The sequence below is a fragment of the Neorhizobium sp. 2083 genome, assembly GCF_031455615.1.
GTDB lineage: Bacteria > Pseudomonadota > Alphaproteobacteria > Rhizobiales > Rhizobiaceae > Neorhizobium.
This window is the reverse complement of the sequence record NZ_JAVDTC010000002.1, coordinates 276,206-385,396: the sequence shown is the minus strand read 5'-3', so window position 1 is coordinate 385,396 and position 109,191 is coordinate 276,206. Positions and strand designations below refer to the sequence as shown.

At 62.5% G+C, this 109,191-nt stretch carries 117 protein-coding genes (1 of these 117 running past the window's edge); 56 read left to right on the top strand and 61 right to left on the bottom strand.

Features of this window, described 5'->3' with window-relative positions:
• The 4 genes from J2X76_RS10030 to J2X76_RS10015 form a co-directional block, all read left to right on the top strand.
• Positions 1-1,193 carry the 3' portion of a DHA2 family efflux MFS transporter permease subunit gene (locus J2X76_RS10030; protein ID WP_310215507.1) on the top strand. The gene continues 352 nt to the left of window position 1, outside the view, so the window shows 1,193 of its 1,545 coding nt (coding positions 353-1,545); its start codon lies beyond the left edge, outside the window; it ends in the stop codon at positions 1,191-1,193.
• 286 nt (positions 1,194-1,479) lie between these two features.
• Positions 1,480-2,907 carry an aldehyde dehydrogenase family protein gene (locus J2X76_RS10025; protein WP_310215504.1) on the top strand — a complete coding sequence of 476 codons (1,428 nt, stop codon included), beginning with the start codon at positions 1,480-1,482 and terminating at the stop codon, positions 2,905-2,907.
• Entirely contained in the window at positions 2,897-3,289 is a 393-nt protein-coding gene (locus J2X76_RS10020) for a RidA family protein (RefSeq protein WP_310215502.1), read from the top strand. Before J2X76_RS10025 ends, J2X76_RS10020 begins: the two co-directional genes overlap by 11 nt.
• A gap of 205 nt (positions 3,290-3,494) precedes the next feature.
• The gene (locus J2X76_RS10015; RefSeq protein WP_113126512.1) at positions 3,495-3,923 is read left to right on the top strand and encodes a L,D-transpeptidase; all 429 of its coding nucleotides are present in this window, start codon (positions 3,495-3,497) and stop codon (positions 3,921-3,923) included.
• Between the two features lie 9 nt (positions 3,924-3,932).
• Here J2X76_RS10015 and J2X76_RS10010 read toward each other — a convergent pair whose 3' ends face one another.
• Positions 3,933-4,508 (bottom strand): transglycosylase SLT domain-containing protein, encoded by a 576-nt coding sequence (locus tag J2X76_RS10010; RefSeq protein WP_113126513.1) that lies wholly within the window; start codon positions 4,506-4,508, stop codon positions 3,933-3,935.
• Positions 4,509-4,562: 54 nt separating this feature from the next.
• Positions 4,563-5,765 carry a low temperature requirement protein A gene (locus tag J2X76_RS10005; protein WP_310215498.1) on the bottom strand — a complete coding sequence of 401 codons (1,203 nt, stop codon included), beginning with the start codon at positions 5,763-5,765 and terminating at the stop codon, positions 4,563-4,565.
• Between the two features lie 106 nt (positions 5,766-5,871).
• On the opposite strand from J2X76_RS10005, the gene J2X76_RS10000 reads away from it, so the two are divergent.
• Complete coding sequence (locus J2X76_RS10000; protein WP_310215494.1) at positions 5,872-6,492, top strand: GNAT family N-acetyltransferase; 621 nt, start codon at positions 5,872-5,874, stop codon at positions 6,490-6,492.
• Here the strand turns inward: J2X76_RS10000 and J2X76_RS09995 are convergent.
• The 6 genes from J2X76_RS09995 to J2X76_RS09970 form a co-directional block, all read right to left on the bottom strand.
• Positions 6,489-7,067, bottom strand: coding sequence for an NAD(P)H-dependent oxidoreductase (locus J2X76_RS09995; protein ID WP_310215491.1), 579 nt, complete (start codon positions 7,065-7,067; stop codon positions 6,489-6,491). The two genes, J2X76_RS10000 and J2X76_RS09995, sit on opposite strands and share 4 nt — an antisense overlap.
• Complete coding sequence (locus J2X76_RS09990; RefSeq protein ID WP_113126517.1) at positions 7,067-8,473, bottom strand: FAD-binding oxidoreductase; 1,407 nt, start codon at positions 8,471-8,473, stop codon at positions 7,067-7,069. The genes J2X76_RS09995 and J2X76_RS09990 overlap by 1 nt, the downstream gene beginning before the upstream one ends.
• A gap of 2 nt (positions 8,474-8,475) precedes the next feature.
• Positions 8,476-9,786 carry a cytosine deaminase gene (locus tag J2X76_RS09985; RefSeq protein WP_405030013.1) on the bottom strand — a complete coding sequence of 437 codons (1,311 nt, stop codon included), beginning with the start codon at positions 9,784-9,786 and terminating at the stop codon, positions 8,476-8,478.
• Entirely contained in the window at positions 9,786-10,625 is an 840-nt protein-coding gene (locus J2X76_RS09980) for an ABC transporter permease (protein ID WP_113126519.1), read from the bottom strand. The genes J2X76_RS09985 and J2X76_RS09980 overlap by 1 nt, the downstream gene beginning before the upstream one ends.
• A complete protein-coding gene (locus J2X76_RS09975; RefSeq protein ID WP_310215486.1) occupies positions 10,625-11,449 on the bottom strand; it encodes an ABC transporter ATP-binding protein in 825 nt (274 codons plus the stop codon). Before J2X76_RS09975 ends, J2X76_RS09980 begins: the two co-directional genes overlap by 1 nt.
• A 192-nt stretch (positions 11,450-11,641) precedes the next feature.
• Complete coding sequence (locus J2X76_RS09970) at positions 11,642-12,658, bottom strand: ABC transporter substrate-binding protein (protein WP_113126521.1); 1,017 nt, start codon at positions 12,656-12,658, stop codon at positions 11,642-11,644.
• 189 nt (positions 12,659-12,847) lie between these two features.
• Between J2X76_RS09970 and J2X76_RS09965 the strand changes: the two genes are divergently transcribed.
• Complete coding sequence (locus tag J2X76_RS09965; RefSeq protein WP_310215482.1) at positions 12,848-13,804, top strand: LysR family transcriptional regulator; 957 nt, start codon at positions 12,848-12,850, stop codon at positions 13,802-13,804.
• A gap of 11 nt (positions 13,805-13,815) precedes the next feature.
• Here the strand turns inward: J2X76_RS09965 and J2X76_RS09960 are convergent, their stop codons facing one another.
• On the bottom strand, positions 13,816-14,604 hold the full coding sequence (locus J2X76_RS09960; RefSeq protein ID WP_310215479.1) for a creatininase family protein: 789 nt from the start codon (positions 14,602-14,604) through the stop codon (positions 13,816-13,818).
• Positions 14,605-14,855: 251 nt separating this feature from the next.
• On the opposite strand from J2X76_RS09960, the gene J2X76_RS09955 reads away from it, so the two are divergent.
• Together J2X76_RS09955 and J2X76_RS09950 are read left to right on the top strand one after the other, a co-directional pair.
• Positions 14,856-15,380: a transglutaminase-like cysteine peptidase gene (locus tag J2X76_RS09955; protein WP_310215475.1), complete on the top strand. Its 525-nt coding sequence runs from the start codon at positions 14,856-14,858 to the stop codon at positions 15,378-15,380.
• A 367-nt stretch (positions 15,381-15,747) separates the two neighbouring features.
• Positions 15,748-17,922 (top strand): methyl-accepting chemotaxis protein, encoded by a 2,175-nt coding sequence (locus J2X76_RS09950; protein ID WP_310215473.1) that lies wholly within the window; start codon positions 15,748-15,750, stop codon positions 17,920-17,922.
• A 123-nt stretch (positions 17,923-18,045) separates the two neighbouring features.
• Here the strand turns inward: J2X76_RS09950 and J2X76_RS09945 are convergent, their stop codons facing one another.
• Positions 18,046-18,933 carry a DMT family transporter gene (locus J2X76_RS09945; protein WP_113126525.1) on the bottom strand — a complete coding sequence of 296 codons (888 nt, stop codon included), beginning with the start codon at positions 18,931-18,933 and terminating at the stop codon, positions 18,046-18,048.
• Positions 18,934-19,221: 288 nt separating this feature from the next.
• Between J2X76_RS09945 and J2X76_RS09940 the strand changes: the two genes are divergently transcribed.
• Together J2X76_RS09940 and J2X76_RS09935 are read left to right on the top strand one after the other, a co-directional pair.
• Complete coding sequence (locus tag J2X76_RS09940) at positions 19,222-20,520, top strand: adenylosuccinate synthase (RefSeq protein ID WP_310215469.1); 1,299 nt, start codon at positions 19,222-19,224, stop codon at positions 20,518-20,520.
• Positions 20,521-20,579: 59 nt separating this feature from the next.
• Positions 20,580-23,255 carry a hypothetical protein gene (locus J2X76_RS09935; RefSeq protein ID WP_310215466.1) on the top strand — a complete coding sequence of 892 codons (2,676 nt, stop codon included), beginning with the start codon at positions 20,580-20,582 and terminating at the stop codon, positions 23,253-23,255.
• Between the two features lie 43 nt (positions 23,256-23,298).
• On the opposite strand, the gene J2X76_RS09930 is transcribed toward J2X76_RS09935, so the two are convergent.
• From J2X76_RS09930 to J2X76_RS09900, 7 genes are all read right to left on the bottom strand, one after another.
• Positions 23,299-24,375 (bottom strand): D-alanine--D-alanine ligase family protein, encoded by a 1,077-nt coding sequence (locus J2X76_RS09930; protein ID WP_310215463.1) that lies wholly within the window; start codon positions 24,373-24,375, stop codon positions 23,299-23,301.
• A 222-nt stretch (positions 24,376-24,597) separates the two neighbouring features.
• The gene (gene rpoH, locus J2X76_RS09925) at positions 24,598-25,500 is read right to left on the bottom strand and encodes an RNA polymerase sigma factor RpoH (RefSeq protein ID WP_113126529.1); all 903 of its coding nucleotides are present in this window, start codon (positions 25,498-25,500) and stop codon (positions 24,598-24,600) included.
• Positions 25,501-25,694: 194 nt separating this feature from the next.
• Positions 25,695-26,477 (bottom strand): class I SAM-dependent methyltransferase, encoded by a 783-nt coding sequence (locus J2X76_RS09920; RefSeq protein ID WP_310215460.1) that lies wholly within the window; start codon positions 26,475-26,477, stop codon positions 25,695-25,697.
• 228 nt (positions 26,478-26,705) lie between these two features.
• Positions 26,706-27,014 (bottom strand): DUF1127 domain-containing protein, encoded by a 309-nt coding sequence (locus J2X76_RS31595; protein ID WP_405030012.1) that lies wholly within the window; start codon positions 27,012-27,014, stop codon positions 26,706-26,708.
• Between the two features lie 82 nt (positions 27,015-27,096).
• Positions 27,097-27,258: a hypothetical protein gene (locus J2X76_RS09910; protein WP_310215457.1), complete on the bottom strand. Its 162-nt coding sequence runs from the start codon at positions 27,256-27,258 to the stop codon at positions 27,097-27,099.
• 104 nt (positions 27,259-27,362) lie between these two features.
• Positions 27,363-28,196 carry an AraC family transcriptional regulator gene (locus J2X76_RS09905; protein WP_310215454.1) on the bottom strand — a complete coding sequence of 278 codons (834 nt, stop codon included), beginning with the start codon at positions 28,194-28,196 and terminating at the stop codon, positions 27,363-27,365.
• Positions 28,197-28,268: 72 nt separating this feature from the next.
• The gene (locus tag J2X76_RS09900) at positions 28,269-29,291 is read right to left on the bottom strand and encodes an RluA family pseudouridine synthase (protein WP_113126533.1); all 1,023 of its coding nucleotides are present in this window, start codon (positions 29,289-29,291) and stop codon (positions 28,269-28,271) included.
• A 53-nt stretch (positions 29,292-29,344) separates the two neighbouring features.
• Here J2X76_RS09900 and J2X76_RS09895 point away from each other — a divergent pair, with 53 nt between their 5' ends.
• Positions 29,345-29,731 carry a hypothetical protein gene (locus J2X76_RS09895; RefSeq protein ID WP_113285197.1) on the top strand — a complete coding sequence of 129 codons (387 nt, stop codon included), beginning with the start codon at positions 29,345-29,347 and terminating at the stop codon, positions 29,729-29,731.
• On the top strand, positions 29,731-30,552 hold the full coding sequence (locus J2X76_RS09890; RefSeq protein ID WP_310215450.1) for an RNA methyltransferase: 822 nt from the start codon (positions 29,731-29,733) through the stop codon (positions 30,550-30,552). Before J2X76_RS09895 ends, J2X76_RS09890 begins: the two co-directional genes overlap by 1 nt.
• 5 nt (positions 30,553-30,557) lie before the next feature.
• Here the strand turns inward: J2X76_RS09890 and J2X76_RS09885 are convergent, their stop codons facing one another.
• Both J2X76_RS09885 and J2X76_RS09880 read right to left on the bottom strand, forming a co-directional pair.
• The gene (locus J2X76_RS09885; protein ID WP_113285195.1) at positions 30,558-31,763 is read right to left on the bottom strand and encodes a hypothetical protein; all 1,206 of its coding nucleotides are present in this window, start codon (positions 31,761-31,763) and stop codon (positions 30,558-30,560) included.
• A gap of 158 nt (positions 31,764-31,921) precedes the next feature.
• Positions 31,922-32,524, bottom strand: coding sequence for a DUF1134 domain-containing protein (locus J2X76_RS09880; RefSeq protein WP_405030011.1), 603 nt, complete (start codon positions 32,522-32,524; stop codon positions 31,922-31,924).
• A 184-nt stretch (positions 32,525-32,708) separates the two neighbouring features.
• Here J2X76_RS09880 and chpT point away from each other — a divergent pair, with 184 nt between their 5' ends.
• Both chpT and J2X76_RS09870 read left to right on the top strand, forming a co-directional pair.
• A complete protein-coding gene (gene chpT, locus J2X76_RS09875) occupies positions 32,709-33,371 on the top strand; it encodes a histidine phosphotransferase ChpT (protein ID WP_113126537.1) in 663 nt (220 codons plus the stop codon).
• A 90-nt stretch (positions 33,372-33,461) separates the two neighbouring features.
• Positions 33,462-33,824: a PleD family two-component system response regulator gene (locus J2X76_RS09870; RefSeq protein WP_113126538.1), complete on the top strand. Its 363-nt coding sequence runs from the start codon at positions 33,462-33,464 to the stop codon at positions 33,822-33,824.
• 150 nt (positions 33,825-33,974) lie between these two features.
• Here the strand turns inward: J2X76_RS09870 and ctrA are convergent, their stop codons facing one another.
• Positions 33,975-34,673, bottom strand: a complete 699-nt coding sequence (gene ctrA, locus J2X76_RS09865; protein WP_110120843.1) for a response regulator transcription factor CtrA — start codon at positions 34,671-34,673, stop codon at positions 33,975-33,977.
• Positions 34,674-35,096: 423 nt separating this feature from the next.
• Here ctrA and J2X76_RS09860 point away from each other — a divergent pair, with 423 nt between their 5' ends.
• On the top strand, positions 35,097-35,447 hold the full coding sequence (locus J2X76_RS09860) for a hypothetical protein (RefSeq protein WP_007769465.1): 351 nt from the start codon (positions 35,097-35,099) through the stop codon (positions 35,445-35,447).
• Between the two features lie 134 nt (positions 35,448-35,581).
• On the opposite strand, the gene J2X76_RS09855 is transcribed toward J2X76_RS09860, so the two are convergent.
• Positions 35,582-35,860, bottom strand: a complete 279-nt coding sequence (locus J2X76_RS09855) for a GNAT family N-acetyltransferase (RefSeq protein ID WP_310215445.1) — start codon at positions 35,858-35,860, stop codon at positions 35,582-35,584.
• Positions 35,861-35,966: 106 nt separating this feature from the next.
• Here J2X76_RS09855 and J2X76_RS09850 point away from each other — a divergent pair, with 106 nt between their 5' ends.
• A complete protein-coding gene (locus J2X76_RS09850) occupies positions 35,967-36,419 on the top strand; it encodes a paraquat-inducible protein A (RefSeq protein ID WP_310215442.1) in 453 nt (150 codons plus the stop codon).
• 90 nt (positions 36,420-36,509) lie between these two features.
• Here the strand turns inward: J2X76_RS09850 and J2X76_RS09845 are convergent, their stop codons facing one another.
• The 3 genes from J2X76_RS09845 to J2X76_RS09835 form a co-directional block, all read right to left on the bottom strand.
• Positions 36,510-36,785, bottom strand: a complete 276-nt coding sequence (locus tag J2X76_RS09845) for a DUF1153 domain-containing protein (protein WP_007769470.1) — start codon at positions 36,783-36,785, stop codon at positions 36,510-36,512.
• Positions 36,786-36,980: 195 nt separating this feature from the next.
• The gene (locus J2X76_RS09840; protein ID WP_405030010.1) at positions 36,981-37,706 is read right to left on the bottom strand and encodes a sugar transferase; all 726 of its coding nucleotides are present in this window, start codon (positions 37,704-37,706) and stop codon (positions 36,981-36,983) included.
• 131 nt (positions 37,707-37,837) lie between these two features.
• Complete coding sequence (locus J2X76_RS09835) at positions 37,838-38,869, bottom strand: DUF2793 domain-containing protein (protein WP_310215427.1); 1,032 nt, start codon at positions 38,867-38,869, stop codon at positions 37,838-37,840.
• Between the two features lie 250 nt (positions 38,870-39,119).
• Between J2X76_RS09835 and J2X76_RS09830 the strand changes: the two genes are divergently transcribed.
• The 10 genes from J2X76_RS09830 (at position 39,120) to J2X76_RS09785 (ending at position 50,033) form a co-directional block, all read left to right on the top strand.
• Positions 39,120-40,370 (top strand): sarcosine oxidase subunit beta family protein, encoded by a 1,251-nt coding sequence (locus J2X76_RS09830; RefSeq protein ID WP_310215425.1) that lies wholly within the window; start codon positions 39,120-39,122, stop codon positions 40,368-40,370.
• Positions 40,371-40,382: 12 nt separating this feature from the next.
• A complete protein-coding gene (locus J2X76_RS09825; protein WP_113285190.1) occupies positions 40,383-40,664 on the top strand; it encodes a sarcosine oxidase subunit delta in 282 nt (93 codons plus the stop codon).
• Positions 40,661-43,618 carry a sarcosine oxidase subunit alpha family protein gene (locus J2X76_RS09820; protein ID WP_310215423.1) on the top strand — a complete coding sequence of 986 codons (2,958 nt, stop codon included), beginning with the start codon at positions 40,661-40,663 and terminating at the stop codon, positions 43,616-43,618. Before J2X76_RS09825 ends, J2X76_RS09820 begins: the two co-directional genes overlap by 4 nt.
• A gap of 9 nt (positions 43,619-43,627) precedes the next feature.
• A complete protein-coding gene (locus J2X76_RS09815) occupies positions 43,628-44,176 on the top strand; it encodes a sarcosine oxidase subunit gamma family protein (RefSeq protein ID WP_310215420.1) in 549 nt (182 codons plus the stop codon).
• A 301-nt stretch (positions 44,177-44,477) separates the two neighbouring features.
• Positions 44,478-45,380: a branched-chain amino acid ABC transporter permease gene (locus J2X76_RS09810; RefSeq protein ID WP_113126547.1), complete on the top strand. Its 903-nt coding sequence runs from the start codon at positions 44,478-44,480 to the stop codon at positions 45,378-45,380.
• 1 nt (position 45,381) lies between these two features.
• On the top strand, positions 45,382-46,770 hold the full coding sequence (livM, locus tag J2X76_RS09805) for a high-affinity branched-chain amino acid ABC transporter permease LivM (protein ID WP_310215417.1): 1,389 nt from the start codon (positions 45,382-45,384) through the stop codon (positions 46,768-46,770).
• A complete protein-coding gene (locus tag J2X76_RS09800) occupies positions 46,770-47,648 on the top strand; it encodes an ABC transporter ATP-binding protein (RefSeq protein ID WP_113126549.1) in 879 nt (292 codons plus the stop codon). The genes livM and J2X76_RS09800 overlap by 1 nt, the downstream gene beginning before the upstream one ends.
• On the top strand, positions 47,648-48,376 hold the full coding sequence (locus J2X76_RS09795; RefSeq protein WP_113126550.1) for an ABC transporter ATP-binding protein: 729 nt from the start codon (positions 47,648-47,650) through the stop codon (positions 48,374-48,376). Before J2X76_RS09800 ends, J2X76_RS09795 begins: the two co-directional genes overlap by 1 nt.
• 39 nt (positions 48,377-48,415) lie before the next feature.
• On the top strand, positions 48,416-48,769 hold the full coding sequence (locus J2X76_RS09790; RefSeq protein ID WP_113126551.1) for a DUF6867 family protein: 354 nt from the start codon (positions 48,416-48,418) through the stop codon (positions 48,767-48,769).
• A 139-nt stretch (positions 48,770-48,908) separates the two neighbouring features.
• Positions 48,909-50,033: a branched-chain amino acid ABC transporter substrate-binding protein gene (locus J2X76_RS09785; protein WP_310215411.1), complete on the top strand. Its 1,125-nt coding sequence runs from the start codon at positions 48,909-48,911 to the stop codon at positions 50,031-50,033.
• A 386-nt stretch (positions 50,034-50,419) separates the two neighbouring features.
• On the opposite strand, the gene J2X76_RS09780 is transcribed toward J2X76_RS09785, so the two are convergent.
• The 6 genes from J2X76_RS09780 to J2X76_RS09755 form a co-directional block, all read right to left on the bottom strand.
• Positions 50,420-51,343 (bottom strand): response regulator transcription factor, encoded by a 924-nt coding sequence (locus tag J2X76_RS09780; RefSeq protein WP_113285939.1) that lies wholly within the window; start codon positions 51,341-51,343, stop codon positions 50,420-50,422.
• Positions 51,336-54,722 carry an ATP-binding protein gene (locus tag J2X76_RS09775; protein WP_310215408.1) on the bottom strand — a complete coding sequence of 1,129 codons (3,387 nt, stop codon included), beginning with the start codon at positions 54,720-54,722 and terminating at the stop codon, positions 51,336-51,338. The genes J2X76_RS09780 and J2X76_RS09775 overlap by 8 nt, the downstream gene beginning before the upstream one ends.
• A 119-nt stretch (positions 54,723-54,841) precedes the next feature.
• On the bottom strand, positions 54,842-55,573 hold the full coding sequence (locus J2X76_RS09770) for an SDR family oxidoreductase (protein WP_310215406.1): 732 nt from the start codon (positions 55,571-55,573) through the stop codon (positions 54,842-54,844).
• A gap of 142 nt (positions 55,574-55,715) precedes the next feature.
• Positions 55,716-56,324 carry a LysE family translocator gene (locus J2X76_RS09765; protein WP_310215403.1) on the bottom strand — a complete coding sequence of 203 codons (609 nt, stop codon included), beginning with the start codon at positions 56,322-56,324 and terminating at the stop codon, positions 55,716-55,718.
• An 80-nt stretch (positions 56,325-56,404) separates the two neighbouring features.
• Positions 56,405-56,842, bottom strand: coding sequence for a DUF488 family protein (locus J2X76_RS09760; RefSeq protein ID WP_113126752.1), 438 nt, complete (start codon positions 56,840-56,842; stop codon positions 56,405-56,407).
• Positions 56,843-56,876: 34 nt separating this feature from the next.
• The gene (locus tag J2X76_RS09755; protein WP_310216519.1) at positions 56,877-57,179 is read right to left on the bottom strand and encodes an antibiotic biosynthesis monooxygenase; all 303 of its coding nucleotides are present in this window, start codon (positions 57,177-57,179) and stop codon (positions 56,877-56,879) included.
• Positions 57,180-57,279: 100 nt separating this feature from the next.
• Here J2X76_RS09755 and J2X76_RS09750 point away from each other — a divergent pair, with 100 nt between their 5' ends.
• Positions 57,280-58,242 (top strand): helix-turn-helix domain-containing protein, encoded by a 963-nt coding sequence (locus J2X76_RS09750; RefSeq protein ID WP_310215401.1) that lies wholly within the window; start codon positions 57,280-57,282, stop codon positions 58,240-58,242.
• Position 58,243: 1 nt separating this feature from the next.
• Here the strand turns inward: J2X76_RS09750 and J2X76_RS09745 are convergent, their stop codons facing one another.
• The 4 genes from J2X76_RS09745 to J2X76_RS09730 all read right to left on the bottom strand — a co-directional run bounded on the left by J2X76_RS09745 (position 58,244) and on the right by J2X76_RS09730 (position 62,569).
• Positions 58,244-59,905 carry an alpha-amylase family protein gene (locus J2X76_RS09745; RefSeq protein ID WP_310215398.1) on the bottom strand — a complete coding sequence of 554 codons (1,662 nt, stop codon included), beginning with the start codon at positions 59,903-59,905 and terminating at the stop codon, positions 58,244-58,246.
• A 163-nt stretch (positions 59,906-60,068) separates the two neighbouring features.
• Positions 60,069-60,725, bottom strand: a complete 657-nt coding sequence (locus J2X76_RS09740) for a phytochelatin synthase family protein (RefSeq protein WP_310215396.1) — start codon at positions 60,723-60,725, stop codon at positions 60,069-60,071.
• Positions 60,726-60,815: 90 nt separating this feature from the next.
• The gene (locus J2X76_RS09735) at positions 60,816-61,136 is read right to left on the bottom strand and encodes a putative quinol monooxygenase (RefSeq protein WP_310215394.1); all 321 of its coding nucleotides are present in this window, start codon (positions 61,134-61,136) and stop codon (positions 60,816-60,818) included.
• Positions 61,137-61,258: 122 nt separating this feature from the next.
• The gene (locus tag J2X76_RS09730; protein ID WP_310215390.1) at positions 61,259-62,569 is read right to left on the bottom strand and encodes a flagellin; all 1,311 of its coding nucleotides are present in this window, start codon (positions 62,567-62,569) and stop codon (positions 61,259-61,261) included.
• A 282-nt stretch (positions 62,570-62,851) separates the two neighbouring features.
• On the opposite strand from J2X76_RS09730, the gene urtA reads away from it, so the two are divergent.
• The 19 genes from urtA to ureG all read left to right on the top strand — a co-directional run bounded on the left by urtA (position 62,852) and on the right by ureG (position 77,530).
• A complete protein-coding gene (urtA, locus tag J2X76_RS09725) occupies positions 62,852-64,141 on the top strand; it encodes an urea ABC transporter substrate-binding protein (protein ID WP_310215387.1) in 1,290 nt (429 codons plus the stop codon).
• 132 nt (positions 64,142-64,273) lie between these two features.
• Positions 64,274-65,845, top strand: a complete 1,572-nt coding sequence (gene urtB / locus J2X76_RS09720; RefSeq protein WP_310216517.1) for an urea ABC transporter permease subunit UrtB — start codon at positions 64,274-64,276, stop codon at positions 65,843-65,845.
• On the top strand, positions 65,842-67,011 hold the full coding sequence (gene urtC / locus J2X76_RS09715) for an urea ABC transporter permease subunit UrtC (protein WP_310215384.1): 1,170 nt from the start codon (positions 65,842-65,844) through the stop codon (positions 67,009-67,011). Before urtB ends, urtC begins: the two co-directional genes overlap by 4 nt.
• Positions 67,012-67,027: 16 nt before the next feature.
• Positions 67,028-67,789 (top strand): urea ABC transporter ATP-binding protein UrtD, encoded by a 762-nt coding sequence (gene urtD, locus J2X76_RS09710; RefSeq protein ID WP_113126567.1) that lies wholly within the window; start codon positions 67,028-67,030, stop codon positions 67,787-67,789.
• Positions 67,790-67,865: 76 nt separating this feature from the next.
• On the top strand, positions 67,866-68,384 hold the full coding sequence (locus J2X76_RS09705; protein ID WP_113126568.1) for a hypothetical protein: 519 nt from the start codon (positions 67,866-67,868) through the stop codon (positions 68,382-68,384).
• A gap of 19 nt (positions 68,385-68,403) precedes the next feature.
• Positions 68,404-69,099, top strand: a complete 696-nt coding sequence (gene urtE, locus J2X76_RS09700) for an urea ABC transporter ATP-binding subunit UrtE (RefSeq protein ID WP_113285949.1) — start codon at positions 68,404-68,406, stop codon at positions 69,097-69,099.
• Between the two features lie 247 nt (positions 69,100-69,346).
• Positions 69,347-70,477 (top strand): PHB depolymerase family esterase, encoded by a 1,131-nt coding sequence (locus J2X76_RS09695; protein WP_310215380.1) that lies wholly within the window; start codon positions 69,347-69,349, stop codon positions 70,475-70,477.
• Entirely contained in the window at positions 70,414-71,259 is an 846-nt protein-coding gene (locus J2X76_RS09690; RefSeq protein WP_310215377.1) for an urease accessory protein UreD, read from the top strand. Before J2X76_RS09695 ends, J2X76_RS09690 begins: the two co-directional genes overlap by 64 nt.
• Before the next feature lie 18 nt (positions 71,260-71,277).
• Complete coding sequence (locus J2X76_RS09685; RefSeq protein WP_113286432.1) at positions 71,278-71,580, top strand: urease subunit gamma; 303 nt, start codon at positions 71,278-71,280, stop codon at positions 71,578-71,580.
• A gap of 10 nt (positions 71,581-71,590) precedes the next feature.
• Positions 71,591-71,842: a DUF1272 domain-containing protein gene (locus tag J2X76_RS09680; RefSeq protein WP_310215373.1), complete on the top strand. Its 252-nt coding sequence runs from the start codon at positions 71,591-71,593 to the stop codon at positions 71,840-71,842.
• An 11-nt stretch (positions 71,843-71,853) separates the two neighbouring features.
• Positions 71,854-72,159: an urease subunit beta gene (locus J2X76_RS09675; RefSeq protein ID WP_310215370.1), complete on the top strand. Its 306-nt coding sequence runs from the start codon at positions 71,854-71,856 to the stop codon at positions 72,157-72,159.
• Positions 72,156-72,566, top strand: a complete 411-nt coding sequence (locus J2X76_RS09670) for a lysozyme inhibitor LprI family protein (RefSeq protein WP_310215367.1) — start codon at positions 72,156-72,158, stop codon at positions 72,564-72,566. The genes J2X76_RS09675 and J2X76_RS09670 overlap by 4 nt, the downstream gene beginning before the upstream one ends.
• Positions 72,567-72,669: 103 nt before the next feature.
• Entirely contained in the window at positions 72,670-72,909 is a 240-nt protein-coding gene (locus J2X76_RS09665; protein ID WP_162736419.1) for an AbrB/MazE/SpoVT family DNA-binding domain-containing protein, read from the top strand.
• Positions 72,906-73,313, top strand: a complete 408-nt coding sequence (locus tag J2X76_RS09660) for a type II toxin-antitoxin system VapC family toxin (RefSeq protein WP_310215363.1) — start codon at positions 72,906-72,908, stop codon at positions 73,311-73,313. The genes J2X76_RS09665 and J2X76_RS09660 overlap by 4 nt, the downstream gene beginning before the upstream one ends.
• 3 nt (positions 73,314-73,316) lie before the next feature.
• Positions 73,317-75,026 (top strand): urease subunit alpha, encoded by a 1,710-nt coding sequence (gene ureC / locus J2X76_RS09655; RefSeq protein WP_113126578.1) that lies wholly within the window; start codon positions 73,317-73,319, stop codon positions 75,024-75,026.
• Positions 75,027-75,051: 25 nt separating this feature from the next.
• Positions 75,052-75,720, top strand: coding sequence for a TIGR02117 family protein (locus J2X76_RS09650; RefSeq protein WP_310215360.1), 669 nt, complete (start codon positions 75,052-75,054; stop codon positions 75,718-75,720).
• A 12-nt stretch (positions 75,721-75,732) separates the two neighbouring features.
• Positions 75,733-76,197, top strand: a complete 465-nt coding sequence (ureE, locus tag J2X76_RS09645; protein ID WP_113126580.1) for an urease accessory protein UreE — start codon at positions 75,733-75,735, stop codon at positions 76,195-76,197.
• 6 nt (positions 76,198-76,203) lie between these two features.
• Positions 76,204-76,875 carry an urease accessory protein UreF gene (locus J2X76_RS09640; protein ID WP_310215357.1) on the top strand — a complete coding sequence of 224 codons (672 nt, stop codon included), beginning with the start codon at positions 76,204-76,206 and terminating at the stop codon, positions 76,873-76,875.
• A gap of 43 nt (positions 76,876-76,918) precedes the next feature.
• Entirely contained in the window at positions 76,919-77,530 is a 612-nt protein-coding gene (ureG, locus tag J2X76_RS09635; protein WP_113126582.1) for an urease accessory protein UreG, read from the top strand.
• Positions 77,531-77,761: 231 nt separating this feature from the next.
• Here ureG and J2X76_RS09630 read toward each other — a convergent pair whose 3' ends face one another.
• From J2X76_RS09630 to J2X76_RS09585, 10 genes are all read right to left on the bottom strand, one after another.
• Positions 77,762-78,445, bottom strand: coding sequence for a Crp/Fnr family transcriptional regulator (locus J2X76_RS09630; RefSeq protein ID WP_310216514.1), 684 nt, complete (start codon positions 78,443-78,445; stop codon positions 77,762-77,764).
• Between the two features lie 199 nt (positions 78,446-78,644).
• Positions 78,645-81,980 (bottom strand): efflux RND transporter permease subunit, encoded by a 3,336-nt coding sequence (locus tag J2X76_RS09625; protein WP_310215352.1) that lies wholly within the window; start codon positions 81,978-81,980, stop codon positions 78,645-78,647.
• 11 nt (positions 81,981-81,991) lie between these two features.
• On the bottom strand, positions 81,992-83,227 hold the full coding sequence (locus tag J2X76_RS09620) for an efflux RND transporter periplasmic adaptor subunit (protein ID WP_113126585.1): 1,236 nt from the start codon (positions 83,225-83,227) through the stop codon (positions 81,992-81,994).
• 293 nt (positions 83,228-83,520) lie between these two features.
• A complete protein-coding gene (locus tag J2X76_RS09615) occupies positions 83,521-84,495 on the bottom strand; it encodes an ABC transporter substrate-binding protein (protein WP_113126586.1) in 975 nt (324 codons plus the stop codon).
• A gap of 60 nt (positions 84,496-84,555) precedes the next feature.
• Positions 84,556-85,683, bottom strand: a complete 1,128-nt coding sequence (locus J2X76_RS09610) for an ABC transporter permease (RefSeq protein ID WP_310215347.1) — start codon at positions 85,681-85,683, stop codon at positions 84,556-84,558.
• Complete coding sequence (locus J2X76_RS09605) at positions 85,680-86,564, bottom strand: ABC transporter permease (RefSeq protein ID WP_113126588.1); 885 nt, start codon at positions 86,562-86,564, stop codon at positions 85,680-85,682. Before J2X76_RS09605 ends, J2X76_RS09610 begins: the two co-directional genes overlap by 4 nt.
• Positions 86,561-86,941 (bottom strand): DUF559 domain-containing protein, encoded by a 381-nt coding sequence (locus J2X76_RS09600; protein ID WP_310215344.1) that lies wholly within the window; start codon positions 86,939-86,941, stop codon positions 86,561-86,563. The genes J2X76_RS09605 and J2X76_RS09600 overlap by 4 nt, the downstream gene beginning before the upstream one ends.
• A 235-nt stretch (positions 86,942-87,176) precedes the next feature.
• On the bottom strand, positions 87,177-87,968 hold the full coding sequence (locus J2X76_RS09595) for an ABC transporter ATP-binding protein (protein WP_310215341.1): 792 nt from the start codon (positions 87,966-87,968) through the stop codon (positions 87,177-87,179).
• Positions 87,965-88,345, bottom strand: coding sequence for a hypothetical protein (locus J2X76_RS09590; protein WP_162732142.1), 381 nt, complete (start codon positions 88,343-88,345; stop codon positions 87,965-87,967). The genes J2X76_RS09595 and J2X76_RS09590 overlap by 4 nt, the downstream gene beginning before the upstream one ends.
• On the bottom strand, positions 88,336-88,698 hold the full coding sequence (locus tag J2X76_RS09585) for a hypothetical protein (RefSeq protein ID WP_310215335.1): 363 nt from the start codon (positions 88,696-88,698) through the stop codon (positions 88,336-88,338). Before J2X76_RS09585 ends, J2X76_RS09590 begins: the two co-directional genes overlap by 10 nt.
• A gap of 80 nt (positions 88,699-88,778) precedes the next feature.
• Between J2X76_RS09585 and J2X76_RS09580 the strand changes: the two genes are divergently transcribed.
• Entirely contained in the window at positions 88,779-89,192 is a 414-nt protein-coding gene (locus J2X76_RS09580; RefSeq protein ID WP_113126592.1) for a cupin domain-containing protein, read from the top strand.
• A 240-nt stretch (positions 89,193-89,432) separates the two neighbouring features.
• On the opposite strand, the gene hydA is transcribed toward J2X76_RS09580, so the two are convergent.
• The 4 genes from hydA to J2X76_RS09560 are packed head-to-tail and all read right to left on the bottom strand — an operon-like array spanning position 89,433 to position 92,761.
• Positions 89,433-90,887 (bottom strand): dihydropyrimidinase, encoded by a 1,455-nt coding sequence (gene hydA / locus J2X76_RS09575; protein WP_310215330.1) that lies wholly within the window; start codon positions 90,885-90,887, stop codon positions 89,433-89,435.
• Between the two features lie 13 nt (positions 90,888-90,900).
• Positions 90,901-91,242, bottom strand: coding sequence for a type II toxin-antitoxin system PemK/MazF family toxin (locus J2X76_RS09570; RefSeq protein ID WP_310215327.1), 342 nt, complete (start codon positions 91,240-91,242; stop codon positions 90,901-90,903).
• A 17-nt stretch (positions 91,243-91,259) separates the two neighbouring features.
• A complete protein-coding gene (locus J2X76_RS09565) occupies positions 91,260-91,472 on the bottom strand; it encodes an antitoxin MazE-like protein (protein WP_310215325.1) in 213 nt (70 codons plus the stop codon).
• Between the two features lie 35 nt (positions 91,473-91,507).
• Entirely contained in the window at positions 91,508-92,761 is a 1,254-nt protein-coding gene (locus J2X76_RS09560; RefSeq protein WP_310215323.1) for a Zn-dependent hydrolase, read from the bottom strand.
• 246 nt (positions 92,762-93,007) lie between these two features.
• Here J2X76_RS09560 and rutR point away from each other — a divergent pair, with 246 nt between their 5' ends.
• A complete protein-coding gene (gene rutR / locus J2X76_RS09555) occupies positions 93,008-93,652 on the top strand; it encodes an HTH-type transcriptional regulator RutR (protein WP_113126597.1) in 645 nt (214 codons plus the stop codon).
• A 76-nt stretch (positions 93,653-93,728) separates the two neighbouring features.
• On the opposite strand, the gene J2X76_RS09550 is transcribed toward rutR, so the two are convergent.
• Entirely contained in the window at positions 93,729-94,766 is a 1,038-nt protein-coding gene (locus tag J2X76_RS09550) for a glutamine synthetase beta-grasp domain-containing protein (RefSeq protein WP_007773845.1), read from the bottom strand.
• 447 nt (positions 94,767-95,213) lie between these two features.
• Here J2X76_RS09550 and J2X76_RS09545 point away from each other — a divergent pair, with 447 nt between their 5' ends.
• Entirely contained in the window at positions 95,214-95,411 is a 198-nt protein-coding gene (locus J2X76_RS09545) for a DUF2735 domain-containing protein (RefSeq protein ID WP_113126753.1), read from the top strand.
• 66 nt (positions 95,412-95,477) lie between these two features.
• Here J2X76_RS09545 and J2X76_RS09540 read toward each other — a convergent pair whose 3' ends face one another.
• Entirely contained in the window at positions 95,478-96,518 is a 1,041-nt protein-coding gene (locus J2X76_RS09540) for a YeiH family protein (protein ID WP_310215321.1), read from the bottom strand.
• A 113-nt stretch (positions 96,519-96,631) separates the two neighbouring features.
• On the opposite strand from J2X76_RS09540, the gene J2X76_RS09535 reads away from it, so the two are divergent.
• From J2X76_RS09535 to J2X76_RS09525, 3 genes are all read left to right on the top strand, one after another.
• Positions 96,632-97,528 (top strand): LysR substrate-binding domain-containing protein, encoded by an 897-nt coding sequence (locus tag J2X76_RS09535; protein ID WP_310215320.1) that lies wholly within the window; start codon positions 96,632-96,634, stop codon positions 97,526-97,528.
• Between the two features lie 235 nt (positions 97,529-97,763).
• Positions 97,764-98,003, top strand: coding sequence for a DUF680 domain-containing protein (locus J2X76_RS09530; RefSeq protein WP_113126600.1), 240 nt, complete (start codon positions 97,764-97,766; stop codon positions 98,001-98,003).
• An 85-nt stretch (positions 98,004-98,088) separates the two neighbouring features.
• The gene (locus tag J2X76_RS09525) at positions 98,089-98,316 is read left to right on the top strand and encodes a hypothetical protein (protein ID WP_113126601.1); all 228 of its coding nucleotides are present in this window, start codon (positions 98,089-98,091) and stop codon (positions 98,314-98,316) included.
• A gap of 141 nt (positions 98,317-98,457) precedes the next feature.
• On the opposite strand, the gene J2X76_RS09520 is transcribed toward J2X76_RS09525, so the two are convergent.
• Positions 98,458-98,565 carry an SEC-C metal-binding domain-containing protein gene (locus J2X76_RS09520; protein WP_245277221.1) on the bottom strand — a complete coding sequence of 36 codons (108 nt, stop codon included), beginning with the start codon at positions 98,563-98,565 and terminating at the stop codon, positions 98,458-98,460.
• Positions 98,566-98,819: 254 nt separating this feature from the next.
• On the opposite strand from J2X76_RS09520, the gene J2X76_RS09515 reads away from it, so the two are divergent.
• Positions 98,820-99,320 (top strand): hypothetical protein, encoded by a 501-nt coding sequence (locus J2X76_RS09515; RefSeq protein WP_310215313.1) that lies wholly within the window; start codon positions 98,820-98,822, stop codon positions 99,318-99,320.
• On the opposite strand, the gene J2X76_RS09510 is transcribed toward J2X76_RS09515, so the two are convergent.
• Positions 99,317-99,862, bottom strand: coding sequence for a rhodanese-like domain-containing protein (locus J2X76_RS09510; RefSeq protein WP_310215311.1), 546 nt, complete (start codon positions 99,860-99,862; stop codon positions 99,317-99,319). The two genes, J2X76_RS09515 and J2X76_RS09510, sit on opposite strands and share 4 nt — an antisense overlap.
• A gap of 1 nt (position 99,863) precedes the next feature.
• Positions 99,864-100,166 carry a metalloregulator ArsR/SmtB family transcription factor gene (locus tag J2X76_RS09505; protein ID WP_310215309.1) on the bottom strand — a complete coding sequence of 101 codons (303 nt, stop codon included), beginning with the start codon at positions 100,164-100,166 and terminating at the stop codon, positions 99,864-99,866.
• Between the two features lie 71 nt (positions 100,167-100,237).
• Here J2X76_RS09505 and J2X76_RS09500 point away from each other — a divergent pair, with 71 nt between their 5' ends.
• A complete protein-coding gene (locus J2X76_RS09500) occupies positions 100,238-100,585 on the top strand; it encodes a carboxymuconolactone decarboxylase family protein (RefSeq protein WP_310215307.1) in 348 nt (115 codons plus the stop codon).
• Between the two features lie 43 nt (positions 100,586-100,628).
• Here the strand turns inward: J2X76_RS09500 and preA are convergent, their stop codons facing one another.
• Both preA and J2X76_RS09490 read right to left on the bottom strand, forming a co-directional pair.
• On the bottom strand, positions 100,629-101,942 hold the full coding sequence (gene preA / locus J2X76_RS09495; RefSeq protein WP_113126605.1) for an NAD-dependent dihydropyrimidine dehydrogenase subunit PreA: 1,314 nt from the start codon (positions 101,940-101,942) through the stop codon (positions 100,629-100,631).
• A 13-nt stretch (positions 101,943-101,955) separates the two neighbouring features.
• Positions 101,956-103,341, bottom strand: a complete 1,386-nt coding sequence (locus tag J2X76_RS09490; protein WP_310215304.1) for an NAD(P)-dependent oxidoreductase — start codon at positions 103,339-103,341, stop codon at positions 101,956-101,958.
• A gap of 225 nt (positions 103,342-103,566) precedes the next feature.
• On the opposite strand from J2X76_RS09490, the gene J2X76_RS09485 reads away from it, so the two are divergent.
• Both J2X76_RS09485 and J2X76_RS09480 read left to right on the top strand, forming a co-directional pair.
• The gene (locus J2X76_RS09485; protein ID WP_113126755.1) at positions 103,567-103,986 is read left to right on the top strand and encodes a DUF2325 domain-containing protein; all 420 of its coding nucleotides are present in this window, start codon (positions 103,567-103,569) and stop codon (positions 103,984-103,986) included.
• Positions 103,967-104,188, top strand: coding sequence for a hypothetical protein (locus J2X76_RS09480; protein WP_113126607.1), 222 nt, complete (start codon positions 103,967-103,969; stop codon positions 104,186-104,188). The genes J2X76_RS09485 and J2X76_RS09480 overlap by 20 nt, the downstream gene beginning before the upstream one ends.
• Positions 104,189-104,363: 175 nt before the next feature.
• Here the strand turns inward: J2X76_RS09480 and J2X76_RS09475 are convergent, their stop codons facing one another.
• The 6 genes from J2X76_RS09475 to xylF form a co-directional block, all read right to left on the bottom strand.
• On the bottom strand, positions 104,364-104,684 hold the full coding sequence (locus J2X76_RS09475) for a DUF423 domain-containing protein (RefSeq protein WP_113126756.1): 321 nt from the start codon (positions 104,682-104,684) through the stop codon (positions 104,364-104,366).
• Positions 104,685-104,739: 55 nt separating this feature from the next.
• Positions 104,740-105,126 carry a group II truncated hemoglobin gene (locus J2X76_RS09470; RefSeq protein ID WP_310215299.1) on the bottom strand — a complete coding sequence of 129 codons (387 nt, stop codon included), beginning with the start codon at positions 105,124-105,126 and terminating at the stop codon, positions 104,740-104,742.
• Positions 105,127-105,254: 128 nt separating this feature from the next.
• A complete protein-coding gene (locus J2X76_RS09465; RefSeq protein WP_113286422.1) occupies positions 105,255-105,434 on the bottom strand; it encodes a hypothetical protein in 180 nt (59 codons plus the stop codon).
• A 195-nt stretch (positions 105,435-105,629) separates the two neighbouring features.
• Positions 105,630-106,415: an ATP-binding cassette domain-containing protein gene (locus J2X76_RS09460; protein ID WP_046635213.1), complete on the bottom strand. Its 786-nt coding sequence runs from the start codon at positions 106,413-106,415 to the stop codon at positions 105,630-105,632.
• A gap of 14 nt (positions 106,416-106,429) precedes the next feature.
• A complete protein-coding gene (locus tag J2X76_RS09455) occupies positions 106,430-107,755 on the bottom strand; it encodes a sugar ABC transporter permease (RefSeq protein WP_113126610.1) in 1,326 nt (441 codons plus the stop codon).
• Between the two features lie 197 nt (positions 107,756-107,952).
• Entirely contained in the window at positions 107,953-108,993 is a 1,041-nt protein-coding gene (xylF, locus tag J2X76_RS09450; protein ID WP_113286423.1) for a D-xylose ABC transporter substrate-binding protein, read from the bottom strand.
• Between the last annotated feature and the right edge of the window lie 198 nt (positions 108,994-109,191).

Genomic DNA, 109,191 nt, shown 5'->3' with positions numbered 1-109,191 from the left:
TTTTCGGCGCGGCGCTCGTGCCGCTGTCGCAGGGCATCCTGCTCGACATCTATTCGGTGGAGGAGCGCGGTTCGGCGATGGCGCTGTTCGGTGTTTCGGTCATGGTCGGGCCGGTGCTCGGCCCGGTCATCGGCGGCTGGCTCACCGACAATATCAGCTGGCGCTGGGTCTTCTACATCAACGTGCCGATCGGCATCCTTGCCCTGATGGGCATCAGCGTCTTTGTGAAAGAGACGAAGATCGACGCGCAGGCGAAGCTGGACTGGTTCGGCTTCGGCATGCTCAGCATCGCGATCGCCTCGCTGCAGCTCTTCCTTGACCGTGGCCAGCAGCTCGACTGGTTCTCGTCGAGCGAGATCGTGATCGAGGCCATGGTCTGCGCGGCTGCCTTCTACCTGCTGCTCGTCCACACGTTCACGACGGAAAAGTCGTTCATCAATCCGCGGCTGTTCCTCGACCAAAATTTTACGGTCAGCATGATCTTCATCTTCGTGATCGGGGTGACCTATCTTGCCTCGCTCGCGCTGATGACGCCCTATCTGCAGTCGCTGATGGGTTATCCGGTGATCACCGCCGGCATCGTCATGGGGCCGCGCGGCCTCGGCACGATGGTGTGCATGTTCGTGGTCGGACGACTGATCGGCAAGGTGGATACGCGCATCCTGCTCTTCCTCGGCCTCGCGATCACCGCCTGGGCGATGTATGCGATGATCGGCTGGACGCCTGACGTTTCGCAATGGACGATCGTTTATGTCGGCTTCATCCAGGGCGCCGGCCTTGGCTTCCTGTTCGTGCCGCTGACGACGGTCGCCTTTGCGACGCTACCCGCGCATATGCGCGGCGACGGGACGGGTCTCTACAATCTGTCGCGCAACATCGGCTCCAGCGTCGGCATCGCCGTCGTCTCGGCGCTTTTGGTGGAAAACGTCCAGCGCAACCATGCAGACCTCGTCAGCTATGTGACGCCGTTCAACCATGCCTTCCAGACCAAGGCGGCGGCGGGTCTAGACCCGACCACGGTTGCCGGCGCCTCGGCGCTCGACGGCATCATCACGCTGCAATCGACGATCATCGCCTATATGGACGATTTCAAGCTGCTGATGATCATGTCGCTCGCCGTGATGCCGCTGCTGCTCGTGCTGCGCAAACCGGGCAAGGCGCCGGCTGTCGATCATAGTGTGGCGGTGGAATAATCGGCCTTCCGGGGCCTGAAATTGCCCCTCATCCGCCTGCCGGCACCTTCTCCCCGTTCTGACGGGGAGAAGGACGCAAGCCGCGTGTTCCCCGTCCCTCTGGATCTGGGTTTCTGCCGGGCGAGCGGGTGCGGCATATCCCTTCTCCCCGTCAAGACGGGGAGAAGGTGGCGGCAGCCGGATGAGGGGGCAAACTCCACATGCAAACGCCTCCTTCGGACTTGCGAGGGTCATGGTGATGGCCGATAGTGGCCCGACCACGTCTCTGGCAGCCCGGAGGTTTCCCATGAGCAACCATCTGAAATTCTTCATCGACGGCGCCTGGGTGGAGCCGGACATTCCGGTCGCGCTAGACGTCATCGATCCATCCACCGAAGAGGCCTATACGCGGATCGCGCTCGGCTCCTCGGCCGACGTGGACAAGGCCGTCGCCGCCGCCAAAGCCGCGTTCCCTGCGTTCTCGCAATGGTCGAAGGAGGAACGGCTGGCGCTGCTGCGCCGCATCCTTGCCGAATACGACAGGCGCTACGAAGATATCGCCCAGGCCGTCTCCCAGGAAATGGGTGCGCCGATCGGCTTTGCCCGCGATGCGCAGGCCGCTGCCGGGCAGGGGCATCTCAAGGCGACGATCGAGGCGTTTGAAGCCTACGAATTCACGGAGACGCGCGGTACGACGACGATCGTGAAAGAGCCGATCGGCGTCTGCGCGCTGATCACGCCGTGGAACTGGCCCCTCAACCAGATCGTTTGCAAGGTGGCGCCGGCGATTGCCGCCGGCTGCACAATGGTGCTCAAACCTTCCGAGATCGCGCCGATTTCCGGCATCATCTTCGCCGAGGTGATGGAAGCCGCCGGCACGCCGAAGGGCGTTTTCAACCTCGTCAACGGCACCGGCCCGGATGTGGGGCAGGTGATGGCCGGCCATCCCGATGTCGACATGGTTTCCTTCACCGGCTCGACCCGCGCCGGTGTGATCGTCGCCAAGACCGCTGCCGATACGGTGAAGCGGGTGGCGCAGGAGCTCGGCGGCAAGTCGCCCAACATCATCCTCAACGACGCCGAGTTCGAAAAGGCGGTTGCGGACGGCGTGACGGCGTGTTTCGGCAATTCAGGCCAGTCCTGCGATGCGCCGACCCGCATGCTGGTGCCGGCCAAGCGCCACGACGAGGCGCTTCAGGTCGCCAAGGCGGCAGCCGAAAAGCTCAAGACCGGCGATCCGCGCGCCGAAGGCACCGATCTCGGCCCGGTGGTCAGCAAGACGCAGTTCGACAAGATCCAGCGGCTTATCGAGGCGGGGATCGCCGAGGGGGCGACGCTGGTCACCGGCGGTCCCGGCCGCCCGGAAAACCTCAATCGCGGCTACTATATCCGCCCGACCGTGTTCGGCAACGTCACCAACGACATGACCATCGCGCGGGAAGAAATCTTCGGGCCGGTCCTGTCGATCCTGCCTTACGAGACGGAGGAACAGGCGATCGAGATCGCCAACGACACGCCCTATGGACTTGCGGCCTATGTCCAATCGGGCGACCTCGCCCACGCCCGCAAGGTTGCGGCGTGGCTGAGGGCAGGCTCGGTGTTCATCAACTATCCCGAATGGGACCTCTTCGCGCCCTTCGGCGGCTTCAAGCAATCCGGCAACGGCCGCGAATATGCCGACTGGGCCATTCACGATTTTCTCGAAATCAAGGGTATCGTCGGTTATGGCGTTTGAGACCTTCAATCCACCCTCCGTCCGCAAGCCTTTCGGCGGTTATAATCACGGCCTGCTGGTGCCGCCGGGCGCCAGCCTGCTCGTCACGTCCGGCCAGCTCGGCATCTCGCCGGAAGACAGGATCCCGCCCGACGTGGCAGGACAGGCCGAACTCTGCTTCAGGGCGATCGGCGCGATCCTCGAAGAGGCGGGTATGACCTATGCGGACGTCATCCGCATTTCCGGCTTCGTGACGAGCCGCGAGGATTTTCCTGCCTACATGGCGGTGCGGGACCGATACACGCTCGACCCCAAACCGGTCTCGACCCTGATCGTCGTCGGCGGCTTTACCCGTGCCGAATTCCTGGTCGAAGTGGAAGTGACGGCGGCGAAGGTATTTTGAAGCAACGCCGAATAACGGTGCCTTTCCGGCGGGCCTGCCGCGGGGAGGGACCGCGATTGTTCAGTCTTTATTGATCACGTGGTCGTTTTGTTGCAGCGTATCGCTGCTGTATTCGTGACTTGCCAAGAATATCGCCCTCGATTTTAAATATTCCTTGAGCTGATTGGGGTATCGATCTGTTCCAGGGTTTTATCGGGGGTTTTCTATGCGTCGTATCGTAATGGGAGCCATGGCGCTCTTCTGTGCGCAATTTTTCGCACCTGCTGCTTTTTCCGCAAGTCTCGTGGCCAGCGTCAGCCTGTCGTCCCAAACCATGACCGTCGAGCAGGATGGCGTCGTGGTTTACGAATGGAAGGTTTCGACCGCGCGGCCCGGCTATTCGACGCCGACCGGAAGCTGGGGCGCCAAGTGGCTGTCCCGGGACCACCGTTCGCGCAAATACGATGATGCGCCGATGCCGTATGCGGTATTCTACAATGGCGGTTACGCGGTTCATGCGACTTTCGAGACGAAACGGCTCGGGCGTCCCGCCTCGCATGGCTGCATCCGGCTGCATCCTCAAAACGCAGCGACGTTCTTCGCGCTCGCCAGCCAGTACGGCTTGTCGAACACGCGCATCGTCGTCAGCCGTTAGCGCCAAGGCTCAGTAGCCGCAGCTTCTCAACTGCGCTTCATATTTGGAGGCCATGCCGGCGGATTTTTGCGCGGTCTGCTTGACGCCGTTGCCGAATTCGCCCCGCGCATATCCCGCCTGGCCGGTATAATAGGCGAGGTAGAGATTGTAGCTGTCGGTGAGCGGAATGCCGTTCTTGAGATGGCTGCGGTTGTGATACCAGCCGACGAAATGGACCGCATCGCCGAAATCGGTGCGGCTGGCGTTCCAGCGGCCGGTGTCCTTCTTGTAGGTCAGCCAGGTTCCGTCGAGCGCCTGGGCGTAGCCATAGGCCGTCGACGGGCGCGTCCACGGGATGAAGCCGAGCAGTTTGGTGCGCGGCGGCCGGGCATAGGGCTGGAAGCCGGATTCGACATAGATCGTCGCCATCAGGATCGGCACGGGTACGCCGAATTCCCGTTCCGCGGCCTTGGCGTCGCGTGCCCAGTTGTTGAACAGCCCGTCGCGCTGCTCGAAGATCGCGCAGGCATTGGTGATCCGGCTCGGCGCGGAAGCGCATGCAGATAGCGACAGAGCCATGAGGGCGATGAAAAACGCAATACGCATCGCTTAATCTCTCGGTTTCCAGAGATTAATAACCGGTAAAATTTAAGGAAAAGTTTAGTGGCCGGGGTGAGATGTCGGTGACGCAGAATAAGCGCGCCCGGCAAGCATGTTGCGCACGATGACGGCGAGCGCGGTCGTCGCCGCGATGCCTTCGAGCCCGAGCCCGATTGCCGGCGCAAGCAGCGTCAGGACGGCAAACACCGCGAGCGTGTAGCGTGCCGGGCCGATGCAGACATAACGGTCGCGCACGAACCACAGGCTCGCCAGGTAGATCGCCACGGGGATCGCCACCGCATAATCGCCGACCAGGATGGAGACTTCGGAATGGTGGGTGATGATATCGACGAGCACGGCAAAACCGGCACCGACCGCCGCGCCCGAGGTAAAGATGAAGAAATGGCCGTAACCCCACAGAAGCGAACGTCTGAGGTGATGGCTATTCAGTTGTTCCTCACGGGCGAAATAGACCCACCACAGCGAAAAGACGATGACCAGCGCCGACAGTGCGGTGTGGACGAGCATGATGTTGACCTCGCCGGCGAACTGGCGAAGTGCGGTCGAACCGGCAAGCAGGGTCTCGCCGAGCACGATGATGTTGAGCAGGCCGTAACGCTCGACGATGTGGTGACGGTGCCAGGGCGTATTGGCGGTCAGCCGTTCCGCGACGGCCGGCACGGCCAGTTCAAGCAATACGGCTAGAGCCCACAGGAGGTAGGATACGCCAAAGGCGAGGGGTTGCAGGAAGAGGAAGCTCAGCCACAGAAGCTGGACGAGGAAGATTCCGATCGCATAACCGAGCGCGGTCGGGCGGCAGCCCGGATCGTGATAGGCCGCCCGCAGCCACAGGATGATCATGGCGATGCGCATGATGGCGTAACCGTAGATCACCAGGGTGAAATCCGGCGCCTCGGTGAAGAGCGCCGGAATGCCGGCGGCAATCGTCAGCGAGCCGCCCATCAGCACCATGGTCAGCAGCCTGTAGACGACGTCGTCATTGTCATAGGCTGAGGAAAACCAGGTGAAGTTCATCCAGGCCCACCAGATGGCGAAGAAGGCCATGACGAAGGTCATCACCCCTTGAACCGCATGATTTCCCGCAACCGCATGATGCAGGCCCGCCGCGGCAGATGCGATCGCGATCACCGACACGAGGTCGAACAGAAGTTCGAGCGGGGTTGCGACCCGGTGGTGTTCGTTCGGATCACGGGGGTGCAAGGGACGCAGGATGCTGGCGAGCGGTGAAACCTGGTTCGTCATCGTCTATCTGCCCTTGAACATGAAGATTCGCAATGCGGGGAAATAGCGCAAAAAAGCGGCTTCAAGTAAAGGGTGTAGGGGTGGCGATGATCGGGGCTTTCGGCAGATGCGTGAGGTTCTCAAAACGGACAGGCTGATCTTGAGGGAGATCATCACGGCTGATCTGCGGGTCCTCTATCGCATCTTCGGAGACGCCGAGAGCATGCGCTTCTATCCGCGCCCCAAGAGCTTCGAGGAGACCGAAGCCTGGTTCGAAAAGCTTGCCTTCCGAAGTTATGCGGAAAACGGTTTCGGGCTTTGGGCTGTCGTTGAAAAGGCGACCGGCGAGTTGATCGGTGATTGCGGCATTACCCTGCAGCCGACTCCGAAGGGCCCGGAGCCGGAGATCGGCTATCATTTCCGGCGTGAGTGGCTCGGCCGCGGTTATGCCGTCGAGGCGGCCGCAGCCTGCCGCGAATTTGCTCTCGGTAGTTTCGGTTTCGAGCGGATCGTCTCGATCGTGAGTCCGGAAAATGTTCCCTCGCTTCGCGTTGCCGCGAGAATCCATCAGCGATGGGAAACCTACCGGACGGTGACAGCGGCCGGGAAAGAGGTGGATCGGTTCCTGTTCATATCCGAGCGCGGCGTTGGTGAGCCGACCGGTTCCGTGTCGAACGCCGAGACCCGCGCGGCGATGGTGGAGGCCGACGCCCTGCTATTGACGCGCCGCCGCGAGACGAAGAGCTAAAACCGCTCCATCTCCCGCTTCACCTTGTCCAGAAATGCCGCACGCGTCTGCGGTGTGCAGTTGTTCATGTCGTAATGGGCCAGAAACTTCACCGGCCTTGCCGGGTTGGTCTGCACCCGCAGCACCCGTTTCGACAGTTTGCGCGGCGGGTCGCCGGCGAGGAAGGCGCGCCAGCGGGTGGCGCCGTAGGTGGTCACCACCGCCACCTTGTCGATATGCAGTTTTCGGGTCAGCCTGCCGTCCTTCAGCTCGAAGGTGATGCCCGGCAGCCAGACGCGGTCGAAATAACCCTTCAGCATCGCTGGCCAGCCGAAATTCCAGACCGGGGTGACGATCACCAGCCCTTCGGCCGCCTGCAGGCGGTCGACATAGGGTTTCACCAGCGAAAGGTTGTTCGGATAGTCGTGATAGGTCATCCGGTCATGGCGGGACATGACCGGATCGAAACCTTCGGCATAGAGGTTGCAGTCATCCACCTCGTGCCCGCCCTTGGTCAGGCTTTCGCGCACCTGCCTGTACAGGGCCGCGCCATAACTTTCCTCGACCGGGTGCGAATGGATGAGCAGGACCCGCATCAGCCACCCGCTGCGGCAAGGCCCGGGAAGAGGTAGTTCTTGCCGGCCGAAAAATCGAAGTCGGGATTGTCCCAGGCGATCATCTTGCCGGGATTGAGAAGACCCTTCGGATCCGTCTCCTTCTTGAAGGCGAGCTGCACGACGTCCGTCTGCTTCATGCCGCCTTCCTCCAGCGTGTAGCGGTGCGGGTTGAAGATCGGGCAGCCGTTGTCGCGGTGGATCTGCATGATCTCCTCCAGCCGCTCCTTGGTCGTGTAGCGGACGAGAGGAAGGCCGGAGCACTGCATGCGGCCGTCGAACTTGATGAATTCGAGATGGCCCGGCACTTCGTCGCCAAAGATCTTGGTCATCTTCTCGACCTTGGCGACATGGTCCGGGCCCGGATACTGGACTTGGAGATAGGTGAAGCCGGGATCGACCTTCAGGGCGCGCAGGGTCGTGTGATTCCAGGCAAGCTCGTAGGCATGCGGGATGCCCTTCATGCTTTCCACCTTGTCGGAGCGGAACAGGATCTCGCCCTTCTGGCGCTCGGCAAAGGCGGTGAAGGCGTCCATGGAATGCGGCGCGATCATCAGCACGACGATCGACTGGTTGCGGTCGCGCAGGAACGGCTTGTGGCGGGGGAAATAGTCGTAGGGAATGGGGGCTGCGATCGGGGCGATTTCCTTGATCAACAGGCCGTTCTTGTGGGCGAGCGCATCGCCGAAGCGCACCGCGTCCATGAAGTCGTCGTAACCGACCAGCACGTCCACCCAGTCATAGGCGGGCGCCAGCGGCATCTCGACCTCGACGATGATGCCGTTGGTGCCGTAGGCGTGGGTGACCTTCTGCAGGTCCCAGGCGGTGAGGTCGAGCACGCGCGGTTCGGCCTCCATGGTGACGACGCGCAGGCGCAGGATGTTGCCGAGGTCGCGCAGGCCGCCCCAGTGGATCGAGCCGACGCCGCCGGAGCCGCCGGCGACGAAACCGCCGATCGTCGCCGTCTGGGCGGTCGAGGGGTGGAAGCGCAGTTCCTGGCCGGAATGGGCTTTCGTCTGGCGGTCCAGTTCGGCGATCACGATGCCGGGTTCGGCGATGACGCGGCCCGGATGGATTTCCTTGATCCTGTTCATGTTGATGAGGTTCAGCACAATGCCGCCGGAGAGCGGCATGGCCTGGCCGTAATTGCCGGTGCCGGCGCCGCGCGGGGTGACCGGCACGCCATGGGCATAGGCGACCTTCAGCACGCGGATCACCTCTTCCTCGCTTTTCGGCGAGACGACGAGATCGGCGGTGACGCTTTCGAGCTCTTCTTTCAGGATCGGGGAATACCAGTAGAAATCGCGGCTCTTCTGGCGCACCAGCGCCGGATTGTCCTCGACCGCGAGGCCTTCGAGTTCTTTCTTGATCTGTGCGTAGTCCGGCATGCTCATTTGTCCAAAATCGGGTCCAGGTCACGGTAATCCGGCAGGCGACGGTCGATGCCCATGCCATTCCGCATCACGATGCGGTCGGCCTGCGGACGGGAAAGGAATTCGCTCCAGCGGCGGGCGCTGAACAGTACGAGGTCGGCGGGGCCGCCTTGGGCGATGACGCCGATATCCGGCCGGCCGAGGATTTCGGCGGGCGTCGAGGTGACGACGCGGGCGGAGGTATCAAGCGGGTGGTCGAGATGCAGGATGCGGACCGCCTCGCGAAACACTTCGACCGGGTCCATGTCGCCATAGGCGTAGAAGGGGTCGCGGGTGTTGTCGGAGGAGACAGCCGTCTTGACGCCGGCAGCGGTCAGCTCGTGGAACAGGGTGACGCCGCGCCAGCGGGGCGTGCGGCCGGCATGGCGGTCCTGCAGGTACATGTTGCACATCGGCAGCGACACGACCGAGATACCGGCGCTCGCAACCTTGTCGATGACGCGCTTTGCGGTCTCGTCGTCCTGCCGCGCCAGCGAGCAGCAATGGCCGACCGTGACCGAACCTTCGAAACGGTTGCGGATTGTCGCCTCGGCGATCTGTTCCAGCGTCAGAACCTGTTTGTCTTCCGTCTCGTCCACATGCAGGTCGATGTCTAGGCCGTTTTTGGCGGCCGCCTTGAAGAGCGTATCGAGAATCCGCTCGAAATCCGGCAGGATGCGGGTAGCGCCTCCGAGCAGTCCGCCATAACGCTTCGTCGTCGCGACGATGCCGCCGAAGATGCTTTCGTCGAGCACGCATTCGAGCGGCAGCAGGGCGACCGCCTGGAGTGCGATCCGGTCCTTCCATTCGGCACGGAGTTCGTCGAACAGCGGAAAGGAGATATCCGGCTGCGGCGGGATCGAGTCGAGATGGGTGCGGATGAGTTTCGTGCCGTGGGCATAGGCGCTTTTCAGCGAGAACTCGAAGCGAGCACGGATGTCTTCAGCCGACCAGTTGGCGATCCGGTCCTCGCGCACGTTCATCAACGCGCCTTCGAACGTGCCGTCCGGGTTGGGGCGGCGGTCCCAGAAATGCCCTTTGTCGAGATGGGTGTGCATATCGGCGAAGCAGGGCCAGATCATGCCGCCGCGCATGTCGGCGGTGACCAGATCGGCGGGTGCCGAGCCTGCCGGCAGGATCGCTTCGATCTTCCCGTCCGCGATGACCAGATCGGCTGAGACGAGACCGTCTTTGGCGACGGAGGGCAGGTCTTTGACGAGAACCGCCGGCAGCGTGGCATTGGCGAGCGCGAAACGGCGAGCGTCGGGAAGCGTCATGAAGGCAGTCATCAGTTTTCTCTTTTCAGGCTGCTTTCATGCCAGCGATGCAGGAAGAACCAGGAAATGAACGAGGTGATCGCAAAGATGACCACGCCGAGCAGCGACAACAGGACCAGGGCCGCAAACAGGCGCGGAATGTTGAGGCGATATTGGGATTCGAGCAGGCGGAAAGCAAGGCCTGAGCCGGCGCCCGCGGAGCCCGCCGCGAATTCGGCGACCACGGCGGCGATCAGTGCCAGTCCGCCGCCGATCCGCAGGCCCGTCATGAAATAGGGCAGCGAGGAGGGGAGCTTCAGGTAAAGCAGCGTCTGCCAGCGCGAGGCACCATAAAGGTCGTACAGGTTGAGCAGGTTGTGATCGACGCTCTTCAGGCCCTGAACCATGTTCGACAGGATCGGGAAAAAGGCGACGAGGAAGGCGCAGATCAGCAGCGCCACCTGCGTGGTCGGTGCGTAGATGAGGATCAGCGGCGCGATCGCGACGATCGGGGTCACCTGCAGGATGACGGTGATCGGGTAGAAGGCCGTTTCGATCCATTTCGACTGGACGAGGAAGATCGCGATGCCGACGCCGCCGATCAGCGCCAGGGCCAGCGCCTGCATGGTGATCTGGGTCGTCACCCACAGCGCGGGGGCGAGCGTGCCCCAGTCGTTGTAGAGGGAGTTGGCGACGGCGAGCGGTCCCGGCAGGATGTATTGCGGGATGCTGTTGACGGTGATGATGAACTGCCAGAGGAGCACGAGGCAGATCACCACGCAGACCGGGATCAGGGTGCGCAGCAGTGTTTCGCGGTTGCGGCTGAAGAAGCCGGACTTCGGCAGGGCGAGGGCGGGCTGGGTCTCTACCATCAATGTTCCTCCCCGCCGATCGCTTCGAGAAGCATGTTCGATACCTTTTCGCAGGCCTGGCGATAGTCTTCGGACGTGCGGTAATGGGCGTCGCGGCTCATGCTCGTTTTCAGCGGGAAATCCGCATGCACCCGGCCGGGGCGTGCCTTCATCACCACGATGCGGTTCGACAGATAGGCGGATTCGAAGACGGAATGGGTGACGAAGATCACGGTGATGCCGGTTTCCCGCCACAGCCGGAGCACGTCGTCGTTGAGCTTCTGGCGGGTGATTTCGTCGAGTGCGGCGAAGGGTTCGTCCATCAGCAGCAGTTTCGGCTTGGTCACCAGCGCGCGGGCGATCGAGACGCGCATCTTCATGCCGCCGGACAGTTCGCGCGGATAGGCATCGGCGAAATCCTGCAGGCCGACCGTCGCCAGCGTCGTCATGATCTCGTCGCGGGCGGCGGATTTGGAAACGCCGCGCAGTTTCAGAGGCAGGTAGACATTGCCGAACACCGTCTGCCAGGGCATCAGCGTCGGTTCCTGGAAAACGAAGGAAATGTCGCCTTCCGGCAGTCCCTTCGAATTGATGCGGGAGCTCGGCCAGTCGATCGTGCCGGTCGAGACGTCGCCGAGGCCGGCGATGATGCGCAGCGCCGTCGACTTGCCGCAGCCGGACGGGCCGAGCAGGCTGACGAATTCGCCGCCCTCGACCGTCAGCGACATGTCGGAGAGCGCCAGCGTGCCGCTCGAAAACATCTTGGAGACGCCGCGCATGACGACCAGCGGGCGTCTGCGGGTGTCTCCGGGGGCTGGCATCAGCGGGGCTTGGGATGTGGTCATTACGGGCCTTGAAATGGAAGTGCCGAGGATCGCCCCTCATCCGGCTGCCGCCACCTTCTCCCCGCTTGCGGGGAGAAGGGATATGCCGCGCCGGCTTCCTTCATGCCGCAGCGGTTGCTTGCGGCACGTCCCCTCTCCCCGCGAGCGGGGAGAGGGTTAGGGTGAGGGGCAAAGGGAGAAGCTCAGGTCACACTACTTCTTCAACGCCATGCCGACGCCCTTGCAGACGAACTTGGTCGAATAGGCCTTCTTGTAATCGAGGTCGGCCGGCTCGACGCCGATCGAGACCATCGAATCGAAGAACTTCTTGTAGCGTTCGTCGGTGATGCAGCCGATGCCCTTGGTCTCGGCGTCGCCGGACACCACGATGCCATATTCCTTCATCTTGGCGATGGAATAGGCGATCTGGCCATCCGTCATTTCCGGATTGTCCTTCTTGATCAGATCGTTGGCGGCCTTGTTGTCACCATAGAGGTAAGTGTACCAGCCCTCGAGCGAGGCGTCGACGAAACGCTGCACGACGTCCGACTTCTTGTCGATCATCTGTTGCGTGGTGGTGATCATCGTCGAATAGGGGCCATAGCCGGCGTCGGCAATCAGGAACACTTTCGGCGTCCAGCCAGCCTGCTTGCCGATCTCATAGGGTTCGGAGGTCAGGTAACCCTGCTGGGCGGAGGCCTTGTCGGCGATGAAAGGAGCCGGGTTGAACGTGTAGGGCTTGAACTGGTCGTCCCGGAAGCCTTTGAAGTTCTTCTTCATCCACTCGAAATAGGTGGTGTAGCCTTCCTTGCCCATGAAGATGGTCTTCATCTTGGCGAGGTCCGCGAATGTCTCGACGCCGGCATCGGGGTGAGCGAGCAGGACCTGCGGGTCCTTCTGGAAGATCGAGGCGACGCTGACCAGCGGAATGCCCTGCTTGACGGCGTCCATGTCGCCGAGCGGGCCGCCCATGTAGAAATCGACCTTGCCGGCGATCAGAAGCGCGCGGTTGGCGGCGTTCGGGCCGCCCTGGACGATCTTCACCTTGAGGCCATGCTTTTCATAGGTACCGTCGGCGACCGCCTGGTAGAAGCCGCCGTGCTCCGCCTGCGCGAGCCAGTTGGTGCCATAGGAGACTTCGTCGAGGGCTGCAGCCGGCTGGGCGGCAAATGCTGCCGCCGAGAGGCCGAGAGCCGCCAGAAAACTCTTTATCGTCAATGATTTGGGCATGTCGCTTTGTTCCCCTGTTAAACCGTGCGGCATCGTGAGAGCAGCTTATGATGAGCATTTGTAAGGTTGCGTCGCTCTTTGAAAAGCATCAAATTTCGTCCACATTGATGCCTTTACGGCAGCGGTCGAATTTTCATCTGCCAAATTGTGGTGCATGATCAAAAAATATGCAATCGGGGTCTGGTTGAAATGCTGCATTCGCGAAAACTTCAATATATCGACGAGATCGCCCGTTGCGGCTCGATCCGCAAGGCAGCCGCCCGGCTGAACGTCGCATCGTCGGCGATCAACCGGCAGATCCTGGCGCTGGAGGAGGAACTGGGGGCGCCGATCTTCGAGCGCATGCCGCGCGGGCTGAAGCTGACGGCGGCCGGAGAGCTCTGCATCGAGCATATCCGCGAGGTGCTGAAGACCTATGAGCGGATGGAAGCGCGCATCCGCGGGCTCAAGATGCCGCAGGCCGGCAAGGTCACGCTGGTTTCGACCGTCGGGCTCGCGGCGGGGCCGCTGCCGGACATCATCGCCCGTTTCGTGGCGCAGCATCCGCGCGTGCGTGTGCATTTGCGCAATGACGGGCCGTCGAACACGATGCAGCCGGTCATCAACGGAGAGGTCGATTTCGGGCTCGGCTTCAATATCCCGGCGACGCCCGGCATCCGCACGCTTGCCAATTTCGACATACCGATCGGGGTGGTGATGCCGCCGGGGCATCGGCTGGCGGCGGAAGAGGGGCCTGTCGACCTCGCGGACGTCGTGCAGGAACCGCTTGTGCTTGCGCAGCCCGGAACCAGCCTGCGCAACGTCATCAACCTGGCGCTTTCGCCGCTGTCTGTCGCGGTGGAGCCGCTGGTGGAAAGCAATGCCTCGGAAATGCTCAAGAAGCTGGTCAGGGCCGGCACGGGGCTGACGCTGCTCAATCCGCTCGACGTGCTGCCGGAGTGCCGAAGCGGCGAGCTGATCTTCCGGCCTATCGCCAATCCGCATGCCCGCCACCAGCCGATGAAGCTTTTCGCCCGGGCGCGTACCACGCTCGACACGGCGACCAGCCTGTTCGTGGAGTTCCTGCTGTCGGAACTGGCGGCCATGGTGGCCGAACTGCAGGCCAAGGGCCATCTGCCGCCCCAGCCGCACGGCCGGGACGCGTAGCGCGACGACGGTTAGCCGGAATAGAGTTCGTCGAGCGCGAAGGTTTCGAACTCGCGCAGCATCTCGATGAAGCCGGCGACCTGATGGCGGCAGATGATCGCGCCCTTTTCGGCGGTGCCCTTCGAGGCGTCGCCGACGACGCCGTTGGGGTTCAGGTCGTGCGCCAGCCAGGACAATACGTGCGGCGGGGCGGGCTGCATGTATTTCGAGCGGCTTTCCGCCTTGGAGACGAAGTTCTGCGCCTTGTCCATGCGCACCAGTTCGGGGCGGAAATGCAGCATCAGCGAGGTTTCCACTTCGCCGCCATGGATGCCGTATTTCTGTTCGTGGTCGCTGATCAGGCCGGGCGGATGGCCGAAACGGCCCCATTGGGTGCCGATCACGGCCATCTTGTAGCGGACGCGCAGTTCACGGCCGACAATGCTCATGATGTCGACATTGCCGCCATGCGAATTGACGAATACGAGCTTCCTGACACCGGCCTCCGCCACCTTGGCGCCGATCGCGGTCCAGGCGGGGATGAGGATTTCCGGGCCGAAGGATAGCGAGCCGGGGCCGTAGACATGTTCGTTCGCCTTGCCGATCTCCTGGGTGGGAAGCACGAGGAAATCGAGGTCTTCGGGGCGCTGGGCCTTCAGTTCGGCCAGCATGCCGTTGGCGATTGCCACGTCGGTCGCGATCGGCAGGTGCGGGCCGTGCTGCTCGGTCGAGGCGATCGGCAGGATGGCGATGGTCTTGTCGGGGGAAAGGCCGGCGAAATCGAGTGTGTTGAGTTCGTTCCAGTAAAATGGCTTGCCCATGCTGTCCTGCCTTTGTGCGTCCGGTTTTCGAGGGTTAGGAGATCGGGCACGTCTCGAAAAGCATCAATTTCCGCCTGCGCCGCTGCCTTTTTGAGTGCGCACCTTATGGCCCCGCGTGTCAATTCGGGAAAAAAAGCTGATTTCGCTAAAATTGCATCTATCGGTTTAAGCGCCCCGAAATGCCGTTCGGCTAGCGTGGGCTCATTCAAGAAACGGCATCCAAGCCGTCCGAAGAAACAGGGTGCAGAGCCATGATCAAGAAGCTCATCATTTCCGCCATCGTCCTGACGGCGCTCATCGTCGGCAAGGAATCACGGGCAGCGGGCGTCGGCGGTTTCGCCCGCGCGCTGTCCGAAAACGTGGCCGTGGAGCGCCATGACGGCGCGATGACCGGCATGCCGGCGACGCTGACATTTTCCGAGCGCCGCGAATTGCTCAGGGTGAATTCCGCGGTCAACGGTGCGATGTCCGAGCTCGACAGCTATTTCGATACGGTGACCGGCGTGCCTTTCGCGAAGATCCGCGCCAATGCCTGCATCGATTGCGCCGACCTCAAGCGCGATCACCTGATCTCGCTCGGCTGGCCGCCAGCGGTCCTGCGGATCGAATACGCGGTCAGCGGGGAAGGCCGCATCGAACGGGTGCTGGCGATTGCGACCGGCGGCGGCAAGATGATCCTCGGCCATGATGGCGCGATGATCGACATGTCCCGCGATCAGGTGCGCCGCCCGACCAGCGGGCGTGGTATGATCATTCCTACCAGTCATCTTATCTAATCCGGAGCGGCTCTCCTCGCTCCCGTCCGTTGCAGCACGACGGACCGGCCCGCCACCCTCTTTCGGGAGGCGGGCTTTCGCCATGCGGGGGATGTGATGCTCAAGTTGCGGAAACGATTCCAGAGTCTTGCGGAACGCCTTGTATTTAATCGAATATTTAATGTTTTATACGAGGTTGTATTATCTCTCCGTCCAAGTCGAGAGAAGCTGCCGGGTGGTTAAGCGATTGTCCGAATTGCTGATTGCCCGCAAACCGAGCGGCGAGTGTTTTAAATAAGGAGTGATGCAGGTGCGGATTTCAATCAAGCATACTTTGATACTGGCGTTCGTCGTCCTAAGCCTGGGCATACTGGGTCTGATGTCCCGGATGCTGTCTCAGGAAATCGGCCGCTATCAAAATTCCACCCGGCTCTCGGAATTGGCTCAACTCGATGAAGCGCTGTTCAACGCGCTGATCGGCCTGCGCGGCGAACGCGGCGGCATATCCTCGGCCATCAAGCTCGAGCCTGCGGAGGTCGCGTCCAGCCGCAAGAACATGGATACCGGCCGCGAGTCGATGGACAAGGCCTTTTCGGGCGTGAAGAGCCTGGCGGCCGACATCGAGCCGGCGAGCCTGCGCGGCGCAATTTCCCCCGTTCTGAGCGCCTATACGCAGTGGGCCGGCTACCGCGCCAATATCGACATGGCGCTGACCCAGGCCGTCAAGGATCGTGATCCGGCGCTCGGCAAGAACGTGCTCGCACTCGCCGACACGATGCTGGCCGATCTCGAAAAGGTCGCCAACCAGGTGGAAGCCACCATCAATGCGCGCGGGCCGGGGATGATCATGTTCACCCAGATACGCTCGCTTGCCTGGACGGCGCGCACGCAGCTCGGCACCGCCAACTCCACCTTCGTCAACGCCCTGATCGCCAAGCAGCCGCTTGCCGCCGACAAGCTGACGGAAATCGCGGTTCAGGATGCGCGTGTGGCGACCGCATGGGACGTCATCACCCAGCTTTCCAACGCGGAGACGACCCCGGACAAGATCAAGACGCTCTACCGGACAGCGCAAACCACATATTTTGCAGGACCTTATGCCGATCAGCGCAACGCTGCCCTGAAGGCGTTCCAGGCCGGCAAGCCCTTTGACATGGCGGTCGACGACTGGCGCAAGCCCGCCGCGCCGGCGCAGGGTTCGGTCGCCGATCTGGCCTCCGCCGCCCTCGACGAGATGACGAGGCTGACGGCCGAAGAGGTTGCTTCCGCGACGCGGTCGATCACCATCTACAGCGTTGCGACCGTCATCGCCTTTGCGCTCTCGCTTCTCGGTATCTACACCGTCATTGTGCGGATCGCCAATCCGATCAGCCGGTTGACGGGTGTGATGCGCACGCTGGCCGGCGGCGAGCTTTCCGTCGAGATCCCGGGTGCCGGCCGCAGCGACGAGATCGGCGACATGGCGCGCGCAGTGGAAATCTTCCGCGAAGCGGCGCAGCAGAACCGCCAGCTCGAGGCGGACGCCGAACACTCCCGCAAGGCGGCCGAGGCCGAACGCGTCGAGTTCCAGCGCAGGGCGGAAGCCGAAGCCGAGGAGCGTCTGACCCAGGCCACGTCCGAGCTCGCCTATGGCCTGCAGCGCCTTGCTGCCGGCGATCTGCTGTGCGAGATCGACAGGGAGTTCTCCGAGCAGTTCGAATCCCTGCGTCATGACTTCAACAGCTCGGTCCGCCAGTTGCGGAACGCGCTCGAAGGCGTGAACCGGACCGCCCAGGGCGTCCGCAGCGGCAGCGACGAAATCTCGACCGCTTCCGACCAGCTTTCGAAGCGGACGGAACAGCAGGCCGCATCGCTGGAGCAGACGGCGGCGGCGCTCGAAGAGGTGACGACCAATGTGAAGCAGACCTCGGAAAGAGCGAGCGAGGCGCGGGAAATCGTCCGCGATGCAAGCTCCCGCGCTCAGAATTCGAGCACCGTCGTTTCCAACGCGGTCAACGCGATGCAGAAGATCGAGATGGCGTCCAACCAGATCAGCCAGATCATCGGCGTCATCGACGAGATCGCCTTCCAGACCAACCTGCTTGCCCTCAATGCAGGCGTCGAAGCCGCCCGCGCCGGAGAGGCGGGCAAGGGATTTGCGGTTGTCGCCCAGGAAGTCCGCGAACTGGCGCAGCGCTCTGCCAAGGCCGCCAAGGAGATCAAGACCCTGATCGGCAATTCCGAGGCCGCCGTCACCCAGGGCGTCGTTCTCGTCAACGATACGGGCGAAGGCCTCAGGGAGATCGCGCAGCTTGTCGCTGCGGTCAACCAGCACATGGAAGCGATCGCCATTGCCGCGAGCGAGCAGGCCTCCGGTCTGTCGGAAATCAATACGTCCGTGAACCATATGGACCAGATGACCCAGCAGAATGCGGCGATGGTCGAGGAAATGAATGCGGCCGGCGCGTCCCTCGCGCAGGAAAGCAGCCGTCTTTCGGAACTGCTGGCGCGCTTCGAAGTAAGCCGGCAGAACGCGCGCGACCAGCGGTCGTTCGCACCCGCAAGGCTGGCGATGGCCAGCTGAGGACGCATCTGCCGGCCGGCCTTCCCGCCTCCTTATCAGGCGGCGGGATTCCATCGGTCAAGGATTTCTGGACCGCCGGCCCGTTTTGAACGGGCCGGCGGTTTCCGTTTTCGGGAGGCGCCGTCAGGCTGTGCGGGGTTTTCCCCATTCGGCGATGGCGATGCCGCCGAGGGCCAGTACCAGCGCGGCGATGTGGAAGAACTGCAGGCGCTCGCCGATGATGGCGACCGACAGCAGCGTGCCGAATACCGGCACGAGGTTAATGAACAGTCCGGCGCGGTTGGCACCGATCTGCTCGACGCCCTTGATGTAGAGCACCTGCGCGATCAGCGAGGCGAAGATGCCGGTATAAAGCACCACGATCCAGCCTTCGGTGTCGGGCCAGACCAGCCGGTCGTTCGAATATTCCCAGAATACCAGCGGCAGGGAGAAGATCATCGCGAAGAAGGCGGGGATCGCCATCAGCGTGCGCCAATCGATCCTGGGGCGCCATCTGAGCGCCACCGTATAGACCGCATAGGCGACGACCGCGATCATCATGATGGCGTCGCCGGAATTGACGGTGAGCGTCACCAACGCGCCGAGATCCCCGTGGACGGCGGTAAGCACGCCGCCGAGAAGCGTCAGGGTAAAGCCGAGGATCTGGGCCCAGGACACCTTCATCCGGAACAGGACGAAGTTGATGATGAAGATCAGCACCGGGATGACTGCCTGCTCGACCGTCACGTTGATCGCCGTCGTGTAGTTGACGGCCGTATAGAGCGCCGCATTGAAGACGACATAACCGACGACGCCGAGGAACAGGAGAATCGGCAGGTTCTTCCTGACGACCGGCCAGTCCTTGACGAGCTGCGGCACGGAGATGGCGAAGATGATGGCGACGGCGAAAAACCAGCGCCAGAAAGTGAGCATCATCGGACTGACATGGCCGACGGCGAGCTTGCCCGCTACCGCATTGCCGCCCCAGGCCAGGGTAGCAATGACGAGCGAAAGATATGCCTTTTTATGCAAAACGGTCTCCGGAGCCGGAATATGGCCGCGATTTCAGGGGTGGCGGCGGGGAAATAGCGTGCGGTTCACGCTTTTGTCACGTAAAAACCATGGCTGAGTGACAAACAGGTCGCTTTCCGTCGGCCGAGGCTTTATAGATGCGGCCGTTTGCAGTGCCCTTGACGAGTTCTCTCCGCCAAAGGCAGTGCATGTAAAATCAAATTGGCGCATCGACCGTATATCAATATTGATCTACGGAAGGTGCGCGTGTGGTCGCGTGGGGCTTTGCCCGCAATACAGGAAACGCAGATGACGAACGTAGTCGTGGTTGGTTCGCAATGGGGTGACGAAGGCAAGGGCAAGATTGTCGATTGGCTTTCCGAACGTGCCGATGTCGTGGTGCGTTTCCAGGGCGGTCACAATGCGGGCCATACGCTCGTCATCGACGGTGTCAGCTACAAGCTCTCGCTGCTGCCTTCGGGCATTGTCCGTCCCGGCAAGATCGCCGTGATCGGCAATGGCGTCGTGCTCGATCCGCATGCGCTTTTGGCGGAAATCGAGAAGCTCGGCGCCCAGGGCGTCAAGGTGACCCCGGAGAACCTGCGCGTTGCCGATAACGCTACGCTGATTCTGTCGCTGCACCGCGAACTCGACGGCATGCGCGAGGATGCCGCCTCCAACAGCGGCACCAAGATCGGCACGACCCGCCGCGGCATCGGCCCGGCCTATGAGGATAAGGTCGGCCGCCGCGCCATCCGCGTCATGGACCTCGCCGATCTCGAAACGCTGCCGGGCAAGGTGGATCGCATCCTTACCCATCACAATGCCCTGCGCCGCGGCCTCGGCGAGAATGAAGTCTCGCACGAGGCAATCATGCAGGAACTGACCTCGATCGCCGACCGCGTATTGCCCTTCCGCGAAACCGTCTGGGAACTGCTCGACAAGCAGCGCCGCAAGGGCGCGCGCATCCTGTTCGAAGGCGCGCAAGGCTCGTTGCTCGATATCGACCACGGCACCTATCCGTTCGTCACCTCGTCGAACACGGTCGCCGGCCAGGCGGCCGCCGGTTCCGGCATGGGCCCGGGCGCGCTCGGCTACATCCTCGGCATCACCAAGGCCTACACGACTCGCGTCGGCGAAGGCCCGTTCCCGACAGAGCTCAAGGACGAGATCGGCCAGTTCCTTGGCGAGAGGGGCCATGAATTCGGCACCGTGACGGGCCGCAAGCGCCGTTGCGGCTGGTTCGACGCGGCACTGGTGCGCCAGTCGGTCGCCACCAACGGCATTACCGGCATCGCCCTCACCAAGCTCGACGTGCTGGACGGCCTCGACGAACTGAAGATCTGCGTTGGCTACAAGCTCGACGGCCAGCAGATCGATCACCTTCCCGCCAGCCAGGGCGCCCAGGCTCGTGTCGAGCCGATCTACGTCACGCTCGAAGGCTGGAAGGAATCGACCGTCGGGGCTCGCTCCTGGGCGGACCTGCCGGCCCAGGCAATCAAATATGTCCGCCAGGTGGAGGAATTGATCGGCGCGCCGGTTGCCCTACTTTCCACCAGCCCGGAGCGGGACGACACCATACTTGTGACCGACCCGTTTGAAGATTAAAGTCAAGAATTGATTACCATTCGGCCGGCCTTCGGGCCGGCTTACATGAGAAAGTGCTGATGGCTGATTTTGTAGCGGTGATCCGCCGCGCCGTTGACGGTCTGGCGAACAATACGCCGGAGATGCGTGCGAAGGTCTATGACAAAGCTCGTGGCGCCGTGCAGCGGCAACTCGAGAACATGAAGCCGCGTCCGCCTGAAGACATGCTGCGGCGGCAGTTGGAGAAGCTCGAAGCCGCGATCGTCGATGTCGAGAGTGAACATGCCGAAGCGCTGGAGGCGGTAGCCGACGAGGCGGCCGCCTTCGATGGCCAGCCGACCGGCGAAGTGTCGGCCGAGCACCACGTCGAAGAAACAGAACAGGCCTCCGAATACCGCGATGAGCAACCCGCTGCCGGGGAGGCCGAAGCCGAATCGGCACCGGTCGCTCAAGGGGAGCGGCCCGTCTTCTACGAGGACGGCTATGAAGAGCCGGCACCGGCCGTCGTTCATGCCGAGCCCGCCGGGCCTGAGCCCGTCGAACAGGAGCCTGTCCATGTCGAGCCGCCGGTCTCCGAGCCGGCTGTCCTCCATGAGGAAGAAGCGGTAGCCGAGACTGCCGGTCACGAGGAGCCTGCCGTCCAGCAATATGGCGACTGGCGGGACGATGTGCCGTCGGAAGAGCCGGCACCTTACCATCACCCCGAACAGGTGCCGGAGCCTTCGCAGGCTTTCGATGAAAGCCGGATCGAGTTCCCGACAGCGGTACCCATGCCGGCGTCGGAGCCGGTTGTGCCGGAACCGGTCCATGCCGAGCCCGTGGCTGCCGAGCCTGCCGCGGCTCCGGTAGTCGAGAGCGAAACGGCGGAGGATGATTTCCCGTATCCGACGCGCGGCGAGCAGCCCGTCCAGCAGGCGGCTCCCGAGCCTGTGCAAGAGTGGCACAACGAGCCGCATCCCTTCGAAGGCCAGCATCCCGTCGAGGAACGGTTCGAGGTCGAGCAGCCGGTCGAGGCCTATCAGCCGCCGGAGCCCCCCTCGGCGACCGAGCCAGCCAGGCAGGTTGAAGAGGATTGGGGCTGGGAAGTGCCGGCACAGTCCGAGCCTGCGACGCAGAGCCAGGAGGCGGTCGCGGCCATTGCATGGAACGACGTGCCGGAACTCGTCACGGCCGGCCCGGTCGTGCCCATCGATCATGGGCACGGCGATCATGGGCATGGCGCCACACCCGCTCCCGTCGACGCGCATTTCGACGCGGAGACCCATGTGGCGGCCGATACCGTCCGCATGCCTCCCGTCGCCGATCTTCCCGAGCTCGGGCAGCAACCGGGCGCGACGGCAGCGGAAGGGGCCGTAGCGGCTGCTGCCACTATCGATCCCTTTGCGGAATATCTCGACCAGCAGCAGCCCAAGGCGGCTGCCGCTGCGCCCGCCAAACCGGCAGACAGCGATCCCTGGGGCGATCTCGAGGAACTGATCGGCTTCAACAAGGATGCGCAGTCCTCTTCGGGCGGTGCGCGCAGCACGCTTCACACGGATGCCGATGCGGACGACCTGATGCATGCGCCGGCGAGGCCCTATCGGGTCACCCCGGTGCGCAAGCGCAATTATGCCGGGATCGTCCTGGCGATCGTCGGCCTCGTTCTCGTCGGCGGCGGCGGTTATGCGATCTGGATGAACCGCGACTCGCTGAACGACATGGTCGACGGCCTTATTCAGTCGAGCCTGCCGGCCAGCCAGACGGCACAGCAGGCACCGGCGCCCGCACCCTCCACACCGCAGCCCAACCGCACTCCTTCGACGCCTTCCACCCCGGCGACGCCGTCTCAGAACGGTGCGGCCAACACGCCGGCGCCTGGCGCGCCCCGCGCGGCGGACGGATCGGCGGCCGGAAGCAAATTCACGCAGCGGCTGATGGCAGACGGCAGCGAGGTCGATGCGGGACCGGGTGTCACCGCCGGCCTGGCGCAGAATGCCGAAGGTCAGTCGGTGGCGCAGCTCAACGCTCCGCCCGCCAACCCTGCGGCGCAGCAGGCGCCCGCTCCGAACGCCCCGGCTGCGCCCCCGCGCGCTCCGAACGGCAGCGCCAATGCGGCGCCGGTGCCGGCCCAGACGCCGCCGGTTGTGCCGGCGCCGAATGCCGCCGTACCGCCCGCCGGCACGCCTTCGGCGAACCCGGCGGATGCGCCGGCACTCGCCGGCCAGAAGATCTTCCTCTACGAGGAACGGATCGGCCAGACCGCGCCGACGGCCATCGATGGCTCCGTCTCCTGGTCGCTGCAGCGCGAGGCAGGTGCGAACGGCCGGCAGGAACCGGTCGTCCAGGGCCGGATCAACGTGCCGGGCAGGGGGCTGACGGCCCTGATGACCTTCAAGCGCAATACCGACCCGTCCCTGCCTGCGAGCCATCTGGTCGAAATCGTTTTCGCCGTGCCGCCGGATTTCGAAGGCGGCGCGATCGAAAGCGTGCAGCGTATCGCCATGAAGTCGAGCGAGCAGGATCGCGGCAACGCGCTGATCGCGGTGCCCGCCAAGATCACCGACGACTTCCACATGATCGCGCTCAACGATTTCCCGGACGCCCGCTCGACCAACATCGAACTCCTGCGCAGCCGCAACTGGATCGATATCCCGATCGCCTATCGCAACGGCCGCCGCGCGCTCCTGACCCTCCAGAAGGGCCCGGACGGCGAACGCGCCTTCAACGACGCGATCCGCGAATGGGCCACGCTCGGGGCGACCGCCAGCGGGCAGTAAGATCAGGCCGTGTCGCGAACCCGGGGTTCGCGACACTTCTGCTCTAGAGCGACCTGCCTGCGCGCGCCAGGCCGTGTGCGACCAGGCGGTCGATGATCTCGGGATAACTGACGCCGCTTACCTCCATCACCTTGGAATACATGCTGATGTTGGTGAAGCCAGGGATCGTGTTGAGTTCGTTGACGAGAACCCGCATGTCCGGCGTAACGAAGAAGTCGGCGCGCGCCATGCCGTCGCAGCCAAGCGCGCGAAATGCCCTTTTGGCAATGGCACGGATTTCGTCCTCGACCTCCTGGGGCAATTCCGCCGGCACCTTCAGCGCTGCGCCGTCACCATCGATATATTTGGCGTCATAGGTGTAGAAGCCGTGGGTTTCGGCAGGGATGATTTCCCCGGTCCGGGACACGAAGAGCCCACCCTTGCTATCTTCGAGAACCGCGCATTCGATCTCACGGCCGCGAATAAATTCCTCGGCGAGAAGCTTGCGGTCATGGCGGAAGCCCTCCGAAAGCGCCGCTTCATAATCCGCCCTGCCCGAAACTTTGCTGACGCCCACCGAGGAGCCCTGGCGGGCCGGCTTGATAAAGAGGGGGAGGCCGAGTGCTTCTTCCAGCTCCCCGAAATCCGGCAGCGTGCCCTGATGAATCGTGACCGATCGTGCCACCGGGACGCCAGCCTCGATGAAGAGGCGTTTGGCGATATCTTTGTCGAGGGCGTTGGCAGAGCCGGGAATGCCGCAGCCCGCAAGCGGCACGCCTGCCACCTCGGCCAGCCCCTGGACCGCACCATCTTCGCCATGGATGCCATGCAGGACGGGGAAGACGATGTCTATCCCCGTCAGTTCATAGGGAGAGCCATGCTCGGGAGATGCAAGCGCCCGTCCACGTCCTCCAGGGATGAAGCAGAGTTCCGTTCCGCTGATGGGTCGCGCGAGCGCTCCGTCCTCGAAGGCGCTCAGCAGCCATTGCCCTTCACGGGTGACGAAAACCGGGACGGCATCGTATTTTCCCGGATCCAGCGCGTGCATGACGTTGGTGGCTGAAAGCACCGATACTTCATGCTCCGCAGAGCGCCCGCCAAATAATACACAAATACGCAATCTGTTCGAAATGTCGGTCATGAATATCCTTCCCATCCGATTGTCACGGAGAATCTCGGTTCTCGGCCGGGTTCCGTGCGAGATATCTGCGACGCAGAATCCGGATATTCTGCGACGGCCCGAGGCGTCCGATATCTTTCGCGGAGATATTTTTTCCGCCCTCCGGAATAGAATTCCGCAAAGGTGCCAAAAGAAAAGGGGCCGCCAAAGCAGCCCCTTTTTGATGTCGGCGCCGAGCCGGATTTACGCGTCGACGACCCGCAGTGCGTTCGCCTGGGCGAGCGCCTCCTTCTGAACCGCGTCCTGCACCTTTTCAAAGGCGCGGACTTCGATCTGGCGGACGCGTTCGCGGCTGATGTCGAACTCGGCCGACAGTTCTTCCAGCGTTACCGGATCGTCGGCAAGACGGCGGGCTTCGAAGATACGGCGTTCGCGGTCGTTCAGGACGCTCAGCGCCCTGGCCAGCATGCGGCGGCGCGTGTCGAGCTCGTCCTGCTCGATCAGCACTTCCTCCTGGCTGTCGTGGTCGTCCACCAGCCAATCCTGCCACTGGCCGGATTCGCCTTCGGTGGCGCGGATCGGCGCGTTCAGCGAAGCGTCGCCTGAAAGGCGGCGGTTCATGGAAACCACTTCCTCTTCGGAGACGTTCAGCTTCGTGGCGATCTCGGCCACCTGGTCGGGCTTCAGATCACCTTCGTCGATCGCCTGGATCTTGCCCTTCAACCGGCGCAGGTTGAAGAACAGGCGCTTCTGGTTGGCGGTGGTGCCCATCTTCACGAGCGACCAGGAGCGCAGGATATATTCCTGGATCGAGGCCTTGATCCACCACATGGCATAGGTCGCCAGGCGGAAGCCGCGTTCCGGATCGAACTTCTTGACGGCCTGCATCAGGCCGACGTTACCTTCGGATACGACTTCGCCGATCGGCAGGCCGTAACCGCGATAACCCATGGCGATCTTGGCCACGAGACGCAGATGGCTGGTGACCAGCTTGTGGGCCGCATCCCGGTCGGCATGTTCGGCATACCGTTTCGCCAGCATGTATTCCTGCTGCGGTTCCAGCATGGGAAACTTGCGGATCTCGTCGAGATAGCGGTTGAGGCCGGCTTCACCGGCAGTAATGGAAGGCAAAGTATTGCGGGCCATAAAGCACCCCTTTCCGATCTATATATCGGCTCCCTTTTTGATCTAGCTGTGCATGCTGAAGGCGAGCCAAGCGGCGCGGATCATTCTCGACTCCGCACCGACCCAAGTGACAGATAAGTACGGCAGAACAGTGATTCAAGTCATCACAGAAGCGTTATATCATTACAACTTCGTAATATACGCTGCTGCGGATTTCAACGGTAGACGCGTTCCGACAGGGCCCGCATGCCCGACCGCACCATCAGTTCATAGACCATGCGACGGCTGATCGGATTGTGCAATCGTGTCACTTTCGCGCCGAGGAATTCCGTCTCCACATGGTCGAAGGCAAGAAGGTCCGGAGCCTTGGCGATCGCGTTCAGATAGAATTCGTGAAATTCGTTGCGGCAGACATAGGTCTTATACTTGGTCATGCAGAAGGTCGAGAACATATCCTTGCGGTCGCGCAGGAAGTCCGCGACGCCCACCGTCACCTCCGGCCATGCGGGATTGAACGTGTCGTCGAAGGCGATGATGCCGTGATCGGCGAGCGTATCCGTCGCAAGCCGGCTGTCGGCGGCGATGTGCTGCAGCGTGTGGCCGCCGTCGATACTGAAGAAGCGCGTGCGGCCGACCTTCCGGGTAATCTCGTCCGCCCGCATCAGCGTGCTGTCGCCCCTGATGACCAGCTCCTCGTCCACGGCCAACCCCAGACGCCGGCCGTTGGCGATGAACCGGGCATATTGTGTCGATGCAGCATCCGGCGTCTGGCCGAGATCGAAGAGATCGATCGCCAGGATCCTGTCGCCTTCGCTGATCTTCTTCAGAAGAAAATAGGAGCGCCCATAAAAGACGCCGATCTCGGCAATGCCACCTTCCAGCCCGCTTTTCTTCTGCGCCCGCAGAAGAGACAGGAAAACCAGCGCGTCGGGCGGATCGATATATCCCTCGATCGTCTGCAGGTCACGAAAGATGAACTTCCGGAGGCCCGTATCCATATCTTCCGCGTCCTTTGATATCTTTTCTATTTCTGAAGTCCATCATCTACAGTACTGAGTTGTACCGGAGGTTGAGTCTGGTGATATCTCTCTTCATTCGCGCTGCAGCAATGAATGGAAATAGAGCAAAACTTTGACGGTGATTTTTCTTGGTTTCGTCTGGAATAATTCCGACGATGACTCGGAATTATTCCAGAGTGTCTTTGGTTTGACTGGTTCCGCAGAATTTCAAAGGCATTTGCGCTCCAGTCCATGGGCGTTGCTGCGGCGGTAGCGGCTGATATCGCCATAGGCCTGACTGCGCGAGAGGCCGATATCCTTCAACTGGTCATCGCCGAGCTCGAGCAGTGCCAGCCGGTTGCGGCGCTGGCGAAATTTTGCGGCGATAGCGATGAGCACGCGGTGCATCAGCGAAGGCTGGATGACCGGAGCATCCTCCGTCGCGGGCACGTGGGGTTGCGCCAGAGGCGGCAGTTCCAGGACAAGGGGGTAGCGTTCCGATGCGCGGTCAAAGACCGCCCGGTTCTCGTTCTTCATGATCTTTCTCCTGAGGGATGTCGGCCGATCTACGGCCGAGGTTCAGGAGGCGGGCGGCTGACGCCCGCCTCGATGTTGGCGTTTACTTGCTGGCCGATTGTGCCGTGCGGGTTGCAGCTTCCGCTTCCCGCAGCGCTTCGGCGCATTCCTCGCAGCAGACCTCGACCGTCTTGCCGCCGATCTTCACCGCGATCCGGGTCGAATCGAGTTCGCAGTCGCAGGCGGCGCAGGTATTCTCTTTCATGATGTCATCTCCCGACGTGACGTTACGGGAGAAGAAAAGCATTTTGGCGGGGTCTTCCGCTGTCAGAATCTTTAGCGACTTTGCCCCTGGCGATTTACCGGGCGCTATCTCAACCCCGCAAATCTCTGGAATTCCGCCGGCGTGCGGCCATAAGCCTGGCGGAAGGCCGAGGAGAAGTGGCTGTGGCTCGAAAAGCCGAGTTCGAGGCCAAGCGTGGTCAGGTCGTCATAGGTGCCGAGCAGGTCGAGCGCGCGGGCCAGCCTGAGGCGAAGCTGGTAGCGGTAGAGCGGCGTGCCTTCCACCTGCTGGAAGACCTGGGTCAGATAGACAGGCGAAACGCCGGCTTCCCCGGCGATCTCGGCAAGCGTCCAGCGACGGGCGAGATCGGAGGAGAGGGCGAGCTTGGCGCGGTCCACCAGCTTCTGGCGGCCGGCGCTGGCGGTCGCGGCGCGCGCGGTGCGCACGCCGACGGAGCGGCGCACCAGCGTCATGGCCAGCGTTTCGGCCTCCAGCGTCTCGGCGGCGCCACGCATCAGGCTGTGGCGCAGCAGCGCCACCAGCGCTTGGGCCCGCTCGTCGATCCTCAGCCGCTGCTTGTTGAAGACGAAGCGCGAGCCCTTGGGATTGCGGTACTCGGCCGGGACTAGTTCCTCCAGCATCGCTTCCGGCACGTCCATACTCAGGCAGGAATCGCCGCCTTCGACCGGGTGGCTGATCTGATAGGCTTCCTCGCAGTTGAAGAACAGGACCTGGTTGGCTTCCGCGACCGTGTCGTCGCGGCCGACATGACGCATGAAGACGCCGCGATAGGGAAAGACGAGGCTCGTCGCATGCGAGCATTCTTCACCGCTGCGGTGCCTGCATTCGCCGCCGCACACGACGTCGCGGACCTGGATCAGGTCCGTATCGAGAAGCTTTCTGACGGCGAACTGGCTCATGGAGGGGCCTTGGTATGCCTCGTGGATAACGAGGACCTATATACGCCCCGGCCGCCTTTCAGGCCACCCGTTTCATGCCTTCAGGGCTTCGATCAGCTCGGCCATGTCGTCGGGCATCGGGGCTTCGAATTCCATCACCTCGCCGGTGCGGGGGTGTTCGAAGGCGAGCAGGAAGGCGTGCAGCGCCTGGCGCGGAAAGCGGTTCACGACGGTCTTGGCGGGTTCGGGCAGCAGGTTGGCCTTGGTCTTGAAGCCGGCGGAATAATCCTGGTCGCCGATCAGCGGGTGGCCGATATGGGCCATGTGGACGCGAATCTGGTGGGTGCGGCCGGTCTCCAGCCGGCATTCGATCAGCGCCGCGAGTGACGTCGCATCCGGCTTTTCGTGGAAACGTTCGATCACCTCGTAATGAGTGATCGCCTCGCGGGCGTCGCTGCTGTCTTCCTTCTGCACGGCGCGTTTGGTGCGGTCGCCGGCGCGACCGAGCGGCGCGTCGATCGTGCCCTTGAGCCCGCGCGGACGGCCCCAGACGATTGCCTGGTAGGCCCGCTCCAGCGGGCCGGAACGGCCATGGTCGGCAAACTGGTCGGCGAGGTGGCGGTGGGCGATATCGTTCTTGGCGGCGACCATGACGCCGCTCGTGTCCTTGTCGAGCCGGTGGACGATGCCGGGGCGCTTGACGCCGCCGATGCCGGAGAGGCTGGCACCGCAATGGTGGATGAGGGCGTTGACCAGCGTGCCGGTCCAGTTGCCAGCGCCCGGATGGACGACGAGGCCGGCCGGTTTGGCGATGACGATCAGGTCGTCGTCCTCGTAGAGCACGTCAAGCGGAATATCCTCGCCCTTCGGCTCGGGATCCTCGGGCTCCGGGAGATCGATCTCGACGGTGTCGCCGGCGGCGATCTTCTTCTTCGGCTCGGTGATGACCTTGCCATTGAGGCTGACGGCGCCCTGTTCGATCAGCGCCTTGATGCGGTTGCGCGAAAACTCGCCTTCGAGCACCGAGGTCAGCCAGGCGTCCAGCCGCCCTTCGGCCTCGTCGGAGGCGGTGAGGACTTTCCTTGGGCGTCCGGCTTCTTTAAAGGGATCGTTCATTCAATCATTCCGATAGCAATCGACAGCATTCGACAAGAGACAAGGACGCCCTGATGCCCCAACCCGAAATCGAGGAAAAGGAAGAGCCGCTTGATCCGGCGATGGAGAGAATCCGCCGGAAAATGGTGCTTCTGATACTCGTTTCGGGCGGGATCCTGTTCGTCTGCTTTATGGCGGTCCTTGGCGCCATTGTCTACAAGGTCACGCAGCGGCCTGCCACGTCTGCGACGATCGCCTCGACCGGCGGGTTCTCGGTTCCGGCCGGCCAGCCGCTCACGGCAACCGCGGAACTGCCTGCCGGCTTCGTTGTGCAGGGGGTATCGCTCTCCGGCGGCCAGATCCTGTTTTATGGGCTGCTGACCGGCGACCAGAAGGTGCTGATCTACGATATCGCCGCCGGCCGCATCGTCGCCGATGTGACCGTGGCCATTCCGCAATAATGGCGCCGGTCCGCATCGACGACGCGGACGACCTGCGGATCGCCGAGTTCCGGTCGATCCGCGAGCGTGACCTGACCGGCCGCGAAGGTCGGTTCATCGCCGAGGGCACCGTGGTGCTGCGGATGCTTGCCGCCGCGCATGGTTCGGGCGGCGACTTCCTGACCGAAAAGATCCTGCTGCTGGAAAACCGGGTTGCCGGCCTTGCGGAAATCCTGAGCTGTTTTCCGGCGGATGTTCCCGTCTACGTGGCCTCGTCCGCCGTGCTCGATCAGATCGCCGGTTTCCATCTGCATCGCGGCGTGCTGGCGCTCGGCCGCCGCAGGCGGGAGAGGACGGCTTCGGAGCTGGTCGCCGCGTTGCCGGACAAGGCCCTGGTGGTTGCGGCCTTCGGCATTTCCAATCACGACAATATCGGTTCGATCTTCCGCAACGCCGCCGCCTTCGGCGTGGACGCGGTACTGCTCGACCAGGGCTGCTGCGATCCGCTCTACCGCAAGGCGCTCCGGGTCTCGGTCGGGGCGGTGCTGTCGGTGCCCTATGCGCGCCACGGCACGATGTCGGACATTTTGGCAGCGCTGATGGAGAGCGGGTTTGCCGTTTGGGGGCTCTCGCCCTCGGGCTCGGTGGAGATCCGCAATGTACCGGCTTCCGGGCGCATGGTGCTGATCACCGGCACGGAAGGCGAGGGACTGCCGGCACAGGTGCTTGCCCGCATCCAATCGGCGCGGATCGCCCAGGCGCCGGGCCTCGACAGTCTCAATGCGGCGACGGCGACAGGCATTGCGCTCTACGAGATCGCCATGGCGCAGGGCCGTCTGTAGGGATCTCAGCTGTTCGCATCCCCGGTGGTCGCGAGCGTCTTCTTAGACTTCGCGGCCAGGCTTTCCCGGTTGCCGTTTCCGGACTTGCCGGAGAGGATCTTGTGGATCGGCGAGGACGCGCCTTCGGACGCCGCCGTCATGGCCACCATGCTGGCGGCGATCGAAGCAAGCTCCTGGCGGACCGCTTCGTCACTGCCGCCGCCCTTCTGCAGGCGTTCGGAAAGCGCCGTCGCCCTGGTGCGGGCGTCGTCGGCCATCCTGGCCACCGCCGGATCGACGTCCGGCTGTCCGGAAACCCGGGCTTGTCTCGGAGACGGAGCATGCGGAATTTCGCGCAGGTTGATGTCCTCCGGCGTAATCTTCTTTTTCGGTGCCGCCTTTACCACCGGGCGGACGAGGGTGGAATCGCGAAGGGCGCGACTGGCGTCCCGCGCTTCGGAATTTGCGCCTTTCAGCTTGTCCCGCAGCCGGCCGATCTCGGCCAAACGGCGCTCCAGCGTCGTTTCTCGGTCTGCGCGGTCGGAGATTTCCCTGGCGAGCTTGTCCTCCAGTCGCTGGACGCGGTTTTCTTCCTGGGCGAGCCGTGTTTCGGCATCCTTGGCGCGGGCGGTCTGCAGCCGGACGTCGTTGCGCAGCGTATCCCGCTCGTCGCGCAGGGCGGTGACGCGGAATTTCAGGTTCTCCACCTCGGTGTCGCGGGTCGAAAGATCGATCCGGAAATTGTCGGCGTCGGCCATCATCAGAGCCTGGCGCTGCTGCAGCGTCTCGATCTCGAGATCCTTGGCTGCCAGGGTTTCCTCGGCAGTTTCGAGCGCCGCCTTCAACTGCTGGATATAGCTGTCCTCCTGGCGCAGCCGCGCGCGCGCGTCGGCGGCCTCCGTATCCATGGTGTCGATCTGGGTGCGCAGGTCGGTGATCTCGGAAAGAAGCTGTCTGGCTTCCTCGGCAAGGGTGTCGCTCCTGATCTGCAGCGCGACCGCCTTGTCCCTTTCCTGGACGAGTTCCTGCTTGGTGCGGGCATTCTCGGCGGCATAGACGGCGCGCGCCATGTCGCGCTGGGCGCGGACTTCCTGCGGGCTGATCGGCAGCGTCGCCTTGATGCGGTTTTCGGTGTAGCGGACGATGCGATTGTGGACCGCCGGGGCAATCAGCATGACCGCAAGTGCGGCGCTCAGGAAACCCAAGCCGAACAGAAGAGCAAATTGGATCACGATGCGGCCGTTTCGCGGTCTGGATGGGAATGCGCAGGCTGTTTAAGCATGGTGGCATTCAACCGGCAAGCGCCCTTCGGGCGGAAGGCCGGGTTACCGACCACTGTTTCAAAAAACATCAAATCCCCTCCGCTGTGCGGAGAGGACAATGGCAGATTTCAGAAAGGGTTCCAGGTCGGCGACTGGGTGAGCTTGAGATAACCGACATTGATGCCGAGGCGAGCGCCGAGACCGGTGCGGATCGGCACGAGAATCACGTTGTTGTTGCGCAGCACCGTCATGCCGACGCCGGCGACCACGAAGGCGGAACCCGACACGCCGCCGAAGCGGGCGTAGAGGCTGTTCACCGAGGGAAGATCGTAGACCAGCATCATCGCGCGGGTGCCTTGGCCGCCATAGTCGATGCCGAGCGAGGGGCCCTGCCAGAACACCGGATGCTTGCCGGCATTCTTGGTATAGAGCTCGCCCTCGCCATAGGTCAGGCCGGCGATGAACGCGCCCGAACCTTCCTGGCCGAGGATGTAGCCGTTAGGCAGGCCGTATTGGGCAAAGGCGTTCTCGACGACCTTGGCAAGCCCGCCGCTGGTGGAGCCGAAGAAGCCGTGTCCGGCGTCGACGATTTCCTGGGCAGTGTATTGGTTGGAGCCCTGCTGGGCGGATGCCGGGCCTGCGAAGACCGCCACGGCTGCGATCACGGCAAACACCGTCGCTGCGAAACGGGCGAGGGCGGAACGGGTGTGGATGCGCATTGTCAGATCCATGATTGTATCATCCAGGGGCACGCCTTTTGCATCATGCTTAAGGCTCGTCTATTTTGGCGCCATGATCTTAATAATCGGTTTACCAAATATGGTGTCATTATGACCGGGAACATTGCTCAATCCCCGCGCAACCTTCAGATGGCAGGGCGTACAGGGGAGAGCATTTCCCAAACAGGAGACCTACATGCCGAAGAATCCGAATCTTACCCTTGCCGGGCCAGATCTCGCGGCACTTCTGTGCAGCCGCGTCTGCCATGACGTGATCTCCCCGGTCGGCGCGATCAACAACGGTCTCGAACTCCTCGACGAGGGAGCTGCCGACAGCGACGCGCTCGACCTCATCCGCACCTCGGCCCTCAACGCTTCGGTGCGCCTCAAGTTCGCACGTCTTGCTTTCGGTGCCTCCGGCTCCGTCGGCGCCTCGATCGATACGGGCGAGGCCGAGAAGGCCGCCAAGGACTTTGCCGTCGCCGAAAAGAAGACCGAGGTCACCTGGAACGGCCCGCGCGCGATCATCGCCAAGAACCGGGTCAAGCTGCTCCTCAACCTCTTCCTCGTCGCCTATGCGGGCATCCCCCGCGGCGGCTCGATCGACGTGACGCTGGAAAATCCGGAATATGACGCGAAATTCATCCTTACCATCAAGGGACGGATGATGCGCGTGCCGGCCAAGTTCGTCGAGATCGCCAGCGGCACGCTCGAAGAACCGATCGACGCCCATTCGATCCAGCCCTATTACACGGTGCTGCTCGCGGAAGAGTCCGGCATGGAACTGCGGCACGTGGTTTCGGAAGACAAGATCGTCTTCATCGCCGAAACAGTGGCCGCCGAGACGATCTCCGGTTGATTCGCTCCCGAGGGTAACCATTCATTAGCGCCATCGCCCTAATGATAGATGCTCGGAAACCAGAGCGGGTTTGAGCGTCAGGGGGATACGATGCAGCGTTTAATGATTGCCGACGGATCGGACATCGTGCGCACGGTCGGCAAGCGGATCCTGTCCGAACTGGGCTTCCTGGTGGTCGAGGCCGGCACCGCGCGCGAGGCAGTGACGCGTTGCAATGCCGAACTTCCCAATTTCCTGATCGTGGACGCGGGCCTGGAAGGTGCGCTCGAACTCATCGGCACCATCCGGGCGATGCCGAACGGCAAGAGTGTGCGCATCTTCTATTGCGTCATCGAGGCGGACCTGAAGAAGATGATGGCCGGCAAGCGTGCCGGCGCGGACGATTTCCTGCTGAAGCCTTTCGACCGCAAGATCCTGACTTCGGTCTTCTCTGCCCTGGCACAAGCCGCCTGATTCTCAAAACCACCGCATCCGCTCGTCCGATGGTGGCAGCGCCGCCGGCGATTTTCTTGTCCTGTTTCGTTTCGGGTCCGCAAACGGCTCAAAACAAAACGTCCGCCCGGCAGGCCAGGCGGACGTTTCGAAAGGGGACTCTCAGGCAGCTCAGGCGGTTTCGGCGTAGTCCGCTTCCGGTTCGCGCAGCACGTAGCCACGGCCCCAGACGGTTTCGATGTAGTTTGCGCCGCCTGCGGCATTGGCAAGCTTCTTGCGCAGCTTGCAGATGAAGACGTCGATGATCTTCAGTTCCGGCTCGTCCATGCCGCCGTAAAGGTGGTTCAGGAACATTTCCTTGGTGAGCGTGGTACCCTTGCGGAGCGAGAGGAGCTCCAGCATCTGGTATTCCTTGCCCGTCAGGTGAACGCGCTGGCCGCCGACTTCGACGGTCTTGGCGTCGAGATTGACGATCAGTTCGCCGGTGACGATGATCGACTGTGCATGACCCTTGGAACGGCGGACGATCGCGTGGATGCGAGCGACCAGTTCATCCTTGTGGAAGGGCTTGGTCATGTAGTCGTCGGCGCCGAAACCGAGACCACGGACCTTGTCTTCGATGCCGGCCATGCCGGACAGGATGAGGATCGGTGTTTTGACCTTCGAAAGCCTCAGAGTGCGCAGCACTTCGTAGCCCGACATGTCGGGCAGGTTGAGGTCGAGGAGAATGATATCATAGTCGTAAAGCTTGCCGAGATCGACGCCTTCCTCTCCGAGGTCGGTCGTGTAAACGTTGAAGCTCTCCGATTTCAGCATTAGCTCGATGCTCTGGGCAGTCGCGCTGTCATCTTCGATGAGTAGAACCCGCATATTTTTCCCCTTTACCGCCGCGTAAGGTATCTTTGCCCCCTTACTCGATACGGATCCAGACTGAGCCTGATTTGGAAGCTGCCACTAAATGGTTAACAAATTATGATTTCACCTGGCAAGGTTCATCATTTCGTTAAGCAAAATTAGTAGCAACCTGATTTCCCTTATGGATTGGTCATCACCAGGTTTGAATCAGCGGGTGAGGAAATTCCGCTAAGTGATTCATTCGACTCATACATTGTCGCGGCCAATTTAGGCCCTGGCATTTACCGACCCTTAAACGATCAGGTTTATCATTAATGATGCCCGTAAACGAAAGGTTAACGCGACGCCTTATTTATTAACGTTGCGAAAATTTTTTGATCCGGAGTGTACCAATCCGGATACACGGGCCTGGGTCTCGCTATCCACGGAGTATTGCGTATGAAGTCGCGTGACAGCCTGGTTCGCCTGAAAAGCTTTCAGGTCACCGAAAAGCGTCGTCAATTGCAGCAATTGCAGATGATGATGGCCGAGTTCGAAAGAATGTCCAAGGAACTCGAGCACCAGATCACTCTGGAAGAGAAGAAATCCGGCATTACCGACCGGAATCACTTCGCCTATCCGACCTTCGCGAAGGCAGCCCGCCAGCGCGCGGACAATCTTCAGGTCTCGATTCGCGAGCTGAAGGTGCAGGAGGAAAGCGCGGAGCTCGCGCTCGAGGAGGCAGAGGCAGAATTTGCCAAGGCTTCGGCGCTCGAAGAGCGCGATGGCGGAATGCGCGCCCGGGCCTAACGACGCCGGGCCGCATCAGCGACGGAAATGTCATAATCTGGGGCGGTGCCGCGGTGCCGAGGCCCCATTTCCGTTTTTAGCTTTCGTTAACATCCGTGATTCGGGTTCGGCGTCCCATATTAACGAAGCCCGGATTAACGTAGAATGTCCTGCCAGTCGGGGTGGCGTTCCACCTGAGCCTTGAAGAACGGGCAGAGCGGAATGATCTTCCAGCCGCCCTTGCGGGCTTCCTCGACCGCATGCAGCGCCAGGGCCTGGCCGACCCCTTTGCCGCGAAGCTCGTCGGGAACGCCGGTATGATCGACGATGATGAGTTCCGGCGATGCGCGGGAATAGGTCATCTCGGCGAAGTGCCCTTCGACCTCGGCCAGGTAACGGCCGCCCGCCCGCGTTTCTTCGAGGGTGATATTCATGATTGCCTCGCTTTTGTGCTTCCGCCGATGATGTAATACGGGAGGGGCCGCAGGGAAATAGCCGCGCGGCACACCCGGGGGTGACACATCGTCAACGGAGAAAGCGATGAACTGGCTACGGCCGTTTCTTCTCGTGCTGGCCGCGATCTTTCTGGGGCTCGGGCTTTTCCTGCCGATCATCCGCTTCGAGCGGCTCTATTTCTTCAGCGAGACGCCGTCCCTGCTGGAACTCGTCGCGGCGCTTTTCGAGGAGGGGGATGTGGCGCTGTCGCTGGTGGTCGGCCTGTTTTCGATCGTCTTTCCGATCGTCAAGCTCGCCGGGCTCGCGGTGCGGCTCTCCGGCCGAGTGAGGCAGGCCGGGTTTTTCGGCCGTGCGATGCCGCATCTCTCGAAGTGGTCGATGATGGATGTGATGCTGGTGGCGATCGTCGTCTTCGCCGCGAAGAGCAGCGGCCTGGCTGTTGCGGTCTCGCAGCCGGGCCTCTGGTTCTACGCCGCCTCGGCCATCATCGCCGGGGTGCTGCCGTCGCTGTCCCGGACCGGATCCGGGCAGAATTGAGCCGTCTTTCAGAAACCGAAAGGTGCCGTTGCGTTCGTGGCAGCGGCACCTTTTGTTTTCCGGTGCGGGCCGGGACCCGCGAATTCGGCGTCAGTGACGATATTGCTGAATGCGCGTGGTGCGCAGGCCGGCAAGGCCGTGATCGTTGATGGAGGACTGCCAGGACAGGAATTCCTCGACGGTGAGCGTGTAACGCTCGCAGGCTTCTTCCAAGCTCAACAGGCCGCCGCGAACCGCGGCTACCACCTCTGCCTTTCGCCGGATGACCCAGCGGCGCGTATTGGCCGGCGGCAGATCGGCGATCGTCAAGGGGCTGCCATCGGGGCCGATGACATATTTCACTCGGGGACGTATCAATTCGGTCATTGAACTCTCTACACAACGCAAGACCACGTCGGTGAGCCTAGCCGCCCAGTTTTAATATTTGACTAAATAGGCCGCAGCATTTGTTCCGACTGTGGCAGCAATCGCATTGCGTGTCCTAAGGCAGGACGAAAAGCCTTGTTGCTCAAGGGAAAGACGGCGGCTTGGCGGCAGCGCGATCCTGCAAAAAGAGGCGGATCAGAAGCCTTCGCCGCCTCGAAATTCGACAAGCAACGTGCCGAACATGATGCGCAGATCGAGAAAAATCGAGAAATTGTCGATGTAATGGAGGTCGCAGGCGATGCGGGCGCGCGCCTTGCCGGGACGATCCGTCGGACCGCGAAGGCCGCGCATCTGCGCGAGGCCGGTCATGCCCGGCCGCATCGCATGGCGGCGGTGATAGTCCGGAACGAGGTCCTCGTAACGGATGCCGGCCGCCAGCATGCCGATCGCGTGACAGCGTGGGCCGACCAGCGACATGTCGCCTTTCAGGACATTCAGGAGTTGCGGCAGTTCGTCGATATTGGCCTTGCGGATGAGGGCGCCGACACGGGTGACGCGCGGATCGTTCCGCACGGTCTGCGCGATCCCTTTCTCGTCGCCGAGAGCGGTGCGCATCGACCGGAACTTGTAGACGCGGAACCTGCGGCTGTCCTTGCCCCAGCGCGTCTGGGTAAAGAGCACCGGTCCGTCGCTGTCGAGGCGGATCGCCAGCGCGACCGCCAGCATCACGGGCAGGAGCAGGATCAGCGCCGCCAGCGAGACGCCGATGTCGATCGCCCGCTTTGCGGCGAGCTGAAGGCGAAGGCTGGTGCCGGCTTTATGGAGCTGGACCGATTGCCGGATACGGGCTGGCGGCGGCGCGATATGGCGCCTGCCGCGCGACCTGCCGGTCGTGTCGTCATGCAGATCAGGAACACTCAAAACCAGCCACCCGTACTCTACCCCTCCGAAGCCTCGAAGGCCTCGGTGGCTCGTAATAGAACAGCCGCGTTGCGGAGTCATCCGTCAATTTAACGGGTTGTTAAGGATGAATAGATTTTTCCGGGATACCGTCACGACAGCATCGCCAAGGATAGTTCGGTCTTTCCTGCCCCTAGTTCCAGTTGTGCCGTCCCCGCATGCCCGAGCGTCAGGTAATCGCCGGCGGAAAAGGAAAAAATTCCCGTTGCGGATTGTATTTGTGCTCCGCCGGCGATGCCGTTCATCGCGATAAGCGTCTGCGTTGCATTGAGCATCAGGCTGGTCGCATGGCCGGACGAAGACAGGACCGCGACATTGAGGCCAACGAGATAGAGGCCGGTAGCCGGGGCGACGATGCGGCTGCCGCCGCCGGCGACCGCAGCGCCCAGCGAAAAGCCGCCATGGGCGAGGGCGAGCGTGGTGAAACCGCTCTGCTGGCCGGCCGTCGGGGTGAAGCTCGTACCGGTGCGATAGGCTCGGGCGGCCGGCTGGTTCGGCTGCGAGACCTGGCCGGCGGGCGAGATCGAAAGCCCGGTCCTCCAGGTCGTCCCGTCGCTGACCTTGACCGAGAACTCGGTGTTGCCGGCCAGCCCCATCTCCGCGTAACCGGTCCAGTTCGACTGGAAGAGCAGCGAGGCCGTGTCGGCGGAAGCCGCCTTGTTGACCTTGATCTGGTGGCCGTTGCCCGCGTGGTTGAAGAGGCTTGCCGGAGCGGAAAGGGCGAGCCGGTTGGTGCCGTCGGGCGTCGCATTGATCCCGAGCTGGTCGAGGCGGCCGGTGGCGGGCAGGGGGATATCCTGCCAGAGCGCGCCGGAAAACACCTTGAGCTTTTCGGCAGCGGCGAACCAGGCCCGCCAGCCGGTGTGCGGGGCCAGAAATGCCCAGTAGCCGTCCTGCCAGGACGCGATACGTCCGGTCTTGCCGGCCCAGGCGCCCGTGGGTGCGGCCCCGACCAGATAGCAGGCGCCTTCCGCCGGTGCGCCGGGCGGGGTCGCGAGCTCCGCGATGACCGTCAGATGCACGAGCGCATCGAGCCGCAGCAGGGCCTCGTTGTGGGTGACATGTTTCTGCGCCTGCGAAGGCAGGATGAAGGGCATGTTCAGGTTCGCGGTCGTATCGGCCATGGTTCTCTCCGTTCGGTTTCCGACCAGTCTAAGGTCGGCGGCGGAGGCGGGGAGAAGCGAGTGGCCAAGCCTTTGAAAAAGCTGAGGCGGCATTCCCGAAACATGCCCGTCCTCGATGCGGCGTGGCCGGAAAGCAACGGCGGCGGACGGGCAGGGCTTTTCGTCGCATCCGGGCTCGTCAGTGTCCTGATTGCGCTTGTCCTTTCTCTCGCATATGCGAATGTGAGCGCGGCGAGAGACAGGGAAAAGCATGCGTTATTCGGCCTATTCGATCTTCAAGGAAGCGCTTTCCGGCAACCGGATGTGGAAGCCCGCCTGGCGCGAGCCGCAGCCGAAACCGCATTACGACGTGATCATCGTCGGCGGCGGCGGGCACGGGCTGGCGACCGCATATTATCTAGCCAAGGAATTCGGCATCACCAATGTCGCGGTGCTCGAAAAGGGCTATCTCGGCTCCGGCAATGTCGGGCGCAACACGACGATCATCCGTTCCAACTACCTGCTCGAGGGCAATAATCCGTTCTACGAATTCTCGCTGAAGCTCTGGGAAGGGCTGGAACGGGATTTCAACTACAATGCCATGGTCTCCCAGCGCGGCATTCTGAACCTCTTCCATTCCGACAGTCAGCGGGACGCCCATGCCCGCAAGGGCAACGGCATGCGCATCCATGGCGTCGATGCCGAACTGCTCGACCGCGAGCAGGTGCGCCGGAAGGCGCCCTATCTGAATTTCGACCACGCCCGGTTCCCGATCATGGGGGCTCTCTACCAGAAGCGCGCCGGCACGGTGCGGCATGACGCGGTTGCCTGGGGTTACGGCCGCGGTGCGGATGCCCGCGGCGTCGACCTGATCCAGCATTGCGAGGTGACCGGCATCCGCCGCGAAAACGGGCTGGTGGTCGGCGTCGAGACGACCAGGGGTTTCATCGGCTGCAACAAGCTGGCGCTGGCCGCCGCCGGTAATACGACGACGGTCGGCCGGATGGCCGATCTCGAACTGCCGATCGAGACGCATGTCCTGCAGGCCTTCGTTTCGGAAGGGCTCAAACCCGTGATCGACCACGTGATCACCTATGGCGCCGGGCATTTCTACATATCGCAGTCGGACAAAGGCGGGCTGGTGTTCGGCGCCGAGATCGATTTCTATTCCTCCTATGCGCAGCGCGGCAATCTGCAGACCGTCGAACACACGATGGAGGAGGGGGTGTCGCTGATCCCCGGCCTGTCGCGCGCCAAGGTGTTGAGGAGCTGGGGTGGGGTGATGGACATGTCGATGGACGGATCGCCGATCATCGACCGCACGCCGATCGACAACCTCTATCTCAACTGCGGTTGGTGTTACGGCGGCTTCAAGGCGACGCCGGCCTCCGGTTTCTGTTTCGCCCACCTGATCGCCAAGAACGAGACGCACCACGTCTCCCGCTTCATGCGGCTCGACCGGTTCGAGCGCGGTTACACGATCGACGAAGCGGGCCGCGGCCCCCAGCCGAACCTCCACTGAGCAAGATCCCCGATGGCAAGCCTGATCACCTGTCCGCATTGCGGCACCAGACCCAAGGAAGAGTTTTCGATCCGCGGCGCCGCCGCGCCGAAACGTCCGTCGCCGACCGCCAAGGACGAGGCCTGGCATCGTTACGTCTATGTCAGGGACAATCCGAAAGGGCGCTACGAGGAATACTGGCACCATGAGGCCGGCTGCCGCCGCTTTCTGGTGGTCGAGCGCGACAATCTCACTCATGAGGTTTTCGGGGTGACCGACGCTGCGGAATTCAAGCGGGCGGGAGCTGCCGAATGACCTCCTATCGTCTCGGATCGGGCGGCGCGATCAATCGCGGCCAGTCGCTCAGCTTCACCTTCGACGGCCGGACCTACAAGGGGTTCGAGGGCGATACGCTTGCGTCCGCGTTGCTTGCCAACGACCAGATGCTGATGGCTCGCAGTTTCAAGTATCACCGCCCGCGCGGCGTGGTGACGGCGGGTTCCGCCGAGCCCAATGCCCTGATGACGATCGGGTCCGGCGCGCGCGCCGAGCCGAATGCCCGGGCGACGGTGGTCGAGCTCTACAACGGCCTTGCTGCGACGAGCCAGAACCGCTGGCCATCGCTGAAGCGTGATTTCGGCGCGGTGAACGATCTCTTCTCGCCATTCCTCGGCGCCGGGTTCTACTACAAGACCTTCATGTGGCCGGGCGTGTTTTGGGAAAAGCTCTACGAGCCGCTGATCCGCCGCGCCGCAGGCCTCGGCAAGATCGCCATGCAGGCCGATCCCGACCGTTACGAAAAATCCTGGGCGCATTGCGACCTGCTGGTGATCGGCGCAGGACCGGCGGGACTGATGGCGACGCTTGCCGCCGGGCGGGCGGGAGTGCGGGTCATTCTGGCCGACGAGGGGTTCAGGTTTGGCGGCTCGCTATTGTCGGAAAGTGCTGCGGTCGGCGGCCGGCCGGCGGCGGAGTTCGCGACCGAGGTCGTCGAGGAGCTGGCGTCGCTGCCGAATGTGACGCTGATGCCGCGCACCACGGTGTTCGGCTGGTATGACGACATGGTGTTCGGCGCCGTCGAACGGGTGCAGAAACACGTGGCCTCGCCGTCGCCGGACCTGCCGATGGAGCGGCTGTGGCGCATCGTTGCCAAACAGGTGATCCTCGCAGCCGGGGCGGAGGAGCGGCCGATCGTCTTCGGCGGCAACGACAAGCCGGGCGTGATGACGGCAGGGGCCGCGCGCACCTATCTCAACCGCTACGGCGTCGCTGTCGGCGCCAAGGTCGCAATCTTCACCAATGGCGGTTCCGGTTACCGCACCGCTGCCGATCTCGTGGCCCAGGGCGTCGATGTCACCGCGATCATCGATGCGCGGCCGCAATCGGCCGATCCGATGCCGGAAAGCACTCGGGTCATCCACAACGGTTCGGTCATCGCCACGAAGGGCCGGCACCGCATCGAGGGGCTGATCGCCGAGCGCTCCGGTTTCGAGGAGGTGATCGGCTGCGATGCGCTGGCGATGTCCGGCGGCTGGTCTCCGATCGTGCACCTGATGTGCCAGCGCGGCGCCAAACCGGTCTGGTCGGACGAGAAACAGGCGTTCCTGGCGCCGGATGTGGGCAGTGCCTTCGCGGCGGCCGGTGCCGCCGCCGGCCGCGCGTCGCTTAGCGAGTGCCTCAAGGATGGTGCTGCGAAGGCGCATGCGGCGCTCGATGCGTTGGGCAGGCTGGTCGGCTCGATCGACATTCCCGACGTGGAGGGCGAGTACGATCCGGCCTTTGCGCCGCTCTGGTACGTGCCGGGTGCCCGGGACAAGGCCTTCGTCGATTTTCAGAACGACGTGCATGTCGGCGATCTCGGCCTCGCCCAGCGGGAAGGTTTTCGCCATATCGAGCACACCAAGCGTTATACGACCGCCGGTATGGCGACCGACCAGGGCAAGCTCGGCAATGTCAACACGGCCGCCATCGTCGCCGGCATGCGCGGCGTGTCGCCGGCCGAGATCGGCACCACGACGTTCCGGCCCTTCTATACCCCTGTCTCCTTCGGGGCTCTCGCCGGTGCCGCGCGGGCCGAACGGGCCGCTCCGGTTAGAACCTCGCCGCTGCACGGCTGGGCGCGCAAGAACGGTGCCGCCTTCGTGGAATCCGGCCTCTGGTATCGTTCCGCCTGGTTCCCGCGTGAGGGCGAAAAGACCTGGCGCGAAAGCGTCGACCGCGAGGTTTTGAACGTCCGGGCCAATGCCGGGCTATGCGACGTCTCCACGCTTGGCAAGATCGAGATCTTCGGGCGCGGTGCGGCCGAATTCCTCGACCGTATTTATTCGAACGGGTTTCTGAAGCTGCCGGTCGGAAGGGCGCGTTACGGGCTGATGCTGCGCGAGGACGGGATCGTCTTCGACGACGGCACCGCGAGCCGGCTTTCCGAAAACCACTTTGTGATGACCACGACGACGGCCTATGCCGCCGAAGTCCTCACTCATCTGGAATTTTCAGCCCAGACCTTCTGGCCGGAACTCGACGTCCGCTTCGTTTCCTCGACGGACCAGTGGGCGCAGATGTCGCTGGCCGGGCCGAAGGCGCGGATCATCATGAGCCGCGTCGTGCAGGACGACATTTCCGATGCGGCGTTTCCGTTCCTTGCCGCGCGGGAGGTCACGCTTCGCGGCGGGCTGAAGGCGCGGCTCTTCCGCATCTCCTTCTCCGGCGAACTCGCCTACGAGCTTGCTGTGCCGGCAGGTTACGGCGAAGCGGTTGCCGATGCGGTCATGGATGCCGGGCATGAGGAGGAAATCTGCGCCTATGGGGTCGAGGCGCTCAACGTGCTGCGCATCGAGAAGGGCCATATCACCCATAGCGAGCTCGACGGCCGCACCACGGCCGACGATGTGGGGCTTGGCCGGATGATGGCGATGCAGAAGCCGGATTTCATCGGCAAGCGGCTTTCCACCCGGTTCGGGCTGACTGCCGCCGACCGGCTGCAGCTGGTCGGCCTGAAGCCGATCGAAGCCGACAAGGACATCAAGGCCGGGGCGCATCTCCTGAAGGACGGAGCCAAGCCGTCGCTCGCCAACGACCAGGGTTTCGTTTCCTCGGCCTGTTTCTCGCCGACACTGGGTCACTTCATCGCGCTCGCGATGCTGAAATCCGGCCGCGAGCGGATCGGCGAACGGATCATGGTCTGGGACGGGTTGCGCGGCTCCGAAGTGCCTTGCGAAGTCTGCCCGCCGGTCTTTGTCGATCCTGAAAACAGCAAACTGCATCTTTGAGGGCCGCCGATGTCGATCAACCTTCTCCACCGGCATGTGCTCGAGGATCATATTTCCGGCTTCGAGACGGATCCCAATCCGAACCACCTTTCGGTCATTCGCCGGCCGGTGATCTTTTCGGTTCTTGCCAGAGCCGGCCACGAGGCCGAGGTTGCCGAGGCCCTGTGGAACGCCGAGGACGTCGCGCCCCGCTTCTGCGGCCCGTACGAATGGCTGGCGGTATCGCGGACGGTCGGTGCGGAGACCGTCGAGGCCATGCTCTCGGAGATCGCGAACGCCTCCGTTATCGATCAGAGCGACGGCCGCGTGCTGATGGAAATTTCCGGCCCGGGCGTGCGCAAGATCCTCGCCGGATGCGTCGCCGTCGACCTGCATCCGGAGGTCTTCGAAGAGGGGCGGTCGGCCACGATGCTGTGCTGCCATGCAGCGGCGAATATCGCCCGCACGGGCAAGGACACGTTCGAGATCATCGTGCCTCGCTCGCTGGCCGGCTCGGTCTTCGAGGCGCTGATGGAGATGGGGCGCGAGCATGCGCTGACCCGCGGGTTCGGCGACTGAGCCGTCACAAAGCTGAGGGGGAGGCAGGATATGGATTTAACGTTAACCGCGGGACGATCTTAAATTTCGTGCGCCGGGATGTTTGGCTAATTTTTCGACAGTCACTGGCGATTTTTTGGAATTTCCGATCTTTGTGTGGCCAGATTGTTGAGAACTGCCTCGATTTTGTCGGCCTCTCGGCTTTTTGTCTTCACATTCCTTGCGAAAACGTTATGGAATGCGCCAAAGAATGCAAGAACCCGCAAGGGACGAGTATACAAGAGATGCGGCCCTTCCGGGATCGCATCCAGGGGAAAAATATATGGAGTATTTTATCCAGCAGCTCATCAACGGGCTGACTCTTGGGTCCATCTATGGCTTGGTGGCAATCGGCTATACGATGGTTTACGGCATTATCGGCATGATCAATTTCGCCCATGGCGATATTTTCATGCTCGGCGGCTTCGCCGCCCTGATCGTCTTCCTGATCGCAACCTCCTTCTTCGCCGGCATTCCGATAGCGTTGCTGCTGCTCCTGATGCTGCTCGTCGGCATGCTGATGACGGGGTTGTGGAACTGGACGATCGAGCGGGTCGCCTACCGGCCGCTCAGGGGGTCCTTCAGGCTTGCGCCGCTGATTACCGCGATCGGCATGTCGATCGTGCTGTCGAACTTCATCCAGGTGACGCAGGGGCCGCGCAACAAGCCGATCCCGCCGCTGGTGACCGACGTCTTCCATATCGGCGACATCACCATCTCGCTGAAGCAGGTGCTCATCGTGATCATCACGGCGGTGCTGCTGTTCGCCTTCTGGTACATCGTCAACAAGACGCCGCTCGGGCGGGCGCAGCGCGCCACCGAGCAGGACCGCAAGATGGCGGCGCTGCTTGGCGTCGACGTCGACCGGACGATCTCGATCACCTTCATCATGGGTGCGGCGCTCGCGGCCGTGGCCGGTGCCATGTACCTGATGTATTACGGCGTCGCCTCGTTCAACGACGGCTTCATCCCCGGCGTCAAGGCATTCACGGCCGCGGTTCTCGGCGGCATCGGATCCTTGCCCGGCGCGGTTTTCGGCGGGCTGCTGATCGGCCTCATCGAGTCGCTGTGGTCGGCCTATTTCTCCATTGCCTACAAGGATGTCGCCACTTTCGCGATCCTCGCCTTCGTGCTGATCTTCAAGCCGACCGGCATTCTCGGCCGGCCGGAAGTGGAGAAGGTGTAACATGACAGCTTCTACCGAAACCGGTCACCCGAACGTGCTTGCCAAGGCGGTGCGGGAAGGGCTGTTTGCCGGCGTCATCGCCTTCTTCATGTTCCTGCTGTTCGTCGGCATCGAGACCTACCAGGACATCAACAACACGCTGGTCTGGCGCACCCGCTGGGGCCTGCTGGCGGTCTTCGTCGCCGTTGCGGCGGTCGGCCGCTTCCTGACGGTCGGCTTCATCAAGCCCCATATCGACCGCCGCAAGCTCGCCAAGGCAAAGAGCGGCGTTCTCGAGATTTCTGAGAACAAGAGCTTCTTCCACCGGCACTTCCTCAAGATCGCGCTGATCTTCCTCGTCCTTTATCCCTTCCTGTCGCTGATGATCGTCGGCAAGCAGGGATCGCTGAAATATGTCGACAATTTCGGCATCCAGATCCTCATCTACGTGATGCTCGCCTGGGGCCTGAACATCGTCGTCGGCCTCGCCGGCCTGCTCGATCTCGGTTACGTCGCCTTCTACGCGGTCGGCGCCTATTCCTACGCGCTGCTGTCCTCCTATTTCGGCTTCTCCTTCTGGCTGCTGCTGCCGATGTCGGGCATCCTGGCCGCGCTCTGGGGCATCATCCTCGGCTTCCCGGTACTGCGGCTGAGAGGCGACTATCTCGCCATCGTGACGCTCGCCTTCGGGGAAATCATCCGCCTGGTGCTGATCAACTGGACCGACGTGACCAAGGGAACCTTCGGTATCTCGGGTATCGCCAAGGCGTCGTTCTTCGGCATCTGGTCCTTCGATACCGGCACGACCAACAATTTCGTCAAGGCCTGGGGCCTGTCGGCGTCCTCGGTCTACTACAAGGTCTTCCTGTTCTACGTCATTCTGGCGCTCTGCATGCTGACCGCCTATGTCACCATCCGGCTCAGGCGCATGCCGATCGGCCGGGCCTGGGAAGCGCTGCGTGAGGACGAGATCGCCTGCCGTTCGCTCGGCATCAATACCGTCACCACCAAGCTGACCGCCTTTGCGACCGGCGCGATGTTCGGCGGCTTTGCCGGCGCGTTCTTCGCCACCCGCCAGGGCTTCGTGTCGCCGGAAAGCTTCGTCTTCCTGGAATCGGCCGTGATCCTGGCGATCGTCGTTCTCGGCGGCATGGGTTCGCTGACCGGCATCGCGATCGCCGCGGTGGTGATGGTCGGCGGCACCGAAGTGCTGCGTGAAATGGCCTTCCTCAAGGTCGTGTTCGGGCCGGACTTCACGCCTGAACTCTACCGCATGCTGCTGTTCGGCCTGGCGATGATCATCGTCATGCTGTTCAAGCCGCGCGGCTTCGTCGGTTCGCGGGAACCGACGGCCTTCCTCAAGGAACGCAAGGCCGTCTCGGGAAGCTTTACCAAGGAGGGCCACGGCTGATGGCTCCCGGAACGACGACTATGACAAACGGCATTAATGGCGATACCATCCTCAAGGTCGAGCACCTGTCGATGAAGTTCGGCGGCCTTATGGCCATCAACGACCTGTCGCTGGAGGCACGGCGCGGCGAGATCACCGCGCTGATCGGCCCGAACGGCGCCGGCAAGACCACGGTGTTCAACTGCATCACCGGCTTCTACAAGCCGACCATGGGCATGCTCACCCTGCAGCGCAGGGACGGCAAGGAGTACCTGCTGGAACGCCTGCGCGACTTCGAGATCCCGAAGCTCGCGGGCGTTGCCCGTACCTTCCAGAACATCCGGCTGTTCTCCGGCCTGACGGTTCTCGAAAACCTGCTGGTCGCGCAGCACAACGCGCTGATGAAGGCGTCGGGCTATACGATCCTTGGGCTCCTCGGCTTGCCGGCCTATCGCCGGGCCGTCGATGCCTCGATAGAGAAGGCGAAATACTGGCTCGACAAGGCCGATCTGACCGATCGCGCCGACGATCCCGCCGGCGACCTTCCCTACGGTGCCCAGCGGCGGCTCGAGATTGCCCGCGCCATGTGCACCAATCCGGAACTGCTGTGCCTCGACGAACCGGCGGCCGGCCTCAACCCGCGCGAATCGGCGGCGCTGAACACGCTGCTGCACCAGATCCGCGATGAAGGCGTGTCGATCCTGCTGATCGAGCACGACATGTCGGTGGTCATGGAGATTTCCGACCATGTCGTGGTGCTCGAATACGGCCAGAAGATCTCCGACGGCTCGCCGGACCATGTGAAGAACGACCCACGAGTGATCGCCGCTTATCTCGGCGTCGAGGATGACGAGGTGGAAGAGGTGATTGCGGAAGAACTCGACGGGGGCCAACGCTGATGGCGGCTGAATCCCTTCTGAAAGTCCAGGCTGTCGAGACCTATTACGGTAATATCCGTGCGCTCGCAGGCGTCGATGTCGAAGTCAACAAGGGCGAGATCGTCAGCCTGATCGGCGCCAACGGCGCCGGCAAGTCGACGCTGATGATGACCATCTGCGGCGCCCCGCAGGCGCGCGCCGGCTCGATCATCTTCGACGGCGAGGACATCACCAAGCTGCCGACGCATCTGATCGCGCGCCGCCGCATCGCACAGTCTCCCGAAGGCCGACGCATCTTTCCACGCATGACCGTCTACGAGAACCTGCAGATGGGCGCCGGCCTCGACAACCTCAAATATTTCAGCGAGGACGTCGAGAAGATCTTCGCGCTCTTCCCGCGCCTCAAGGAACGCCAGACGCAGCGCGGCGGCACGCTTTCGGGCGGCGAACAGCAGATGCTGTCGATCGGGCGCGCGCTGATGGCGCGGCCGAAGCTGCTCCTGCTCGACGAGCCTTCGCTCGGTCTGGCGCCGCTGATCGTCAAGGGCATTTTCGAGGCGATCAAGAAGCTCAACCAGGAAGAGGGGCTCACCGTCTTCCTCGTCGAGCAGAACGCGTTCGCGGCGCTGAAACTCTCCGACCGCGCCTATGTGATGGTCAACGGCAAGGTGACGATGAGCGGTTCCGGCAAGGAACTGCTCGCCAATCCGGAAGTGCGGGCCGCTTATCTCGAAGGTGGACGGCATTGATCGTGAAGGTTGTGCTTTTGACGGCCGGAGGAATTTAGGATGCAGGGACTGTTTTTCGAAAGCGACAGCGGCGTTCGCTACGTCTTGCGCTTCTTCGTGCTGCTCATCGGTTTCTGGACCGCCTGGCGGTCCGGCAAGGCGGCGGCCGAGGGCTGGAACGGCTATCTGACGGTGGTGGTCTATACGCTTCTGCTCGGCATTGCGATGCGTTTTCTGCACTACGCGCTGTTTCAGGGGCCGTTTATCAGCCCGTTCTATTACATCCTCGACGTGGTCATCCTGCTGGTGTTTTCGAGCGCCGGATTCCGCATCCGGCGGACCCGCCAGATGGTCCAGAATTACTACTGGCTCTACGAGCCGACTTCCGCTTTCTCCTTCAAGAAGAAAGATTGACAGCCGCACTTTTCTGCCCTCAGATTAAGTTCGGGTTGAAACGATAAGTAACCTAGAGTGGAACAATTCCGGCGCAGTGATGGTGGGTATTGCGCCCGGTTTCGAAAATCAGCTCACCTAAAAAATTGGGAGTAACTCGATGAAGAAGTCTCTTCTTTCCGCGGTTGCGCTGACGGCCATGGTCGCCTTCAGCGGTAGCGCATGGGCCGACATCGTTATTGGCGTCGGTGGTCCGCTCACGGGTCCGAACGCCGCCTTCGGTGCACAGCTCCAGAAGGGTGCCGAACAGGCCGCAGCCGATATCAATGCCGCCGGCGGCATCAACGGCGAAAAGATCAAGATCGTCCTCGGCGACGACGTGTCGGACCCCAAGCAGGGCATCTCGGTTGCCAACAAGTTTGCATCCGATGGCGTCAAGTACGTGGTCGGCCACTTCAACTCGGGCGTTTCCATCCCGGCTTCCAAGGAAGTCTATGCCGAAAACGGCATGCTGGAAATCACCCCGGCTGCGACCAACCCGGTCTTCACCGAGCGCGGTCTGTGGAACGTATTCCGCACCTGCGGCCGTGACGACCAGCAGGGCACCGTTGCCGGCGCTTACCTCGCCGACAAGTTCAAGACCGCCAAGATCGCCATCATCGACGACAAGACGCCTTATGGCCAGGGCCTTGCCGAAGAAACCAAGAAGGCGATGAACGCCAAGGGCGTCAAGGAAGTCATCCGCGAAGGCGTCAACGTCGGCGACAAGGACTTCTCGGCCCTCATCTCCAAGATGAAGGAAGCCGGCGTCTCGATCATCTACTGGGGCGGCCTCCACACCGAAGCCGGCCTGATCATCCGCCAGGCAAAGGACCAGGGCCTCAAGGCAACGCTCGTTTCGGGTGACGGTATCGTCTCGAACGAACTGGCCTCGATCGCCGGCGACGCCGTCGCAGGCACGCTCAACACCTTCGGCCCGGATCCGACTCTGAACCCGGCCAACAAGGACCTGGTCGCCAAGTTCAAGGCAGCCGGCTTCAACCCGGAAGCCTACACGCTCTACTCCTACGCGGCCGTGCAGGTCATCGCTGCCGGCATCAAGGCAGTCGGCAAGGCCGACGACGCGGAAGTCGTTGCCAAGGCCCTGCACGAAAAGGGTCCGTTCAAGACCGTTCTCGGCGACATGGCCTTCGACGCCAAGGGCGACCCGAAGATCCCCGGCTATATCATGTACGAGTGGAAGAAGGGCCCGGACGGCAAGTACAGCTACTTCCCGCAGGGCTGAGCCTTACTCGGCCAAGCTATGTTCTAAAAGGAAGCCCGGTCAAAAGCCGGGCTTCTTTGCGTTTTGGCGGAGGACGCTTTGCCTCTTCTCCTCAGCGGGAAGCAATTGCACATGGGACCGCCCCTCATCCGCCTGCCGGCACCTTCTCCCCGTTTTGACGGGGAGAAGGACACAAGCCGCTCCGGCTTTGCCCCGATCGCGGACGGCGAATAGGGGCGAGGCCTTCTCGTCGCTGGAGGGGGACGGAGGCGGTCCGGCATATCCCCTTCGCCCCGCGTGCGGGGAGAAGGTGCCGGCAGGCGGATGAGGGGCAAATCTATCTGCCATCTCCTCACCGGCGAGACGAGGGAATTAGCGGAAATACCAAAGGCTAAACCTGAAACTGCTCACTCGCCGCGCAGCACGTGCGCAGCCTTGACGGCCGCCGAGGCGCGGTTTTCGACGCCGAGCTTCACGTAGATCTGCTCCAGATGCTTGTTCACCGTGCGCGAGGACAGGCCGAGGATGTCGCCGATGTCGCGGTTCGATTTGCCCTTGGCGATCCACAGCAGCACTTCGGACTCCCGCTGGGTCAGCGGAAAATGCTGGCGCAGTACCTCGTCGTCCGGGCGTTTGTTGGCGGCCGTCAGGCGGAAGAGATGTTCGTCGGCGCCGATCGCGCCGAGGAAGGAAAATTGCAGGCTCGCCTGGCCGTTCTGGAGGAGGGCGAAGGCTGCATCGCGGGCAAAGCCGGGCTTGTCGCGCTCGGCCATCCAGGCGGAAATCCGGCGCGAGACGATGTCGAGTCCGTCGTCGCTGTTGGTCGCCGCATTGATCAGCCGTGTCGCCTGCGGCGTCGACCAGTGGATCGCGCCGTTCGCCTTGACCGCCAGCAGGTGCCGCCCGGCGGCATCGAGCGCCACGCGGGCGCTCTGGGCCGAGCGGGCATTGGAGAGGTGCACCCGGATGCGGGCGTGCAGTTCGTCGATATTGATCGGCTTGGTGAGGTAATCGACGCCGCCGGAATCGAGCGCGTTGACCACATGCTCGGTCTCGGTGAGGCCGGTCATGAAGATGACCGGCACCTGGGCGACGGCGCCGTTGGTCTTGAGCTTCCGGCAGGTCTCGAAACCGTCCATGCCGGGCATGACCGCGTCGAGCAGGATGAGGTCCGGCGTGATCCGCTCGACGATGTTGAGCGCCGACTGGCCGGTCGTGGCGATCAGCACCGAGAAGCCGGATTTTTCCAGCGCCTCGGTGAGGAACCCCAGCGCTTCGGGGCTGTCGTCCACGAGCAGGACGATGTCGCGCGGCAGAGCGGTTTCAGCCATCGCTCGTCCTTTCTCCCTCAAGGCGGCTCAGGAATTTCATATAACCGGCAAGATCGAAGGCCTGCACGTAGGTGCCGAGCTCTTCCGCGAAGGGGCGGTGTTCCTCCTCCCGGGCGAGATCGGCAAGTTTGGCTTCGATACCGCGCACGTAGCCGATTTCGCCGAGCCGCAAAAGGTCCTGGACGTGGTTCGTCCCCGGACTTTTGACCGGTTTCTTGGGGCCGACCACGGCCGGAAGCACGGTTTCGTTCTCGTAGACCCAGACGAGGCCGAGATGGGCGGCGAGCTTGTCTGCGAGGCGGCGGAAATCGACAGGCTTGGCGATCGCATCACTATGGCCCTCGTCGCCGGAATGGGCCGCGACGCCGTCTCCGATATTGGCCGAGAGCATGACGATCGGCGCCGTCTGGCCGATCTCGCGCAGCCGGGAGACCAGCTGCCAGCCGCTCATGCCGGGCATGGAAATATCGACCAGGAAAAGGTCCGGCGTCACGCCCTCGATCAGCGTCAGGCAGTCCGGGCCGCTGTTTGCCGTGAGCACCACGAAATCCATCGGCGAGAGCACTTCGCGCATCAGGTCGCGGTGGTCCTCGTTGTCGTCGACGACGACGATGGTGCGGCGCGGGCCCGTATAGGAGACGATCTTCTTTTCCGCGGCCGGCGCCGTGTTCGGCCGCTCGATGGCCGACAGCATCAGCCGCACCTTGAAGATCGAGCCTTCGCCCTTGGTGCTGGCAACCGCGATCTCGCCGCCGAGCGTGTTGGTCAAAAGCTGGGTGATGGTGAGGCCGAGCCCGAGGCCGGGCATCGGCCTTATGCTTTCCGCCTCGCCGCGCTGGAAGGGTTCGTAGATGCGGCCGAGATCCTTCTCCGCAATCCCGCGGCCGGTATCGGAGATGGTGAAGGTGGCGACCTGGCTGCGATAGGCCACCTCGAAACGCACCTTTCCTTCGTCGGTGAACTTAATCGCATTGGAGAGCAGGTTGACGAGTATCTGGCGCAGCCGCTTCTCGTCGGTGCGGACATATTGCGGCAGGGCGCGGGCGCGTTCATGCTCGAAGGTGAGGCCCTTGGCCTGCGCCTGCAGGCCGAACATCTCGACGATCTGGTCCAGAAAATCCTGGATGTTGATCTCGTTGGAATAGACCTGCAGCCGGCCGGCCTCGATCTTGGAAATGTCGAGCAGCCCGTCGATCAGGCCCGACAGATGGTCGGCCGAGCGCTTGATGACCTTGATCGCCGACTGGCGCGGGGCAGGGATCGTTTCGTCGCGTTCGAGAATCTGGGCGTAACCGAGCACGGCGTTGAGGGGCGTGCGCAGCTCGTGGGAGAGACCGACGACATAACGGCTCTTGGCGCGGTTGGCGGCTTCGGCGGTTTCCTTGGCGTCCTGCAGGGCGGCATCTGTCTTCTTGTGGGCGGCGATTTCCTTGAGCAGCAGGGTGTTCTGGCGGGAAGACTCCTCTTCCGCCACGACCCGGCTGTCATGGGCGAGCACGTAGAACCAGGAAACGATGCCGGCGATGATCGCAAAGACGAAAAAGACGATCAGCACCGTGCCGTAGATCACCTCGGCATTGACCGGGGTCGCCTGGCTGACCTGGTAGGCGATCATAGCGAGGATCGCACCGATAGCGGAGGTGGCGAGAACCGCCGTCGTCGCGTAACGCCCGAGGCGGGTCGTCAGCCGGGCGATGACGCTCTCCGGCAGGAAGGAGCGGGCAACGGTGCCGACCTGGGTGTTCAGCCGCGCATGCGGCTTGCACATGTCGTGGCAGCGGCTGTCGAGCGAACAGCAGAGCGAGCAGATCGGTGCGGCATAGGCGGGGCACCAGGCCATGTCCTCGTGTTCGAACGGGTGCTCGCAGATCGAGCAGGTGATCGAGCCGACGCTTTTCCAGCTCTGGCGCGGCTTGCGGGCGAGATAAAATTTGCCCTTGGTGGCGAAGGCGAGCGCCGGCGAGATCAGGAAGGCGACCAGTGTTAGGTAGGTAGCGAGCGAGGCCATCAACGGGCCGAACAGGCCGAAATGGGCGGCGAGCGCGATCGCCGCCGATCCGAACATCGAGCCCAGGCCCACCGGATTGATATCGTAGAGATGGGCGCGCTTGAACTCGATGCCCTCGGGCGACAGGCCCAGCGGCTTGTTGATCATCAGATCGGCCGAAATCGTGCAGAGCCAGGACATGGCGATGATCGAGAAGATGCCGAGCGTCGCTTCGAGCAGTCTGTAGATGCCAAGCTCCATCAAGAGCAGCGCGATCACCACGTTGAACACCAGCCAGACGACGCGGCCGGGATGGCTGTGGGTCAGCCGGGAGAAGAAATTCGACCAGGCGAGCGAACCGGCATAGGCGTTCATCACGTTGATCTTCAGCTGTGAGACGACCACGAAGGCGGCCATCAGCAGCAGTGCGGCCGTATCGTTGGGGATCATGTAGCCGAAGGCGGCGAAATACATATGCGCCGGATCGGCCGCCTCGCGGATCGGCACGCCGGTCGACAACGTCAGCACCGCTAGGAAAGAACCGGCGAGCAGCTTCGGCACGCCGACCACCACCCATCCGGGGCCGGCGAGAAAAACCGCGAGCCGGTGCCGCCACTTGCGCAGGCCTTCGGGCGGCAGGAAGCGCAGGAAGTCGACCTGCTCGCCGATCTGCGGCATCAGCGCCAGGATCACGGCGGAAGCCGCGCCGAACTCGACGAGGTTGAACGGCGCCGGCCCGCCGACCTCCGCGTTGGAGTGACCGATGCCGGCAAAGGCGCGCCAGAGATCGAATTTCTGCCAGTCCAGAAAGGCGATGAACACGAAGGGCAGGATGTTGAGCACGATCCAGAACGGCTGGGTGATCAGCTGGAAGCGGGAGATCAGCTGAACGCCGTAGATGACCAGCGGGATCACCACCACGGCGCTGATGATATAGCCGATCCAGGGAGGGATGCCGAAGGCGAGGTCCAGCGCGCCGGTCATGATCGAGGCCTCGATCGCAAACAGCATGAAGGTGAAGCTGGCATAGATCAGCGAGGTGATGGTCGAGCCGATGTAACCGAAACTGGCGCCGCGGGTCAAAAGATCGATATCGACGCCGTGGCGGATGGCATAACGGCTGATCGGCCAGCCGATGACCAGCATGGCGATGGCGGCCGCGACGATGGCGAAAAACGCGTTGGTGGTGCCGTAGGAGAGGGTGATCGTTCCGCCGATCGCCTCCAGCGCCAGGAAGGAGATGGCGCCGATGGCGGTCTGGGAAATGCGGCTGGAGGAAAACCGGCGGGCGCTCTTGGCGGTGAAACGGAGCGCGTAATCCTCCAGCGTCTGGTTGGCGACCCAACGATTGTATTCACGCCGAACGGGAATGATGCGTTGCCGCGCTGCCATGCCTAATTTCTAGCACCTTTTGAAGGAAGACCGTCAATTGTGCACTTTCGGCTGCGGCGCGGCGTTTTGCAAGCAAAGTATGATGCGGTGCGGTAAATCCCCACCGCATCTGAGGTGTGTCACATGGTGCGGGTCGGGCGCACGACGATCTCGTTGGTATCCACGTCCTCCGGCTGGTCGATGACATGCAGGATGGCGCAGCCGATCGCATCGGGGGTGATCGCGATGCTGCGATAGGTCTTCATCGCGTCCACAGCGACCGGGTCGGTGATCGTGCCCGCGAGTTCCGATTCCACCACGCCCGGATAGACGCAGGTGACGCGGATCTTGTCGTTCTCCTGGCGCAGCCCGTCGGAGATCGCCCGCACCGCGTATTTGGTGGCGCAATAGACCGCGGCGGTCGGCACGACGCCAAGGCCGCCGACGGAGGAGATGTTGATGATCTGGCCAAAGCCCTGGCCGTTCATGACCGGCAGGACGGCAGCAATGCCGTAGAGCACGCCGCGGATGTTGACGTCGATCATCCGGTCCCATTCCTCGACCTTCAACGACGACATCAGCGACAGCGGCATCAGGCCGGCATTGTTGACAATCACGTCGATGCGGCCGAATTCGGCCAGCGCGTATTCCGTGAAGGCCTCAAAATCATGGCGGTCGGTGACGTCGAGCCTGCGGATGCGGACGGTGCCGCCTTCGGCGGCGATCTCTTGCGCCAGCGCTTCCAGCCGGTCGGTGCGGCGTGCGCCGAGCACGAGTTTGGCGCCGGCCGCGGCGAGGGTGCGTGCCGTGCCTTCGCCGATGCCGCTGCTGGCGCCGGTGATAAGAACCACTTTTTCAGTGATGTGAGTCATGTTGCTGATCCTCTGTGCGAGGCAGCGGCGGCATGCCGCTGCAGGCCCGGGATCTATGCAGCGGATGCGCCACCGACCGGTATCAAGGTTCTCCGCAGTTCTTGCACGATCCTCCGAGCCGGCTTCTTCCGGGCGATAGGCCCTATTTCAGCAGCGGCCAGAGCGTCGCGACCAGCAGCAGTGCCATGACGATGTTGAACCATTTCAGCCGCACCGGATCGGACAGGAACCGCCGCAGCGCCACGCCGAAGCCGGCCCAGACGGCGACGCTCGGCAGGTTGACGACAGCGACGACGAGCGTGATCAGCGCCACGGAGACAAATGGACTTTCCGCGCTGGCGTAAGCGGCCATGGCCGTGAGTGCCGCCACCCAGGCCTTCGGATTCACCCACTGGAAGGCGGCTGATTCGAGGAAGGTGAGGGGACGGGCGGCTTTCGCGCCGTCGTTCGAGGCGGAGCGCGACGTGGGCCGAGACATGGCAATCCGCCAGGCGAGGGTGAGGAGGTAGGCACCGCCGGCGATCTTCAGCGCCAATCCCAGTGGCGGATAGGCCGTCAAAAGCGCGCCCAAGCCCAGGCCGACCGCCAGCATCACCGACGAAAGACCGATGGTGATGCCGAGGATCTGCGGCACCGTGCGCCGGAAGCCGAAATTGGTGCCCGAGGCGAGCAGCATGAAATTGCTCGGCCCCGGCGATACGGAGCCGACGAGCGCGAAAAAGGCGATTGCGAGAATAGTCTCAAAGGTCATGGCAAGGCTCTCCCACGCAAGGAGGCGGCTCCCTGCGGTGCTGGATGCTGGATGGGTCGAGGAGCGAAAGCGGGCGAAATCTAGAGGTGGCGGACGCTGAGCCTGCCGCCCCATTTGCCGTTCAGGTAGTCGCAGACGAGCCGGCGATGGCAATGATGCGGCGTGTCTTCCGAGCAGAGCAGGCAGGACCCGTCGAAAGCCTCCGGCTTCAAGTGACTTTCCACCTGACGTTCCGCCATCAAGCTGAGGAAATCGTTCTGGAAAATATCCCAGTCGCCCTTCTGTTTCTTGAAGGCGGTCATGATCTCCTCGGTCGGCGCCAGAAGCGGTTCATGTACATAACCGGCGCCGCAGATCGTCTTCAGAAAGAAGGCGAGGTCGTCGGATTTAGCAAAACCGGCGAGTTGCGAGGTGTTGTGGAGGCGCACATCCAGGATCCGCTTGACGCCAGCCGCCCTGATGCGGCCGAAGAAATCCTCGGCCGTCGTCTTGGTAAAGCCGATCGTGGTGACGTCCATGCTCATGCGCCTCTTCTTATCGCAACTTGGTCGGTCAGGCGACGTTTTTCAAGCCGAGCACATCGACCTTTTCGATCGACGGCGGTTCGGCCAGAAGCTCCGGCGCGTTGGCCATCAGGGCCTGGGCGATCGAGCCGGTGAGATGCGCCTGACGGCCTGCCTCATCTTTGAAAGCATCGAAAATCGCGAATGTCGATGGCCCCAATTGCAGGGCAAACCAGATAGGCGTGGTGGCCTCGTCCTCAGCCATCGAAAGCCCTGCGGCGAGAAATTCCTTCAGCGCCGCCTCCTTGCCGGGCTTGGCTTGAAGGCGGACGAACAGTGCGACCTTGACCATTGTTTCTCTCCTTTTCCGGAACGACATGGTGGCCTGACAATCTGCCACGCAGGCTTGCTTGCCTATTGTCAATATTGACATTGTTGATAGTGTTCTTGCCATGAAGCTGCAGATCCTTGCCCTCGATCCCGTCTTCGATACCGGCCTGTCGACCATGCTCGACGTGTTCACCATGGCGAACGAGCTGGCGGCGATGCTGTCGCTTGGCGTACCGACTTTCGACGTGTCGGTGATCGGCGTGCGCAAAAAGGTGAAGACGGCGCAGGGGCTTGCGGTGCCGATCTCCGGAAGCTTCGATCCGAAGGCCGGCGGCTGGCTGGTGGTGCCGGCGATCGCCTGCAAGATGCCGGACGTGCTGGTGCCGGCCCTCGACCGTGCCGATATCCGCGATGCCGGGGCGGTGCTGCGCGAGGCGAAGGCGGCCGGCATGAACATCGCCGCTGCCTGCGTCGGCACGTTCGTGCTTGCCGAATCTGGTCTTCTCGACGGGGAGAAATCGACGACGAGCTGGTGGCTGGCGCCGCTCTTTCGCCAGCGTTATCCCTCCGTGCAGCTCGAAGACGGCCGCATGCTGGTGAAATCCGGTTCGCTGGTGACGGCGGGAGCAGCACTCGGCCACATGGACATGGCGCTCTGGCTGGTAAGGCAGGTGAGCCCCGAGCTTGCAGGTCTCGTGGCGCGCTACCTGATCGTCGACAACCGGCCGTCCCAATCGGCCTATGTGATCACCGACCATCTTTCGCATGCCGATCCGCTGGTGCAGCGTTTCGAGCGCTGGGCGCGCGACAGGCTTTCCGAAGGGTTTTCGCTCGACGATGCTGCCGGTGCGGTCGGCGCCAGCAAACGGACCCTGGCGCGGCGCATGCAGCAGGTGCTCGGCAAGACGCCGCTTTCCTATTTCCAGGATCTGAGGGTCGAGCGCGCCGTGCATCTGTTGAAGACCAGCGACAAGAGCCCTGACGAAATCGCGACGCTGGTCGGTTATGCCGACGGTGTCACGCTGCGGGCCTTGCTGCGGCAGAAGACCGGGCGGGGCGTGCGCGAGGTGAGGGCGGGAGGATAGGTCAGATCTCCTTGCGCTTCAGAAGATAATCCAGGCCGCCGACGCGGAACCAGCGGTAGGCATAGGCATCCAGCAGGAGCGTATGCCTGCCATTCGCCTCCGCCTTGCTGTTGCCGCCGTCGGCGATGTCGATCAGCTTCTCGCCGTGGTCGCCGAGACCCACGGAAAACTCCACCTCGACCGGCGTCGAATGCAGGTTGTGGACGACCAGGACGGAATTGTTGCGCCAGTCGTAGCGCAGCGCCAATACGCCCCGGTCGCTGGTCTGCAGCGGCACGCATTCGCCCCAGCCGATTTCCGGCGCTTCCTTGCGCATCCGGATCAGGCGCTCCATCCAGTTCAGCATCGAGTTCGGATCGCGCCGCTGGTGGGCGACATTCAGGTGTTCGAAACCGAACGGCCCGCCGCTGATGACCGGCAGGACCGGTTTGTCGTTCTTGGTGAAGCCGCCACGCGGCTCGGTCGACCATTGCATCGGCGTGCGGGCGCAGTTGCGTTCCGGTAGCGACAGGTCGTCGCCCATGCCGATCTCGTCGCCGTATCGGATGACTGGCGTCCCCGGCAGCGAAAACATCAGGCTATAGGCCAGCTCCAGCCGGCGGCGGTCGCCCTGCAGCATCGGCGCCAGACGCCTGCGGATGCCGCGGTCGTAAAGCTGCATGTGCTTGTCCGGCCCGAATTCCGAAAACACCTTCTGGCGCTGTTTTTCGGTGAGCCGGCCAAGATCGAGTTCGTCGTGATTGCGCAGGAACAGGCCCCATTGGGCGGTCGCGGGACGCTCGTAGGTGTCGTTGATCGCCTTCACGAGCGGTCGGCTGTCGGCAGACGCGAGCGCATAAAACAGCGCCTGGTTGACGTGGAAGTTGAACATCATCTGCATCCGGTCGCCGTCCTCGCCGAAATAGGCGAGGTTCTCCTTCGGCACGACATTGGCTTCTGCGAGAATGATGCTGTCGCCGAGCCGCCATTGCAGGAATTCGCGAAAAGTCCGGAGCATGTCGAACTGCTCCTTCGGCTTTTTCACCTCGGCCCCCTTCTCGGCGATCACGAAAGGCACCGCATCCATGCGGAAACCGGAGACGCCGAGCTGGATCCAGAAACCCATGATCTTCAGGATCTCCGCCTGCACATGCGGGTTGGATGTGTTGAGGTCCGGCTGGAACTCGTAGAAGCGATGGAAATAATACTGCTTGGCCTTCTCGTCATAGGTCCAGGTGGTCTTCTGCACGCCCGGAAACACCATGCCTTCATTGGCATTGGCGGGTTTCTTGTCGGACCAGACATACCAGTCGCGATAGCGGGATTTCGGATCGCTGCGGGCGTCCTGGAACCAGGGATGTTCGCTGGAGGTGTGATTGACGACGAGGTCGATCAGTACCCTGATGCCACGCTGCTTGGCACCATGAGTGAATTCGACGAAATCGCCGAGCGTGCCGTAACGGGGATCGACATTGTAATAATCCGAGACGTCGTAACCGTCGTCGCGACCGGGCGAGGTCTGGAACGGCATCAGCCAGATGGCGCTGACGCCAAGGCCTGAGAGATAATCCAGCCTGCGCTGCAGCCCCTGGAAATCCCCGATCCCGTCGCCATTGGCATCCATGAAGGTCTCGACGGAAAGGCAATAGACGACGGCGTTCTTGTACCAGAGGTCGTTGATCACGGGGCTAAGACTCCTCGGGCGGTTGGCGGGTCCGGGGAGGCAAGCGCGTGAGGAGGGGATTTGTTCCCTCGGGGAACGAATTCAAGACACAGGGAGCGATGGGAGCCGAAGCAGGCCCGATGCATGAGCGGCGCCTCTTCTCAACGTGCTGAGGCGGACCCTGTTATTCGATCAGAAGCAGGCCGCGTTTCTTGTCTCCATCGAGAGTGTCCATTGCCGAGAACAGCCGTTCCCGCTCGATAAGCCAAGGCTTATAGTCCTCATTGACATCGAGGACGAGCACCAGATCCTCGGCCTCCAGATATCCACCGATCGGAGAATGGTGACCGGCGCCTGCTCCAAAGATCTTCTCGCGCGTAAAATTGACGATGTAACGGCGAGCCGGGTCGTTGGCGTGCTTCATATGCTCGCGGAATTCGTCGGCGCTCAGGTCGCGGAGAACCGAAACCTTCCGCCCGGTTTTCATGCGGGCGAGCTCGGCAAGTTCATCCAGCGTCAGGCCGATGATGCAGAACCCGGTCCAGCACATCCCGGTCCCGTCCAGCACTTCGGCCTCGGTCGTTTCCTCCTCACCGACCGAGCGAAGCGCATTGGCAATGCTCGCAGGGCCGCATCGCGAGCCGTTCGACTGCCAGGTCACGCTGCGGCCAAAGGTTGCCGCCACGGGCAGTGTCCAGGCCCGGTCCATCAGTTCGGGAGAGCGGACGACGGACGACTGGATCGCTTCCGGCGGGACTTTTGTCTGGCCGACCACGACGAATGCCGCTCCGGCGAGCAGGCCGGCGGCGGCGATCATGCCGAAAAATAGACCGCGCTTCATTTACAGATCCTCGAAGCCAAGGAGGATCACGAAGAATGACCCAAAGGGGCAGGGACATCAATCCGGCAGGCGACTCGCGACGCTTCCCCGTCAGGAGCGAGGTTGCGCCGAATGGTTGCTGCGGATCGCATGCCAGATGGAAATATCCCGGGGCTTTGCCAGCAGCTCCGGCAACGCCGCGTGCCAGGCCTCGCGGTAGGGCCGCTTCAACTGGATTTCCAGCACGTCGACATGATCCTCCCAGGTCTCATAGAGCATCATGTGGTGCTCGTTGTCGGGATCGGCATGCAGCATGGCATTGTGGAACATCGGTTCGTGCCGCATGGCATCGAGCACGCCGTTCAGAAGAGTGAGGAAGCGGTCGCGCTCGCCAGGGAGGATATCGAAACGGATGACGTAGGTGACGGGCATGGATGTGATCCTTTCTCGCTGCAAAGCTGGATCCCGGGATAGATGCCACCGGTCGCCGGGTCGATTACCTCGGAGGTCATATATCGCATGCGCAGGGAAACCAGCCGTCAGGGACGAAGGTCTCACGGCTGGAAGAGCGTCAGGATGTTTCGCGAATCCGAATTGGCGATGGAAAGCGACTGGAACGCGAGTTGCTGCTGGACCTGCAATGCCTTGAGCCTGCTCGACACCTCACTCATGTTCGCGTCGACGAGACGCGCGACGCCCTTGTCGAGACTGTCGATCAGCCTGTTTCCGAATGCTTCCTGCATCTCGATCCTCGACTTGAGCGAGCCAAGGTAGGCGCCGGCCGATATGACCTTTTGCTGCATTTCGTCGAGAACCAGGGTAATTGTCGGAAAATCGATGTCGGGATCGGTGACGTCGATATCGAGAATATCGATCCCCTCCGGCGGCAGCGTCCGGGTATGGACAGGCGGCTGAATGGTGATCAGCTCCGCGGCGAGCGAAGGGATGGCCCGGAAGAAGATATTCGGCGTCCCGCCCTGCGCCGCAAGCAGGGCGTCGGAGGGGTCCTTGTTGAGAAAGGTCGCCTGCAGGAGGACCTTCGCCCAGTCGGCGGTGCTTTCGATATCGCCGTCGAAGCCATATCCTATCTGGCCTCCGAGCGCCTGATCGACGACACTCTTGGTAATGGCGAACGTATCCTGGAACGTGCCCACCGAGAAGGCGACCGTGACGACGTCGAATTTCGTGATCGTGAAGGGTTGGTCGAATGCGGGGCCCGGCACGTCGCCATAACCCGACGTCGAAAATCCGAGCAATCCACCGATCGTGCCGAGGCCGTAGCCCAGATCCGGATCCGGTTCCTTCTGCAGAATTCCGCCGCCGCCATTCTTGAACAGCGCGATTTTCGAGAGATCGACGTCTATCGACTGGAGGGAGACGGCTCCATCCTCGCCGCGATCGAACGACGAAAGGACGGATGTCTTCGCATCTGTCTGGCCGGCTTGGTCCCGCATGTCCGACCGCAGCCAGTTCTGACCGGCGAAGGTCGCGGCGTTGGATATCGAGACGATCTGCTGCTTCAGCTGCTCCAGTTCTTGCTGGATCTTCTGCTTGTCTATCCCGTCCTGCTGGGCGGAAACGACCTTGGCCATGAACGCCGCCAGGATATCGGTCGTTGCAGCCATGCCTTCATAGGCCGTATCGACTTTTGCGGCTCCGAGGCCAAGGGCGTCCTGCACGACCGAGAGGGCACCCTTGTCGGATCGCATGGTGGTGGCGATCGACCAGTAGGCGGCGTTGTCGGAGGCCTGTCCGATACGCAAGCCGGTCGCCGCCTGCCGCTGCGCACCGGAAACCTCGCTGTCGAGGGACCGAAGTATCTGGAGCGCGGAAGTAGCTCCGGCATTTGTGAGGATGCTACTCATACTATCTACACCGGAAACAACTCCTCACGCTACGTAAGCGCCGTCTTATACAAGCGAAGTATGGTTAATATATCATGAGGATACCCGAGACGGGCCTTGCCCGGCGCTGTTGGCGCGAAGACGCCAGTTGGTCGCGGGGTTTCCGCCGCGTGAGGGTTCTTCCCCCTTCTCCCCCACCGGTACGTCATTCGACGTATACGGTTTTGCGATGCAGCAACCGATAGTCGCTTCAGCAACGGTCAAGTCCTCGTTGCGGACGAACGAGAAGAGGGGTTCGAACCAATGACATTTAAGTCCAAACTCGGCGGCGCGCTGCTCGCCGCCGTCATGTCGGCGACGGCGCTGCAGGGCGCTTTTGCCGCTGACGACACCATCAAGATCGGTGTTCTCCACTCACTTTCGGGCACCATGGCCATCTCCGAGACCACCCTCAAGGATGTCATGCTGATGCTCGTCGAGGAGCAAAACAAGAAGGGCGGCGTGCTCGGCAAGAAGCTCGAAGCCGTCGTCGTCGACCCGGCCTCCGACTGGCCGCTGTTCGCCGAAAAGGCCCGCCAGCTGATTTCCAAGGACAAGGTCGCCGCCGTTTTCGGTTGCTGGACCTCGTCTTCGCGCAAGTCGGTCCTGCCGGTCTTCGAAGAGCTGAACTCGATCCTGTTCTACCCGGTCCAGTACGAGGGTGAGGAATCCTCGCGCAACATCTTCTATACGGGTGCTGCCCCGAACCAGCAGGCCATCCCGGCCGTCGACTATCTGGCCAAGGAAGAAGGCGTGAAGCGCTGGGTTCTCGCCGGTACCGACTACGTCTATCCGCAGACGACCAACAAGATCCTCAAGGCCTACCTGATGTCGAAGGGCGTTGCCGAATCCGACATCATGGTCAACTACACGCCGTTCGGTCATTCCGACTGGCAGACGATCGTCTCCGACATCAAGAAATTCGGCTCGGCCGGCAAGAAGACCGCCGTCGTCTCGACCATCAACGGCGACGCCAACGTGCCGTTCTACAAGGAACTCGGCAACCAGGGCATCAAGGCCGAGGACATCCCGGTCGTCGCCTTCTCGGTCGGCGAAGAAGAGCTTGCCGGTCTCGACACCAAGCCGCTTGTCGGCCATCTCGCTGCCTGGAACTACTTCCAGTCCGTCGATGCCGATGTGAACGCCGAGTTCATCAAGGAATGGAAGGCGTTCACGAAGAACGACAAGCGCGTCACCAACGACCCGATGGAAGCCGCCTATATCGGCTTCAACGCCTGGGTGAAGGCTGTCGAGGCTGCCGGCACCACCAATACCGACGCCGTGCTGGATTCGATCATCGGCGTCTCCGTTCCGAACCTGTCGGGTGGCACGTCCACCGTCATGCCGAACCACCACATCACCAAGCCGGTGCTGATCGGTGAAATCCAGGCTGACGGCCAGTTCGACATCGTTCAGGAAACCGCGCCTGTCGTCGGCGACGAGTGGTCCGACTACCTGCCGGACTCGAAGAACCTGATCTCCGATTGGCGCAAGCCGATGTCCTGCGGCAACTTCAACGTTGCCACCGGCAAGTGCGGCGGCAAGGGCAGCTGATCCGATTGCCTCTGATGTTCATCGACATCATCGCGGGCGGCGTTCAGTCGCCCGCGATCTCGCAAGGGGGTTCCAATGACGAGCAAAGTTGCTTTCCGCGTTCTGCAGAGCCTCGGTCTTCTGCTCTGCCTGATGTTTTCCTTCGCCGCGCCGTCTTTCGCGCAGAGCGATCCCAAGCCGCTGATCAATGCGCTTGCGAAAGCCGATTTCGGCGAGGCTGAAAAATTGATCGGCCAGCTCGCCGCCACCGGCGATGCCCGGCTCGTGCCGGCGCTGAATGCATTTTCCGAGGGCGACCTCTATTTCCGCAAGTCCGACAACCTGGTGTTTATCGGCAAGGCGGCGGGCTCCGGTTACGAGCTGATCGACCCGGTGACGGGTGCTTCCGTCGGCCAGGCCGCCAAGAGCGCGGTCACCAAGATCAAGATCAACAACAGCCTGCGCCGCGTCATCCGTTCCGCGATGGGAGGGCTGACGCTGATGAGCCCGGATCGCGGCGTGCGGCTGCAGGCGGCCGATGCCGTATTGCGCTCCCCGAGCGCCGAAAACCTCGAACTCCTCGAAACAGCAATCGCCAAGGAAACGGACCGCGAAGTCAAGGCCCGCATGGAAGAAGCGCGCGCCGTGTCGCTGCTCTCCTCCGACCGTTCCGTCGATGAAAAGCGGGCCGCGATCCAGACGATCAAGAACTATGGCGGCCGCAACGCAATCGGCATCCTGATGGGCGCATCCGCCTCGCTCGATCCGAGCCTCAAGGGCGATGTCAATGCGGCGATCGCCAGCATCGAAAGCGGGCAGCGGCTCTGGGACATGGCGCAGAACGTCTGGTACGGCCTGTCGCTCGGCTCGGTCCTGCTGCTTGCAGCGATCGGGCTGGCGATCACCTTCGGCGTCATGGGCATCATCAACATGGCGCATGGCGAGATGGTCATGCTCGGCGCCTATTCCACCTTCGTGGTGCAGCAGGTGATCCGCGAGAACGCGCCCGGCCTGTTCGACTGGTCGCTGGCGATCGCGCTTCCGGTCGCCTTCCTCGTCACCGGCGCGGTCGGCCTGGTCATCGAACGCGGCGTCATCCGTTTCCTCTACGGAAGGCCGCTCGAAACGCTGCTCGCCACCTGGGGTGTCTCGCTCATCCTGCAGCAGACGATCCGTTCGATCTTCGGCCCCACCAACCAGGAAGTCGGCAATCCGTCCTGGATGTCCGGTTCATTCCCAGTCGGCGGCATGACGATCACCTGGAACCGCCTGTGGATCATCGCCTTCTCGCTGTCGATCTTCGTCGCGCTTTTGGTGGTGATGAAAAAATCCTCCTTCGGGCTCAACATGCGCGCTGTCACGCAGAACCGCCGCATGGCCTCCTCGATGGGCATCAGGACGCCCTGGGTCGATGCCTTCACCTTCGCGCTCGGCTCCGGCATTGCCGGCATTGCCGGGGTGGCGCTTTCCCAGATCGACAACGTCTCGCCGAACCTCGGCCAGAGCTACATCATCGACAGTTTCATGGTTGTGGTCTTCGGCGGCGTCGGCAATCTCTGGGGCACGCTGGTCGGCGCGCTGTCGCTGGGCGTCCTCAACAAGTTCCTCGAACCCTCGGTCGGCGCCGTGCTCGGCAAGATCCTGGTCCTGGTGCTGATCATCCTCTTCATCCAGAAACGTCCGCGCGGTCTCTTCGCGCTCAAGGGAAGGGCGGTGGACGCATGATTTCCGGCTTTGTCTTCCGCGCCCTCGAGGGCCGTATCGTCGCCGCCGTCGGCATTCTTCTGGCCATCGGCATCCTGGTGCCGGCGCTCAACCTGCTGACCCCGCCCGACAGCGCCATCCATATCCCGACCTATGTCATGTCGCTGTTCGGCAAGTATCTCTGCTACGCGCTGCTGGCGCTGGCGCTCGATCTCGTCTGGGGTTACTGCGGCATCCTCTCGCTCGGCCACGGCGCGTTCTTCGCGCTCGGCGGATATGCGATGGGCATGTACCTGATGCGCCAGATCGGTAGCCGAGGCGTCTACGGCAACCCGATCCTGCCGGACTTCATGGTGTTCCTCAACTGGAAGGAACTGCCCTGGTTCTGGCACGGCTTCGACTGGTTCGTCTTCGCCATGCTGATGGTGCTGGTCGTGCCCGGCCTGCTTGCCTTCGTGTTCGGCTGGTTCGCCTTCCGCTCCCGCGTCAACGGCGTCTATCTGTCGATCATCACCCAGGCGATGACCTATGCGCTGCTGCTCGCCTTTTTCCGCAACGACATGGGGTTCGGCGGCAATAACGGCCTCACCGACTTCAAGGACATCCTGGGCTTCTCCGTGCAAGCGGATGGTACCCGCGCGGTTCTGTTCTTCATGTCGGCGCTGATGCTGTCGCTCTGCCTGATCCTTGCGTCCGCCATTGTCCGCTCGAAGTTCGGCAAGGTGCTGGTCGGTGTGCGCGATGCGGAAAGCCGGGTGCGCTTCCTCGGCTTCCGGGTCGAGAACATCAAGCTCTTCACCTTCGTGGTGTCGGCGATGATGGCGGGGATCGCCGGTGCGCTGTTCGTGCCGCAGGTCGGCATCATCAATCCGGGCGAATTCGCGCCGGCAAACTCGATCGAAGTGGTCGTCTGGACGGCGGTCGGTGGGCGCGGCACGCTGATCGGCCCGATCATCGGCGCGATCCTCGTCAATGGCGGCAAGAGCTTCTTCACCGGCGCCTTCCCGGAGATCTGGCTGTTCGCGCTCGGCGGCCTGTTCATCGCGGTCACGCTTTTCCTGCCGAAGGGCATCGTCGGGACGGTCCAGCACGGCTTGAAGGCTCGTCAGGCGCTGAAGGCTGCGGCTGATGCCGAAAAGGGCAGGGGTGACGCTGCGGCGGTGGCCCAGGCCCAGGCGGCGGAATAGGCGGGGAGACGACACCATGAACATGATTTCCGAAGCACGCCAGAAAAGCCTGCTCTATCTCGAAAATGTCTCCGTCTCCTTCGACGGCTTCAAGGCGCTGAACTCGCTGTCCTTCGTCGTCGAGCCCGGGGAGCTCCGGGCGATCATCGGTCCGAACGGCGCCGGCAAGACGACGATGATGGACATCATCACCGGCAAGACGCGGCCCGATGCCGGCACCGTCCTGTTCGAGGATACGATCGACCTTACCAGACAAGACGAGGCGGATATCGCCCAGCTCGGCATCGGCCGCAAATTCCAGAAGCCGACCGTGTTCGAAAGCCACACCGTCTGGGACAATCTGGAACTGGCGCTCAACCGGTCGCGCGGTGTCTTCGCGACGCTGTTCTATACGCTGTCTGCGGAGGACAAAGCACGCATCGAGGAAATCCTCGAAACGATCCGCCTGACGCACCGCAGGCAAGAATACGCGGCCAATCTCTCCCACGGCCAGAAGCAGTGGCTGGAGATCGGCATGCTGCTCGCCCAGGAACCGAAACTGCTGCTGGTCGACGAACCCGTCGCCGGCATGACCGATGCGGAAACGGCCGAGACGGCGGTGCTCCTGAAGGAAATCGCCAAGACCCGCTCGGTCGTGGTCGTCGAACATGACATGGGCTTCATCCGCGAACTCGGCGTCAAGGTGACGTGTCTGGCGGAAGGTTCGGTGCTCGCCGAAGGCTCGATCGACTTCGTTTCGAACGATCCGAAGGTGATCGAGAACTATCTCGGACGTTGAGTGATGCAACTTATAGGCTTGAACCTCAAATCAGAACCGGTTTTAAAACTAACCGATTTGGAGATGGGGATATTTCATGGCTTTGCTCGGCATTCTGGTTATGGCGATCGGCGGCGCAGCCGTCTGGTACTGGCGATTGAAGACGATGCGGGAGGCGGGGAGCGAGGTCATCGATTCCGTCGAACGGATGCGGGGCGCTTACAAGCGCCGACAATTCCGCAACAAGGCGGAGGCGGCCCCTCTCGCATCGATCGGTGACCCGGCGATTGCGGCTGTGGCGTTCTTCATGTGCCTTGCCAAGGAAAAGCCGATGTATGTGGAGGCGGCGAAGGATGTCGTTCGCAACCGCATGAAAGGCATCGTCCGGCCGGGTGACATGGAGGAAGTGGTGATCTTCGGTGAATGGGCGTCGAAAAACGTCGTCAATCCGGAGGATCCGATCCGCCGCTTCCGTGATCTCTGGACGAAGGCGCTCGATCATGACGAACGCCGGCAATTGATCGGCATTGCTGAGGAAGTCGCCGAAGTCGGCGGTGACAGGACAAAGGAACAGGAGCTCGCCCTGCAGGCGCTGAGGCGAACGCTCATGAATTGAACGGGTAACGGTGGATCGGATGCTGACAGTCAACAACGTCAATCTTCACTATGGCGCAGCGCAGGCGCTGCGAGGCGTTTCGATCCAGGCGGATATGGGCAAGATCACTTGCGTGCTGGGGCGGAACGGCGTGGGGAAGAGTTCTCTTCTCCGCGCCGTGACCGGCCAGCATCCGGTGAGCGGCGGCACGATCAGCTTCCAGGGCGAGGTGCTGAACGGGCTTGCCCCCTATAACCGCGCCAAGCATGGTATCGGCTACGTCCCGCAGGGCCGCGAGATCTTTCCGCTGCTCACTGTCCAGGAAAATCTCGAAAGCGGTTACGCGCCGCTCGCCCGCAAGGACAAGTTCATTCCCGACGAGATTTTCTCGCTGTTTCCGGTGCTGAAATCGATGCTCGGCCGGCGCGGCGGCGACCTGTCGGGCGGGCAGCAGCAGCAGCTCGCGATCGGCCGCGCCATGGTCACCAGACCCAAGATCCTCGTGCTCGACGAGCCGACCGAAGGCATCCAGCCGTCGATCATCAAGGATATCGGCCGGGCGATCCGCTACCTGCGGGATTCAACCGGCATGGCCATTCTTTTGGTGGAACAGTATCTGGATTTCTGCCGGGAACTGGCCGACCAGGTCTACATCATGGATCGTGGCGAGATTGTGCACGAAGGGGCGGCAGAGACTCTGGATACGGCAGAAGCAAGGCGGCATCTGACTGTGTGAGACTAGTATTTTTACTGGTGAATGTTTGTATCGCGTTGCAGCACTTCGTGCGTTTCAATGCCGGCTAATATATGTTAACTACACCCACGTTTTCAGGGCATTCCGCATATAGTCGACAACCCCCGCACCCCATGATGAGGCGCTGATGGTCTTTGCACGCGTTGCCGGTTTCTTCTCTCGTCCCGCTCTTACGCGCATGATTGCTGTAGGAGCTGTTTTTTTTGGCGCAACGACCTTCCTGGGGTCAATGACCGGCAGCGCTCTCGCCGCTGGCTGCGGGCAGCCGATGGCAGCAGGGCGTCACACGATCACCATCGAAACAGACGGTGTCGCCCGTTCGGCAATCTATTTCATTCCCTCATCCTATACCGGCAAGGACAAGGTACCGCTGGTTTTCGATCTCCATGGCAGCCACAGCAATCCCCTGGGGCAGCTGAACAGAAGCTCCTGGGACAAGGTTGCGGAGAAAAACGGCTTCATCGTTCTGGCGCTGCAGGGCAGCCTGCCCGGAAGTTCGGCGGGTACCTATGCCTGGAACGTGCCTTTCGTGACCCAGCAGCCGGGAGGCCTCGACGAGATCGCCTATATCCGGCAGGCAATCGCCACCGCCAAGCAGGAATTCTGCGTCGATCCGGCGCGCATCTATGCCTCCGGTTATTCCGGCGGCGGCCGCATGCTGTCGGCCTACCTCTGCTCGGGCCGCGATGATTTTGCGGCCGCTGGTTTCGTGCATTCGCTGCGCGCCGGCCGCCCGGTCGAGACCGGCGGCAAGTGGAGCCCCGATGCGCAGGGCTGCAACCCGGCAAAGCCGATCTCGATCATGGCTTTTGCCGGCGTCAAGGATGCGGCCAACCCCTATGCCGGCGGTGGCAGCACTTATTGGCAATACGGTTTCAAGACCGCGATCCAGCGCTGGACAGAACTCGACGGATGCAGCGGCAACGGAGAATCGAAGACGATCGGCGACGTGACCTTCAGCCTTTACGGCACCTGCAAGAACGGTGCGCGCGTCGCATCCTATGTTTTCGCCAATGGCACGCATGACTGGCCGAAGCCGGCCCCTGCCACCGAAGCCGTGATCGCTGCCGCCAAGGACGGCGCCGCGAGCGTCACCAAGGTGGCCGCGGTCGCCGTCGCCAAGCCGGCATTCGACGCCAATGTTGATCCGGCCTCGCGGATGTGGGACTTCTTCCGCAAGGCCGACAGCACTGACGTGATCGCCACCGCCGCACCTGCCAAGACCGGCTCTGCGGCCAAGTCTGGCACGGGCGTTGCATCAGACTGCGGAACCGAAGCCGATCTTCAGGGGACGACGTGCAACAGCAACCAGCCGATCGATATGCGCCGCAGCGGGCAAGGGGTGCAGGACGCCTTGTAACCAAGGCTTTCGGCGGACGGACACGGCTCGCCGAATTCTACCAGGAAGGCTGCGCAAAAATTCGCCTTCCGGAAACTTTTTCGCCTGAAATGGAGGCGATCCTCATCAATACGTCAGGGGGACTGACGGGCGGCGACGTGATCGAATGGTCCGTCGCCGCCGCGGCTTCCACGAGACTGTCGGTCACCACCCAGGCGAACGAGAAGATCTACAAGGCTTCGTCCGGCACCGCCTCCGTCTCCACCCATGTCACCGTCGGTGAAGATGCCTCGGTGCACTGGCTTCCCCAGGAAACCATCCTTTTCGATCAGGCCTCGCTGACCCGCCGACTCGACGTCGATCTCTCCGAAACCTCCGAATTCCTGGCCGTCGAAGCGGTCCTGCTTGGCCGCAAGGCAATGGGCGAGGCGGTCGCGCACGGCTTCTTCCGCGACCGCTGGCGGGTGCGTCGGTCGGGTCAGCTGATCCATGCCGAAGAGATGAAATTCGAGGGCGAAATCGAGCAGCTTTCCCAGGCAGCCGCCGTGCTTTCCGGCCAGGTTGCGTTTGCGACGCTGTTTTATACCGGGCCGATGGCCGAGGTGCTTTTTCCCAAACTCCGTCAATGCCTTGACGATACGCCCGGCGGAGCCAGCCTGTGGACTGGCGGAGCCAGCCACTGGAATGGCAAGCTGATCGCACGGCTGGTGGCGCCGACCGGATTCGCCTTGAGAAAAATCCTGACACCGGCAATTTCCGTATTGCGTAACGGCGCGCCAGTGCCGAAAGTCTGGAACATCTGATCTTACTGCGGGAATCCCATGAACCTGACGCCCAGAGAAAAAGACAAACTGCTGATTGCCATGGCTGCGATCGTCGCCCGCCGACGGCTGGAGCGCGGGGTCAAGCTCAACTATCCGGAAGCGATCGCGCTGATCACCGACTACGTGGTGGAAGGCGCGCGCGACGGCCGTTCAGTGGCGGAGCTCATGGAGGCCGGCGCGCATGTCGTCACCCGCGATCAGGTGATGGAAGGCATTGCCGAGATGATCCACGACGTGCAGGTGGAGGCGACTTTTCCCGACGGCACCAAGCTCGTCACCGTGCACGAACCGATCCGCTGAGGCCGCCGCCATGCTGGAACTGCGCCCCAATTGTGAATGCTGCGACAAGGACCTCGCCCCGGAAAGCCGCGAGGCGATGATCTGCACGTTCGAGTGCACGTTCTGCGCCGTTTGCGCCAGCGACGTGCTGAAAGGCATCTGCCCGAACTGCGCTGGCGAACTGGTGCGTCGGCCGGTGCGCCCGGCGGCGGCACTCGCGCGCCATCCGGCGTCCACCAAACGTGTTCTGAAGGCCGAGGGCTGCGCGCCCAAGGCGGCTTGAAGGAGAAAGCCATGATTCCGGGTGAAGTGATTGCCGCAGAAGGCGAAATCGAACTCAATTCCGGTGCTCCGACCGTGACCGTCGAGGTCTCCAATACCGGCGACCGGCCGGTGCAGGTCGGCAGCCATTACCACTTCTTCGAGACCAATAACGGCCTTGCCTTCGACCGTGACAAGGCGCGGGGCATGCGGCTCGACATTCCCGCCGGCACGGCTGTTCGTTTCGAACCCGGCCAGACCCGTTCGGTAACGCTGATCCCGCTTGCCGGCAAGCGCGAGGTCTACGGTTTCCAGCAGAAGATCATGGGTGCGTTGTGAAATCCGTTTCCGCTGCTGCCGCCGCTTTGGTGTTCTGCGCCCTGCCGGCCTTTGCCCAGGAGCCGAAGGCTAATTGCAAGAACCCGAAGACGCAGATGGAGATGAACATCTGCTCGCAGCGGGATTTTGATGCAGCGGACAAGGCTTTGAACGCGCAATACCAGGCGACCCGCAAGACGATGAAGGCATGGGATGCCGATGCCACGCCGGATTCCAAGGGAGCCGATGATGCGCTGGTCAAGGCGCAACGCGCCTGGGTCGCCTATCGCGACGCGCAATGCACTTCCTACGGCTTTCAGGCGCATGGCGGCTCGATGGAGCCGATGCTGATTTCCGGATGCCAGGCGGATCTTACCCGCAAGCGGACTGCCGAATTGAAAGAACTGACCGAGGCTATGGGGAACTGATGTTCGGGTGTGGAAAATTGCTTCGGTATGGAATTTTTGATAAGTAGGGAGAGGTGAGAAGTCAGGGAGTGAGACGATGGGCAGATTTGAGGCGAAGACATCCATGAAGGGGCAGGCCACGATTCCCATCGAGGTGAGGAAGGCCCTTGGCTTGCCTCCCGGTGGCTTGGTGCAATTCATCGTCGATGACAATGGCAAGGTTTCGGTCGTGGCGAAGAAGAGCGGGCTTTCGCATATCAAGGGGATTTTCGGCAAGGCGGACGGCCCTATCGACATCGATGAGGCTATCTATGAGACTGTGAGGCGCCGCACGGCTGTCGACCGGCAGGAGGAGGATCCTTGATCGGTCTCGATACCAATGTCCTGGTGCGCTACGCCCTCGACGATGATTCACACTGGTCGCCGATCGTTACCCGGTTCATCGATACTCAACTATCTCCGCAAAGACCCGGTTACATCAACCCTATCACGCTTGTCGAGCTTGTTTGGACGCTGCGGCGCAAGCCTGGATACGACCGCTCCAGGCTCGCCGATCTCATCGAAAGCCTTCTCGCATCGGACAGTGTCGTCCTTGGCGAGGCCGAGGCGGTCGAGCGCGCAGTTGCTGCTTTCCGGCAGGGTGGCGCCGGCTTTGCCGATTATCTGATTGCCGAGCTCAATGAAGCCGCCGGTGCTTCGCCAACCGTTACCATTGATCGTGGCGCGGCCAAGAGGCCGCCTTTCGTCCCATTGTCCGAGAAGGTCTGAACCATGCCCCACAAGATGTCCCGCGCCTCCTATGCCAGCATGTTCGGTCCGACCACGGGCGACAGGGTGCGGCTTGCCGATACGGAACTGTTCATCGAGGTGGAGAAGGATTTCACCATCTATGGCGAAGAGGTGAAGTTCGGCGGCGGCAAGGTCATTCGCGACGGCATGGGCCAGAGCCAGGCGACCCGGGCCGAAGGCGCGGTCGACACGGTGATCACCAATGCGCTGATCGTCGACCATTCCGGCATCTACAAGGCCGATGTCGGCCTGAAGGACGGCCGCATCCACGCGATCGGCAAGGCCGGCAATCCGGATACCCAGCCGGGTGTCACGATCATCGTCGGCCCATCCACCGAAGCGATTGCCGGCGAGGGCAAGATCCTGACGGCCGGCGGCATGGATGCGCATATCCATTTCATCTGCCCGCAGCAGATCGAGGAGGCGCTGATGTCGGGCGTCACCTGCATGCTCGGCGGCGGCTCCGGCCCGGCGCATGGCACGCTGGCCACGACCTGCACCGGTGCGTGGCATATCGAGCGGATGATCGAAAGCTTCGACGCCTTCCCGATGAACCTCGCGATTGCCGGCAAGGGCAATGCGTCGCTGCCGAAACCGCTTGAAGAGATGATCCTCGCCGGCGCCTCGTCGCTGAAGCTGCACGAGGACTGGGGTACGACGCCCGCCGCGATCGACAATTGCCTGACGGTCGCCGACCAGTTCGACGTGCAGGTGATGATCCACACGGACACGCTGAACGAAAGCGGCTTCGTGGAAGATACCGTCGCTGCGATCCGGGGCCGTACCATCCACGCCTTCCACACGGAAGGGGCGGGCGGCGGACATGCGCCCGACATCATCAAGGTCTGCGGCAATCCGAACGTCATCCCGTCCTCGACCAATCCGACCCGGCCCTATACGGTCAATACGCTCGCCGAACATCTCGACATGCTGATGGTCTGCCATCACCTCTCGCCGTCGATCCCGGAAGACATCGCCTTTGCCGAAAGCCGCATCCGCAAGGAGACGATCGCGGCGGAAGACATCCTCCACGATCTCGGCGCCTTCTCGATCATCTCCTCCGACAGCCAGGCCATGGGCCGGGTCGGGGAAGTGGCGATCCGCACCTGGCAGACCGCCGACAAGATGAAGCGCCAGCGCGGCAGCCTGAAGGAGGAAACGGGCAATAACGACAATTTCCGCGTCAAGCGCTACATCGCCAAATACACGATCAACCCGGCGATCGCCCACGGCATCTCCCACGAAATCGGTTCGGTCGAGGTGGGCAAGCGGGCCGATCTGGTGCTCTGGAACCCGGCCTTTTTCGGCGTGAAGCCGGAAATGGTGCTGCTCGGCGGTTCGATCGCAGCAGCCCCCATGGGCGATCCGAACGCCTCGATCCCGACGCCGCAGCCGATGCATTACCGGCCGATGTTCGCCGCCTATGGCAAGCTCAGGACCAATTCGTCGGTTACCTTCGTCAGCCAGGCCTCGCTCGATGCCGGCCTTGCACAGCGCCTCGGCGTCGCCAAGAAGCTGCTGGCCGTCCGGAATGTGCGCGGCGGCATTTCCAAGGCTTCGATGATCCACAATTCGCTGACGCCGCATGTGGAGGTCGATCCGGAAACCTACGAAGTGCGCGCCGATGGCGAACTCCTGACCTGCGAGCCCGCCACCGTGCTGCCGATGGCGCAGCGTTATTTCCTGTTCTGAGGTGCCGATACCTCGGAGCCCTTGAATGAAAAGGATCTTTCGCCGGCTGTTTGCCGCGGTGCTGTTGGTGGCTTTCGCGGTCGCTGCCGGGACGTTCGTCCCGCGGCCGCTGTTTGCGCCGAGCCGGGCAGCGGAGGTCGGGCAAAGGCGCATCCTGGTGCTCTCCAACCCGATCCACACGGATATCGCCATTCCGCTTTCCGCAGACACCCGTGCCGCCTTTGCTTTCCTGGGCGGGGCAGGCGTTCCGGTCTCCGATCCGGGCGCGGAATGGCTGGTGATCGGCTGGGGTGGGCGTGCCTTCTACCTGGAAACGCCGACTTGGGCGGATCTGAAGCCGATGCCGGTGTTCCGGGCACTGACGCTCGACAGGTCGGTCATGCATGTGGATGTGGCCGGCGGTATCGACGAAGGCCATCCGACGGTCATGCCGCTGGACCTGGGACCGGCGGAATTCCAGCGGCTTTCGGATTTCATCCAGACCAGCTTTGTAAGGCAAGAGGACGAGGTGGCCGTGGTGCCGGATGCGGCCTATGGTGCCTCTGATCGGTTCTTCGAAGCGAACGGCTATTTCAATGCGTTCGCCGGCTGCAATACCTGGACCGCCGCGGCACTTCGTGCAGCCGGTTTGCGCACTGGGCTCTGGAATCCGCTGCCGCAGACGCTTACGCTATCCCTCGAGCTTTTCAATTGACCGGAGTATCCCATGCAGCACATCCATTCCTATCATCCGGCAGGGGTGGTCACCGATCCGCCGGTCGATATCGTCATCCTGCCGCATGATCTGCGGCATCTGCGCCGCAAGCTGCTGCATCTTTCCAATGGCGAGATGGTGATGCTCGACCTCAAGGAGGCGGTGCTTTTCCAACACGGCGACCGGCTGGTGCTCGACAACGGCGACACGATCGAGGTGCAGGCGGCTCCCGAAAAGCTCTTCGAGATCAAGGCGCGCGATACGCTGCACCTGATCGAGCTCGCCTGGCATCTCGGCAACCGGCATCTCTCCGCGCAGATCGAGGAGGGGCGTATCCTCATCCTGCGCGACCATGTCATCCGGGCGATGTTGCAGGGGCTGGGTGCCGAGGTTGCGGAGGTCGAGGAAGGGTTCCAGCCGGCCCGCGGCGCCTATCATTCGCACGGGCCTCACGGCCATGACCATCACGGGCACTAAACTTCGGTGAGCGAAAACGTCGATACGAAAGCGCTTCTAAGGCTGATGGCCTGGCTTTCTCCGGCCTTCCCGATCGGCGGTTTCGCCTATTCGGGTGGACTGGAGCGGGCCGTGCATGACGGTCTCGTCAGGGACGCGGCGGGTCTCGGCGGCTGGCTTTCGAGCCTGCTGCGGCACGGTTCCTTGTGGAACGACGCCGTGCTGTTCGCCGAAGCCTGGCGGCGCTCCGGGGACGAGGCCGGATTGAAGGATACGGCCGAGCTGGGACTGGCGCTTGCGGGGTCGGCGGAGCGTCATACGGAGACGCTGGCGCTCGGCAAGGCATTCGCCGTGGCGGCATCCGCCTGGCCCCATCCGGTCCTTGATCGCCTTCCGGCGACCGTGCCGTTCCCCGTCGCCGTCGGTGCGGTTGCGGCGGCACATGGCGTGGCTCCAGCGTCGGCGCTGGCCGCCTATCTGCATGCCGCCGTTTCGCAATCCGTTTCGGCAGCGATCAGGCTCGGCGTTTCGGGACAGGCGGACGGTGTGGCTGTGCTGGCTGGCCTGGAGGCGCCGATCATCGAGACAAGCGAACGGGCGAGCCTCGCCACGCTAGACGAGCTCGGCGGTGCGGCGGTGCAGGCGGAAATCGCTTCTCTCCGGCACGAAACCCAGCATTCGCGGCTTTTCCGCTCGTGAAGGCGGGCTTAAGCTTGAGACCTGAATCATGAAAGGACGACACATGAAATCGGACAACGGACCCCTGCGTGTCGGCATCGGCGGCCCCGTCGGCTCGGGCAAGACGGCATTGACCGAAAAGCTCTGCAAGGCGATGCGAGAGGATTATTCCGTCGCGGTCGTCACCAACGATATCTATACCAAGGAAGATGCCGAGGCGCTGGTGCGCTGCCAGGCGCTCTCCTCGGACCGGATCGTCGGCGTCGAGACCGGCGGCTGCCCGCACACCGCCATCCGCGAGGATGCGACGATCAATCTGCAGGCTATCGCGGGGCTGAACGAACGTTTTCCGGATCTCGACGTGGTGTTCATCGAGTCGGGCGGTGACAATCTCGCGGCGACCTTTTCGCCGGATCTCGCCGACATCACCATCTATGTGATCTCCACCTGCCAGGGCGAGGAAATTCCGCGCAAGGGCGGCCCGGGAATCACCCGCTCCGATCTCCTGATCATCAACAAGAAGGATCTCGCTCCCTACGTCGATGTCGATCTCGACGTCATGGACCGCGACGCCTATCGCATGCGCGAGGCAAAACCGCATCTGTTCACCGACCTGAAACGCGGCGACGGCGTGGACCATGTCGTCCGGTTCCTGAAGGAGCAGGGCGGTCTTTAAAGCGTGCCGCGATCCTTCGGGCGTGCTCGGCAGGTTTCAGGTCTTTGTTTTACGCATGTTGCTATCGCAAACCCGCTCCACGCTTTTGCGCGACATGCTCCAGAAAAAATGAGGCCGGTGGCCCCCGAAGCCACCGGCCTTATTTGCACGCCGCGGTCCCGCCGCCCGCGTCGCGGCATGCATCCAAAGAGAGCCCGGACCCGCCCGGCCGGCCTCGCTTTCCCTCGAATTTCAGATTTCCCGCAGGGCCTGCACGTCACCGACCTGGATCACGCGTCCGCGCACCGTCACTCCCGTCCGCCGGAGAGTGGAGAATGCGCGGGAGAGAGCCTCGGGAGCCAGACCCAGCATGCCCGCGAGCAGGTTCTTCTGGAAAGGCAGGCGAATGGAGGCCGGGCCGCCATCCACCGGACAGCGGGTGAGGATGTAATTCGCCACCCGCTGCGGCGCCGTATGCAACCTGTCGTTGGCGACGCAGTCCATCGTGGTCATCAGATGTTTCGACAGCGAGGTGATCACCGCCTTGGCGATATCCCTCTCCTGTTCGGCCAGATCCCGCACCGCCTGCATGTCGAAGCGGGCAAGTGTCGTGGCTTCGGCCGTCTGTGCGTGATAGCGGTACTTGGTGCCGCCATAGAGCAGACATTCGGCAAAGGTGTCGCCCGGACTGCAGATCCGGATATCCGCCTCGCGGCCATCGCGATTGAGCTGATAGAGCCGCACGTAACCGCTGAGAACACAGTAAAAAGCGTCCGCATTCTCGCCTTCGCGAAAGATCGATTTGCGGTTCGTCAGGCTTATGACGCTCATGACCGATATCATCCGCATGAGAGAATTACCGCTCAGGCTGGTCAGGAAAGGCGTCTTCATCAGGACGGCCCGGTCCCTGTTGCTGAGCTTGAAGTTGCTGTTCATCATGTCCGCCGTCTCTTCCATAACCTGAACCGCTACGCATTCCCGATGCTGCTAAAATAACAGGTTCATGAAATCTGGTTTTGACATCGATCAAATCTGAATATTTTTTCTGCAATCTCCGCGAGCTGGCGTTTTTTAAACGAAAAACGCCGGACCAAGAGGCCCGGCGTTGTCGAAAAATCGGCTTTGGAGATGACGCTTATTCGGCAGCCAACGGCGGCAGGCGCAACACATTGCTGCTGGTCTGGGCACCGGGAGAGCGATCGTCGTTGGCGCTCGTCTGCCGTTCCATCTGGTTGAGGCGCTCTTCCAGGGAGGCGATCGTCTGGGCGTTCTTGCGCGCCTCCTGGCTGAGCTCCTCGTTGGAAAGACCGAAGTCCTCCTGTTCCTTCTTGCCGACCATGCGGCCGAAGATCTTGCCGAGCAGGCGCGACAGGTCGTCCATGATCAGGAAGAAGGACGGCACGACGAGAAGCGAAAGAACCGTCGAAACGATGATGCCGCCCATTACCGCGATCGCCATCGGCGCGCGGAACGAACCACCTTCGCCGACGCCGAGCGCCGAGGGCAGCATGCCCGCCGACATGGCGATCGAGGTCATGATGATCGGACGGGCGCGCTTGCGGCCGGCTTCCACCATGGCATGGACCCGTTCCAGGCCGTGACGCTTCATCTCGATCGCGAAGTCCACCAGAAGGATGGCATTCTTCGTGACGATGCCCATCAGCATCAGGATGCCGATCAGGACCGGCATCGACAGCGCGTTCTGGGTGATGATCAGCGCCACCGCCACGCCGCCGATCGCAAGCGGCAGCGAGAACAGGATGGTGAAGGGCTGGATAACGTCCTTGAAGAGCAGGATCAGCACCACCAGCACCAGCATCAGGCCCATCAGCATCGCATTGCCGAAGCTCTGCTGCATTTCCGCCTGAACCTTGGCGTCGCCGCTTTCGGCGAGGCGAACCGTCTTCGGCAGCTCGGTTTCGCTGACGATACGCTTGAACTCGGCCGAGGCCGTATCGAGCGCCGTGCCGAAGGGCACGTCGGATCCGATCGCCACGACGCGGTTGCGGTCGTTGCGCTTGATCGAGCTCGGGCCTTCCGAATAGTCGATGTCGGCGACGCTGTAGAGCGGCACGCTGGCACCGGCGGCTGTCTTGATCTTCAAGGCGCGGATGGAGGCCAGATCGCGGCGAACGTCGAGCGACGCCTGGACGCGGATCGGGATCTGCCGGTCGTCGAGCGAGATCTTGGCGAGGTTGGCATCGACATCGCCAATCGTCGCGACGCGGACGGTCTGGGCGATCTGCTGCGGCGTGATGCCGAGGCGCGAAGCCTCCGCCATGCGAGGCCGGATCTGCAGTTCAGGCCGGGGCAGGGCGCCTTCCGACGAGACGTTGGCAAGGATCGGCGAGGCGCGCAGCTTCGATTCCAGCATGCTGACGGCTTCGGTCAGGTCTGCCTCGCTGGTGGAAAGGAAGTTGAACGACAGATCCCGTTCAGCCCGGTCGTTGACCTTGGAGATCCGCACGTCCGGAATGGAGCGGACGGCGGCGAAGATATCCTTTTCGACATCCCATTGCGGACGGGTGCGGCCATTTTCCTTCATCTTCGGCACGAAGTCGCGGACGAGGGGGATGGAGCCGAGGCCCTTGTTGACCAGGGTCTTTACCAGCGAATGATCGATGTTCTGCAGGATGACGCGCACGGTTGCGCGGCGCAGTTCGAGGTCGCCCTTCGGCGAGGCGCCACCGAGAATGAACACGCTCTCCACACCGTCGATATGGCGGATCGCATCATAGACGACATCGGTGCTGGCCGCGGTCTCGTCGAGCGTCGCATTCGGCGGCAATTCTACCGACAAAACGACGCGCGAAGAGTCGTCCGGCGGCAGGAAGCTGCCGGGGACTTGCGAAAGCAGCATCACCGAGCCGATCAGGAAGCCGATTGCGGCGAGCATCGTGGTATAACGCCAGTACCAGCGGCGGGTCGTGCCGGTGACGAGGCGCGTATAGGCCTTCATGATCCAGCCGTCGTTGTCGTGATGGTCTTCCATCCCGTCTTCGGGGCTCATCAGATAGGCGGCCATCAGCGGCGTGATCAGTCGCGCCACTGCGAGCGAGAAGAAAACCGAGAAAGCGACCGTCAGGCCGAACTGGATGAAGTACTGGCCCGGGACGCCCGGCATGAACGAGACCGGCACGAACACCGCGATGATGGTGAAGCTGGTGGCGATCACGGCGAGACCGATTTCGTCCGCCGCCTCGAGCGCCGCCCGATAGGGCGTCTTACCCATCTTGATATGCCGCGCGATGTTCTCGATCTCGACGATCGCATCGTCGACGAGAATACCGGTCGCGAGCGTCAGTGCCAGGAAGCTCACGAGGTTCAGCGAGAACCCCATGATGTCCATGATCCAGAAGGTCGGGACAGCCGAGAGCGGAAGGGCGACCGCGGCGATCAGCGTGGCGCGCCAGTTCCTCAGGAACAGGAAGACCACGATGACGGCGAGGATGGAACCTTCCATCAGCGTGTGGAGGGCCGCCTCGTAATTGCCGTAGGTGAAGTAGACCGAGTCATCGACCATTTCGATCGCGACGTTCGGGTTGGCCTTGCGTACCTGGTCGAGGCTGGTGGCGACGGTTTCGGCAACCGAAACCTCGCTGGCGCCCTTGGCGCGGAACACGGCGAACGTGACCGACGGCGTGCCGTTGAAGCGCGAGAAGGATTTCGGCTCCTCATAGGTGTCGGTGACGTTGCCGAGCTCGGTCAGCTTGACGAACTGGCCGTTGGGCAGGGTGATCGTCGTGTCGGCGAGCTGGGCGACGCTGCGGGCATCGCCCAGCGTGCGGATCGTCTGTTCGTTGCCGGCCACCTGGCCGCGGCCCGAACCGAGATCGACGTTGGTGCCGCGCAGCTGGGTGCTGACATCGGCCGCGGTAATGCCATAGGCATCGAGTTTGGCGGGATTCAGCGAGACGCGGACTTCGCGGTCGGAGCCGCCGTAACGGTCGATGCGGCCGATGCCGGCCTGGCCCTGGAGGGCGCGCTTGACGGTGTCGTCGACGAACCAGGAGAGTTCCTCGAGCGTCATGTTTGGCGAGGAGACGGCGAATGTCTGGATTGCCTGGCCTTCGACGTCGACCTTGGTGACGACAGGCTCTTCGATGCCGGCCGGCAAGTCGCTGCGGATCTTGTCGATCGCATCCTTGGTGTCCTGCACGGCTTCGGCGGTGGGCTTTTCGATGCGGAAGACGACGACCGTCTGCGACTGGCCGTCCGTCACCGTCGACTGGATTTCGTCGATGCCGCTGATCGAGGCGACAGCGTCCTCGATCTCCTTCGTCACCTGCATTTCCAGTTCGGCAGGCGCGGCACCGCTCTGGGTCACGTTGATCGACACGACGGGGACGTCGATATTCGGGAAACGGGTGATCGGCAGCGCGTAGAACGACTGGATGCCGACAACGAGCAAAAGGGCAAAACCGAGCAGCGGCGCAATCGGATTGCGGATCGACCAGGCGGAGAAGTTCATGCGGCTAAACCTCAGTTCGCAATAGTGGCGGGTTCGGCCGGGACCGGGGCGATCTTGTCGCCGTCCCGAACGAAGGCACCGGCCTTCGCAACGACCAAGTCACCGGCCGTAAGACCGCTGACGACCTGAACGAAACCACCATCCTGGATGCCGGTTTCAATTTTCACCTGCTTGACGACGTTGTCCTCGACCTTTCGGGCGGTGGAACCGGTGCGGCCGGTGGTGACGGCCGAGAGCGGAAGCGCCAGCGCTTTGGCCTCGGCTATCACGATCTCGGCGCTGCCATACATGCCCGCGCGTGCGCCGCTCTCGTCGTCGATGACGATATGCACGGCGCCGAGGCGGGTGACCGGATCCACCGTCGGGGAGACGAGCCGGACCTTGCCCTCGATCTTCACCTTGCCACCGGCAACGGTCACCATTGCCTTCTGCCCGGTCTTGATCTTCTGGATATCGGTTTCGGAAAGGTCGGCCACGAGTTCGATCGCGCCGTCTTTGATGATCGTGAACAGCGGATTGCCGGTGCCGCTGGCGATGGCGCCGACCTTGGCATTGCGCACCGAGATTACACCGGGGACGGGCGCCTTCACACCGGTCCGGGCGAGCTTCAGGTCGATATCGTCGATCTGCGCATCGACGACCTTGATGTCGGATTCGCCGACCGTCACGGCCTGCTTGGCCGCGTTCAGCCGCGCCTGCGCGACCTCGACGGCAGCCGTTGCCTGTTCGAGCTGCGAGACGGTGCCGGTGCCGCTCTGGCTGAGCTTCTGGAGGCGATCGCGCTGGCGGGTCGTATCGGCGACATTTGCCTGAGCCTCGATCACCTGCGCCTGATATTGCGCGACGGCGGCCTTGGCCTTGGCCTTGTTGGCTTGCAGCTGGCTCTTCTGGAGAAGCAGTGCGTCGTCGTTCAGCGTCGCGAGCACGCTGTCGGCCTTCACCTCGTCGCCGACATCGGCATTCAGCGTCTTGATCGACAGCGCGTCCACGAGCGGCTGGACATAAACTTCCTCGACGGGCCTGATCGTGCCGGTGGCGATGACACGGTCGACGAGCGGCTTTTCGATCGCCTCCGTCACCACGATAGACGGCAGCTTGATTTCCGTCGGTGCAGGGGCCGGCGCAGCCGGATCCTGCGCAAATGCGGGAGCGGGCTGCTGCGTCAGGATTGTGGCATAGGCAGCACCTGCAATCAGTGCGAGCTTAAGGGCCGGGATGCCGGCAGACTGAGTGAACTTGCGAAACATGCGACTACTTTCAAACTGAAGTAAGGGGCAAATATTCCGCTGGGAACCGCTCCGGTTACGTCGCGCCCCCTCAGCGCACGGTAACCCGGATCAAGGTGGTAACCGCACAAAACGGTTACAAGACCAGCAGCGAAAGATTCATCAACGCTGCACTTTTACGTGTTTGCGTTGCACAAATCAATCCGTCGCCGTTATAGGATGAATGAGTTTTAGTTATGATTTACATTAGAAAAATTTCAAAAACGCGCAGCTAAAGAGCTGCGCGTTCTCTTTGAGCGAGCAACGGGCGATTATTATTTCAAAGCGGCGTCGGTAATCTCGGTCGTATAGGCGCCTTCCGGCTTCTTGGCGATGATCTTCTGGTCAAGCAGCGCCTTCACCGTACGGTCGTAGGTCGCGGTGTCGAGCTTGCCGGTGCCGGTGCCGATCAGCTTGGCGACTTCGCCCATCATGCGCTTCTGGTGGTTTTCGTCCTGGCCGCCATTGTCCATGACTATCCCGGCCGCTTCCGCCGGGTTGGCGATGGCGTATTTCCAGCCCTTCATCGAAGCGCGGACGAACTTCACCATGGTCTCCTTGAACTTCGGGTCCTTGAGCTTGGTGTCCATCACGTAAAGGCCGTCCTCGAGCAGGTCGTTGCCCATGGCGGAGAAATTGAAGACGGTGAGCTGGTCCGGCTTGAAGCCGGCATCGATCGCCTGCCAGTATTCGTTATAGGTCATGACCGAGATGCAGTCCGCCTGCTTCTGAATGAGCGGCTGCACGTCAAAACTCTGCTTCAGCACGGTGACGCCGTCCTTGCCGCCGTCGGTCTTCAAGCCGAGCTTGTTCATCCAGGCGAAGAACGGATATTCGTTGCCGAAGAACCAGACGCCGAGCGTGTGGCCCTTGAAATCGGCTTCGGTCTTTACCGGGCCGTCCTTGGGGCAGATCATCTGCAGGCCGGATTTCTGGTAGGGCTGGGCGATGTTGATCAGCGGCACGCCCTTTTCGCGGGCGACCAGCGCGCCGCCCATCCAGTCGACGATGACGTCGGCGCCGCCGCCGGCGATCACCTGTTCGGGCGCGATGTCCGGGCCGCCCGGCTTGATCGTGACGTCGAGGCCTTCTTCCTTGTAGAAGCCCTTGTCCTTGGCGACGAAGTAGCCGCCGAACTGGCCCTGCGCCACCCATTTGAGCTGCAGGGTCACCTTGTCGGCGGCGAGAGCCGCCTGGGCTGCGGCAAGCGACATGGTCCCTGCCATCAGTGCAACGAGAATTTTTCTCATGTTTTTTATCCTTCCCTCTGAGGTTTGCCGGGTCCGCCGAAACGGGCCGGATTTCAGCGCCTAACCACCGCGGTTAGACGGATGCCAGAACGTCGTCGCTCTTTCGCCAAGCGCCACGACACCATAAAAAACCGAACCGATGAGCGCTGCAACAGCGATTTCGGCCCAGACCATGTCGACATTCATGCGGCCGATCTCGGTCGAGATGCGGAACCCCATGCCGACGATCGGCGTGCCGAAGAACTCGGCGACGATCGCACCGATCAGCGCCAGCGTCGAGTTGATCTTCAGCGCGTTGAAGATGAAGGGCATGGCGGCCGGCAGCCGCAGTTTTACCAGCGTCTGCCAGTAGTCGGAGGCATAGGAGCGCATCAGGTCGCGCTCCATGGCGCCGGAGGCTGCGAGCCCCGCCACCGTGTTCACCAGCATCGGGAAGAAAGTCATGATGATCACGACGGCCGCCTTGGACTGCCAGTCGAAGCCGAACCACATGACCATGATCGGCGCGACGCCGATGATCGGCAGCGCCGAGACCATGTTGCCGATCGGTAAGAGCCCGCGGCGCAGGAAGGCGATGCGGTCGGCAAGGATGGCGACGACGAAGCCGGAGGCGCAGCCGACCACATAACCGAACAGGACGGCCTTGAAGATGGTCTGCTGCACGTCGGCCCAGAGGATCGGCACCGAGCCGGCGAGCCGTGCGCCGATCGCCGACGGAGGCGGCAGGATGATGAAGGGGATGCCGGCGCCGCGCGTCGCCGCCTCCCAGAGGATCAGGATCCAGACACCGAAGATCGCCGGGATCAGCAGCCGCAGGAAGGTATCGCCGGCGCCGGACCTGGGGCGTAGATGAGACAACACTGCGACGCAACGCCAAGCCAGCAGCCATGAGGCCGCGAGCATCAGGAAAAAGGCGAGTGTCGCCTTGCCCTCGTTACCGGCGATGCCGGCGAGCAGCAACCAGACCGCCAGATGGGCCGCGACGAACAGGATCGTGGCGAGGAGAGGCTGGGAGAGCTTCGTGAACGAGATGGCTGCCGCGCCGGCAACCATCAGGAAGACCAGGGCGACGATGCCGGTGCCGAAGGGTGAGGGGGCATCCGCCGCCATCAGGGGCAGGGAGGCCAGGGCGGCGAGGCAAAGGGCCACGGCGGCGGCACCCTGCCAGGAGCGAAGAATCAGGGTCATGCCGGCCTCCCGCCCATCGAGCGATCGACGATTTTCGCGACGATGCCGACGATGGTGACCAGAAGTGCCGCCAGAACCGAACCGGCGATCAGCGCCGCCCAGATGTCGATCGTCTGGCTGTAATAGGCCGCGGCCAGCAGTTTCGAGCCGATGCCGGCGACGGCCCCGGTCGGCAGCTCGCCGACGATCGCGCCGACCAGGCTTGCGGCGATCGCCACCTTCATCGAGGTGAACAGGAAGGGGATGGAGGCCGGGACCCGTAGTTTCCAGAAGGTCTGGGCGCCGCTCGCATAATAGGTGCGCATCAGGTCGAGCTGGATGATCTCGGGCGAGCGCAGGCCCTTCACCATGCCGACCGCGACAGGGAAGAAGGAGAGATAGGTGGAGATCAGCGCCTTGGGGATCAGGCCGGTGATGTTGATCGCGCCGAGCACGACGATCACCATCGGCGCGACCGCGAGGATCGGCACCGTCTGCGAGGCGATGATCCACGGCATCAGGCTGCGGTCGAGCGCCTTCAGATGCACGATGCCGACCGCGATCAGGATGCCGGTCAGCGTGCCCATGGTGAAGCCGAGGACAGTCGAGGAGAGGGTCACCCAGGCATGGTAGACGAGGCTGCGATTGGAGGTGACGCTGCGCAGGAACGTATTTTCGAAGACATTGCTCACCACCTGATGCGGCGCCGGCAGGATAGGCTTCGGCTGCGCCATGGTTTTGCCGATGAATTCCATCGTGGTGGAGGTGACGCCCGCGCGCCGGTCGAGATCGCGCTGGAACGGGGCGTTCATGAAATAGGCGGCGACGTACCAGATGGCGACGATGGCGATCAGGATGGTGAGGACCGGGATGATGCGTTGGGCGAGGGTGTCGGGTTTCATGCGAACTCCCTCTTCAGAAAAGGAGCTACGTGTTTTTCCATGACCGTGAAGACGTGGTCCGGCCCTTCGAGAACCTGATCGTTGTCGAATCTCAAGATGGTGAAGCCCTGGCTTTTCAGGAAAGCGTCTCTCCTTATATCGTGCTGGCGGCCATGATCGGTTTCATGGCTGTCACCATCCACTTCCACCACAATACGCACTGCAAGCCAGGCAAAATCAGCAATATAGGGACCGATCGGTGTTTCGCGCCGGAAGCGCGCCCCATAAGGTCGGAAATCGCGGAGCATATCCCACATCGCGGATTCGGCTTTCGTTAGTTCGCGGCGGAGTGTTTTAGCGCGTGTTCTGGTTTGGGGAGTGATGTTGGAGTGGGGCATTTAGATTGCTCCTCGAACATCAGGAAGAAAGACCCCGCCCCAACCCCTCCCCACAAGGGGGAGGGGCTTAACCTGCGGCAGCCTTCCCATTCTCTTTCCGACGGTGCGTCTTGGAGCGGCGTTGCTGTTGGATGGGGCGGTGCGGCGCGGTAAGTCCCTCCCCCTTGTGGGGAGGGGTTGGGGAGGGGACTTGCCTCCGCACTCCCGACGATCGGCTCCCCGCCTCCGCAAAACCTCACTCCTCATAACTATGCCCCGCCCTCAAGCCCTCGCGCACCCGATGCGCAATCTCCAGGAACTCCGGCGTCTCGCGGATTTCGAGCGGGCGTTCCCTGGGCAGGGTCGATTCGATCACGTCCGTCACCCGGCCTGGCCGCGGCGACATGACGACGATCTTGGTGGAGAGATAGACCGCCTCCGGGATGGAGTGAGTGACGAAACAGATGGTCTTTTCGGTCCGGGCCCAGAGCTTCAGAAGCTGCTCGTTCAGGTGATCGCGGACGATCTCGTCAAGCGCGCCGAAGGGTTCGTCCATCAAAAGTAGGTCGGCGTCGAAGGCGAGCGCGCGGGCGATCGAAGCGCGCTGCTGCATGCCGCCGGACAGCTGCCAGGGGTATTTCTTGCCGAAGCCGGAGAGGTTGACGAGATCGAGGGTGCGCTCGATGCGGGCTTTGCGATCCACTGAGGAATAGCCCATGATCTCGAGTGGCAGGGCGATGTTCTTCTCGATCGTCCGCCAGGGGTAAAGCGCCGGCGCCTGGAAGACATAACCGTAGGAGCGGGATTTGCGCGCTTCTTCCGGCGTCATGCCGTTGACGGTGATCTCGCCGGAGGTCGCCTTTTCGAGATCGGCGATGACGCGCAGGAACGTCGTCTTGCCGCAGCCGGACGGGCCGATGAAGGAGACGAAATCGCCCTTGTTGACCGTGAGATCGACATTCGAAAGCGCATGGACGGGGCCGTCACCCGTCTCGAAGGTGAGGCCGAGCTTGTTGGCCGAGACGACGGAGGATGGAGCATTGTTCATCGGCATTTCGGCATCGGTCCCAGTTTGGTCCCGTCCGGGAAGCTGACGGTATAGCCCTTGGCGGATTTGGTGAGTGTCGCCGTGTCCTCGGGGCCGACTTCCCCTTCGGCATCGCATTGCGCCTTGATGGTAAACCCGGTGGCCGTCTTCGTGGGCGCACCCTTGAATTCGCAGGCGGAAACGGAGGTCGTCACCCCGTCGTCCTTCAGCAGCAGGAAGTCGTCGGCGCCGGACGATTCACCCGTTTTGGCATAGATACAGCCTTCCTTGCTGCCATAGGCTCCGTCGAGGAAGGTCACCGCCTTGGCGGGAACGGCAACCGACATAACGGCAAGCACTGCCGATGCGGTGGTCAAGCGGATGGTATTCAATGACATTTCTCGAAAGGCCCCCATTCAAGTCCGTCTGCGAAGCGTACAGTATAGACATCGCCGTTGCGCAGGATATCGATCATTGCCGTGTGCTGACCTTCTTCCCCTTCTTCGTCGCAGAGCGCCTCCGTCCGAAAGCCGCCGACGATCCGTCTGGGATTTCCCTTGAACGTGCACTGTGAGGCGAACGTCGTTACGGCTTCTTTCGTCAGCGTGGCGGCAAACTCCTCCCCATCGCCGGTCCGGGCCACCCGGCAGCCTCCTTCGGCGCCATAGGTGCCTTCGATCTCCGGCACCTGGGCGCCAGCGCCGGAAGCGGCCGTCATCGTCAGAAGCAGACAGGCCAGCCCGAAGGCCATCTTTTCGTTTGCGCCCGCTCCCGTCCCCGCGCCGCCGTGATATGCTGGCAGCAGATCCCGTTCGACAGAGGAATTTGGCCATGGACAGTGCATCAAAGCCCACCTGCCATGTCGTGAGGCCCGGCGCCGCCTATGGCGGCAAGCAGGGCTTGAGCTATTTCGAGGGGATCGCGGCAGAAACGGTCGGCTCCAAGGGCATCTGCATGCATCTCGTCACCATTCCGCCGGGCGCGCGGGCGAAGGCCCATCTGCACGCAACCCACGAGACGGCGATCTACGTGCTCTCCGGCTCCGCCGTCACCTGGTACGGCGACCGGCTGGAGGAATGCGCCGAACTTTCGGCCGGCGAGATGATGTACATCCCCGCCGGCGTGCCGCACTTGCCGGCCAACATTTCGGACGCGCCCTGTTCGGCGGTGATCGCCCGCACCGACCCGAACGAGCAGGAGAGCGTCGTGCTTCTGCCGGAGCTGGACGGGCTGGTGAAAGGGTAGGTCTTCCGCGGACGAGTGGGTGGCGGCCCCCCCCTCTGTCCTGCCGGACATCTCCCCCTCAAGGGGGGAGATCGATATGCCGGGCCGGCTTCGTTCGCCATCGATCGAATTCGAATAGGCTTCGGTAAACTGCGGCTTTCGTTTTGGGCGAGGCGTTACAGCTATCCGATCTCCCCCCTTGAGGGGGAGATGCCCGGCAGGGCAGAGGGAGGTATGCCGCGAAGAAAACATCGCTGCTGTTCAAACCCCGCTCGCCGGAATGCCCGTCCGCTCCACCTTGCGGGGCGAGGTCAGTTCCTTCCAGGTCGACAGCGCCTTGTTGACCGCAGGATAAGGCTCGCGCTTGACGAACTGGCCATGACCCTCCTGCGTCTTGATCGCTCCGTCCTCGATCGCCACCACGCCGCGGGTCAATGTGTAGCGCGACAGGCCGGTGACTTCCTTGCCCTCGAAGACATTGTAGTCGATCGCCGACTGCTGGCTCCTGGCAGTGATGGTCTTGGAGCGCTTCGGGTCCCAGACGACGATATCGGCGTCGGCGCCGACCAGGATCGCGCCCTTCCGCGGATAGATGTTGAGGATTTTGGCGATGTTGGTGGAGGTGACGGCCACGAACTCGTTCATGGTGATGCGGCCAGTCGCGACGCCGTAGGTCCAGAGCATCGGCATACGGTCTTCCAGGCCGCCGGTGCCGTTCGGGATCTTGCGGAAGTCGCCGACGCCGGTGCGCTTCTGCTCCGTGGTGAAGGCGCAATGGTCGGTCGCCACCACCTGCAATGACCCGGAGGCAAGGCCCGCCCAGAGGCTGTCCTGGTGCTGCTTGTTGCGGAACGGAGGCGACATCACGCGGCGGGCCGAGTGATCCCAGTCCTTGTTGAAATATTCGCTTTCGTCGAGCGTCAGGTGCTGGATCAGCGGCTCGCCGTAAACGCGCATGCCGTTCTGGCGGGCGCGGCGGATCGCTTCATGCGCCTGTTCGCAGGACGTGTGGACGACATAGAGGGGCACTCCCGCCATGTCAGCGATGATGATGGCGCGGTTGGTCGCCTCGCCCTCAACCGACGCAGGGCGGGAATAGGCATGCGCCTCGGGGCCGTTATTGCCCTCGTCCATCAGCTTGGCCTGCATCGCGGCGACGACGTCGCCGTTTTCGGCATGCACCAGCGGCAGGGCACCGAGTTCGGCGCAGCGCTGGAAGGAGGCGAACATCTCGTCGTCGTTCACCATCAGCGCGCCCTTGTAGGCCATGAAATGCTTGAAGGTATTGATGCCGTGATGAGAAACGACCGCCTTCATCTCGTTGAAGACCTGTTCGCCCCACCAGGTGACCGACATGTGGAAGGAATAATCGCAATTGGCGCGGGTCGCCTTGTTGTCCCAGCGCTTCAGCGCGTCGAGCAGCGACTGGCCGGGCTCGGGCAGGCAGAAATCGACGACCATGGTCGTGCCGCCGGAAAGCGCTGCCCGCGTGCCGCTCTCGAAATCGTCGGAGGAGTAGGTGCCCATGAACGGCATTTCGAGGTGCACATGCGGATCGATGCCGCCCGGCATGACATAACAGCCGGCCGCATCCAGCGTGGTGTCGCCGGAAAGGTTCGGGCCGATCTCGATGATTCTGCCGCCATCGATCTTCACGTCCGCCTTGTAGGTCAGGTCGGCGGTGACGATGGTTCCACCCTTGATGACTGTGGTCATGGTTGTTCCCCTGTTACTGTATCCTGGTTATCGGCAGCACGGACTGCCGCAAACCGGTGATGGTGATGACGGCGGTTTCAAGCCGTTGCATTTCGTCGTCACTCAGATGCCCGATGATCTGACGTATGGCGGACTTTCGCAGATGGGTCATTTTGTCGACCATGATCTGGGATGTTGTTTGCAGCCCGTTATCCGTTGAAGGGGTGATAGTGGGTCGAAAACTGGGGGAGTCTGCGAGGAAAGTGGTGAGCGGGCACAGCAGAAGAGTGACGTGATGTTCGATAAATTCTTCGGCGTGGAGAATGACTGCTGGTCTCGGCTTGCCCAGATCGCCTTGGAATGCCGCCGTAACCATATCACCCCGCCTGAGCCTCACGGTTTGTCCCAGTCTTCTGCGGCGCTTTCGTCGACAAGTTCCACGATCCCGGCCTGCCGGTCAGCCTCCACAGCGGCGCGTGCCTGTCTGGCCGCCTCCTTGCGATAGGCTTCACTCGTCGTGTCGGGAACCCAGATTTCGATCGGGCGATATCCCTGCCGGATCAGTTCGGCTCGTTCTTCGGGTGATATTTCCCTCGGTCGTCCCATTGTCCGTTTCCTGTCTCAAGGTGGCGGCTGCAATGCTACTCCACAATCTCCGCCGTCTCCAGCACGGCATGGAACAGCACGTCGGCTCCCGCCGCCGCCCATTCCTTGGAAATCTCCTCCGCCTCGTTGTGGCTGAGCCCGCCGACGCAAGGGCACATGACCATGGTCGCAGGCGCCACCCTGGCGGCCCAGCAGGCGTCGTGGCCGGCGCCGGAGATGATGTTCATATGGCTGTAGCCGAGTTTTTCAGCCGCTTCGCGGACGCGGCCGACAAGGACCGGATCGAAGGTCACCGGGTCGAAATGGCCGACCGCTTCGACCGAGCAGCCGACGCCGAGCGGTTCGCAGATCTCGGCCGCCTGTTTCTCGATCGTCGCCCGCATGCGGTCGAGCTTTTCCTGGGAGGGGGTACGAATGTCGACGGTGAAGACCACCTTGCCGGGCAGCACGTTGCGGGAGTTCGGCGAGAAGAACACTTGGCCGACGCCGCCGACGGCGCCCGGCTGTTCGGACATTGCCACTGCCTGCACCATTTCGAGGATGCGGCCGAAGGCAAGGCCGGCATTGACGCGCAGGTTCATCGGCGTCGATCCCGTATGCGCCTCGCGGCCGGTCAGCGTGAATTCCAGCCACCACAGGCCCTGACAGTGGGTGACGACGCCGATCTGCTTGTTCTCGGCCTCAAGGATCGGCCCCTGTTCGATATGGTATTCGAAATAGGCGTGCATCTTTCGCGCGCCGACTTCTTCGTCGCCGAGCCAGCCGATGCGCTTCAGCTCGTCGCCATAGGTCTTGCCGTCCGGGTCCTTGCGGCCATAGGCGTAGTCGAGCGAATGTATGCCGGCGAAGACGCCCGACGCCAGCATGGCCGGCGCGAAGCGTGCGCCTTCCTCGTTTGCCCAGTTGGTGACGACGATCGGGTGTTTCGTCTTTATGCCGAGGTCGTTCATGGTGCGCACCACTTCCAGCGCGCCGAGCACGCCGAGCACGCCGTCATATTTCCCGCCGGTCGGCTGGGTGTCGAGATGGCTGCCGACATAGACAGGCAGCGCATCCGGATCGGTGCCGGCGCGGGTGGCGAACATCGTGCCCATCCTGTCGATGCCGACGGTCAGGCCTTCCGCCTCGCACCACCGCTTGAAGAGGTGACGGCCTTCGCCGTCCGCATCGGTCAGCGTCTGGCGATTGTTGCCGCCGGCGATGCCGGGGCCGATCTTCGCCATGTCCATGAGCATGTCCCACAGACGATCGCCGTTGATGCGCAAGTTCTCGCCGGGTGCTGCCACCATTTTTATGTCCTCGCCTTTCCAGGTCCGCCCGTTGCCGGCGGCATGCTTTTGGTTCCCATCGGCCACCTCGCGCATCCCGAACGATACATGCGAAGATCGGCATTGCGTTTATTCCGCTTGTCGCCGATAATTTGACCGCTTGGTAAAACATTACTATTTCCGCCGCGCCACTCAAGACGAAAATCACGAAAAATCCAGAGGAATTTCTAAAGCTCCGGGTGGGCGCGAAAGAGGGCAAGGACAGGCATGGCCATCCCGAGGGCGGCGAAGACGCAAAGACGCACGCGCATCCAGGAGGAGAAGGAGGAGCGCATCCTCGAAGCGGCGCTCGACGTGTTTTCGCAAAACGGTTTTCGCGGCGCCACGATCGACCAGATCGCCGAGGCGGCGGGCATGTCGAAACCGAATCTCCTCTATTATTTCCGCACCAAGGAGGCGATCCACCGCCAGCTGATCGATCGGGTCCTGTTCACCTGGCTGGAGCCGTTGAGGGCCTTCGATGCGGAGGGCAATCCGGAATCGGAGATCCGCTCCTATATCCGCCGCAAGCTCGAGATGGCGCGCGATTTCCCGCGCGAGAGCAGGCTGTTCGCCAATGAAGTGCTGCAGGGTGCGCCGCATATCGAGGACGAGCTGAAAGGCCCGCTGAAAGCGCTGGTCGATGAAAAGGCGGAGGTGATCCGCACCTGGGCGCGCTCCGGCAAGATCGCCAAATGCGATCCCTATCACCTGATCTTCTCGATCTGGTCGACGACCCAGCATTATGCCGACTTCGACGTGCAGGTGCGGGCCGTGCTCGGCCAGAATTATGCGGGCGAAGGCCGTTTCGAGGATGCGGCGCGGTTTCTGGAACAGCTTTTCATCGACGGGTTGCGGGCGCGCCAGAGCTGACCTTCATACGAGAACCGGAAACGAAAAACGCCGGCGCTGAGGCCGGCGTTTCCTGCTTGTCGATAGCCGGCCTTTATCAGGCGGCAGCGGAAGCCTTGTTGGTCGGGACTTCGGCGATCGTCTTCAGAACCTGGGAGGCGATCTGGTAGGGGTCGCCCTGGGAGTTCGGGCGGCGGTCTTCCAGATAACCCTTGTAGTCGTTCTTGATGAACGAATGCGGCACGCGGATCGAAGCACCGCGGTCGGCAACGCCGTAGGAGAACTTGTTCCACGGAGCGGTCTCGTGCTTGCCGGTCAGGCGCTTGTCGTTGTCCGGGCCGTAGACGTTGATGTGGTCCATCAGGTTCTTGTCGAAGGCGGCCATGAGCGCTTCGAAATAGTCCTTGCCGCCGACTTCGCGCATGTACTTGGTCGAGAAGTTGCAGTGCATGCCCGAGCCGTTCCAGTCGGTGTCGCCGAGCGGCTTGCAGTGATATTCGATGTCGATGCCGTATTTTTCAGTCAGGCGCTGCAGGAGGTAGCGTGCCATCCAGATCTGGTCGGCGGCCTTCTTGGAGCCCTTGCCGAAAATCTGGAATTCCCACTGGCCCTTGGCCACTTCGGCATTGATGCCTTCGTGGTTGATGCCGGCGGCGAGGCAAAGATCGAGATGTTCTTCGACGATTTCGCGGGCGACGTCACCAACGTTCGAGTAACCGACGCCGGTGTAATACGGACCCTGCGGAGCCGGGTAACCGCTCTCCGGGAAGCCGAGCGGGCGGCCGTTCTGGTAGAAGAAATATTCCTGCTCGAAGCCGAACCAAGCATCCTCGTCGTCGAGAATGGTGGCGCGGGCGTTCGAAGCGTGCGGCGTGACGCCGTCCGGCATCATGACTTCGCACATGACCAGCGCACCGTTGGTACGGGCCGGATCGGGATAAAGCGCAACCGGCTTCAGCACGCAATCGGACGAGCGGCCTTCGGCCTGCATGGTCGACGAGCCGTCGAAGCCCCACAGCGGCAGCTGCTCGAGCGTCGGGAAGGTGTCGAATTCCTTGATCTGCGTCTTGCCGCGCAGGTTCGGTACCGGGGTGTACCCATCGAGCCAGATGTACTCGAGCTTATACTTGGTCATATTTTATCTCTCAGGCCGTGACGTTCATGGTTGAGTCATCCTGAGGAAGCGGCATCGCGACGATACCGCGCCTCCGGGGTACCTGAGAGAACGCATTTCCCGTGCCAGTTTGGCCCCGGGTGACGATTTTCGGTTAAAAAAGTGTGAATGGCGGTTTTCCGTTGGCCTCCGAAAGAGAGTATGCCCTGGCGTAAATGAGGACACCCTCATGAAATCCGCGGGTTTTGACGGCTTCGTGACAATCGTCCGGAACCGGGGTCGGTTGGCATACGTTTCTGCGGCGGAGGTCCCTGCGAGCAAAATCGATCGTTGGAGCCTCGCTGCCGCTAAATTAGCGCCTAGCGCGAGTCGCGGAAATGATATAAAATAGTGCAATTAGCACAAAAAATGTGCAGATTTGTGCTCTGTGGGTATTTGAATGCACTTTTGAAGGTAGGAGACGATAGGATGACACTTCACATCCATCGTGAGTCGGCAACCATCTATCAGTTCCCGGTCCGTCCGAGGCGGCGGCTGGAAGATGGCCGGACGGTACCGACCGGGATACAGGATGTTGCCTTGAGTATCGTGGATACCAGTTGCTGGTATCACGACGAGGCCGTACGGGATGGCGAGCCGAAGAACGATCCGTCCAAACCCTGCTGATCCCATGGATGACGAAAAGGCCGCGCCATTGCTGACGCGGCCCCTGTTTCTTCGATCTGTTTTTCCTCAGAACGCGAACAGCTTCAGCATCGCGTAACCGAAAACCGCGATGAACAGCCAGCCGAAGGCGCCGAGCGCGAGCGGCCGCCAGCCTTCCGCCTTCAGTTTACGGATGTCTGTCTGCAGGCCCATGGCCGCGAGCGCCATGGAGAGCAGGAAGCTCGTCACGGTCACCAGCGTCTGGCTCACCCCAGCCGGAATGGCGACCGCGCTGTTGACCAGCATCATCCCGATAAAACCGAGCACGAACCACGGCATCGGTGCCGAGGCCTTGGAAGGGCCTTCCGCGCCGGAGCGCATGGCGAGCGCCAGCGTCATGATCAGCGGCGCCAGCATGACGACCCGGGCGAGTTTGGAAATGGTGCCGAACTGGCCGGCGACATCGCCGCCCTGGAAGGCGGCGGCCACCACCTGCGCCACTTCGTGGATGGTCGAGCCGGTCCAAAGGCCATAACCGCGCGCATCGAGTCCGAGCGGGGCGGCGAGCAGCGGGTAGGCGAGCATCGAAAGCGACCCGAACAGCGTCACGCAGGCGACTGCGTAGGCGACGTGCTCCTGCTTGCCGCGCACCACCGTATTGGCGGCGATGACGGCCGAGGCGCCACAGACCGAAGTGCCGGCGGCGATCAGGTCGGTCAGCGAACTGTCGACGCCCATTGCCCGTCCGACCACGCGGATCGCCACAAAGGTCGTCGCGAGCGTCAGCGCCACCATGGCAAGGCCGGCGCCGCCGAGCGAAAGGATCTGGCCTGCCGTCACCTGCAGGCCGAGCAGGACGATGCCGAAACGCAGGATGCGCTTCAGGGAAAAGCCGATGCCGGGTTCGACCGCCGCCGGAACCGGCATGGCGTTGCGGATCAGCATGCCGAAAACGATCGACAGGATGAGCGGGCTCAGCGCCATCCATCCGGTCAGATTGCGGACGGTGAGGGAAGCCGTGGCAATTGCGGCGGTCAGCAGAAGTCCGGGGAGAAACCGGACGACAGCCGGCCAATGGGGCGAGGAAAGGAGGGGGCGCTGTTCCGCAGTCGGCTGGATCGGCTTCATGATTTTTCCGCGAGTCTCTGAAATTGTCGAAAATCATTCTCTCTTTTGAAAAAACATAAATCCAATCGATAAGTTTTCTGATATCGTTCGCTAAAAGCGAATGGTTTTGGACGATGACCCTCGATCAGCTCCGAATTTTCCTGGAAGTCGCCGCCCGCGAACATGTGACGCGCGCCGCCGAAACGTTGAGCCTGACGCAATCGGCGGTGAGCGCGGCGATCTCGGCGCTGGAGGCGCGCCATGCGGTGATCCTGTTCAACCGGGTCGGACGACGGATCGAACTGACGGAGGCGGGAAAGCTCTTCGTGCCGGAGGCCCGCGCGGTGCTGGAGCGGGCGCAGACGGCCGAACATGTGCTTGCGGACCTCGGCGGCTCGGCCTCGGGCATCCTGCGTGTCCATGCCAGCCAGACAGTGGCGAGCTATTGGCTGCCGGCCCGGCTGGTCAGCTATCACGAGCGGTTTCCGCGCGTTGATGTCAGGCTGACAGTCGGCAATACCCAGAGCGCTGCCGAGGCGGTGCTGACCGGAGCGGCGGAACTCGCGGTCGTCGAGGGGGAGGTTTTTCTTGCCGGTCTGAAGCGCCGCAAGGTGGCGGAGGACCGGCTGGTGCTGGTGGTCGGCAGCCGTCACCCCTGGGCGGACGGGCGAAAAATCCGCTCCAGCGATCTGCTTGAAACCAACTGGATCATGCGCGAACAGGGTTCCGGCACGCGGTCGGCCTTCGAGGCGCAGCTCACCAATCTCGGCATCGAGCCGCAATCGCTGTCCGTCGTGCTGGAAATGCCGTCGAACGAGGCGGCGATGGCGGCGGTCGAGGCGGGCCTGAGCGCCACGGTGATTTCAAGCCGCGCCGCTTCATCCCATTCCTTTTCCGGGCGGCTCCACGTTGCCGATTTCCCGATGCCGCTCCGGCAGTTCTCGGCGCTTTTTCACGGCGAGCGCCATGTCACACGGGCGTTGCGCGCCATGCTCGACCTCCTGAACGAGCCTGCGGACGAGGGTCGATGATCGAGAGGCCGGGCACGCCGCCGGTAAACACCTGCTCGCATTTCTGTGAACGAAAAAATTTAACTCGTTCATTTTTATTGAACGCAACGTCCGCAACTTGCTGTCTATCGGCGGGGACGATCTTGCACCATCTTCACCATCAGAAGCGCGGCAACGAGCTTCGAAGAACAAGATCAGACACGAAAGAGAGGGGCTTCGAGAAAACTCGGCTCCGACACATGCAAGGAACAAGACAATGACCAGAATTTCTTCCGCTATCGCCGCAGCCCTGATTGCTTCGGCTTCGTTCGGTTCAGCCGCTCTCGCCGAAGGCGACTATTACCAGGGCATCCAGAAGAACGCTCCCGCCGCTTCGGCCGCCGTCGATCGCACCAGCACCGGCAGCATCGGCCAGACGGCAGACGCCCGGAAGGCCAACATCCAGGCCGACGTCAACAGCGGCGACTATTTCGACGGCGCAAACCGCCCGAACTAAGCATCTCATTCAAGACACCGAAACAATCATCCGTAGGCAAGGTCGCAAACTTGAAGCCGCGGAACACTCTGAAAGGACTACCATCATGACCAGGATCTCTTCCGCTATCGCCGCAGCCCTCATCGCTTCGGCTTCCTTTGCATCCGCTGCTCTCGCCGAAGGCGATTACTACGAAGGCGCCTCCAAGGCTTCCGCCGCCGTCGACCAGGTCCAGACCGGCAGCATCGGCCAGAAGGCAGACGCCCGGAAGGCCGATATCCAGGCAGGCGTCAACAGCGGCGACTATTTCGACGGCGCAAACCGCCCGAACTAATCACGTTTCCATGCGAGACGAAGAAGGCCCGGCACCCGCCGGGCCTCTTTGTTTTCAGCAGCCGGTCCACCGGCGGGCCGGTGCTTCCGGGCCTCGGTCGTCAATCGCGATCCCTAAAAGTAATAATCCCGGTGGATGCCGTCATACCGGCCGGATTCCAGGCAGCAGTTCTTGAAACCGCCTCCGCGAACCGCAGGGGCAGGGGTCGTTGCGGCCGAGCTTTTCGATCAGCTCGACATCGCCGCGCACGAATTGCGTGCCGGTCTTGACCCGTGTTTCGGATGGATAGGACTTGCGTCGCTTGGACGTGACCTCAAAAGCTCACGTCGTCGAAGAGCTTGCGTGACATGGTAGCCTCCTCAGGTTTGGAGCGTTGCGAATGGCAACACCGCCTCCTAGCTCATCCTCCTGCCGAAATCGAGGGACCGTTCCGAAAATATCGCCGGGTATTTTGGAATGTGCTATAGTCTCCGCACCGAAAGAAGTCTTTGGAGGCAAGAGCCATGGAGAGACTGCTTTTTAGGAACCTGCGGCCGATGTACGGCTGGCTTTTCATCGCCGCCTGGTTCGCCATTCTCGTGTTGATGACCTGGGCGTTCTTCCGCAACGGCGGCATCGTCCAGGAACCGTTCCGGGCCCTCATCATTTCCTTCTTCTGGGGCCTCGGCGGCTGGCTGGCGTTCGGAGCGCTTTCCCGGCCGATCGTCTCCGTGCGGCAGGGGAGCGATGGCAACTGGATCGTCATTCGCCGCTGGCTCTGGACCCATGACGAGGAGCGCATCGATCCCGACCGCCTGCCGGCTCCGACGATCGACGCGGAAAGCGACGGCGAGGGCGGCATGCACTACCATTGCCTTTTGCAGACGCCGGAACACGGTTCCGTGGAGTTCAGCGAGCACCTCAAGCTGGACAACGCCGCCCTCGCGCGCGACCGCATGGCCTTCCTGATCCGGAATGCCAGAGCGAAAATGCCGGGAGGCACCCGGCTCCCCGGAGCCCGTTAAGCCGTCCGGTTCCAGGGCATGCGCTGCAGCAGCAGGGCGAGGCCGCACCAGCCGCTTATGCCGGCGAAGGCCAGCATGAAACCGAACAGGCCGGCCAGCGCAAAGGCATAGGTAAGCCCGAGGAAGCCAAGGACCACGCACAAAAGAACGAGAGTGCCGACGATCATCTGCACCTGGCGGAAGATCGACGGCGCGCCCGCGCCGGCTGCCGTGCCGACGACGGGCAGCCCGGCCTGTTTCCAGGCAATGATCCCGCCCTCGAGATTGTAGATCTCACGGCCGGGCAGGATATCGGCCAGCGTTAGGCAGGCCTGCTCGCCGCGCGCGCCCTTCAGGCAATGCACGACGATCTTTGTGTCCGGCGGGATCGTCAGCGTCCGGGGCAGGCCCGCCACCGATTGCAGCGGAAGCGAAGCGGCTGCGGCGACGTGCTCGGCCCGGAACTCGTCCGGCTCGCGCACGTCGATCAGGATCGCATCGCCGGCGGCCAGCCATTCGGCGGCGCGGGTTGCGGATACGGTTCGTGTGGTTTCTGTCATCATCTCATTTCGCCTTGCAGAAGTGCTGGTAAAGGACGCCCATCACCTCGCCGACGGCGGGATGGGCGATGAAATAGAAAAGCGTGCGGTGGTCGCGCCGGAAATCGACGATCCCTTCCTCCTTCAGCTTGGCGAGATGCTGCGACATCGAGGTCGGCGCAATGCCGGTCGCCTCGATCAGTTGCGCCACGTTGCGCTCGCCTTCCGCCAGCGCGCAGAGCACCAGCAGCCGGTGGGAATTGGCCAGTCCCTTGAGGAAGTTCGCCACTTCCTCCGCCTTCGCGGGCATTTCGTCGGTCAGGTCCATCGGAGCCCCTTTACAATTCATATTTTCTTTATATCATAAAAATATGAATTGTAAAGCCGAAGGAGGCCGCAGTGACGAAAGACTATCGCGAGATCACCCGGGACATTTCCGCCTATGCCGCCGAGATGCGCAAACTGGCGCCCGAAGCCATGCAGGGGTTCAATGCCCTTTCGAAAGGGGCGGGCGCCGACGGGGCGCTGGACAAGAAGACCAAGGAGCTGATCGCGCTGGCGATCGGCATCACCCAGCGCTGCGACGGCTGCATCGGTTTCCACGCCAAGGCGCTGCACGGCCTCGGCGCGACGCGCCAGGAGATCGCCGACGTGGTGGCGATGAGCGTCTACATGGGCGGCGGCCCGGCCCTGATGTATGGCGCCGACGCGCTGCGTGCCTGGGACCAGTTTGCCGAAGCGGCGTGAACCTTTTGAAAACGAATAAGGGCGGCTTGCGCCGCCCCATCAGTTATTCCGCGGCTTGTCTTGCCATCGGGTTGTTCGGGTGCTGGGTCCAGTTGGCGTAGGTCGGGTCCACCACCTTGCCGGTGCGCCGGTCGAGTTCGCCGGCTGGCAGAGCTTCCATGGTGATGCAGTTTTCGACCGGGCAGACGTTGACGCAGAGATTGCAGCCGACGCATTCCTCTTCCATCACCTCGAAATGGCGCACGCCGTCGACCATCGAGGTGATCGCCTGGTGCGAGGTATCCTCGCAGGCGATGTGGCAGCGTCCGCATTTGATGCAGGCATCCTGGTCGATATGTGCCTTGGCGATGTAGTTGAGGTTCAGGTACTGCCAGTCGGTGACGTTGGGCACCGCGCGACAGATGACGTCGTCGAGCGTCCGGTGGCCCTTTTCGTCCATCCAGTCGGACAGGCCGGTGATCATCTCCTGGACGATCTTGAAGCCATAGGTCATCGCCGCGGTGCAGACCTGCACGTTGCCGGCCCCGAGCGCCAGGAATTCGGCCGCATCGCGCCAGGTGGTGATGCCGCCGATGCCGGAGATCGGCAGGCCGTAGGTTTCCCGATCACGGGCGATCTCGGCGACCATGTTGAGCGCGATCGGCTTGACCGCCGGGCCGCAATAACCGCCATGGCTGCCCTTGCCGCCGACCGACGGATTGGGCGAGAAGCTGTCGAGATCGACGGAGACGATCGAGTTGATCGTGTTGATCAGCGACACGGCATCCGTGCCGCCGGCCTTGGCGGCACGGGCGGGCTTGCGGATATCGGTGATATTGGGCGTCAGCTTGGTGATGACGGGCATGCGGGTGTATTGCTTGCACCAGCGCACCACCATCTCGATATATTCCGGCACCTGGCCGACCGCGGAGCCCATGCCGCGTTCGGACATGCCGTGGGGACAGCCGAAGTTAAGTTCGATGCCGTCGACTTCGGTCTCTTCCACCAGCGGCAGGATCGCCTTCCAGGCCTGTTCCTCGCAGGGAACCATGATGGATGCAATAACCGCCCGGTCCGGCCAGTTCTTCTTCACTTCCTTCATTTCGCGAAGGTTGGTGTAGAGGTCGCGGTCGGTGATCAGCTCGATATTGTTCAAGCCCAGCAGGCGGCGGTCGGCACCCCAGATGGCGCCGTAACGCGGGCCGTTGACGTTAACGACCGGTGGGCCTTCCTCGCCGAGCGTCTTCCAGACCACGCCGCCCCAGCCCGCCTTGAAGGCGCGCTCGACATTGTAGGCCTTGTCGGTCGGCGGCGCGGATGCCAGCCAGAACGGGTTGGGGGATTTGATGCCGACGAAATTGTTGCGGATATCAGCCATGATCGTTCTCCCCTCAAGCGACTGCGGTTGCCGGCTGCGCAGCGGCGGCCAGGGCTCTTGCGATGCTTTCCGCGGCGTCGCGCCCCTGCGCGACGGCCGAAACGGTCAGGTCCTCGCCTGACCCGATGCAGTCGCCGCCGGCCCAGACGCCTTCGATCGAGGTGCGGCCTTCTCCGTCCACGACGATCTTGCCCTTCTCGAACTGCAGCGCGCCGAGGCCCGAGGCGGAAAAAGTCTGGCCGATCGCCTTGAAGATCTGGTCGGCGGCGATCACGCCGGTCTCGCCGGTGCCGATCAGCTTGCCGTCGCGGATCGCGGTATATTCCACCTCGATGCCGGCGACATGAGCGCCATTGGGGCCGTCCTTGCCGATGATCGATTTCGGCGCCAGCCAGTGGCGGATGATGACGCCGTTGGCGGTCGCCAGATCCTGTTCGTAGGGCGAGGCGTTCATGTTGTCCTTGCCGCGGCGGTAGCAGATCGTCACCTCCTCGGCGCCGAGCAGCTTCGACTGGATCGCCGCGTCGATCGCGGTCATGCCGCCGCCGAGCACGACGACGCGCCGGCCGATCGGAAGCACGCTCTTGTCCTTTGCCTGGCGAAGGGCGGCGATGAAATCCACCGCGTCCTCGACGCCGGTCAGGCTTTCGCCCTCGATACCGAGGCCGTTGACGCCGGCCAAGCCCATGCCGAGGAAGACGGCGTCGTATTTCGCCGTCAGGTCGGAGAGGGAGAAATCCCGGCCGAGCGCCTGGCCGTTGACGATCTCGATGCCGCCGATCGCGGTGACGTAATCCACCTCGCGGGCGGCGAAATCGTCGACGGCCTTGTAGGTGGCGATGCCGTATTCGTTGAGGCCGCCGGCCTTTTCGCGGGCTTCGAGGATGGTGACCGAATGGCCGCGCATGGCGAGCCGATGCGCGGCGGCAAGACCGGCCGGGCCGGCGCCGACGATCGCGACCGTCTTTGCGCTCGGGGCCTTGCGGCTATAGAACTGCCGGCCCTGTTCCATGGCGATGTCGGTGGAATACCGCTGCAGCTTGCCGATCTCGACCGGCTTGTCCTCTGCCGTGTTGCGCACGCAGGCCTGTTCGCAGAGCGTTTCGGTGGGACAGACGCGGGCGCACATGCCGCCCAGAATGTTCTGGTCGAAGATGGTCTTTGCCGAACCCAGCGGATTGCCCGTCGATATCTGCCGGATGAACAGCGGGATATCGATGGAGGTGGGACAGGCCGTCATGCACGGCGCGTCGTAGCAGAAATAACAGCGATCGGATTCGACCAGCGCCTCATGCCTGTCGAGACGCGGGTGCAGATCGGCGAAGTTCGCCTGATAGTCGGCAGCGGTGAGGCGGCCAGCCTCGATCCCGGCCTTTGGACCGTTTCCCAGTCGTTCCATCCTAAGTTCCCTCTTTTATGGATTCATGGACAACTATTGGGAAAAAGGTACCACAGCAGAAAAATTTATCAAACGGTAAAATTTTGGAAATGGCGCCCCTTGTCAGGGGCCCCGATATATCATGATGAAAAGAGTCCACTTTTAATCTTTACTCTGAAAATCAACTTTAATATGGTGCCGGCCATCGAGGAACCGAAGCGTAAGCAGAATCGGCGGCGAGGGCATATGGCCAAGAAGCAGAAGAACAAGAACGGCAATTCCGGCGCAGAGGCGAAAGGTGTGGAAACGCGTGGCTCCGAAACGCGGGGACCAGGCGTGACCGATGTCCGCAGCTTTCTCTATGTCGGCGGCCGTGACTGTCAGGTGGCGCACCTGAGGGAGATCGCCAGCAATTTCGGCGCCGAACTGATCCACCACGACGGCGGACTTCGCGAGGCGGTCTCCCGTATCGACACGGTTCTGCCGTCGGTCGACTGCGTCTTCTGCCCCATCGACTGTATCAGCCACGACGCGTGCCTGAGGGTGAAGACCGGCTGCAAGAAGTTCGGCGTCGCCTTCGTGCCGCTTCGCAACGGCTCCAAATCCAGTCTGGAGCGGGCGCTCCAGACCATGAAGGAACGCAATGATGAACGAAGAACGTCGTGACACCAGCCTTTTCATCGGCCTGCACAAGCTTGCCGAACAGAATGGCGACGGGCTGGTGCCGGAGCTTTACGCGCTGCTGACCGCTCGGGCCGAAGCGGCTGCGGATATGACCAATGTAGTGGTGCTGCCGAAATCTCCAAAGGCCGCTTTGGCGGATGTTGCCAAGGGCGAGAGCGCCCGGGTGCTGGCCTTCAGGCGGTAGGCCAAGTCCCGTCCGGTCATTTCGCTGCAGGACCAAGCCATCAAACATGGGATATGAGCGGGCGCGGCGGTTCGAACCCTCCCCACAAGGGGAAGGGGCTCCACGCGGCCGCTCGCCCTCATGCGATTCCTTGGCCAATCCTCGAGAGAGAGGGTCCGAAGGCCAGAAGTGCCTCTTAAGCCTCCGGCACCCTGAAAAACGCCCCTACAGCCATCACCAGCCAACCCAGCATCATCCCCGTTCCGCCGAGCGGCGCGGCCATCGGGAACAGCCTGTCGCCGAGATAATGGCGGGCCAGCAGATCGCCGGCGAAGATGATCGTGCCGAGACCGAGCACCAGCGCGGCAAGCGTCGCGGTGCGAAAATACCGGTGGCCGATATAGAGGCCCAGCAGAACCGGTGCATGCGCCAGGCACATGGTCGAGGCGGATCCAAGGAACGTGGTGTCGCCGCCATGGCTTGCTGCTGCTGCGAGCGCGACGCCGGCCGCCCCCATGAGGCCGCTCACAAACAGAATCAACGGCCTCAGTTTATGGAGTCTTTCCAACGGCCTATTCCTTGTTCTGCATGTGGAAGGCCAGCCGCTCGATCGGCGGCCAGATGATTTCGCGCAGTTTCGGATTTTCGATCGTCTCTTCCATGGCGAGACGGAAGCAGAGCATCCATTCGTCACGCTCGAGAGGACCGATCGCCGCGCCGAAATGGCGCGAGCGCAGCCGAGGATGGCCATGCTTTTCCACATAGACCGGCGGGCCGCCGAGATAACCGGTGAGATAGTCGTAGAGTTTGGCTTCGCTGCCCTCCAGGCTCGGCGGATGGACGGCGCGGCAATGGGCGGCCTCCGGCAGCGTGTCCATCAGTTCGTAAAAGCGCTTGACCAGCGCCCGCACCGTCGCGTCGCCGATCGCCTCGTAAAGTGTGATGGTTTCGTCCGCCATGCCGTCCGGCCCGCTTTTCCCGATTGTTCCGAACGGTGTTACCGATCGATGCCTGGGCGGGCAAGCGCCACGGCGTCGCAGACTGGGGCCTCAGTCGTTTTCAAGCGCCTATGCAAGAGGCTCGCCGGTTATTCCGACCCGGCGTCCACCTCTTTGGCATCCGGCTCGGCAAGCGAGCCGGCGCCGGGCGTTTTCTCCCGGTCGATCAGATGCTCCTTGGCGTGTGGCCCGGCCGGGGGATGGTTGGATGTCTTTACCGGCTTTTCCGTGTGCTCGATGGTTTCCTGTGCAGTCCGGTCTTCAGCCATATCCGCTCCTTCGACGTTTCGGTTCAGGAAACCAACGTCGGGGGAAGACAGGAGTTCCGAGGTGCGGCGCCTCTGCGAAACATGCCGTTGCCGGCAGCCTGGAAAGCGGAAGGCGGAACCGGGGAGAGCCCCGGTTCCGCCGCTGCGGCCCCCTTCGTCAGCGGCGGGCTTCGAAGGGCGGGCGCAATTTTGCGGTCACACGACCTTCATGGCGCCGGGGCCGGGCGTGGCGCCCGGAGGCACCTTGCCGAGGATGATCATGCCGAGCACCTCGTCCTTGGTGACGTCTTCGGTGCGGGCATGGCCGACCACCTTGCCGTTCTTCATCACGAAGACACGGTCCGCGAGGTCGAAGACGTCGTGGATGTCGTGGCTGATCAGGAAGATGCCGATGCCTTCGCGCTTCAGCTGCTTGATCAGGTCGCCGACCTGCGCCGTCTCCTGCGGTCCGAGCGCTGCCGTCGGCTCGTCCATGATCAGGATGCGGGCGTCGAACAGGATGGCGCGGGCGATCGCCACCGATTGCCGCTGGCCGCCGGACAGCGCCTTCACCGGCTCCTTGAATCGCTTGAAGTTGGGGTTCAGGCGACCCATCACCTCGCGGGCGCTGGCCTCCATGGCAACGTCGTCGAGCGTGCCCCACTTGGTCTGCAGTTCGCGGCCGAGATAGAGATTGGCGGCGGCATCGACGTTGTCGGCGACGGCGAGCGTCTGGTAGATCGTCTCGATGCCGTATTTCTTGGCGTCGCGCGGGTTGCGGATATCGGCGGTCTCGCCGTTGATCATGATGTCGCCGTTGTCGCGCTTGTAGGCGCCCGACAGGATCTTGATCAGCGTCGACTTGCCGGCGCCGTTATGGCCGAGCAGAGCCACGACCTCGCCGGGGAAAAGATCGACCGAGGCATTCTCGACAGCGTGGATCCCGCCGAAGGAGATGGAAATGTTCTTCATTTCCACGAGCGGAGTGGTTTGTTCCGTCACGATGAAAACTCCTGTTATTTGGCGCGAGAACGATAGACGGTGTCGAGCCAGACGGCCGTGACGAGCACCATGCCGACGACGATGCGCTGGAACGGCGAATCGATGCCGAGCAGCACCATGCCGGACTGAAGCGACTGCATGACGAGTGCGCCGAGCATGGCGCCGGCGATCGACCCCATGCCGCCGGCAAGCGATGTGCCGCCGATGACCGCCGCGGCGATCGTATAGAGCTCGTCGAGTTCCCCTTGCGCATTGGTCGCGGCGTTGAGGCGGGCGGTGGAGATCGCCGCGGCGATGGCGCAGAGCATGCCCATCAGCGCGAAGATCTTGACCGTCACCCAGCGGGTCTTGATGCCGGCGAGTTCGGCTGCTTCCGGATTGCCGCCGATCGCAAAGACATAACGGCCGAAGCGCAGGCGGGTGGCGATGAAGGTCATGACGATGCCGACGGCGATCGCCATCAGCACGGGTATGGCGATACCCTGCGAGATCAGCAGCCCGCCTTCCGGCCAGGCGATATTGTTCGCCTCGGCATAGCGGCGGGCGATGTTGATCGGCCAGTAATAGTCGTTGGCGATCGAGACCGCGCCGAGCACGATGATGCAGCCGAGCGCGACCAGCACGTATTCCGCCCAGACCGGCCGGCGCGGGAAGGAGAAGCGCTTGCGCTGGCGGCGGGCGTTGATGATCGCCGCGATGATGGCGAGACAGGCGATGCCGCCGACGATCCAGCTCCAGGTGGCGCCGATCGAGCCTTCAGTGCCGCCGCCCATCAGGCGGAAGTTGACATCCATCGGCGCGACCGTCTGGCCGCTCGTCACGAACCAGGTGGCGCCGCGCCAGATCAGCAGGCCGCCGAGCGTGACGATGAAGGACGGCACGCCGAGGAAGGCGATGATGACGCCGTGCAGCGTGCCGATCAGCGCGCCGACGATCAGGCCGCCGGCGAGCGCGATGATCCAGATCGCCGGATGATCGAAGCCGAGCAGTTCGGGCAGAAGTCGCGACTGCAGGACCCCCATGATCATGCCGGTGAAGCCTAGGATCGAACCGACCGAAAGGTCGATGTTGCGGGTGACGATGACGAGCACCATGCCGGTCGCCATGACGGCGACCGAGGCGGTCTGCACCGAAAGGTTCCACAGGTTGCGCGGCGTCAGGAAGAGGCCGCCCGTCAGGATGTGGAACCCGACCCAGATGATCAGCAGCGCGCCGATCATGCCGAGCATGCGCGTGTCGATCTCGGTGGCGCGAAAGAAACGGGCGACGAAATTGCCGTCCGCCTGTCCCGTCGCTGCCGATGTCTTGGAATTGGTTGTGGATTGCATCGTCTCGGCCATGTTTCGCCGTTCCCCACTTTTAACGAGGCGCCGCGGCTCTCAAAGGATCGAGCCGGATCGCGCCTCCGTGACGTTCAGCCGCCGGGTCACCCGCCGGGGGTGCCTTCTATGCGGCCGCGCCATCTTACGCCGAAAACCGACGCCGCGGCAGAAGTGCTGCGGCGTCGGTGAGTTTATCGTCTGCGCAGAGCCATGCTTTACTTGCAGGCAGCCACTGCGCCGGCCTTGACGCCCTGGCAGGCTTCAGCCTTGCTGATCCAGCCGGCCTCGATGACGACGTTCAGGTTGTCCTTGGTGATCGCCTGCGGCTTGAGGAAGACCGACTGCATCTTCACCTTCTTCGGACCGCCTTCGAAGGTCTGGACGCCCTTGATCTCGGTCAGCTTCTTGCCGCCGGCAAGGGCCAGAGCGATTTCAGCGGCGTTCTTGCCGAGCTCGCGCGAGTCCTTCCAGACGGAAACCGTCTGGGTGCCGAGCGCGACGCGGTTCAGGGCAGCCTTGTCGGCGTCCTGGCCGGAAACCGGAACGGAACCGGCAAGGCCCTGGGCGTCGAGGGCAGCGATCGCGCCGCCGGCGGTGCCGTCATTGGAAGCCACTACAGCATCGACCTTGTTGTTGTTCTTGGTCAGGAACTGTTCCATGTTCTTCTGGGCGTTTTCCGGCTTCCAGCCGTCGGTATAGGCTTCGCCGACATTCTTGATCTTGCCGCCGTCGATCGCGGCCTTCAGCACTTCCATCTGGCCGGCGAACAGGAAGTCGGCGTTCGGATCGGAAGAGGAGCCCTTGATGAAGACGTAGTTGCCTTCAGGCTTCGCCTTGAAGACGCCCTGCGCCTGCAGGCGGCCGACTTCCTTGTTGTCGAAGGTGATGTAGAAGGCGGCCGGGTTCTCGATCAGGCGGTCGTAACCGACGACCGGGATGCCTTCGGCGGTTGCCTTTTCGACGGCCGGGCCGATGGCGCTCGAATCCTGCGCCAGAACGATCAGGGCGTTGGCGCCCTGCGAGATCAGCGACTCGACGTCGGTGAGCTGCTTTGCGGCGGACGACTGGGCATCAGCGGAAATATACTTGGCGCCGGCAGCTTCGAGTGCCTTCTTGATGGCGGCTTCGTCGGTCTTCCAACGCTCTTCCTGGAAGTTCGACCAGGAAACGCCGACGACGAGATTGGCCGCCATGGTGGCGGTGTGCATGGAAACGAGGATGGCCGCGCCGGCCATCAGCTTGACGAATGATCTCATAATGTCCTCCCGAGTGACGGCGGATGGGCCTTAGCCTCCGTGCTCTCCCCCCGCCAGATAACCTGCCTGAAAAAGCGTCGAAGCTTTTTTCTCGACAGTCGAGAAATTAGATGTCAGAGATTCCGGATGCTGTCAATCGGCTCTTGTGGAGGACAAGGCACTGCCGTATCGACAGACGGAGTGAGGGAGGCGGCAAGC

Bases quoted from the DNA above. Each gene is read 5' to 3' on its own strand.
- J2X76_RS10025 (WP_310215504.1), top strand. From the start codon at position 1,480: ATGAGCAACCATCTGAAATTCTTCATCGACGGCGCCTGGGTGGAGCCG.
- J2X76_RS10020 (WP_310215502.1), top strand. From the start codon at position 2,897: ATGGCGTTTGAGACCTTCAATCCACCCTCCGTCCGCAAGCCTTTCGGC.
- J2X76_RS10015 (WP_113126512.1), top strand. From the start codon at position 3,495: ATGCGTCGTATCGTAATGGGAGCCATGGCGCTCTTCTGTGCGCAATTT.
- J2X76_RS10010 (WP_113126513.1), bottom strand. From the start codon at position 4,508: ATGCGTATTGCGTTTTTCATCGCCCTCATGGCTCTGTCGCTATCTGCA.
- J2X76_RS10005 (WP_310215498.1), bottom strand. From the start codon at position 5,765: ATGACGAACCAGGTTTCACCGCTCGCCAGCATCCTGCGTCCCTTGCAC.
- J2X76_RS10000 (WP_310215494.1), top strand. From the start codon at position 5,872: ATGCGTGAGGTTCTCAAAACGGACAGGCTGATCTTGAGGGAGATCATC.
- J2X76_RS09995 (WP_310215491.1), bottom strand. From the start codon at position 7,067: ATGCGGGTCCTGCTCATCCATTCGCACCCGGTCGAGGAAAGTTATGGC.
- J2X76_RS09990 (WP_113126517.1), bottom strand. From the start codon at position 8,473: ATGCCGGACTACGCACAGATCAAGAAAGAACTCGAAGGCCTCGCGGTC.
- J2X76_RS09985 (WP_405030013.1), bottom strand. From the start codon at position 9,786: ATGACTGCCTTCATGACGCTTCCCGACGCTCGCCGTTTCGCGCTCGCC.
- J2X76_RS09980 (WP_113126519.1), bottom strand. From the start codon at position 10,625: ATGGTAGAGACCCAGCCCGCCCTCGCCCTGCCGAAGTCCGGCTTCTTC.
- J2X76_RS09975 (WP_310215486.1), bottom strand. From the start codon at position 11,449: ATGACCACATCCCAAGCCCCGCTGATGCCAGCCCCCGGAGACACCCGC.
- J2X76_RS09970 (WP_113126521.1), bottom strand. From the start codon at position 12,658: ATGCCCAAATCATTGACGATAAAGAGTTTTCTGGCGGCTCTCGGCCTC.
- J2X76_RS09965 (WP_310215482.1), top strand. From the start codon at position 12,848: ATGCTGCATTCGCGAAAACTTCAATATATCGACGAGATCGCCCGTTGC.
- J2X76_RS09960 (WP_310215479.1), bottom strand. From the start codon at position 14,604: ATGGGCAAGCCATTTTACTGGAACGAACTCAACACACTCGATTTCGCC.
- J2X76_RS09955 (WP_310215475.1), top strand. From the start codon at position 14,856: ATGATCAAGAAGCTCATCATTTCCGCCATCGTCCTGACGGCGCTCATC.
- J2X76_RS09950 (WP_310215473.1), top strand. From the start codon at position 15,748: ATGCTGTCTCAGGAAATCGGCCGCTATCAAAATTCCACCCGGCTCTCG.
- J2X76_RS09940 (WP_310215469.1), top strand. From the start codon at position 19,222: ATGACGAACGTAGTCGTGGTTGGTTCGCAATGGGGTGACGAAGGCAAG.
- J2X76_RS09935 (WP_310215466.1), top strand. From the start codon at position 20,580: ATGGCTGATTTTGTAGCGGTGATCCGCCGCGCCGTTGACGGTCTGGCG.
- J2X76_RS09930 (WP_310215463.1), bottom strand. From the start codon at position 24,375: ATGACCGACATTTCGAACAGATTGCGTATTTGTGTATTATTTGGCGGG.
- rpoH (WP_113126529.1), bottom strand. From the start codon at position 25,500: ATGGCCCGCAATACTTTGCCTTCCATTACTGCCGGTGAAGCCGGCCTC.
- J2X76_RS09920 (WP_310215460.1), bottom strand. From the start codon at position 26,477: ATGGATACGGGCCTCCGGAAGTTCATCTTTCGTGACCTGCAGACGATC.
- J2X76_RS31595 (WP_405030012.1), bottom strand. From the start codon at position 27,014: ATGAAGAACGAGAACCGGGCGGTCTTTGACCGCGCATCGGAACGCTAC.
- J2X76_RS09910 (WP_310215457.1), bottom strand. From the start codon at position 27,258: ATGAAAGAGAATACCTGCGCCGCCTGCGACTGCGAACTCGATTCGACC.
- J2X76_RS09905 (WP_310215454.1), bottom strand. From the start codon at position 28,196: ATGAGCCAGTTCGCCGTCAGAAAGCTTCTCGATACGGACCTGATCCAG.
- J2X76_RS09900 (WP_113126533.1), bottom strand. From the start codon at position 29,291: ATGAACGATCCCTTTAAAGAAGCCGGACGCCCAAGGAAAGTCCTCACC.
- J2X76_RS09895 (WP_113285197.1), top strand. From the start codon at position 29,345: ATGCCCCAACCCGAAATCGAGGAAAAGGAAGAGCCGCTTGATCCGGCG.
- J2X76_RS09890 (WP_310215450.1), top strand. From the start codon at position 29,731: ATGGCGCCGGTCCGCATCGACGACGCGGACGACCTGCGGATCGCCGAG.
- J2X76_RS09880 (WP_405030011.1), bottom strand. From the start codon at position 32,524: ATGGATCTGACAATGCGCATCCACACCCGTTCCGCCCTCGCCCGTTTC.
- chpT (WP_113126537.1), top strand. From the start codon at position 32,709: ATGCCGAAGAATCCGAATCTTACCCTTGCCGGGCCAGATCTCGCGGCA.
- J2X76_RS09870 (WP_113126538.1), top strand. From the start codon at position 33,462: ATGCAGCGTTTAATGATTGCCGACGGATCGGACATCGTGCGCACGGTC.
- ctrA (WP_110120843.1), bottom strand. From the start codon at position 34,673: ATGCGGGTTCTACTCATCGAAGATGACAGCGCGACTGCCCAGAGCATC.
- J2X76_RS09860 (WP_007769465.1), top strand. From the start codon at position 35,097: ATGAAGTCGCGTGACAGCCTGGTTCGCCTGAAAAGCTTTCAGGTCACC.
- J2X76_RS09855 (WP_310215445.1), bottom strand. From the start codon at position 35,860: ATGAATATCACCCTCGAAGAAACGCGGGCGGGCGGCCGTTACCTGGCC.
- J2X76_RS09850 (WP_310215442.1), top strand. From the start codon at position 35,967: ATGAACTGGCTACGGCCGTTTCTTCTCGTGCTGGCCGCGATCTTTCTG.
- J2X76_RS09845 (WP_007769470.1), bottom strand. From the start codon at position 36,785: ATGACCGAATTGATACGTCCCCGAGTGAAATATGTCATCGGCCCCGAT.
- J2X76_RS09835 (WP_310215427.1), bottom strand. From the start codon at position 38,869: ATGGCCGATACGACCGCGAACCTGAACATGCCCTTCATCCTGCCTTCG.
- J2X76_RS09830 (WP_310215425.1), top strand. From the start codon at position 39,120: ATGCGTTATTCGGCCTATTCGATCTTCAAGGAAGCGCTTTCCGGCAAC.
- J2X76_RS09825 (WP_113285190.1), top strand. From the start codon at position 40,383: ATGGCAAGCCTGATCACCTGTCCGCATTGCGGCACCAGACCCAAGGAA.
- J2X76_RS09820 (WP_310215423.1), top strand. From the start codon at position 40,661: ATGACCTCCTATCGTCTCGGATCGGGCGGCGCGATCAATCGCGGCCAG.
- J2X76_RS09815 (WP_310215420.1), top strand. From the start codon at position 43,628: ATGTCGATCAACCTTCTCCACCGGCATGTGCTCGAGGATCATATTTCC.
- J2X76_RS09810 (WP_113126547.1), top strand. From the start codon at position 44,478: ATGGAGTATTTTATCCAGCAGCTCATCAACGGGCTGACTCTTGGGTCC.
- livM (WP_310215417.1), top strand. From the start codon at position 45,382: ATGACAGCTTCTACCGAAACCGGTCACCCGAACGTGCTTGCCAAGGCG.
- J2X76_RS09800 (WP_113126549.1), top strand. From the start codon at position 46,770: ATGGCTCCCGGAACGACGACTATGACAAACGGCATTAATGGCGATACC.
- J2X76_RS09795 (WP_113126550.1), top strand. From the start codon at position 47,648: ATGGCGGCTGAATCCCTTCTGAAAGTCCAGGCTGTCGAGACCTATTAC.
- J2X76_RS09790 (WP_113126551.1), top strand. From the start codon at position 48,416: ATGCAGGGACTGTTTTTCGAAAGCGACAGCGGCGTTCGCTACGTCTTG.
- J2X76_RS09785 (WP_310215411.1), top strand. From the start codon at position 48,909: ATGAAGAAGTCTCTTCTTTCCGCGGTTGCGCTGACGGCCATGGTCGCC.
- J2X76_RS09780 (WP_113285939.1), bottom strand. From the start codon at position 51,343: ATGGCTGAAACCGCTCTGCCGCGCGACATCGTCCTGCTCGTGGACGAC.
- J2X76_RS09775 (WP_310215408.1), bottom strand. From the start codon at position 54,722: ATGGCAGCGCGGCAACGCATCATTCCCGTTCGGCGTGAATACAATCGT.
- J2X76_RS09770 (WP_310215406.1), bottom strand. From the start codon at position 55,573: ATGACTCACATCACTGAAAAAGTGGTTCTTATCACCGGCGCCAGCAGC.
- J2X76_RS09765 (WP_310215403.1), bottom strand. From the start codon at position 56,324: ATGACCTTTGAGACTATTCTCGCAATCGCCTTTTTCGCGCTCGTCGGC.
- J2X76_RS09760 (WP_113126752.1), bottom strand. From the start codon at position 56,842: ATGGACGTCACCACGATCGGCTTTACCAAGACGACGGCCGAGGATTTC.
- J2X76_RS09755 (WP_310216519.1), bottom strand. From the start codon at position 57,179: ATGGTCAAGGTCGCACTGTTCGTCCGCCTTCAAGCCAAGCCCGGCAAG.
- J2X76_RS09750 (WP_310215401.1), top strand. From the start codon at position 57,280: ATGAAGCTGCAGATCCTTGCCCTCGATCCCGTCTTCGATACCGGCCTG.
- J2X76_RS09740 (WP_310215396.1), bottom strand. From the start codon at position 60,725: ATGAAGCGCGGTCTATTTTTCGGCATGATCGCCGCCGCCGGCCTGCTC.
- J2X76_RS09735 (WP_310215394.1), bottom strand. From the start codon at position 61,136: ATGCCCGTCACCTACGTCATCCGTTTCGATATCCTCCCTGGCGAGCGC.
- J2X76_RS09730 (WP_310215390.1), bottom strand. From the start codon at position 62,569: ATGAGTAGCATCCTCACAAATGCCGGAGCTACTTCCGCGCTCCAGATA.
- urtA (WP_310215387.1), top strand. From the start codon at position 62,852: ATGACATTTAAGTCCAAACTCGGCGGCGCGCTGCTCGCCGCCGTCATG.
- urtB (WP_310216517.1), top strand. From the start codon at position 64,274: ATGTTTTCCTTCGCCGCGCCGTCTTTCGCGCAGAGCGATCCCAAGCCG.
- urtC (WP_310215384.1), top strand. From the start codon at position 65,842: ATGATTTCCGGCTTTGTCTTCCGCGCCCTCGAGGGCCGTATCGTCGCC.
- urtD (WP_113126567.1), top strand. From the start codon at position 67,028: ATGAACATGATTTCCGAAGCACGCCAGAAAAGCCTGCTCTATCTCGAA.
- J2X76_RS09705 (WP_113126568.1), top strand. From the start codon at position 67,866: ATGGCTTTGCTCGGCATTCTGGTTATGGCGATCGGCGGCGCAGCCGTC.
- urtE (WP_113285949.1), top strand. From the start codon at position 68,404: ATGCTGACAGTCAACAACGTCAATCTTCACTATGGCGCAGCGCAGGCG.
- J2X76_RS09695 (WP_310215380.1), top strand. From the start codon at position 69,347: ATGACCGGCAGCGCTCTCGCCGCTGGCTGCGGGCAGCCGATGGCAGCA.
- J2X76_RS09685 (WP_113286432.1), top strand. From the start codon at position 71,278: ATGAACCTGACGCCCAGAGAAAAAGACAAACTGCTGATTGCCATGGCT.
- J2X76_RS09680 (WP_310215373.1), top strand. From the start codon at position 71,591: ATGCTGGAACTGCGCCCCAATTGTGAATGCTGCGACAAGGACCTCGCC.
- J2X76_RS09675 (WP_310215370.1), top strand. From the start codon at position 71,854: ATGATTCCGGGTGAAGTGATTGCCGCAGAAGGCGAAATCGAACTCAAT.
- J2X76_RS09665 (WP_162736419.1), top strand. From the start codon at position 72,670: ATGAAGGGGCAGGCCACGATTCCCATCGAGGTGAGGAAGGCCCTTGGC.
- ureC (WP_113126578.1), top strand. From the start codon at position 73,317: ATGCCCCACAAGATGTCCCGCGCCTCCTATGCCAGCATGTTCGGTCCG.
- J2X76_RS09650 (WP_310215360.1), top strand. From the start codon at position 75,052: ATGAAAAGGATCTTTCGCCGGCTGTTTGCCGCGGTGCTGTTGGTGGCT.
- ureE (WP_113126580.1), top strand. From the start codon at position 75,733: ATGCAGCACATCCATTCCTATCATCCGGCAGGGGTGGTCACCGATCCG.
- ureG (WP_113126582.1), top strand. From the start codon at position 76,919: ATGAAATCGGACAACGGACCCCTGCGTGTCGGCATCGGCGGCCCCGTC.
- J2X76_RS09630 (WP_310216514.1), bottom strand. From the start codon at position 78,445: ATGAACAGCAACTTCAAGCTCAGCAACAGGGACCGGGCCGTCCTGATG.
- J2X76_RS09625 (WP_310215352.1), bottom strand. From the start codon at position 81,980: ATGAACTTCTCCGCCTGGTCGATCCGCAATCCGATTGCGCCGCTGCTC.
- J2X76_RS09620 (WP_113126585.1), bottom strand. From the start codon at position 83,227: ATGTTTCGCAAGTTCACTCAGTCTGCCGGCATCCCGGCCCTTAAGCTC.
- J2X76_RS09615 (WP_113126586.1), bottom strand. From the start codon at position 84,495: ATGAGAAAAATTCTCGTTGCACTGATGGCAGGGACCATGTCGCTTGCC.
- J2X76_RS09610 (WP_310215347.1), bottom strand. From the start codon at position 85,683: ATGACCCTGATTCTTCGCTCCTGGCAGGGTGCCGCCGCCGTGGCCCTT.
- J2X76_RS09605 (WP_113126588.1), bottom strand. From the start codon at position 86,564: ATGAAACCCGACACCCTCGCCCAACGCATCATCCCGGTCCTCACCATC.
- J2X76_RS09600 (WP_310215344.1), bottom strand. From the start codon at position 86,941: ATGCCCCACTCCAACATCACTCCCCAAACCAGAACACGCGCTAAAACA.
- J2X76_RS09595 (WP_310215341.1), bottom strand. From the start codon at position 87,968: ATGAACAATGCTCCATCCTCCGTCGTCTCGGCCAACAAGCTCGGCCTC.
- J2X76_RS09590 (WP_162732142.1), bottom strand. From the start codon at position 88,345: ATGTCATTGAATACCATCCGCTTGACCACCGCATCGGCAGTGCTTGCC.
- J2X76_RS09585 (WP_310215335.1), bottom strand. From the start codon at position 88,698: ATGGCCTTCGGGCTGGCCTGTCTGCTTCTGACGATGACGGCCGCTTCC.
- J2X76_RS09580 (WP_113126592.1), top strand. From the start codon at position 88,779: ATGGACAGTGCATCAAAGCCCACCTGCCATGTCGTGAGGCCCGGCGCC.
- hydA (WP_310215330.1), bottom strand. From the start codon at position 90,887: ATGACCACAGTCATCAAGGGTGGAACCATCGTCACCGCCGACCTGACC.
- J2X76_RS09570 (WP_310215327.1), bottom strand. From the start codon at position 91,242: ATGGTTACGGCGGCATTCCAAGGCGATCTGGGCAAGCCGAGACCAGCA.
- J2X76_RS09565 (WP_310215325.1), bottom strand. From the start codon at position 91,472: ATGGGACGACCGAGGGAAATATCACCCGAAGAACGAGCCGAACTGATC.
- J2X76_RS09560 (WP_310215323.1), bottom strand. From the start codon at position 92,761: ATGGTGGCAGCACCCGGCGAGAACTTGCGCATCAACGGCGATCGTCTG.
- rutR (WP_113126597.1), top strand. From the start codon at position 93,008: ATGGCCATCCCGAGGGCGGCGAAGACGCAAAGACGCACGCGCATCCAG.
- J2X76_RS09550 (WP_007773845.1), bottom strand. From the start codon at position 94,766: ATGACCAAGTATAAGCTCGAGTACATCTGGCTCGATGGGTACACCCCG.
- J2X76_RS09545 (WP_113126753.1), top strand. From the start codon at position 95,214: ATGACACTTCACATCCATCGTGAGTCGGCAACCATCTATCAGTTCCCG.
- J2X76_RS09540 (WP_310215321.1), bottom strand. From the start codon at position 96,518: ATGAAGCCGATCCAGCCGACTGCGGAACAGCGCCCCCTCCTTTCCTCG.
- J2X76_RS09535 (WP_310215320.1), top strand. From the start codon at position 96,632: ATGACCCTCGATCAGCTCCGAATTTTCCTGGAAGTCGCCGCCCGCGAA.
- J2X76_RS09530 (WP_113126600.1), top strand. From the start codon at position 97,764: ATGACCAGAATTTCTTCCGCTATCGCCGCAGCCCTGATTGCTTCGGCT.
- J2X76_RS09525 (WP_113126601.1), top strand. From the start codon at position 98,089: ATGACCAGGATCTCTTCCGCTATCGCCGCAGCCCTCATCGCTTCGGCT.
- J2X76_RS09515 (WP_310215313.1), top strand. From the start codon at position 98,820: ATGGAGAGACTGCTTTTTAGGAACCTGCGGCCGATGTACGGCTGGCTT.
- J2X76_RS09510 (WP_310215311.1), bottom strand. From the start codon at position 99,862: ATGATGACAGAAACCACACGAACCGTATCCGCAACCCGCGCCGCCGAA.
- J2X76_RS09505 (WP_310215309.1), bottom strand. From the start codon at position 100,166: ATGGACCTGACCGACGAAATGCCCGCGAAGGCGGAGGAAGTGGCGAAC.
- preA (WP_113126605.1), bottom strand. From the start codon at position 101,942: ATGGCTGATATCCGCAACAATTTCGTCGGCATCAAATCCCCCAACCCG.
- J2X76_RS09490 (WP_310215304.1), bottom strand. From the start codon at position 103,341: ATGGAACGACTGGGAAACGGTCCAAAGGCCGGGATCGAGGCTGGCCGC.
- J2X76_RS09485 (WP_113126755.1), top strand. From the start codon at position 103,567: ATGGCCAAGAAGCAGAAGAACAAGAACGGCAATTCCGGCGCAGAGGCG.
- J2X76_RS09480 (WP_113126607.1), top strand. From the start codon at position 103,967: ATGAACGAAGAACGTCGTGACACCAGCCTTTTCATCGGCCTGCACAAG.
- J2X76_RS09475 (WP_113126756.1), bottom strand. From the start codon at position 104,684: ATGGGGGCGGCCGGCGTCGCGCTCGCAGCAGCAGCAAGCCATGGCGGC.
- J2X76_RS09470 (WP_310215299.1), bottom strand. From the start codon at position 105,126: ATGGCGGACGAAACCATCACACTTTACGAGGCGATCGGCGACGCGACG.
- J2X76_RS09465 (WP_113286422.1), bottom strand. From the start codon at position 105,434: ATGGCTGAAGACCGGACTGCACAGGAAACCATCGAGCACACGGAAAAG.
- J2X76_RS09455 (WP_113126610.1), bottom strand. From the start codon at position 107,755: ATGGCCGAGACGATGCAATCCACAACCAATTCCAAGACATCGGCAGCG.
- xylF (WP_113286423.1), bottom strand. From the start codon at position 108,993: ATGAGATCATTCGTCAAGCTGATGGCCGGCGCGGCCATCCTCGTTTCC.